General features: G+C 43.8%; 103 protein-coding genes and 1 riboswitch (2 of these 104 only partly in view). Of the genes, 60 read left to right on the top strand and 43 right to left on the bottom strand.

Features of this window, described 5'->3' with window-relative positions; all coding sequences use genetic code 11:
• The 7 genes from L1077_RS04105 to L1077_RS04075 form a co-directional block, all read right to left on the bottom strand.
• On the bottom strand, nucleotides 1-307 hold the 5' portion of the coding sequence (locus tag L1077_RS04105; RefSeq protein ID WP_237135690.1) for a DUF4124 domain-containing protein. Its footprint begins 206 nt before the window's first position; 307 of the gene's 513 nt are visible here — the first part of the coding sequence; its start codon is at nucleotides 305-307; the stop codon falls past the left edge of the window.
• A gap of 247 nt (nucleotides 308-554) precedes the next feature.
• On the bottom strand, nucleotides 555-1,961 hold the full coding sequence (gene glnA / locus L1077_RS04100) for a glutamate--ammonia ligase (protein WP_237135689.1): 1,407 nt from the start codon (nucleotides 1,959-1,961) through the stop codon (nucleotides 555-557).
• Nucleotides 1,962-2,393: 432 nt separating this feature from the next.
• Nucleotides 2,394-4,832 (bottom strand): ABC transporter permease, encoded by a 2,439-nt coding sequence (locus L1077_RS04095; protein ID WP_237135688.1) that lies wholly within the window; start codon nucleotides 4,830-4,832, stop codon nucleotides 2,394-2,396.
• Nucleotides 4,833-4,844: 12 nt separating this feature from the next.
• Nucleotides 4,845-5,576 carry an ABC transporter ATP-binding protein gene (locus L1077_RS04090; RefSeq protein ID WP_237135687.1) on the bottom strand — a complete coding sequence of 244 codons (732 nt, stop codon included), beginning with the start codon at nucleotides 5,574-5,576 and terminating at the stop codon, nucleotides 4,845-4,847.
• A 35-nt stretch (nucleotides 5,577-5,611) separates the two neighbouring features.
• Complete coding sequence (locus L1077_RS04085; RefSeq protein ID WP_237135686.1) at nucleotides 5,612-6,859, bottom strand: HlyD family secretion protein; 1,248 nt, start codon at nucleotides 6,857-6,859, stop codon at nucleotides 5,612-5,614.
• A gap of 152 nt (nucleotides 6,860-7,011) precedes the next feature.
• Nucleotides 7,012-8,310, bottom strand: coding sequence for a sensor histidine kinase (locus L1077_RS04080; RefSeq protein ID WP_237135685.1), 1,299 nt, complete (start codon nucleotides 8,308-8,310; stop codon nucleotides 7,012-7,014).
• Nucleotides 8,294-9,652, bottom strand: coding sequence for a sigma-54-dependent transcriptional regulator (locus tag L1077_RS04075; RefSeq protein ID WP_237135684.1), 1,359 nt, complete (start codon nucleotides 9,650-9,652; stop codon nucleotides 8,294-8,296). The genes L1077_RS04080 and L1077_RS04075 overlap by 17 nt, the downstream gene beginning before the upstream one ends.
• Before the next feature lie 270 nt (nucleotides 9,653-9,922).
• On the opposite strand from L1077_RS04075, the gene typA reads away from it, so the two are divergent.
• Nucleotides 9,923-11,743: a translational GTPase TypA gene (gene typA / locus L1077_RS04070; RefSeq protein WP_039607527.1), complete on the top strand. Its 1,821-nt coding sequence runs from the start codon at nucleotides 9,923-9,925 to the stop codon at nucleotides 11,741-11,743.
• A gap of 62 nt (nucleotides 11,744-11,805) precedes the next feature.
• Here typA and L1077_RS04065 read toward each other — a convergent pair whose 3' ends face one another.
• The 5 genes from L1077_RS04065 to L1077_RS04045 all read right to left on the bottom strand — a co-directional run bounded on the left by L1077_RS04065 (nucleotide 11,806) and on the right by L1077_RS04045 (nucleotide 19,077).
• Nucleotides 11,806-12,654 (bottom strand): chemotaxis protein CheW, encoded by an 849-nt coding sequence (locus tag L1077_RS04065; RefSeq protein WP_063362872.1) that lies wholly within the window; start codon nucleotides 12,652-12,654, stop codon nucleotides 11,806-11,808.
• Between the two features lie 38 nt (nucleotides 12,655-12,692).
• Complete coding sequence (locus L1077_RS04060) at nucleotides 12,693-13,799, bottom strand: ABC transporter substrate-binding protein (protein WP_237135683.1); 1,107 nt, start codon at nucleotides 13,797-13,799, stop codon at nucleotides 12,693-12,695.
• The gene (locus L1077_RS04055; protein WP_237135682.1) at nucleotides 13,765-15,843 is read right to left on the bottom strand and encodes a GNAT family N-acetyltransferase; all 2,079 of its coding nucleotides are present in this window, start codon (nucleotides 15,841-15,843) and stop codon (nucleotides 13,765-13,767) included. Before L1077_RS04055 ends, L1077_RS04060 begins: the two co-directional genes overlap by 35 nt.
• Nucleotides 15,821-17,986 (bottom strand): DNA helicase II, encoded by a 2,166-nt coding sequence (gene uvrD, locus L1077_RS04050; protein WP_237135681.1) that lies wholly within the window; start codon nucleotides 17,984-17,986, stop codon nucleotides 15,821-15,823. Before uvrD ends, L1077_RS04055 begins: the two co-directional genes overlap by 23 nt.
• A gap of 149 nt (nucleotides 17,987-18,135) precedes the next feature.
• Nucleotides 18,136-19,077: a chemotaxis protein CheV gene (locus L1077_RS04045; RefSeq protein WP_039607532.1), complete on the bottom strand. Its 942-nt coding sequence runs from the start codon at nucleotides 19,075-19,077 to the stop codon at nucleotides 18,136-18,138.
• A gap of 204 nt (nucleotides 19,078-19,281) precedes the next feature.
• Between L1077_RS04045 and L1077_RS04040 the strand changes: the two genes are divergently transcribed.
• Entirely contained in the window at nucleotides 19,282-20,343 is a 1,062-nt protein-coding gene (locus L1077_RS04040; protein ID WP_237135680.1) for a potassium channel family protein, read from the top strand.
• Nucleotides 20,340-20,546 carry a hypothetical protein gene (locus L1077_RS04035; RefSeq protein WP_231098128.1) on the top strand — a complete coding sequence of 69 codons (207 nt, stop codon included), beginning with the start codon at nucleotides 20,340-20,342 and terminating at the stop codon, nucleotides 20,544-20,546. The genes L1077_RS04040 and L1077_RS04035 overlap by 4 nt, the downstream gene beginning before the upstream one ends.
• 1 nt (nucleotide 20,547) lies before the next feature.
• On the opposite strand, the gene L1077_RS04030 is transcribed toward L1077_RS04035, so the two are convergent.
• Nucleotides 20,548-21,009 carry an EVE domain-containing protein gene (locus L1077_RS04030; RefSeq protein WP_237135679.1) on the bottom strand — a complete coding sequence of 154 codons (462 nt, stop codon included), beginning with the start codon at nucleotides 21,007-21,009 and terminating at the stop codon, nucleotides 20,548-20,550.
• Nucleotides 21,010-21,083: 74 nt separating this feature from the next.
• Between L1077_RS04030 and tesB the strand changes: the two genes are divergently transcribed.
• Nucleotides 21,084-21,941, top strand: coding sequence for an acyl-CoA thioesterase II (gene tesB, locus L1077_RS04025; RefSeq protein ID WP_237135678.1), 858 nt, complete (start codon nucleotides 21,084-21,086; stop codon nucleotides 21,939-21,941).
• Between the two features lie 21 nt (nucleotides 21,942-21,962).
• Here the strand turns inward: tesB and plsB are convergent, their stop codons facing one another.
• Nucleotides 21,963-24,389, bottom strand: a complete 2,427-nt coding sequence (plsB, locus tag L1077_RS04020; protein ID WP_237135677.1) for a glycerol-3-phosphate 1-O-acyltransferase PlsB — start codon at nucleotides 24,387-24,389, stop codon at nucleotides 21,963-21,965.
• Between the two features lie 523 nt (nucleotides 24,390-24,912).
• On the opposite strand from plsB, the gene rpsJ reads away from it, so the two are divergent.
• The 13 genes from rpsJ (at nucleotide 24,913) to L1077_RS03955 (ending at nucleotide 33,065) form a co-directional block, all read left to right on the top strand.
• Entirely contained in the window at nucleotides 24,913-25,224 is a 312-nt protein-coding gene (gene rpsJ, locus L1077_RS04015) for a 30S ribosomal protein S10 (RefSeq protein ID WP_005495349.1), read from the top strand.
• A gap of 27 nt (nucleotides 25,225-25,251) precedes the next feature.
• On the top strand, nucleotides 25,252-25,887 hold the full coding sequence (rplC, locus tag L1077_RS04010) for a 50S ribosomal protein L3 (protein WP_010376387.1): 636 nt from the start codon (nucleotides 25,252-25,254) through the stop codon (nucleotides 25,885-25,887).
• Between the two features lie 17 nt (nucleotides 25,888-25,904).
• A complete protein-coding gene (gene rplD, locus L1077_RS04005) occupies nucleotides 25,905-26,507 on the top strand; it encodes a 50S ribosomal protein L4 (RefSeq protein WP_039607537.1) in 603 nt (200 codons plus the stop codon).
• The gene (gene rplW, locus L1077_RS04000) at nucleotides 26,504-26,806 is read left to right on the top strand and encodes a 50S ribosomal protein L23 (RefSeq protein WP_023398457.1); all 303 of its coding nucleotides are present in this window, start codon (nucleotides 26,504-26,506) and stop codon (nucleotides 26,804-26,806) included. Before rplD ends, rplW begins: the two co-directional genes overlap by 4 nt.
• Before the next feature lie 17 nt (nucleotides 26,807-26,823).
• Nucleotides 26,824-27,648, top strand: a complete 825-nt coding sequence (gene rplB / locus L1077_RS03995; RefSeq protein WP_023398456.1) for a 50S ribosomal protein L2 — start codon at nucleotides 26,824-26,826, stop codon at nucleotides 27,646-27,648.
• A 16-nt stretch (nucleotides 27,649-27,664) separates the two neighbouring features.
• Nucleotides 27,665-27,943 (top strand): 30S ribosomal protein S19, encoded by a 279-nt coding sequence (gene rpsS / locus L1077_RS03990; protein WP_010367084.1) that lies wholly within the window; start codon nucleotides 27,665-27,667, stop codon nucleotides 27,941-27,943.
• A 12-nt stretch (nucleotides 27,944-27,955) separates the two neighbouring features.
• Complete coding sequence (rplV, locus tag L1077_RS03985; RefSeq protein ID WP_010386167.1) at nucleotides 27,956-28,288, top strand: 50S ribosomal protein L22; 333 nt, start codon at nucleotides 27,956-27,958, stop codon at nucleotides 28,286-28,288.
• Nucleotides 28,289-28,300: 12 nt separating this feature from the next.
• Complete coding sequence (gene rpsC, locus L1077_RS03980) at nucleotides 28,301-29,002, top strand: 30S ribosomal protein S3 (RefSeq protein ID WP_023398455.1); 702 nt, start codon at nucleotides 28,301-28,303, stop codon at nucleotides 29,000-29,002.
• 13 nt (nucleotides 29,003-29,015) lie between these two features.
• Entirely contained in the window at nucleotides 29,016-29,429 is a 414-nt protein-coding gene (rplP, locus tag L1077_RS03975; protein ID WP_046358407.1) for a 50S ribosomal protein L16, read from the top strand.
• Nucleotides 29,429-29,620, top strand: a complete 192-nt coding sequence (gene rpmC, locus L1077_RS03970; RefSeq protein WP_046358406.1) for a 50S ribosomal protein L29 — start codon at nucleotides 29,429-29,431, stop codon at nucleotides 29,618-29,620. Before rplP ends, rpmC begins: the two co-directional genes overlap by 1 nt.
• Nucleotides 29,620-29,877: a 30S ribosomal protein S17 gene (gene rpsQ / locus L1077_RS03965; protein ID WP_046358405.1), complete on the top strand. Its 258-nt coding sequence runs from the start codon at nucleotides 29,620-29,622 to the stop codon at nucleotides 29,875-29,877. The genes rpmC and rpsQ overlap by 1 nt, the downstream gene beginning before the upstream one ends.
• Nucleotides 29,878-30,265: 388 nt before the next feature.
• Nucleotides 30,266-32,224, top strand: a complete 1,959-nt coding sequence (locus L1077_RS03960) for a fibrinogen-like YCDxxxxGGGW domain-containing protein (RefSeq protein ID WP_237135676.1) — start codon at nucleotides 30,266-30,268, stop codon at nucleotides 32,222-32,224.
• A 151-nt stretch (nucleotides 32,225-32,375) separates the two neighbouring features.
• Nucleotides 32,376-33,065: a hypothetical protein gene (locus tag L1077_RS03955; protein ID WP_237135675.1), complete on the top strand. Its 690-nt coding sequence runs from the start codon at nucleotides 32,376-32,378 to the stop codon at nucleotides 33,063-33,065.
• 7 nt (nucleotides 33,066-33,072) lie between these two features.
• Here L1077_RS03955 and L1077_RS03950 read toward each other — a convergent pair whose 3' ends face one another.
• The 4 genes from L1077_RS03950 to L1077_RS03935 form a co-directional block, all read right to left on the bottom strand.
• Nucleotides 33,073-33,354, bottom strand: a complete 282-nt coding sequence (locus tag L1077_RS03950; protein WP_237135674.1) for a hypothetical protein — start codon at nucleotides 33,352-33,354, stop codon at nucleotides 33,073-33,075.
• Nucleotides 33,355-33,480: 126 nt separating this feature from the next.
• On the bottom strand, nucleotides 33,481-34,851 hold the full coding sequence (gene hemN / locus L1077_RS03945) for an oxygen-independent coproporphyrinogen III oxidase (protein WP_237135673.1): 1,371 nt from the start codon (nucleotides 34,849-34,851) through the stop codon (nucleotides 33,481-33,483).
• Nucleotides 34,852-34,972: 121 nt separating this feature from the next.
• Nucleotides 34,973-36,904 carry a HAMP domain-containing methyl-accepting chemotaxis protein gene (locus tag L1077_RS03940; RefSeq protein ID WP_237135672.1) on the bottom strand — a complete coding sequence of 644 codons (1,932 nt, stop codon included), beginning with the start codon at nucleotides 36,902-36,904 and terminating at the stop codon, nucleotides 34,973-34,975.
• 324 nt (nucleotides 36,905-37,228) lie between these two features.
• A complete protein-coding gene (locus L1077_RS03935) occupies nucleotides 37,229-39,259 on the bottom strand; it encodes a methyl-accepting chemotaxis protein (RefSeq protein ID WP_237135671.1) in 2,031 nt (676 codons plus the stop codon).
• A gap of 254 nt (nucleotides 39,260-39,513) precedes the next feature.
• Between L1077_RS03935 and L1077_RS03930 the strand changes: the two genes are divergently transcribed.
• Nucleotides 39,514-40,278, top strand: a complete 765-nt coding sequence (locus L1077_RS03930) for an NAD-dependent epimerase/dehydratase family protein (protein ID WP_237135670.1) — start codon at nucleotides 39,514-39,516, stop codon at nucleotides 40,276-40,278.
• Between the two features lie 11 nt (nucleotides 40,279-40,289).
• Here the strand turns inward: L1077_RS03930 and hutC are convergent, their stop codons facing one another.
• Entirely contained in the window at nucleotides 40,290-41,000 is a 711-nt protein-coding gene (gene hutC, locus L1077_RS03925) for a histidine utilization repressor (RefSeq protein WP_237135669.1), read from the bottom strand.
• 154 nt (nucleotides 41,001-41,154) lie between these two features.
• Between hutC and hutI the strand changes: the two genes are divergently transcribed.
• Both hutI and L1077_RS03915 read left to right on the top strand, forming a co-directional pair.
• The gene (hutI, locus tag L1077_RS03920) at nucleotides 41,155-42,336 is read left to right on the top strand and encodes an imidazolonepropionase (protein ID WP_237135713.1); all 1,182 of its coding nucleotides are present in this window, start codon (nucleotides 41,155-41,157) and stop codon (nucleotides 42,334-42,336) included.
• Between the two features lie 86 nt (nucleotides 42,337-42,422).
• Nucleotides 42,423-44,201, top strand: a complete 1,779-nt coding sequence (locus L1077_RS03915; RefSeq protein WP_237135668.1) for a GGDEF domain-containing phosphodiesterase — start codon at nucleotides 42,423-42,425, stop codon at nucleotides 44,199-44,201.
• Here L1077_RS03915 and L1077_RS03910 read toward each other — a convergent pair.
• Together L1077_RS03910 and rraA are read right to left on the bottom strand one after the other, a co-directional pair.
• Nucleotides 44,198-45,253: a formimidoylglutamase gene (locus L1077_RS03910; protein ID WP_237135667.1), complete on the bottom strand. Its 1,056-nt coding sequence runs from the start codon at nucleotides 45,251-45,253 to the stop codon at nucleotides 44,198-44,200. The two genes, L1077_RS03915 and L1077_RS03910, sit on opposite strands and share 4 nt — an antisense overlap.
• A gap of 87 nt (nucleotides 45,254-45,340) precedes the next feature.
• Nucleotides 45,341-45,844, bottom strand: a complete 504-nt coding sequence (gene rraA / locus L1077_RS03905; protein ID WP_063362804.1) for a ribonuclease E activity regulator RraA — start codon at nucleotides 45,842-45,844, stop codon at nucleotides 45,341-45,343.
• Between the two features lie 160 nt (nucleotides 45,845-46,004).
• Here rraA and L1077_RS03900 point away from each other — a divergent pair, with 160 nt between their 5' ends.
• The 3 genes from L1077_RS03900 to L1077_RS03890 all read left to right on the top strand — a co-directional run bounded on the left by L1077_RS03900 (nucleotide 46,005) and on the right by L1077_RS03890 (nucleotide 49,557).
• Nucleotides 46,005-46,526 carry a phosphatase PAP2 family protein gene (locus L1077_RS03900; protein ID WP_237135666.1) on the top strand — a complete coding sequence of 174 codons (522 nt, stop codon included), beginning with the start codon at nucleotides 46,005-46,007 and terminating at the stop codon, nucleotides 46,524-46,526.
• Nucleotides 46,523-47,569 (top strand): MJ1255/VC2487 family glycosyltransferase, encoded by a 1,047-nt coding sequence (locus L1077_RS03895; protein WP_237135665.1) that lies wholly within the window; start codon nucleotides 46,523-46,525, stop codon nucleotides 47,567-47,569. Before L1077_RS03900 ends, L1077_RS03895 begins: the two co-directional genes overlap by 4 nt.
• 107 nt (nucleotides 47,570-47,676) lie before the next feature.
• On the top strand, nucleotides 47,677-49,557 hold the full coding sequence (locus L1077_RS03890; protein WP_237135664.1) for a methyl-accepting chemotaxis protein: 1,881 nt from the start codon (nucleotides 47,677-47,679) through the stop codon (nucleotides 49,555-49,557).
• A 91-nt stretch (nucleotides 49,558-49,648) separates the two neighbouring features.
• Here the strand turns inward: L1077_RS03890 and L1077_RS03885 are convergent, their stop codons facing one another.
• The 5 genes from L1077_RS03885 to priA form a co-directional block, all read right to left on the bottom strand.
• Complete coding sequence (locus L1077_RS03885) at nucleotides 49,649-50,023, bottom strand: gamma-butyrobetaine hydroxylase-like domain-containing protein (protein WP_237135663.1); 375 nt, start codon at nucleotides 50,021-50,023, stop codon at nucleotides 49,649-49,651.
• Nucleotides 50,024-50,059: 36 nt separating this feature from the next.
• Nucleotides 50,060-51,388, bottom strand: coding sequence for an HslU--HslV peptidase ATPase subunit (hslU, locus tag L1077_RS03880; RefSeq protein WP_237135662.1), 1,329 nt, complete (start codon nucleotides 51,386-51,388; stop codon nucleotides 50,060-50,062).
• An 11-nt stretch (nucleotides 51,389-51,399) separates the two neighbouring features.
• A complete protein-coding gene (hslV, locus tag L1077_RS03875) occupies nucleotides 51,400-51,918 on the bottom strand; it encodes an ATP-dependent protease subunit HslV (protein WP_023398436.1) in 519 nt (172 codons plus the stop codon).
• 74 nt (nucleotides 51,919-51,992) lie between these two features.
• On the bottom strand, nucleotides 51,993-52,532 hold the full coding sequence (locus L1077_RS03870; protein ID WP_237135661.1) for an SPOR domain-containing protein: 540 nt from the start codon (nucleotides 52,530-52,532) through the stop codon (nucleotides 51,993-51,995).
• A gap of 5 nt (nucleotides 52,533-52,537) precedes the next feature.
• The gene (gene priA / locus L1077_RS03865) at nucleotides 52,538-54,709 is read right to left on the bottom strand and encodes a primosomal protein N' (RefSeq protein WP_237135660.1); all 2,172 of its coding nucleotides are present in this window, start codon (nucleotides 54,707-54,709) and stop codon (nucleotides 52,538-52,540) included.
• A 254-nt stretch (nucleotides 54,710-54,963) separates the two neighbouring features.
• Here priA and rpmE point away from each other — a divergent pair, with 254 nt between their 5' ends.
• Together rpmE and L1077_RS03855 are read left to right on the top strand one after the other, a co-directional pair.
• Entirely contained in the window at nucleotides 54,964-55,179 is a 216-nt protein-coding gene (rpmE, locus tag L1077_RS03860; RefSeq protein WP_081216524.1) for a 50S ribosomal protein L31, read from the top strand.
• Nucleotides 55,180-55,793: 614 nt separating this feature from the next.
• The gene (locus tag L1077_RS03855; RefSeq protein ID WP_063362812.1) at nucleotides 55,794-57,035 is read left to right on the top strand and encodes a malic enzyme-like NAD(P)-binding protein; all 1,242 of its coding nucleotides are present in this window, start codon (nucleotides 55,794-55,796) and stop codon (nucleotides 57,033-57,035) included.
• Between the two features lie 62 nt (nucleotides 57,036-57,097).
• Here L1077_RS03855 and metJ read toward each other — a convergent pair whose 3' ends face one another.
• Nucleotides 57,098-57,418, bottom strand: a complete 321-nt coding sequence (gene metJ / locus L1077_RS03850; protein WP_063362813.1) for a met regulon transcriptional regulator MetJ — start codon at nucleotides 57,416-57,418, stop codon at nucleotides 57,098-57,100.
• A gap of 328 nt (nucleotides 57,419-57,746) precedes the next feature.
• Here metJ and metB point away from each other — a divergent pair, with 328 nt between their 5' ends.
• Nucleotides 57,747-58,970 carry a cystathionine gamma-synthase gene (metB, locus tag L1077_RS03845; RefSeq protein WP_237135659.1) on the top strand — a complete coding sequence of 408 codons (1,224 nt, stop codon included), beginning with the start codon at nucleotides 57,747-57,749 and terminating at the stop codon, nucleotides 58,968-58,970.
• 4 nt (nucleotides 58,971-58,974) lie between these two features.
• Nucleotides 58,975-61,323: a bifunctional aspartate kinase/homoserine dehydrogenase II gene (metL, locus tag L1077_RS03840; RefSeq protein WP_237135658.1), complete on the top strand. Its 2,349-nt coding sequence runs from the start codon at nucleotides 58,975-58,977 to the stop codon at nucleotides 61,321-61,323.
• A gap of 67 nt (nucleotides 61,324-61,390) precedes the next feature.
• On the opposite strand, the gene L1077_RS03835 is transcribed toward metL, so the two are convergent.
• Nucleotides 61,391-63,838, bottom strand: a complete 2,448-nt coding sequence (locus L1077_RS03835; protein ID WP_237135657.1) for a penicillin-binding protein 1A — start codon at nucleotides 63,836-63,838, stop codon at nucleotides 61,391-61,393.
• 226 nt (nucleotides 63,839-64,064) lie between these two features.
• Between L1077_RS03835 and L1077_RS03830 the strand changes: the two genes are divergently transcribed.
• From L1077_RS03830 to L1077_RS03790, 9 genes are all read left to right on the top strand, one after another.
• Nucleotides 64,065-65,144 carry a pilus assembly protein PilM gene (locus L1077_RS03830; protein WP_237135656.1) on the top strand — a complete coding sequence of 360 codons (1,080 nt, stop codon included), beginning with the start codon at nucleotides 64,065-64,067 and terminating at the stop codon, nucleotides 65,142-65,144.
• Nucleotides 65,132-65,734: a PilN domain-containing protein gene (locus tag L1077_RS03825; RefSeq protein WP_237135655.1), complete on the top strand. Its 603-nt coding sequence runs from the start codon at nucleotides 65,132-65,134 to the stop codon at nucleotides 65,732-65,734. The genes L1077_RS03830 and L1077_RS03825 overlap by 13 nt, the downstream gene beginning before the upstream one ends.
• Nucleotides 65,731-66,336, top strand: coding sequence for a type 4a pilus biogenesis protein PilO (locus L1077_RS03820; protein WP_237135654.1), 606 nt, complete (start codon nucleotides 65,731-65,733; stop codon nucleotides 66,334-66,336). The genes L1077_RS03825 and L1077_RS03820 overlap by 4 nt, the downstream gene beginning before the upstream one ends.
• Nucleotides 66,333-66,872, top strand: a complete 540-nt coding sequence (locus L1077_RS03815) for a pilus assembly protein PilP (RefSeq protein ID WP_237135653.1) — start codon at nucleotides 66,333-66,335, stop codon at nucleotides 66,870-66,872. The genes L1077_RS03820 and L1077_RS03815 overlap by 4 nt, the downstream gene beginning before the upstream one ends.
• An 18-nt stretch (nucleotides 66,873-66,890) precedes the next feature.
• Nucleotides 66,891-68,924, top strand: coding sequence for a type IV pilus secretin PilQ family protein (pilQ, locus tag L1077_RS03810; protein ID WP_237135652.1), 2,034 nt, complete (start codon nucleotides 66,891-66,893; stop codon nucleotides 68,922-68,924).
• A 151-nt stretch (nucleotides 68,925-69,075) separates the two neighbouring features.
• Nucleotides 69,076-69,594, top strand: coding sequence for a shikimate kinase AroK (aroK, locus tag L1077_RS03805; RefSeq protein ID WP_036975093.1), 519 nt, complete (start codon nucleotides 69,076-69,078; stop codon nucleotides 69,592-69,594).
• A gap of 28 nt (nucleotides 69,595-69,622) precedes the next feature.
• Complete coding sequence (aroB, locus tag L1077_RS03800; protein WP_237135712.1) at nucleotides 69,623-70,693, top strand: 3-dehydroquinate synthase; 1,071 nt, start codon at nucleotides 69,623-69,625, stop codon at nucleotides 70,691-70,693.
• On the top strand, nucleotides 70,693-72,141 hold the full coding sequence (locus L1077_RS03795) for an SPOR domain-containing protein (protein ID WP_237135651.1): 1,449 nt from the start codon (nucleotides 70,693-70,695) through the stop codon (nucleotides 72,139-72,141). The genes aroB and L1077_RS03795 overlap by 1 nt, the downstream gene beginning before the upstream one ends.
• A 46-nt stretch (nucleotides 72,142-72,187) precedes the next feature.
• Nucleotides 72,188-73,033, top strand: a complete 846-nt coding sequence (locus L1077_RS03790) for a Dam family site-specific DNA-(adenine-N6)-methyltransferase (RefSeq protein ID WP_237135650.1) — start codon at nucleotides 72,188-72,190, stop codon at nucleotides 73,031-73,033.
• On the opposite strand, the gene L1077_RS03785 is transcribed toward L1077_RS03790, so the two are convergent.
• Both L1077_RS03785 and L1077_RS03780 read right to left on the bottom strand, forming a co-directional pair.
• Complete coding sequence (locus tag L1077_RS03785; RefSeq protein WP_343222081.1) at nucleotides 73,030-73,230, bottom strand: DUF2970 domain-containing protein; 201 nt, start codon at nucleotides 73,228-73,230, stop codon at nucleotides 73,030-73,032. The genes L1077_RS03790 and L1077_RS03785 overlap by 4 nt on opposite strands.
• 19 nt (nucleotides 73,231-73,249) lie before the next feature.
• Complete coding sequence (locus tag L1077_RS03780) at nucleotides 73,250-73,543, bottom strand: hypothetical protein (RefSeq protein ID WP_063362826.1); 294 nt, start codon at nucleotides 73,541-73,543, stop codon at nucleotides 73,250-73,252.
• A 172-nt stretch (nucleotides 73,544-73,715) separates the two neighbouring features.
• On the opposite strand from L1077_RS03780, the gene rpe reads away from it, so the two are divergent.
• The 3 genes from rpe to trpS are packed head-to-tail and all read left to right on the top strand — an operon-like array spanning nucleotide 73,716 to nucleotide 76,095.
• Entirely contained in the window at nucleotides 73,716-74,408 is a 693-nt protein-coding gene (gene rpe / locus L1077_RS03775; protein WP_237135649.1) for a ribulose-phosphate 3-epimerase, read from the top strand.
• Nucleotides 74,408-75,076, top strand: coding sequence for an HAD family hydrolase (locus L1077_RS03770; protein WP_237135648.1), 669 nt, complete (start codon nucleotides 74,408-74,410; stop codon nucleotides 75,074-75,076). The genes rpe and L1077_RS03770 overlap by 1 nt, the downstream gene beginning before the upstream one ends.
• Before the next feature lie 14 nt (nucleotides 75,077-75,090).
• Nucleotides 75,091-76,095: a tryptophan--tRNA ligase gene (trpS, locus tag L1077_RS03765; RefSeq protein ID WP_237135647.1), complete on the top strand. Its 1,005-nt coding sequence runs from the start codon at nucleotides 75,091-75,093 to the stop codon at nucleotides 76,093-76,095.
• A gap of 72 nt (nucleotides 76,096-76,167) precedes the next feature.
• On the opposite strand, the gene L1077_RS03760 is transcribed toward trpS, so the two are convergent.
• From L1077_RS03760 to dapA, 5 genes are all read right to left on the bottom strand, one after another.
• A complete protein-coding gene (locus L1077_RS03760) occupies nucleotides 76,168-76,362 on the bottom strand; it encodes a hypothetical protein (RefSeq protein ID WP_237135646.1) in 195 nt (64 codons plus the stop codon).
• A 194-nt stretch (nucleotides 76,363-76,556) separates the two neighbouring features.
• Nucleotides 76,557-77,669 carry a succinylglutamate desuccinylase/aspartoacylase family protein gene (locus tag L1077_RS03755; protein ID WP_237135645.1) on the bottom strand — a complete coding sequence of 371 codons (1,113 nt, stop codon included), beginning with the start codon at nucleotides 77,667-77,669 and terminating at the stop codon, nucleotides 76,557-76,559.
• A 2-nt stretch (nucleotides 77,670-77,671) separates the two neighbouring features.
• Nucleotides 77,672-78,877: a PLP-dependent decarboxylase gene (locus L1077_RS03750; RefSeq protein WP_237135644.1), complete on the bottom strand. Its 1,206-nt coding sequence runs from the start codon at nucleotides 78,875-78,877 to the stop codon at nucleotides 77,672-77,674.
• Entirely contained in the window at nucleotides 78,877-79,617 is a 741-nt protein-coding gene (locus tag L1077_RS03745; protein ID WP_237135643.1) for a 2,3,4,5-tetrahydropyridine-2,6-dicarboxylate N-succinyltransferase, read from the bottom strand. Before L1077_RS03745 ends, L1077_RS03750 begins: the two co-directional genes overlap by 1 nt.
• 9 nt (nucleotides 79,618-79,626) lie before the next feature.
• Nucleotides 79,627-80,511, bottom strand: a complete 885-nt coding sequence (dapA, locus tag L1077_RS03740; protein WP_237135710.1) for a 4-hydroxy-tetrahydrodipicolinate synthase — start codon at nucleotides 80,509-80,511, stop codon at nucleotides 79,627-79,629.
• Nucleotides 80,512-80,634: 123 nt separating this feature from the next.
• A riboswitch (Lysine riboswitch) is annotated at nucleotides 80,635-80,811 on the bottom strand.
• Between the two features lie 170 nt (nucleotides 80,812-80,981).
• Between dapA and L1077_RS03735 the strand changes: the two genes are divergently transcribed.
• A complete protein-coding gene (locus L1077_RS03735; protein WP_237135642.1) occupies nucleotides 80,982-82,736 on the top strand; it encodes a response regulator in 1,755 nt (584 codons plus the stop codon).
• 56 nt (nucleotides 82,737-82,792) lie between these two features.
• Here L1077_RS03735 and L1077_RS03730 read toward each other — a convergent pair whose 3' ends face one another.
• Nucleotides 82,793-83,671: a TraB/GumN family protein gene (locus L1077_RS03730; RefSeq protein ID WP_237135641.1), complete on the bottom strand. Its 879-nt coding sequence runs from the start codon at nucleotides 83,669-83,671 to the stop codon at nucleotides 82,793-82,795.
• 515 nt (nucleotides 83,672-84,186) lie between these two features.
• Between L1077_RS03730 and ilvG the strand changes: the two genes are divergently transcribed.
• The 8 genes from ilvG to can all read left to right on the top strand — a co-directional run bounded on the left by ilvG (nucleotide 84,187) and on the right by can (nucleotide 93,582).
• On the top strand, nucleotides 84,187-85,836 hold the full coding sequence (gene ilvG, locus L1077_RS03725) for an acetolactate synthase 2 catalytic subunit (protein ID WP_237135709.1): 1,650 nt from the start codon (nucleotides 84,187-84,189) through the stop codon (nucleotides 85,834-85,836).
• Complete coding sequence (gene ilvM / locus L1077_RS03720; protein ID WP_063356859.1) at nucleotides 85,833-86,075, top strand: acetolactate synthase 2 small subunit; 243 nt, start codon at nucleotides 85,833-85,835, stop codon at nucleotides 86,073-86,075. The genes ilvG and ilvM overlap by 4 nt, the downstream gene beginning before the upstream one ends.
• 20 nt (nucleotides 86,076-86,095) lie before the next feature.
• On the top strand, nucleotides 86,096-87,019 hold the full coding sequence (locus L1077_RS03715) for a branched-chain amino acid transaminase (RefSeq protein WP_039607581.1): 924 nt from the start codon (nucleotides 86,096-86,098) through the stop codon (nucleotides 87,017-87,019).
• 70 nt (nucleotides 87,020-87,089) lie between these two features.
• Entirely contained in the window at nucleotides 87,090-88,946 is a 1,857-nt protein-coding gene (gene ilvD / locus L1077_RS03710) for a dihydroxy-acid dehydratase (protein WP_237135640.1), read from the top strand.
• A 2-nt stretch (nucleotides 88,947-88,948) separates the two neighbouring features.
• Complete coding sequence (gene ilvA, locus L1077_RS03705) at nucleotides 88,949-90,490, top strand: threonine ammonia-lyase, biosynthetic (RefSeq protein WP_237135639.1); 1,542 nt, start codon at nucleotides 88,949-88,951, stop codon at nucleotides 90,488-90,490.
• 71 nt (nucleotides 90,491-90,561) lie between these two features.
• Entirely contained in the window at nucleotides 90,562-91,611 is a 1,050-nt protein-coding gene (locus L1077_RS03700) for an ABC transporter substrate-binding protein (RefSeq protein WP_237135638.1), read from the top strand.
• A gap of 79 nt (nucleotides 91,612-91,690) precedes the next feature.
• A complete protein-coding gene (locus tag L1077_RS03695) occupies nucleotides 91,691-92,875 on the top strand; it encodes a methyltransferase (RefSeq protein WP_237135637.1) in 1,185 nt (394 codons plus the stop codon).
• A gap of 14 nt (nucleotides 92,876-92,889) precedes the next feature.
• Nucleotides 92,890-93,582: a carbonate dehydratase gene (gene can / locus L1077_RS03690; RefSeq protein ID WP_237135636.1), complete on the top strand. Its 693-nt coding sequence runs from the start codon at nucleotides 92,890-92,892 to the stop codon at nucleotides 93,580-93,582.
• A gap of 141 nt (nucleotides 93,583-93,723) precedes the next feature.
• On the opposite strand, the gene L1077_RS03685 is transcribed toward can, so the two are convergent.
• Entirely contained in the window at nucleotides 93,724-94,644 is a 921-nt protein-coding gene (locus L1077_RS03685; RefSeq protein WP_237135635.1) for a LysR family transcriptional regulator, read from the bottom strand.
• 117 nt (nucleotides 94,645-94,761) lie between these two features.
• Between L1077_RS03685 and L1077_RS03680 the strand changes: the two genes are divergently transcribed.
• The gene (locus L1077_RS03680; RefSeq protein WP_237135634.1) at nucleotides 94,762-96,147 is read left to right on the top strand and encodes a S41 family peptidase; all 1,386 of its coding nucleotides are present in this window, start codon (nucleotides 94,762-94,764) and stop codon (nucleotides 96,145-96,147) included.
• A 617-nt stretch (nucleotides 96,148-96,764) separates the two neighbouring features.
• Here the strand turns inward: L1077_RS03680 and ubiK are convergent.
• Nucleotides 96,765-97,028, bottom strand: coding sequence for a ubiquinone biosynthesis accessory factor UbiK (gene ubiK / locus L1077_RS03675; protein WP_039607588.1), 264 nt, complete (start codon nucleotides 97,026-97,028; stop codon nucleotides 96,765-96,767).
• A gap of 188 nt (nucleotides 97,029-97,216) precedes the next feature.
• Here ubiK and rep point away from each other — a divergent pair, with 188 nt between their 5' ends.
• The gene (gene rep, locus L1077_RS03670; RefSeq protein ID WP_063362842.1) at nucleotides 97,217-99,229 is read left to right on the top strand and encodes a DNA helicase Rep; all 2,013 of its coding nucleotides are present in this window, start codon (nucleotides 97,217-97,219) and stop codon (nucleotides 99,227-99,229) included.
• Here rep and L1077_RS03665 read toward each other — a convergent pair.
• The 3 genes from L1077_RS03665 to elbB all read right to left on the bottom strand — a co-directional run bounded on the left by L1077_RS03665 (nucleotide 99,218) and on the right by elbB (nucleotide 103,197).
• Nucleotides 99,218-101,788, bottom strand: coding sequence for a bifunctional diguanylate cyclase/phosphodiesterase (locus L1077_RS03665; protein WP_237135633.1), 2,571 nt, complete (start codon nucleotides 101,786-101,788; stop codon nucleotides 99,218-99,220). The genes rep and L1077_RS03665 overlap by 12 nt on opposite strands.
• 158 nt (nucleotides 101,789-101,946) lie before the next feature.
• Nucleotides 101,947-102,336: a c-type cytochrome gene (locus tag L1077_RS03660; RefSeq protein WP_237135632.1), complete on the bottom strand. Its 390-nt coding sequence runs from the start codon at nucleotides 102,334-102,336 to the stop codon at nucleotides 101,947-101,949.
• Nucleotides 102,337-102,543: 207 nt separating this feature from the next.
• Nucleotides 102,544-103,197, bottom strand: coding sequence for an isoprenoid biosynthesis glyoxalase ElbB (elbB, locus tag L1077_RS03655; protein WP_237135631.1), 654 nt, complete (start codon nucleotides 103,195-103,197; stop codon nucleotides 102,544-102,546).
• Between the two features lie 421 nt (nucleotides 103,198-103,618).
• Between elbB and polA the strand changes: the two genes are divergently transcribed.
• From polA to L1077_RS03640, 3 genes are all read left to right on the top strand, one after another.
• Complete coding sequence (gene polA / locus L1077_RS03650) at nucleotides 103,619-106,369, top strand: DNA polymerase I (protein ID WP_237135630.1); 2,751 nt, start codon at nucleotides 103,619-103,621, stop codon at nucleotides 106,367-106,369.
• 459 nt (nucleotides 106,370-106,828) lie between these two features.
• Nucleotides 106,829-107,395, top strand: coding sequence for a YceI family protein (locus L1077_RS03645; RefSeq protein ID WP_237135629.1), 567 nt, complete (start codon nucleotides 106,829-106,831; stop codon nucleotides 107,393-107,395).
• Nucleotides 107,385-107,924, top strand: coding sequence for a DUF1285 domain-containing protein (locus tag L1077_RS03640; protein WP_237135628.1), 540 nt, complete (start codon nucleotides 107,385-107,387; stop codon nucleotides 107,922-107,924). The genes L1077_RS03645 and L1077_RS03640 overlap by 11 nt, the downstream gene beginning before the upstream one ends.
• On the opposite strand, the gene yihA is transcribed toward L1077_RS03640, so the two are convergent.
• Nucleotides 107,921-108,565: a ribosome biogenesis GTP-binding protein YihA/YsxC gene (gene yihA, locus L1077_RS03635; RefSeq protein WP_237135627.1), complete on the bottom strand. Its 645-nt coding sequence runs from the start codon at nucleotides 108,563-108,565 to the stop codon at nucleotides 107,921-107,923. The genes L1077_RS03640 and yihA overlap by 4 nt on opposite strands.
• Before the next feature lie 352 nt (nucleotides 108,566-108,917).
• On the opposite strand from yihA, the gene L1077_RS03630 reads away from it, so the two are divergent.
• From L1077_RS03630 to L1077_RS03615, 4 genes are all read left to right on the top strand, one after another.
• Complete coding sequence (locus L1077_RS03630; RefSeq protein WP_237135626.1) at nucleotides 108,918-109,550, top strand: c-type cytochrome; 633 nt, start codon at nucleotides 108,918-108,920, stop codon at nucleotides 109,548-109,550.
• Between the two features lie 636 nt (nucleotides 109,551-110,186).
• Nucleotides 110,187-110,837: a class I SAM-dependent methyltransferase gene (locus tag L1077_RS03625; RefSeq protein WP_237135625.1), complete on the top strand. Its 651-nt coding sequence runs from the start codon at nucleotides 110,187-110,189 to the stop codon at nucleotides 110,835-110,837.
• A 26-nt stretch (nucleotides 110,838-110,863) separates the two neighbouring features.
• Entirely contained in the window at nucleotides 110,864-111,442 is a 579-nt protein-coding gene (gene yihI / locus L1077_RS03620; RefSeq protein ID WP_237135624.1) for a Der GTPase-activating protein YihI, read from the top strand.
• On the top strand, nucleotides 111,439-111,954 hold the full coding sequence (locus tag L1077_RS03615) for a DUF2489 domain-containing protein (protein WP_237135623.1): 516 nt from the start codon (nucleotides 111,439-111,441) through the stop codon (nucleotides 111,952-111,954). The genes yihI and L1077_RS03615 overlap by 4 nt, the downstream gene beginning before the upstream one ends.
• Before the next feature lie 45 nt (nucleotides 111,955-111,999).
• Here L1077_RS03615 and L1077_RS03610 read toward each other — a convergent pair whose 3' ends face one another.
• Nucleotides 112,000-112,155, bottom strand: coding sequence for a hypothetical protein (locus L1077_RS03610; RefSeq protein ID WP_237135622.1), 156 nt, complete (start codon nucleotides 112,153-112,155; stop codon nucleotides 112,000-112,002).
• A gap of 275 nt (nucleotides 112,156-112,430) precedes the next feature.
• On the opposite strand from L1077_RS03610, the gene L1077_RS03605 reads away from it, so the two are divergent.
• From L1077_RS03605 to L1077_RS03595, 3 genes are all read left to right on the top strand, one after another.
• Complete coding sequence (locus L1077_RS03605) at nucleotides 112,431-113,012, top strand: anthranilate synthase component II (protein ID WP_237135621.1); 582 nt, start codon at nucleotides 112,431-112,433, stop codon at nucleotides 113,010-113,012.
• A gap of 45 nt (nucleotides 113,013-113,057) precedes the next feature.
• Nucleotides 113,058-114,233 carry an HDOD domain-containing protein gene (locus L1077_RS03600; RefSeq protein WP_237135620.1) on the top strand — a complete coding sequence of 392 codons (1,176 nt, stop codon included), beginning with the start codon at nucleotides 113,058-113,060 and terminating at the stop codon, nucleotides 114,231-114,233.
• 323 nt (nucleotides 114,234-114,556) lie between these two features.
• Nucleotides 114,557-115,343, top strand: the 5' portion of a protein-coding gene (locus tag L1077_RS03595; RefSeq protein ID WP_237135619.1) for an aspartate aminotransferase family protein. The gene runs 425 nt beyond the window's last position; only the first 787 of its 1,212 coding nucleotides appear in the window; the start codon lies at nucleotides 114,557-114,559; its stop codon lies beyond the right edge, outside the window.

Raw genomic sequence — 115,343 nt, 5'->3', positions numbered from 1 at the left:
GGGTGATCTGCCCGCTCACATAAACACTACCGGTATTATCTCGCAACGTTTGCTTGTGATTCGGGGCGATAATTGATGCTTTGTACTGTTGCTTGGATTGATCTTGAGTACCACTGCCCAGTACTGAAGTGTCAGTTGCCGGCATGGTTAAAAAGTGGGTATTGATTTTAACTTCAGCTGCGCCTTTTTTTGGCGTATCCGAATACACCCAATTCCCCTTGTCGTCTTTCCAGCGATAGACTTTTTTATCAGCGAACGCAGTATGGCTTGCTAGACATAATATTATCACTAACCACAGTCGACTCACAGCAACCTCACTTTACTCAATTCAATCGTGCCAAAGCGCATCATCATTGTCAGATTCTCAATTATGGTGTCAGTGCGAACACTCACCGTTTAACTGTAGAGGTTTTAGCGCGGTTTTGCCATTAAAAAAGCCCGCAAAAGCGGGCTTGAGAACACATATGATTTAAGCGCGCAGTTACACTATAAAATGCAGTGAATATTGCGCATAGATAGATAACTATCTCTATTCACTGCAAGTAATTTGCGAATTAAACGCTGTAGTACATTTCAAACTCAACTGGGTGAGTTGTCATGTTTAGCTTTTCAACTTCTTGAGACTTAAGTGCAATATATGCATCGATTAGGTCATCAGTGAAAACACCGCCTTGTGTCAAGAACTCACGGTCAGCGTCAAGTGAAGCCAATGCTTCTTCTAAAGATGCTGCAACAGTTGGGATTTCAGCTGCTTCTTCAGCTGGTAGATCGTAAAGATCTTTATCCATTGCATCACCAGGGTGGATTTTGTTTTTAATACCGTCAAGGCCAGCCATTAACATTGCAGAGAAAGCAAGGTAAGGGTTCGCCGTTGGGTCAGGGAAACGCACTTCGATACGACGTGCTTTCTCTGAAGGTACAACTGGAATACGGATTGAAGCTGAACGGTTACGTGCCGAGTAAGCAAGCATAACAGGTGCTTCGAAGCCAGGTACTAGGCGCTTGTATGAGTTAGTAGACGCGTTTGCAAATGCATTAATTGCTTTAGCGTGCTTGATGATACCGCCGATGTAGTAAAGTGCATCTTCAGATAGACCACCATATTTGTCACCAGCGAAGATGTTTTGACCATCTTTACCTAGAGACTGGTGACAGTGCATACCAGAACCGTTGTCGCCAACAACTGGCTTAGGCATGAAGGTTGCCGTTTTACCATAGTGGTGTGCCATGTTGTGGATAACGTACTTCATCTCTTGGATTTCGTCTGCTTTGATAACCATGGTATTGAAGCGTGTTGCGATCTCATTTTGACCTGCGGTTGCTACTTCATGGTGGTGCGCTTCTACAACTTGACCGAACTCTTCAAGTACTAGACACGTCGCACTTCTCCAGTCTTGTGAAGAATCAACAGGTGCTACTGGGAAATAGCCGCCTTTTACGCCAGGACGGTGACCCGTGTTGCCTTCCTCGTAGCTCTTGTCAGAGTTCCAAGAAGCTTCTTCAGCGTCAATAGAGTACATAGAACCTGACATGTCTGTTTTGTATTTAACGTCGTCGAATAAGAAGAACTCTGGCTCTGGGCCGAATAACACTGTGTCAGCAATACCAGTAGAGCGCATGTAGTCTTCAGCACGCTTAGCAACTGAACGTGGGTCACGCTCATAACCTTGCATGGTTGCCGGTTCTAATACGTCACAACGCACGATCATTGTTGTCTCTTCAGCAAACGGGTCAAGCTTCACTGTGCTTGCATCTGGCATTAATACCATGTCTGATTCGTTAATGCCTTTCCAACCAGCAATCGATGAACCGTCGAACATTTTACCGTCTTCAAAGAAGTCTTCATCGGCTTGATGATGAGGGATTGAAACGTGTTGCTCTTTACCTTTAGTGTCCGTGAAACGTAAATCTACAAACTTTACTTCATTCTCTTTAATAAAATCTAAAACCGATTGTGACATGTGTCCTCCGACTCGTGGGTTATTTTTTTGCTGCAATAATTTGCTTAACTGCGCTGTTATAAGCGTGATCTATGCCAATAATATAACTTATTGTAAAATATAACTTATTTTGTTTTTGATGGTCATAAATGGTGTGATTGACCTAAATGGGTGCACCATATCAGGACGGGTTGCACTATTTTGGTGCAAGCCGTAAAGAGGCCTATTGACTGGTTTATTCCAACCACTCTAGCATGTTAAGTGAGTATAAAAATGCGGGACTTGCAGCACTGGATTGGGACAGTAATACGAACTCACAGGTTAAGCATAGTCCATTTATATTACCTAGGGGTAAGATAAATAAACCAGCCGCCATGACACACCAGATACAACATCTCAGGAAGGAAATTATCATGATATTGCATGCTGATTGACGGCTGGTTTGAGACATGGCTAAGCGCCTTTTAATGCGTATTGTGCAGGCTGGCGAATAATGCTCCACGCTGACAGTAAGGTGATACCCACAACTAGACTTGCTATCAGGGTCACAGGGATCAACCAACTCCAGATATTCATCATTTGCATGATGGGCGCAGACGCGGCACTAAAGTAACCGATAAGTAATGCGCAGGTGGCCGCAGCGACTGCGATTAAAAAGGGCTGCATATTTTCTGTCAGTACCAGTTTGAAAATTGCCACAGGGGTTGCACCAATTGACATTCTAATGCCTAGCTCATAGCGTCTTAAAGCAATGGCATAGCTAAATACGCCGTAAATACCAATACCTGCTAATATCACCGCAACCACAGAAAGCACGATAGTAAAAATACTGGCAACGCGCTGTGATTTAAGGTGGGAGGACAAAATTTGCTCTGTGGTTTGCAAGTCATAAACGCGTATTTGTGAATGTACTTGTGCCAGTAAATCATTAATATTTTGTCTAGATAGTTGTGCGTTGGGTTTGGTTTCGACGACAACAATAGGGTATCCAGTATTCACACGAGGGCGATAGGTTCTAGAAATTGGCAGTTGGTTTGGTAAATTCAAATTACCGACGATACCTACTACCGTGATAGGGTCACTGGAGTTACGTCCATACAGCTTTGCACCAATCGGGTCTTGTCCAGACGCTTTTATCATGTCAGCCATAAATTCATTGATGATCACCACTGGGGCTCTATCTCTGGCCTCAGCATCGGTAAAGTGACGTCCTTGCATTAAACTTAAACCGAATGTTTCAAAATAAGCGCGTGTTCCCCAGACGCGTTTGTGTGACACGATAGGCTTATCCATACCTGGTTGTAACTGTGATTGGTATGTAGAAAACTGCTCCAACCAATAGGAGATCGGTGGATAACTACCGACACCGGCTCGCACGATGTCACTGTGTTGGTTAAGTCGCTCTGTTGCTTCAAGCACCATTGTGGCGCGCTGTTCTGGAGACATTTCAGTCAGTAAGGTGCCAACATTTAAAGCGATCTGCGAGGTATTTTCAGTATTGATATGTGTCGGGGCTGTCAGCTGTGCCCAGCTTTGCTTGAAAATACTCACACATAAGACCAGCAGAGTGATACAAAAAAATACTTGCATAGAAACCAGTACTTGGCGCGTGTGTTTAGATACTTGTACGCCAGACCCTTTACCACTGCTTTGCAATGCACCAATAATGGCATTGTAATTAAGCTGCTTGCTGACCACCCAGGCGAGTGCAAAATTAAGAGCGAGTGTTAAGACAATTGCAAATAGCACTGTGTTCAGATTGAGGCTGAGTTCATCTAACCGGGCAAGTGGGCCTGCATATCCAGCTTTTAATAAGCCCAAAATAAGGCTCACAATACCGGTGGCAACAAGGAGTGCGACAGCGAATAGCAAAGATAATTCAACCAGTACTTGCTTGAAGAGGTGGTGAGGCTGCGCGCCTAATGCAGCTTGAATAGCAAAGGCTCGTTGTTGTTCAACAGCGCGAGATAAAACGAGATTGCCGATATTGCTGAGGGCAATAAGTAGCAGGACCACACTGCCTGCAAGCATCATGACACTGGTATTGCCTGCATCGCCAATAATACGTGATTTGTAAGTGGTAAAACGCCATTTGACTTCAGTATTTGCTACCGTAGGATCATCTGCAACGGCTGCTGGATAGCGTGCCATCACCCAGTTATTGAGTGCGAGCTGAGTACGGTTGATATCCGCATCTTTGGTCAATTTACCGACCAAGTGAACCTGGTTTGAGGAAAATGTCCAAAGCGGATCTGGGGTATCGCGATAGTCGTATGGGAACCATACATCGGTGCGCCAAGTGGGGGTTGCTAATACCGGCTCAGCGAAGTGTTCAGCAGTGACACCAACGATGATAAAGCTGACACCTTTGAAAGTCACAGAGCGGTAGAGTACTTCACTGCTCCCACCAAAGTGTGTTTGCCAGACATCGTATGAGATTATGGCAACAGGTTGATTGCTGTCGAGTCCTTCCTCGTTTGTAAAGTGACGCCCTAATGCCAGAGGCGCATCGATGATCTGCATATATTCAGGTGTGATGGCGCCGGTGTTAAAGGTTGGGCTGTTTGGTAAGCTTTGCTCAACATCAATACTGATATTGTGTAGTGCAAAAGTCTCGATACCTGGGTGTTTATCTTTGTAAGCTTCAACTGCGCCTAAAAAGGGCAGGTAGTTTTCACGCTTTACTTCACCGTCAGCCAGTAGTTGGCCTTGGACTAAGAATAGCCGATCCTGATCTGGATAAGGCAGTGGCGCTGCGATGATCTGGTAATTGAGGTTATACATCGCCACCATCACACCTAGCGTGACACCCAAGGTCATGATGATGGTCAGTGCATAGCTTTTTACTCTTGCTAGGCTTTTGATTGCGATTAATAAATTGTGTTTCAACATAATGGCACCTACTTACTGTGCAAGTGGAATTTCAAATGCATGCTTGGGGTCGCTATGCTCTTCACTGTCGATGATTTTGCCATCGAGTAAGTGGAGCTGCCGAGTCGCCATATCGGCGTAGCGCGGATCGTGCGTCACCATACATAAGGTGGTGCCTTCGGCATTGAGCTGCTGCAACATGGCCATCACTGCATCGCCGTTGATTGAATCGAGGTTACCTGTGGGCTCATCGACTAGCAGCATGCTCGGCTGTCCTACCAGCGCTCGGGCAATGGCAATACGCTGTTGTTGACCACCGGAAAGTTGGTTAGGTTTGTGGCTCGCACGATGGCTCATATCGACTTTGGCAAGGCAAGCTTCCACGGCTTGCTTGATCTGCTCTTCTGGCATGGGTTCTTTGCGGTATCTAAGCGGTAGTGCGACATTGTCATAGACCGTCAGTTCATCAATTAGGTTAAACGACTGAAATATGAAACCGACTTTTTCGTTGCGAATATATGCTGACTGCGCCAACGTCAGCTGGCTGACTTCTTCTCCTTCAATTTGGTACTGACCAGAAGTGGGCATGTCTAACAGCCCTAAAATAGAGAGTAACGTCGATTTACCGCAGCCAGATGGGCCACAGATGGAGACAAAGTCGCCGCGATAAATGGTGAGATCTATGCCTCTTAATGCATGGGTTTCCATTTCTTCGGTGCTGAATACCTTGGTCACGCCCGACATTGTTAATACGCTTTCTTTCATGTCTAATTCCTTTCTTTTAATTCTTGTTATTGGGTTCAAAGTAACGTGATGGCCTTATGCTCACTGTGCTGTGTCATATCAGAGAGAATGACACGCTGGTTTTCTTGCGCACCTTGTAGAATTTGCAAGTGTCGACCCGCGTCTTCGCCGAATCGCACTGTGGTTGCAACAGCTTGATCCCCGTCGATGATGTATAGCTCGGTTGCGCTATGGGCTTGCTTATTCGCTGGTCGCTCGACATATAAAGCGTTGCTTAATTGACTTGTGAGGATCTCTGCTTCTACGCTTAATTCTGGTCTAGCCGACTCAGGCACTCCCTTAGTAAACGACAGTTCCACTTCGATAGTGCCATCTTGCACTTGTGGCGTGATCCGAGTAACGGCAGCGGGAACACGTTCACGGCGAGTATCAATCGTTGCGGATTGTCCGACTTTTATTTGCTCCGCTTTTGATTGTGGTACGCGGATCAGTGCTTGTAAGTCTGAGTTGCTGCCTACTTGCGCTAATTCTTGGCCTGCCGATACGCTTTGACCAAGCTCAACGGCGAGGCGTTGGATAGTTCCGCTGATCCCCGCTGTGACTTCGAGTTGCTGAGCGCGCTGCTCTAGTCTCGCTAAATTTGAACGCGCTTGGTTTACCTGCTGTTGAGAGATTTCGATGTCTTCTTGGTGTAATTGTGCCAGTTGCGCAATACGTTGGCGCTGTAGTTCAGTGCGTGCACTGAGCTGTTGCTCCTCTAACTCTGCAGTTTGCACGTCGATGGCAGGGATAACACCTTGATCACGCAGTACTTGCTGCGCTTTGCGGCGCAGAACCAGTGATTGATACTGGCTTTCCAATTGTGCTTGGGTGGCTTTTTCTGACAAGCGCTCTCGTTGGTTGGCAAGCTTTTGACGACGCAAATTAGCCTCTTGTTCTTCAAGTGCCATGCGTGCTGTTTCAATTGACTGTTTTAGGTCGGGATCTTGCATTCTTAAAATCACAGAGTCCGGCGTCACAACGGCACCTGGGCGCAGCAGTATTTCACTGACCGTCGCACTGCTCTGTGCAGTTAACAGTTTTTGTTGATTGGAGCGTAGGACGCCATATCCATCCACTTGGATAGCTAGATCACCTCGCTGTACTGTTGCGACAATCAAGCTGTTCTGTTGCAAGCTGGTGGAACTCGATGATGAAGTGAAGTGAAATACACCGCCCAGCACAGAGGCACAGATGACCATAGCCGTGATTTTTCTCTTGAGCGAGTGTTTTGGCGTGACTGTTTTTGATTTTGCGATGTCCATATTTATCTTTATATTTATTGATGATGTACAGGATTGAGCAAGCCATGTGCCAAAAAATAAGTTTTTGTTTTTTAAGGTTTTTGTTGTTTTTGTGTGGCTGGATTAATTAAGCAAAGTCCGAAACCGGACTTTGCTTTATTAAATTCGGACACTTAGTAAGTAGGTTGCGCTAATGTGATAACGGCACTGGCACCTCGTTGACCATCAACGCGATTAATTAATTGCAATTGGCCATTCATTTGCTCCGTCAGGTGCTGGCACAACATTAGGCCGATACCTTCACCTTGCTCCTTGGTCGAATAAAAAGGCACAAACAAGTTATCGGGGTTAATGAGGCCATGACCGTTGTCTGTTAGGCAAATTGTCGCGGTGTGATTTTTCAGTTTCAGTGATAGCGTGAGTTGCGGTGTGCCCGAGCAGGCTTCCAATGCATTTTTAGTTAAGTTGATAAGCACTTGCTTGAGTAACGTCACATCGCAGTTGAGCGTGAGATGTTGACCTTCTAACTGCCAGTTTGCCTGAGGATATAAAGCGCTCAGTTCCATACAAAGCTGTGAAAAAGGCTGAGCTGTGGCCTTTACCGTGACGCTTTGCTGTAACTGCGCATAGCGTTTTACGAATTCAGCTAGGTGCTCACAGCGTTCCACAATGATATCAAAAGCCGCGCTATCTCGCTCATTGCTTGCCCTATGCCTGAGCCTCTCTAACATGGTACTGACTGGGGTGAGAGAATTGCGGATCTCATGGCTAATAACCCGTATCAAACGTTGCCATGCCTTGAGCTCTTGCTCCCTCAACGCTATTTGGATATCCGTTATCACCAACAAATGATAGGTATGGCCGTTATGATTAAAGTTACTGTGGCGCATTTGCCAGCGTTGTTGGCGCTTTTCATCTTTGAAATGCCAATCAGGCTGATTACCTAAGCCGAGTCGTGCTGCACTGGTAAAGCGTAAGGTTTGCCAAGGTTGATCGAATAACGTCGTGCATGCTTGATTGCCGAAGCTCAGTTGCAAGCGCTCATCGAACACCAATATTGGCGTATTTAATTGCTTAACAAGTCGAAAAAGCAAGATGGATTCTTTGTCTTCATTGCTCTTTGTTGTAAGTAATTCATTACTTAATTCATTTAACTGGTGATGGAAGTCACCAATAATACCTGTGGTAAAACGGGCTTTTGCTCGCTGGCTAAAGTCTTGTTGCCGACAAGACTCAAGCTGGGTTGTACTGCGCAAATATGAAGATTTCACCTGTGTGATAACACCACTGAATATCCAAATAGTTGCCCCTAGCCAAATGATTAAACAACTGATTGTCACAGCATTGAAAATGGGGTGTGGCTGTGAAAAACCAAACTGCCAGCAAATCGTGAGCAAACCTATTTGCAAGAGGATCAGCAGCAGGCACTGTCTTTTCCAAAAGCCTTCTAAGCTATTATTCTTCCAGCGCATATTTTTCTAACCGTCGATACAGTGCCTGTTTAGTGATCCCAAGCTGCTGGGCTGCTTTGTTTTTATTGCCAGAAAATTTACTCAGCGCTTTTTCAATTAAATGTCTTTCGGCTTGTTCTAATGTCATCTCTGGGAGTGCGTTGATGGCATTGTTATTTTGTGTATTAGGTAGATGTAGGTCGGTGGCGAGAATGACGCCAGCTTGGCAAAGTAGCACGGCTCTTTCCATTAAATGACTCAGCTCGCGCGTATTACCGGGCCAGCGGTATTGCATCAATGCCTGTTTCGCGCAAGGGCTAATCGTGACACCTTGCTTGTTATACTTATTGCCATGTTTTGCTAAAAAGTGCTCGGCGAGAGGTACAATATCATCGACACGTTCCTGCAGTGCTGGAATGGTAAATGCGAATGTATTTAGGCGATAATATAAGTCTTGTCGAAATTCACCTTTGGTAATGAGTTGCTCAAATTCCGCGTTGGTTGCGCTGATAAGCCGCACATCACTGGTCAGGGTTTTGCTCGAGCCCACCATTTCAAATTCGCCTGTTTCAAGCACGCGCAACAGCTTGGCCTGCTGCGCAAGTGGCAATGTGCCTATCTCGTCTAAGAATAAGGTGCCTTTGTCAGCCAATGCAAATCGGCCTACGCGCTCAGTTTTGGCATCTGTGAATGCGCCTTTAACATGGCCGAACAGCTCGCTTTCGAATAACTGTTCAGGAATGGCAGCCATATTGAGTGAAATAAACGGCTGTGTATTTCGCAAAGACTGGTTATGAACCCAAGTGGCAATGTGGCTTTTCCCCACGCCATTTTCGCCAGTTATGAGGATATTGGCATCCGTTTGGGCCACGGCGCTGAGCTGGGCCATTAATTGCTGCATTGCCGCGCTTTGCCAAATGGGTTCATCCCCGTTTGGCGTAAGCGCTTGGCTGAGGGCTGAGTTACTTTTTTGCAGTCCTGATATTTTCAGTTGCTGCTGGATCACTTGTTCAAGGCGTTGGTTTTGCCAAGGTTTTTCAATAAAGTCGACAGCGCCCAGCTGCATGGCCTGCACTACTAAATCTGTGTTCGACCACGCTGTCATGGCGATCACTGGAATATCGATGGCGTCACGTTTGAGTCCGCGTAAAAAGCGCAGTCCTTCTTCGCCTGAGGTAGAGTCGAGATCAAAGTTCATGTCGAGCATGATTAAAGCAGGATGGGTATGGGAGAGAAATTCATGTGCTTGTACGGGGTTTTCGACTTCTTCGACTTGATAGCCGAAATCTTCCAGTACAAATCGTGCCGCGAGTCTCACCTCACGGTTATCTTCCACAATCAAAATCAGAGACTGTGACTTCATATATCGTTCCTTTGTTTTTCTTTTTGCCCATTTTGCTAAGGGCTTGTGACGCAGTTTAGTACTTTGTACAGGAACAAACAACCGGCAATAAATCAGCGGATTTGAGCAGTAAATTGCAGTAAAGAAGAAAAAAATCCTCTGGATAAACTTTCATCTGTCACATTATTAGGGGATAATACGCGACCTTTAATTGTGGAACGGTATCTTAGGTGCGCAATTTTGCGTGGATCGACTAGGATCACTGAAGGCCAACTTCTCTGAGTAACAGTAATGAGCATTGAAAAGTTAAGAAATATTGCGATTATCGCACACGTTGACCATGGTAAAACTACCCTAGTCGATAAGCTGCTAGAACAGTCTGGCACATTAGAGACACGCGGTGGCAACGAAGAGCGTGTAATGGATTCAAATGATATTGAAAAAGAGCGTGGTATCACAATCTTGGCGAAAAACACCGCCATTGAGTGGAACGACTACCATATCAATATCGTAGACACCCCGGGACACGCCGACTTTGGTGGTGAAGTAGAACGTGTACTATCAATGGTTGATTCTGTACTTCTACTAGTAGATGCACAAGAAGGTCCAATGCCTCAGACGCGTTTCGTAACGCAAAAAGCATTTGCCCTTGGCCTTAAGCCTATCGTTGTTATCAACAAAATTGACAAGCCAGGCGCGCGTCCTGACTGGGTTATGGATCAAGTATTTGACCTATTCGACAACCTAGGCGCGACAGATGAACAGCTTGATTTCCAAGTTATCTACGCATCTGCTATCAACGGTTGGGCGACACTTGATCTAGACGAGCCGTCTGACAACATGCAACCTATGTTTGAAGCGATTGTTGAGCAGGTAGAGCAGCCAGACGCAGATCCAGCTGGCGACTTCCAAATGCAGATCTCTCAGCTAGACTACAACTCTTACATCGGTGTAATCGGTGTTGGTCGTATCAAGCGCGGTACTGTTAAAGTAAACCAGCAGGTAACAATTGTTGGCGCTGATGGTAAAACACGTAACGGTAAAGTTGGCCAAGTACTGACTTATTTAGGTCTTGACCGTCACGAAGCGCAAGAAGCGCAAGCGGGCGATATCATTGCGATCACAGGTCTTGGTGAACTTAAGATCTCTGACACAGTATGTGATGTAAACGCAGTTGAAGCGCTACCTGCACTGTCTGTTGATGAGCCTACAGTAACAATGACGTTCTCTGTAAACACATCACCGTTCTCAGGCCAAGAAGGTAAATTCGTGACTTCACGTAACATCCTTGAGCGTCTTCAAGCTGAGCTTGTACACAACGTAGCACTTCGCGTTGAAGAAACAGATAACCCAGATAGCTTCCGCGTATCAGGTCGTGGTGAACTTCACCTAGGTATCCTAATCGAAAACATGCGTCGTGAAGGTTACGAGCTAGCTGTATCTCGTCCAGAAGTAATTCTTCGTGAAGTAGATGGCCAGTTAGAAGAACCGTACGAAACAGTAACGGTTGACGTTGAAGAAGAGCACCAAGGTTCTATCATGGAGCAACTTGGTCTTCGTAAAGCAGAAATGACTGACATGGCACCAGATGGTAAAGGTCGTATCCGTATGGACTTCATGATGCCTTCACGTGGTCTTATCGGTTTCCAAACTGACTTTATGACGCTGACATCTGGTTCTGGTCTAATGTACCACACGTTTGATCACTACGGCCCACACAAAGGCGGTAACATTGGTCAACGTAAGAACGGTGTACTTATCGCAAACGCGGCAGGTAAAGCACTGACTAACGCACTATTCAACCTTCAAGACCGTGGTAAGCTATTCATCGGTCACGGTGTTGAAGTGTACGAAGGTATGATCATCGGTATTCACGCACGTGATAACGACTTAACCGTTAACGCGCTTAAAGGTAAGCAGCTAACGAACGTTCGTGCATCAGGTACTGATGAAGCGCAAAACCTTGTGCCGCCAATCGTAATGACACTTGAGCAAGCTCTTGAGTTCATCGATGATGACGAGCTGGTAGAAGTAACGCCTGAAAGCATCCGTATTCGTAAGAAGCTATTGACTGAAAGTGAGCGTAAGCGCGCAAGCCGTCAAGCTAAATAAAGCTTAATTTCGAATATAAAAAACGCCGCGTACTACGCGGCGTTTTTGTTTATGTTACTTTACTAAAATAAACCGTATTCTTCCGTTTCTATTGGCGCATAGTCCTTTAAGTGCTCCGGCCTAAAAATCGCACTTGGGTCCAATACCAAGCTGTGATTATCACCTTGCTTGATCAGCCCTTTCATCATTTTTTTAGTTTGCGGGTCAATATCAAAACCGACATTGGTCATCTCGTGTAGTGGTTTAATATCTGATTCATCACAATGAATATTGTCTTCCACTTTATCCACTAATAGTCCTATGTGAGGCTGCTGACCATTTTCTGTGGTAAAGACGATAATCGGTTTGTGATCAAGAATAATTTGATCTCTGGCAGACTCAAACAGTCGTATCAATTTAGTAAAGGTTGTGAGCTTTTCTTTCTCTAGTAAGGCGATTGCTTGCTCTTTTTGGGCCTTACTGGACAAGGCGAGTATTTCATCGGCGATAGCATGTAAGCGAGTATGTGGCTCTTCAAAGCGCGCTAAAATTGCTTTTAAGTCTTCATTATCTGTTTTGAAGTTATAAAACCATTTGCCAAATTCTGATTGCTTGGGATCTCTGGCTTGAGTGAACGGGACGTCATTATGCACGCTGATCTCAAGCTCTGAGAGCCACGCTTTCTGGTCTTGCTCTCTTTGCTGTAACAGTTCAACCAAAGATTGGTTGGTGTCATATGAAGATTGGTTATTCAGGATAAGCCCCAAATCAAAGATTGGGGTTGGTGTGCCCATGTAATCTTTAACCCCCAAAAAGCTCGGGTTGTCATTGGGCAATGAAGTGAGGTTTCCTTCATAGCGTTCGGTCAATAAGATATCTAAAATTTTGAGCGATATTGTTTTTTTTCCTACTCGAAAATTGATCAGGTCCATGTTTGCCTCAAACATTAATTGCTTGAGCTAAGCATAGATCAATATTTTAAATAAGACCTAAATACCGGACGCTGTGAGGTGCTTTTTTGTTGCTGGTTTAATAGCGATTGTAGCGCTTTATCTGTGCTTAACGTATGTGGCATCGCGGTGGCGATACACGCTGATAGTTTGGTGTAGTCGCAGTGCTGAAGCGATTTCGAAAATAAGTAGGCATTTACAAACCCTTCAAAGGACTGATAAGTCATGGTTTGCTGGTGTGCTTTTGATAAGTTGCGAAATAAGTTGCAGATGTCTCCATGACACGTATTGGGGTCGGGCAAGACTTCGGTAACCATCACATGAGCGGGCACAGTGATGTCAGCAAATAGAGAGGCGGATGATACAAACGAAACGCTGGTATAGGTGCCTCTAAAACCACCTCTATGCGCTTGATTGATAAACGCAGCAAGCGGCTCGTAGGTGCCAATCATGGCAATGGCTGTTGCTTGTGTGGTTAATATCTGTGTCAGCGCTTTTGCGACATCATTGGTATTGCGACGAAAACGCGCGATGACAACGGGTTCAATGCCTTTGTCTTTAAGCGCTTGGCGGTGACTTTTTTCTAATGTGAGGCCAAATTCATCTGCCTGAATAAACAACGCAATTTTTGTGTGCCCAAGTTCATCGACAAGATAGCGAACTTGCTCTTGGGCTTCATCTAAATAGCTTGCTCGGAGTTTAAAAATAGGGAACCCCGGGTTTTGATATAAAAACTCGGCGCCAGTGTAGGGCATTAATAATGGCAGCTGGTGGCGTTTTAAAATCTCTTTGATTGCATGTGTGGTGGGCGTCCCCATGTTGCCGATCAGGGCATCGATGTGCTGATGCCTGATAAGGTACTGCGTATTATCAACCGCGCGGCTCGGCTCATAGCCATCGTCGAGTGCAATGAGTTGAATATGGGGTTGTTCAATATCGGATTGCTGATTGGCGTAATTAAAGTAGAGCTCATGGCCTTGCTTAAGTTGTTGGCCAATATGACTGGCAGGTCCGCTCAATGCGACGCTCATGCCTAATTTAATGTGTGTTTTGGGCTGTGCCGCAATCTGCGCGGATATAATGAATAACGTGCTAATAAGGGCCGTTTTTACGAGTAATTTCAGCATAAACTTCCGATAACAGTGACTGATAGGCCAGCTGTAATTGTTTTTTAGACTCTAATTTAAGTGCTTTGGCTAATTCTTTTGGCTGATGTCGCTGTAATAATAGTTGAATTACCTGCTGTTGAGCAATCCTTGAAAGCGAATTTATAATGCTGGGCTGCGCTTTTATAACTTGCTGTATTACGGGTGCAATTTGTTGCTCTGTGGCCGTTTTACTGGCCAAGTAAGCCACTTGCTTATATAGCTGTTCAGGCAGCCCTCTGTCGCGAAGTGTGCTTAGTAAGCTGCGAACAAGCGTCCATGGTAACCTATCGTATAGACTGCTCAGTGCAAAGAAAAGCTGTTCCGTAAAAGCATCTTGCTCTGCGCTGAGCGCAATTTTGCTACTATCATGTACAACCAGCACTGCAAACTCGCCGCTGGCTTTATCTTGTTTAAAACCTAACTTCATAGGTTTAAAGCCCAGCTGTTGCCAGAAATGGAGAAGCTGAGACTGCGCGCCAAAGCTGCTGCCAAAATAACTCACTTGGCTGTTTAACTGTGCCATGACAAAGCGAATTAATTCGCTACCAATGCTCAGCTTTTGGTGTGATGGTGCCACCGCAATACGTACAATGCGTGCGCCTTGTTCGGTGCAATACTGGGTGTTACCTAATAGCTGAGTAAGCTGTTGCGCCATTAAATGCCCGGCTGGTCGGCGCTCACCCAGTGCAATTTTACTGGCAAGCTCCGATGTTAAGTTACCCTCTAAGCCGACTAAACACACTGCGACGGGCTGCTGATGTTGGCTGACGACAAACAGTCGGTTGCTGGGGCTATCCAATAGCTGTCTCAAGTCATTGACTGACGTTTGATAATGCGCCAAAACCAGCAATGCAAAGATTTGCTGCAGCAAGGCTTCATTGTGGATAAGGGTATCGCGACTGACTTCGCTGTATTCAAGTATGCTCTGCGCAGGCTCTATCGCTGAATATTGACTGTCGAGTGCCAGTAGTTGGCGCATATGCTGCTCTAATGGATCACCTGCGCCATAGCGAATAGGTTCTCGGAGATGCAAGTCTAAAAAGTGTGGATGCTCGGCTTTGAGATGCGCTTTAAAACGCAGTGTATAGCCGCGGCCATTGCCTTCGTAACCCACTAAGGTACTGGCAAATATAATATTGGGATATAAAGCGAGTAATTGTTTTAAAATTGGTACCGGTATCGCAGCAGCCTCATCGATGAGCAAGATGTCACACTGTGGTTTGGTTGCAATCACAATATCCGGTGGCATGTAGGATAATTTTTGGCAGTGGTTTTGATTCACCGCAGGCACAGTTAGGTTAAGTGCCTGCGCATAGTGTTTAAAGCCATTTTGTACTGCTCGGCGCTGCTGTGCGCATAAGATAACCTGTTTGTCAGCGAATGCTGCTGCAATTAATCCGAGCGTTGCTGACTTGCCGCGTCCTCTGTCCGCACTGAGTAATATTGGCGTATTGGATGCGCGTTGAAAATGTGCTGTGATCAGTGCGACTAGGTGTGTTTGAGATTGTAGGTCTAATGTAGATTTATCTGCGCAGTACTGAGTGGGAAGATTCGTCTCGCCTGATTCATTAATTATCCAGCAGTTTTGTTGTTGGATTTGGTGTGCAAAGCGTTTTAAAAAAGGGCTTTGTGTAGCCTGTTCGCCTTCAGAGAGCCAGCGTGTCAACGCAGGGTCACACCAAGATACCAGATTTGATAATTCTGGCAGCAACAGTACTAACAGCCCACCGGTTCTGACTGTGCCAGTGCATGCTGCGAGCTTATTGGGGACTATGCCGCTGTAGCCATCGTACAGGACAAAATCGAACTCCTGACCTAAGATTTGGTGCAGGTGCTGTGGCCAAACCGCATTGTCTAAAGTGCTATCATCACTGAGAATAAGCTGCTCAGTAGATTGGGCAAGACGTTGAAAGTACGCCTGCCCCCAGCTTCTGCTGCCACAAAGTAGCAGCAGTTGGCGGTGTCTTGCGTTTTGCAACGCAAGGAGTAATGAGTCGAGATTAAATGGCTTGCAGTCTTGCATACGCTGTGACTAGCCACTTAGTACCGACGTCGTCAAAATTGACCTGGATACGAGATTGCGCACCAACACCTTCATAATTGAGTACGGTACCGGCACCAAATTTTGCGTGCAGCACACGTTGCCCAAGATTGAAGTCGCTGTCTTCAAATGCAGCATGGCTGACCGATGCGCTGAAGCGATTAGTAGTAGCTGGTCTAGATACTTGAGTTTTAATGCGGATCTCTTCAGTACAGTCTTCAGGTAGTTCACGCAAAAATCGAGATGGGCTATGGTATTTCTCTTGGCCATACAAACGACGACTTTCGGCATGACTGATATACAGCTTTTGCATTGCGCGAGTCATACCGACATAACACAGTCGGCGTTCTTCTTCTAAGCGCCCAGACTCTTCATGGCTTTGCTGTGACGGGAACATGCCTTCTTCTACACCCACCATAAAGACCAGTGGAAACTCTAGACCTTTGGCCGAGTGCAGCGTCATCATTTGCACGGCATCTTCGTGTTCATCAGCTTGACCTTCACCAGACTCGAGTGAGGTATAGGCTAAGAAGCCTTGCAGTGGCGAGCTAAACTCTTCTTCTACTGGCAGCTCAAATTGGCCACACGCATTGATCAATTCTTCTAAGTTCTCTACTCGGGCACGGCCTTTTTCACCTTTTTCAGCTTGATACATGGCTAATAAGCCCGAGTGTTCGATGGTGGTTTTGGCTTGTTCAGCAAGTGCGAGTTCAACCAGCTTTTCATCTAGCTGTTCGATTAATTCAATAAATCGTGTTACCGCTGTGGCTGCGCGTCCTGCCAAATGCTGCTGCTCGATGACTGCTTTGGCCGCATACCATAGTGGTAGAGACTCATTGCGTGCACAGTCACGAATATGGCTCAGCGTTTTGTCGCCAATACCGCGAGTCGGTGTATTGATCACACGTTCAAACGCGGCATCATCGTTACGATTGCTGATCAGGCGCAGGTAAGAGAGCGCATCTTTAATCTCTTGACGCTCGAAGAAGCGCATACCGCCGTAAATGCGATACTTTAGGCCTTCTTGTAAAAGGGCTTCTTCCAGTACACGAGATTGCGCATTGTTTCTGTACAAGATGGCGCAGTCTGTCAGTGCATTGCCATCTTGTAGCCAAGATTTAATTTTGCCAACAGTAAAGCGCGCTTCATCCAACTCATTAAAAGCGGCATAAATGGAGATGGGTTCCCCTTGTGTGCCATCTGTCCACAGGCTTTTCCCCATTCGCTCTGAGTTATTTTGAATGAGCGCATTGGAGGCTTTCAATATGGTGCCTGTCGAGCGATAGTTTTGCTCAAGGCGAATGGTATCGGCATCAAAGTCTTTTAAGAAGCGTTTGATGTTTTCAATTTTCGCACCACGCCAGCCGTAGATACTTTGGTCATCATCACCGACGATCATGATGTTGTTGTCGCCGCCGGCGAGTAGGCGCAGCCATTGGTATTGAATGCTGTTGGTATCTTGGAATTCGTCTACCAACATATGCTTGAAGCGTTGTTGATAGTGGCGCAGCAGTGTCGGTTGCTGCTGCAGCAATTCGTAGCAACGCAGCAGGATTTCCGCAAAATCGACCAAACCAGCTCTATCACAGGCATCTTGATAGGCCGTGTAAACGTTCAGCATAAGTTGCTCACTGGCGTCATAGGCTTGAATGTCTTTAGGACGCAATCCTTCATCTTTTCGGGCACTGATATACCAGCTAAGTTGCTTGGCAGGCCATTTTTTTTCGTCAATATTCATTGCTTTGAGAAGACGTCTGATCATGCGCTGCTGATCGTCTGAATCTAGGATTTGGAATGACTCAGGTAAGTTTGCTTCTCTGTGATGGGCGCGCAGAATACGATGTGATAGGCCGTGGAAGGTGCCAATCCACATTCCGCCAACTGGACTTTGCAGTGTTTCTTCAACACGGGTACGCATTTCTTTGGCGGCTTTATTGGTAAAAGTTACCGCAAAAATGCTGTATGGAGAAGCGTGCTCTACCTGCATTAACCAAGCGATACGGTGCACCAGCACTCGTGTTTTACCAGAGCCCGCGCCAGCCAGAATCAGCATATTGCTGAGCGGTGCAGCAACCGCTTCACGCTGCTTGTCATTCAAGCCGTCAAGTAATTCAGATACGTCCATCTTTGCGCCTATTTCGAAAAGTGAGGGCAAAGTATACCTAGCGTCGCATTTAAAGCCCAGTTTTCAGCGAATATTTCAATGGCTTTAAATATAACCATTTGAAAATTAGCTATATTTAATTTTTACTCCACTGTCTTTTTATACAGTTTTTAGCCTAGAATTTGCTTTAAACGTTTTTGCATTTCTTGGACTAATAAATCGGGCTGAAACTTAGATAAAAATGCATTACACCCGACCTTCTCCACCATAGCTTGGTTGAAACTGCCGCTCAACGACGTATTGAGTATGACATAAAGATCTTTGAGTCTTTCGTCATTGCGTATTTCATAGGTCAGTCGATAGCCGTCCATGACCGGCATTTCAGCATCGGTGATCACTGCCATCAGTTCTTTGTTCACGTCAATGCCTTCATCTGCCCAGTGCTTAAGTAGGTTAAGCGCTTCTTGGCCATCTGTTGCTGGGATGATCTCTATGCCTATTTGCGCCAAAGTATCAGAGACCTGACGGCGAGCAGTGGCCGAATCATCTGCGTGAAGAATTTTGCGCCCTTTAAATTGGTTCAAGATGCTCTGGTCGAGTACGCCCTCTGGGATCTCGATGTCGTAGTCAATGATTTCAGCAAGCACCTTTTCCACATCGATAATTTCCACAATGTGTTCGACCCCTTCACGTTGGACCTTGGTTAATGCCGTCAAATAATGATTTCGGCCGACCGTTTTCGGAGTTGGCATAATGTCTGACCAAGTGGTATTGACGATGTGATCCACTTTGCCGACCAAAAACGCTTGCACGGTACGATTATACTCGGTGATAACGAGGTTGCTGTCATCGTCATATTCAGTAGGGGGCATGCAAATCGCTTGTCGCAAGTCGATAACGGGAATGGACTCTCCGCGTATATTGGTGACACCTGCAACCTTAGGATGGGCGTTAGGCATTTTGTTTAAATGAGGTAGTTTAACGACTTCTTTGACTTTAAATACATTCAGTGCAAACAGATGTCGGCTGTGTAAATGAAATAGCAATAATTCAAGCCGGTTTTCACCTACCAACTGTGTGCGTTGATCAACTGAAGCTAACACACCCGCCATACTTTCACCTCATCATCTTGCTGCTTTTCAAAGTATACACATATAACAGTAAAAATTACGAGTTCTTTACCTCAGTCGACGTACAAATACAGTATTTGCTGAAAAATATAGGATAAATCAACTTTTTCCCTGTAAAGCATTGACTTGTTTATTTACTAATAGATGATGTCACACAGGGATAAAAAAATAGGATCAGGATAACCAATGCCGATTGTTATGAAGCGCATGCTGCTACAAATCCAAAGCCACATCAACCGAGCAAGCTGGCAAGTCTTAGTGCTGGCAACAGTCAGCCATATGTTATTGACATGGGGACTGTTATGGCTGGCACAAGAGCAAGCATTATTACCTTTTAGTACATTCGTTTATTACTATGTCGTGACTACCTCTACGGTGGGCTATGGGGACTTGAGCGCTGTGTCTGAGCTTGGGAGATGGGTGGTTACCTTGGTGCAGATCCCATTTGGTTTAGCACTGTTTGGTGTGTTGTTAGGGAAAGTTGGACAAGAAATTACAATATGGGTGAAAAAAGCAATGAAAGGCGATAAAGATTTCTCACATTTACATGATCACATCATTATCTTTGGATGGCATTCAACCAGAACTGAAAAAATGATTGAGTTTATCTTGGCAGATAATAAGCGTATTGAGCGACGGATCATTCTTGCCGTGCAAGAGGAAATGGAGCACCCATTACTGCGTTACCCTCAAGTAGATTTTGTGCGCTTAGCAAGCTTCACAGATGATACAGAATTATCTCGTACCGCCATTCAGGAAGCCGATAAAATCATTGTGGATGGAAAAGATGATGACCATACATTCACCACTGCGTTAAAGCTCAGCCCAATGGTAAAAGATACAGCACATATCAGTGCCCATTTTATTGATGAAACTAAAGCGCAACTGCTGCGTGTGCACTGTGCCAATGTCGAGTGTTCGACCTCTATGTCTGCTGAAATCTTGGTGCGTTCTATGCAAGATCCCGGTTCTAGTCGTATACAGGAAGAGCTGTTATCGACCTTGCGAGGTGACACGCAATTTAGTTTACAAATTCCGAGCTCGCTGGCGGCGTGTGAATTTGGTCAACTGTTTATGTTTTTTAAAGAGCATCACAATGCAACTTTGTTGGGGGTTGCCCATGACCGAAGTGGTCAGGATATGGATTTAAATCCACCGCTAAATTATGCCCTCAAAGGAGGTGACTTTATTCACTATATTGCGCCGCAGCGAGTGTTAGAAAAAGAGGTCGCTTGGGAGCAGTTATGACTGAGTTGATGTTAATGGTTGGGATGGTTTGTCTTTACTTAGCGCCTATTGCTATGGTGGCTGGTAGCAAACGCTCTAAAGGCCATGAGAAAAACGGCTGGTTGATAGGCACCTTGTTTTTCTCATGGGTTGCATTACTACTGTATGTGACAATGCTCCCAAAAACTGGGCGAGTGAAAACTCGCCGCAAAAAACACAGTTAACTTATCTTTTAGACATCGCGATGATGTGCTGCCACTCAGTGTCTGTGACTGGCATGATGGAAAGCCTACCAGCTTTTTTGAGGGCCAGTTCGGTGATGTCATCCTCTGCTTTAATGGCTTTTAGGGTCACTTGTGAGGGTAACTGTTTGATATATTGCACGGTAACACCTATCCATCTTGGGTTCTCAGGGGTAGATTTAGGGTCATAATAATCACTACTGGCATCAAATTGATACGGATCTGTTTGTGCCCCCTCGGTTACTTTAGCGATACCGACAACCGCAGGCACTTTACAACTTGAATGATAAATAAAGACTTCATCGCCCACCTGCATTTGGTCACGCATAAAGTTACGCGCTTGGTAGTTGCGGATCCCTTCCCAAAATGTGCTTTGCTCAGGTGCGTTTTTTAAATCATCGAGAGAGTATGCGTCAGGTTCTGTTTTAAATAACCAATAAGCCATTATAAGTACTCAATTAAAAGTGGATTAGTGTATTATTATCACTAATCGTAGTAACTACAATGGTGAGGTGACTTATGAGTCAGGTTTTACAGGATTTACTTGATTTATTGAGTTTGGAAGAAATTGAACAAGGGATCTATCGCGGTCAAAGCCAAGATTTAGGGTTTCCACAGGTTTTTGGTGGGCAAGTGATGGGACAAGCGCTGTCTGCAGCGAAATACACGCTACCTGAGGGCCGTTATGTTAACTCTCTGCATTCTTATTTCTTGCGCCCAGGCGATGCCAGCAAACCCATTGTATATGATGTAGAAAATATTAGGGATGGGCGCAGCTTCAGCACAAGACGTGTGAGTGCCATCCAATACGGGAAACCGATTTTTTATATGACAGCGTCGTTTCAAGGGGACGAACCGGGTTTATCTCATCAGTCTGAAATGCCATCGGTACCAGAGCCAGAAACACTGAAGTCTGCGCTGCAATTTTACCAAGATAATGCTGAGTTGATCCCAGAGGCGCTGAGGCCTAAGTTTACCCAAGAGATGCCGTTGGATATGCGCCCAGTTAATTTTCAAAATCCGTTTCAGCCGCAAAAGGCGGCAGCTAAACGCCACGTGTGGTTTAAGGCTAATGGCACCATGCCAGATGAAAGACGTATTCATAATTATTTACTGGCATACGCATCTGACTTTGAGTTTTTACCAACTGCTTTGCAACCTCATGGCTTATCATTTATGCAGCCAAACATGCAAGTTGCGACAATTGATCATGCGATGTGGTTTCACCGTCCATTTAGATTAGACGATTGGATGCTTTACAGTGTCGATAGTCCAAGCGCGAGCAATGGTCGTGGTCTGGTACGTGGTCAGTTTTTTAATCGCCAGGGCGAACTCGTGGCATCCACGATACAAGAAGGGGTGATGCGCCAACGTTAAATCGGCGCATCGGTTACGAATTTAAACGGTATCGTTAATAGACTGCCAGATCCGCGCCGGCAATAACTCAGTGAGAAATGCTTGCAGTTCTTCAAGCTGAGACTCCGCATTGATGGTCTGCTGCTCAGAAATACTGATAAAGCCTTGCTCTCGCAATGCATTGATGAAGTTGCTCAGTACTTTTTTGTCAAAAAACTCAGGGCTCTTGATCCCATGCAGAGTGCCTAAGCGGTTAGCTAAGATGTCACTTTCCATCTCTAAATCAGGACGTTTGATGCCTTGATTATTAATCACTAGACTGCTGGTGATGGCATAGCGCTCAAGGGTTAAGTGACACACCTTACCTAACATTTCTAGCTTAGCGAGCGCGCGATTGTCTTTACTTGCAACCGCCTGAACACCGTCAAAAGTAATTAAATCATGTTGTGCAAAGCTTGTTAGGATATCCTTGACATAGCTACTTGGCATAGGGGTCAAAAACCACTCTTTTGCAAACAGCGGATAAAGCCTTGCAAGTTTTTGCTCACACTCTTGCGTGGTCATACTAAAGCGATTGAATAGCATTTGTGCCAGTACACTAGGTACCGCAAATAGGTGCAAAATATTATTACGATAATAATTGAACAGTGTACGCTCTTTCTCTTTGATGGTGATGATGTCACCCAACCCATCTTGCAGTACTTCAAATTTATCGAGCTTAAGTGCATGGGCCAGTAGCGCCTCAGCATCTTCATCTGGTTGAGTAACATGTGCGTTGTATTTGGCATGCTTTTGCAGTGCTAAATAAAAGCGCAGTTGCTCCAACAGCTTTTGCTTGCTCAAGGCAAATTGCTCATTACTGAGTAAGATGGTCGCAAGTACATTAATCACGTTCAAAGCAGCACTGGCATTGATGTTCGTCATGATTTGGTCGGCGACATTAGCGACTTGGTTGTTAAGCCATTGTGGTTTTGGCGCGTCCTCAGCATTGATTGCTTGGCGCCAATCAGGTTGGTGTTCATTTAAATACTGGTTTAGGTTGATAGGTTGACCAAAATTTAAATAACCGCGCCCGTAGTTACGCAGATTCTTAATGGCTTTGAATACGCCTAACACAGATTCATTTTTCTTATTATTACCAGCGAGCTCTTTGAGGTAGGTATTGATCTCCATAACGTGCTCATAACCGATATAAACAGGCACAATCGAAATAGGCCTATCTATGCCTTTAAGCATAGATTGCATGGTCATGGCTAACATACCGGTTTTGGGAGGTAGCAATCGACCTGTGCGGCTGCGGCCGCCTTCAGTGTAGAACTTTACTGAGTAGCCTTTAATAAATAACTGACTTAAATACTCTTTGAAAACCGCAGAATAGAGCTTATTACCGGCAAACGAGCGGCGAATAAAAAACGCGCCTGAACGACGGAAAATACCGCCTGCTGGGAAAAAGTTCAGATTGACACCTGCGGCAATATGCGGCGGTACCAAGCCTTGATGATAAATGACATAAGTCAGCAATAAGTAATCCATATGAGAGCGATGACATGGCACGTATATGATTTCGTGTCCTTTATCTGCCAGCGCTCTGACCTCATCGGCATTTTTGACTTCAATCCCATTGTATAACTTGTTCCAAAGCCAAGTCAGTACACGGTCGGCCACGCGCACCATGGCATCAGAGTAGTTTGCTGCGATCTCGTCAAGTAACTCTTGCGCGTTGAGTCTTGCTTCATGATGACTCAAGCCTTTTGTTTTGGCTTCTTCAGCAATGGCCTTTTTGATATTGGGCGCGGCGAGAATCGAGTTGAATAGAGCTTCTCGGGACGGGAGCTTAGGTCCTGTTGCGGCAAGTTGCTGGCGGCGGAAGTGGACACGGGCTACACGAAGTAGCTTTTGTGGTAGCTCTTCTACATCCGCTTTGTCATTCATTAATTGTTCAACGGCAATGGGTGCTGAAAAGCGGACAAGGCTATCACGCCCTGAAAACAAAACGACCAAGCCTTTACGAAGCCAGCTTGGCGTCAGTGAATGGCTCAATAGCGTTCCGAGTCCTGGCTTTTCTTTGCCCGGATCTCGACCCCAAAATACAGAGACAGGCAAGATTTGCGCTTTGATTCCGGGGTTGGTTTTAAGTGCGTGAAATATGTCTTTGCTTAGTTGTAATGCATTACTAGGCTTGGCTGATTTAGAAAACAACGGCGTTGGGTTTTGCATCGCAATAAAGCGCGGCACCTCGGTGTTGCCTATCTTTTGCGATTGCATCGGGCTTGGCAGACCAAGCTGTTGGCACATGCGATCAATGGCTGCGAGATCGGAATGGGAGTTCAATCTCGTCACATAAAAAGTTGGCAGGTTTGGATCAAGGCCAAATTGCTCGATTGGGTTGTCTGGCAACAGTTTACTTTTAACTAAAAGCCAATTAGTCCAGCGTGCAAGCACGTTGAGACTTTGGGATATAAAGCGCATATACAGTACCAAATAATAATTTTTGCAATAGAATATCAAGGATTCACTGGACTGACCATGGTCCAGTATTGCCTTGCGTTGTGTCGCCTGTAGCCGAGCTACGATGTTTGAGACTCCATCAATATGAAACCAAGGTCCGCTAAACGTTGTTAAGTATAGCCAAGGCTAGTTTAAACATAGTTATTTATTAGGACGTTAGCCTTTCAATGAACTTTAATTAGGCACTTGATTAAGGGGTTGTCGTCGCACTGAGTTTGGCGAAAAAACAGGATAGCGCGATGCGACAAATTTATTGCATTTAATTGTTGCATTTATCACCAGTGTCATTATAATGTGCAAACTTTCTCGGCTTCTGGTCGCTGAAAGTACAAATGAAAGTCTGGATTTCAGACTATTAAACAGGAACTCCGATTTGGAGTTCGATGGTAGAAATAAAAGAACAACCGACTTCTTAGGTATTTTAAGATAGTTTCGGCGGTTTTTTTATGCTCTTTTTAAATGCTCTTTTAATTGAGGTTTAAGAATGTCAAATCAACGCATTCGTATTCGCCTAAAAGCTTTTGACCACCGTTTGATTGACCAATCAACGGCGGAAATCGTGGAAACTGCGAAGCGCACTGGTGCTCAGGTACGTGGTCCAATCCCACTACCTACACGTTTTGAGCGTTTCACTGTATTGATCTCTCCGCACGTAAACAAAGACGCGCGTGATCAGTATGAAATCCGCACCCATAAACGTCTGATCGACATCGTAGAACCAACTGACAAGACTGTAGACGCTCTAATGCGCCTAGACCTTGCTGCTGGTGTTGATGTTCAAATCAGCCTGGGTTAATCGAAAGATTAGAGAGGTTTTAGGAAAATGGCATTAGGTCTAGTCGGTCGTAAAGTGGGTATGACACGTATCTTCACTGAAGATGGTGTATCTATCCCTGTGACAGTTATCGAAGCGACGCCTAACCGTGTAACTCAGATCAAATCTGACGCTACAGACGGTTATAACGCGCTTCAAGTTACTGCAGGCGAGAAAAAAGCAAGCCGTGTAAACAAACCAGCAGCGGGTCACTTCGCAAAAGCTGGCGTTGAAGCGGGTCGTGGCCTGTGGGAATTCCGTCTTAACGGCGGAGAAGGTGAGTTTGAAGTAGGTTCAGAACTAACTGTTGAACTTTTCACTGAAGTGAAAAAAGTAGACGTTACTGGTACTTCAAAAGGTAAAGGTTTCCAAGGTGGTGTTAAGCGCTGGAACTTCAGCATGCAAGACGCTACACACGGTAACTCTCTATCTCACCGTGCTCCTGGTTCAATCGGTCAAAACCAGTCTCCTGGTAAAGTTTTCAAAGGTAAGAAAATGGCCGGTCAAATGGGTAATGTTCGTTCTACGACACAAAACCTTGAACTAGTTCGTGTTGACGCTGAGCGTAACCTGCTTTTAGTTAAAGGTGCAGTACCTGGCGCTATCGGCGGCGACGTTATCGTTAAACCTGCTGTTAAAGCATAAGTCCTGGAGATTTAGTGATGGAATTAGCAATTAAAGGCGCTGGTGCGCTTGAAGTTTCCGAAGCTACTTTTGGACGTGAGTTTAACGAAGCATTAGTACACCAAGTAGTTGTTGCTTACGCAGCAGGTGCTCGTCAAGGTACTAAAGCTCAGAAGACGCGTTCTGAAGTACGTGGTGGTGGTAAGAAACCATTCCGCCAAAAAGGTACTGGCCGTGCACGTGCTGGTACAATCCGCAGCCCAATCTGGCGCAGCGGTGGTGTGAGCTTTGCAGCTAAGCCGCAAGATCACAGCCAAAAAGTTAACCGTAAGATGTATCGCGGTGCGATCAAGAGCATCTTATCTGAACTAGTTCGTCAAGAACGTCTTATTGTTGTTGAAAACTTCGGTTTAGAAGCACCTAAGACTAAAGAGCTAGTAGCTAAGCTTAAAGAGCTTGAGCTGAAAGACGTATTAATCGTGACTGAAGAAGTAGATGAGAATCTATTCCTTTCATCTCGTAACCTGTACAAGGTTGATACTCGTGACGTAGCTGGCATCGACCCAGTAAGCCTAATCGCTTTTGATAAGGTTCTAATTACTGCAGGTGCTGTGAAGCAACTTGAGGAGTCATTAGCATGATCAGTGAAGAACGTCTTTTAAAAGTAATTCTTGCTCCACACATCTCTGAGAAAAGCACTATCTCTGCTGAAGCGAACAACACTATTGTGTTCAAAGTAGCAAAAGATGCAAACAAAGCTGAAGTTAAAGCAGCTGTTGAAAAGCTTTTTGAAGTAGAAGTAACTGGTGTTCGCACTCTAAATGTTAAGGGTAAAACAAAGCGTACAGGCATGCGTTTCGGCCGTCGTTCAGACTGGAAGAAAGCCTACGTTACTCTTAAAGAAGGCAGCGAGCTAGACTTTGTCGGCGGCGCCGAGTAATAAGGGGAGTTAGAATTATGGCACTTCAAAAGTGTAAACCAACTTCTGCGGGTCGTCGTCACGTCGTTAAAGTGGTTAACCCTGATCTACATAAGGGTAAGCCATACGCTCCGCTACTAGAGAAGAACTCTAAATCAGGTGGTCGTAACAACAACGGTCGTATCACGGTTCGTCACATCGGTGGTGGTCACAAGCATCACTATCGTGTAATCGACTTTAAACGCACTAAAGACGGCATTCCAGCTGTTGTTGAGCGTCTAGAGTATGATCCAAACCGTAGCGCAAACATCGCTCTTGTATTATATGCAGACGGTGAGCGTCGTTACATCATCGCACCTAAAGGTGTTAAAGCAGGTGATGCTATCCAGTCTGGTGTTGATGCACCAATCAAAGCTGGTAACACATTACCAATGCGTAACATCCCAGTAGGTACTACAGTACACAATGTTGAGCTTAAGCCTGGTAAAGGCGCTCAGATTGCACGTTCTGCTGGTGCATATGTACAGATCCTAGCGCGTGAAGGCCAGTACGTGACTCTACGTCTACGTTCAGGTGAAATGCGTAAAGTTGAAGCGGATTGTCGCGCAACTATCGGTGAAGTAGGTAACGCTGAACACATGCTACGTTCACTAGGTAAAGCTGGTGCTAATCGTTGGCGTGGTATCCGTCCTACAGTTCGTGGTGTTGCCATGAACCCGATTGACCACCCACACGGTGGTGGTGAAGGTCGTACATCTGGTGGTCGTCACCCTGTGTCTCCATGGGGTAAGCCTACTAAGGGTGCTAAGACACGTAAGAACAAGCGTACTGATAAATTTATCGTACGTCGTCGTACTAAGTAATAGTTGAGGAATTGCCATGCCACGTTCTCTCAAGAAGGGTCCATTCATTGACCTACACTTGCTGAAGAAGGTAGAGAAGGCGTTGGAAAGCGGTGACAAGAAGCCTATAAAGACTTGGAGCCGTCGTTCAATGATCATCCCTAACATGATCGGATTGACCATCGCTGTCCATAATGGTCGTCAGCACGTACCTGTATTCGTTACAGACGAAATGATCGGTCACAAACTAGGTGAATTTGCACCTACACGTACTTACCGCGGTCACGCTGCGGATAAGAAAGCTAAGAAGCGTTAATCGGAGGGTATGATGGAAGCATTAGCTAAACACAAATTCGCCTCTGGTTCGGCGCAAAAAGCACGTCTAGTTGCTGATCAGATCCGCGGACTTCCGGTTGATCGCGCGCTAGAAATCCTAGCGTATAGCCCAAAGAAAGCGGCTGTATTGGTTAAAAAAGTACTTGAGTCTGCTATCGCTAACGCGGAGCACAACGAAGGTGCTGACATTGATGAGCTTAAAGTGGCTAAAGTTTTTGTAGACGAAGGTCCTACAATGAAACGTATTATGCCACGTGCTAAAGGACGCGCAGACCGCATCCTTAAGCGTTCAAGCCACATCACTGTTGTGGTTTCAGATAGCTAGGAGATATAAGTAATGGGACAAAAAGTTCATCCTACTGGTATTCGCCTAGGTATCTCAAAGCCTTGGGTATCTACTTGGTACGCGAATACAAAAGATTTCTCTGAGCAGCTTTTTGGCGATCACAAAGTGCGTCAATACCTTACTAAGGAATTGAAAAACGCTTCTGTGTCTAAAATCGTTATTGAGCGTCCAGCTAAATCTATCCGTGTAACAATTCACACAGCTCGTCCTGGTGTTGTTATCGGTAAAAAAGGTGAAGACGTTGAAAAGCTTCGCCAAGCTGTAACTAAGCTTGCTGGTGTACCTGCACAAATCAACATTGCAGAAGTACGTAAGCCTGAGCTAGATGCACAATTGGTTGCTGACGGTATCTCTTCACAGCTAGAGCGTCGTGTTATGTTCCGTCGTGCTATGAAGCGCGCAGTTCAAAATGCAATGCGTCTAGGTGCTAAAGGTATCAAGGTTGAAGTTAGTGGTCGTTTAGGCGGCGCTGAAATCGCACGTTCAGAGTGGTACCGTGAAGGTCGTGTACCTCTACACACTCTACGTGCTGATATCGATTACGCTACTTCAGAAGCTTTGACTACTTACGGCATCATCGGTGTTAAAGTTTGGATCTTCAAAGGCGAAGTTATCGGTGGTCTTCCACTGAAACAAGAGCAAGAGAAGCCAGCTAAACGTGCACCGAAGAAAGCTAAGAAAAGTGCTAAGTAAGAGGTAGCGACTAATGTTACAGCCAAAACGTACAAAATTCCGCAAGGTACACAAAGGCCGCAACCGTGGTCTTGCTACTAGCGGTAACAAAGTTAGCTTCGGTTCTTTCGGCTTGAAAGCGACTGGCCGTGGCCGTATGACTGCTCGTCAAATCGAAGCAGCTCGTCGTGCTATGACACGTCACGTAAAGCGTCAAGGTAAAATCTGGATCCGTGTGTTCCCAGATAAGCCGATTACAGAAAAACCGCTTGAAGTTCGTATGGGTAAAGGTAAAGGCTCTGTTGAGTACTGGGTTGCTGAAATCCAGCCAGGCAAAGTACTTTATGAGATGGAAGGTGTTCCTGAAGAGCTTGCTCGTGAAGCATTCGACCTAGCTGCTCGTAAATTACCTTTCAAAACAACATTTGTAACTCGGACGGTAATGTAATGAAAGCTAGCGAATTGAAAGACAAAAGCGTAGAAGAGCTTAAAGCTGAACTTCTAGAGCTTCTTCGTGAGCAGTTCAACCTGCGCATGCAAGCGAGCACTGGTCAGCTAGCTCAAACTCACGAGCTGAGAAAAGTGCGTCGCAGTATTGCGCGTGTTAAAACGGTTATCAACCAGAAGGCAGGTGCATAATGAGCGATCAGATCCGTACTCTTCAAGGTCGTGTAGTTAGCGACAAAATGGATAAGTCAATCGTTGTTGCTATCGAGCGTCAGGTTAAGCACCCGATCTACGGTAAATTCATCAAGCGTACAACTAAGTTGCACGCACATGATGAGAACAACACAGCACTAGCAGGTGACGTCGTGACTATTCGCGAATGTGCGCCAATCTCTAAGAAAAAATCTTGGACGCTAGTTGACGTGATTGAACGTCCTAAGAAAGCTTAATTTTTAATTAAGTTTACTTATAAAAACCCCGGCCTTGGTCGGGGTTTTTTCGTTTTTTAATTGGTAAAATAACAGCCACTTTCCACCTCGATACGCCGGTTATTTACTTGTTGTTCGTCCAACTTCATCAGTGATTCTTAATAAAACTTCAGCGCAAACTTCCATTCATTTTAATTTATTTAAATTTTTTACATGGCCATGCAGCCCAGGTACTCTCTCACTTTTGTCTTTTTTTTTATTAAAAATGTAATCAATATGAAATTATTTTTGAATGAAAAGTGTGCTCGTTCAGGTCTTGATTTTTAGTTAACACAGCGGAAGCAAATAGCAATAGTTGATTAGTATTGCTGTGTCTTCCATTCAAATCATATAGTTAAAGGAACTAGTTATGCTAAAAACAATTGGATTTGCATCCATCATCACTGCCGTTGCACCTGCCGTGCAAGCCGTTACTCTGATTGAGAATGTCGCTATTACTGATCAAAAGGTAACAGTCCCCATAAATGGTTATCACGACCCTGTTGTCATTGCGTCGGTACCGACTTTTAAAGATAACGCGCCTGGGGTGGTTTCTATATCAAATGTAACGCCATCGAGTTTTGATGTGCAGTTTAAGGAATGGCCTTATTTAGACGGCATTCATGGTGAAGAGCATGTGTCATTTTTGGTGGTTGAAAAGGGGCGTCACGTCCTAGAAGATGGCAGCATTTGGGAAGCGGGCGAGTTTACACTGGCCAGTGATACATCGCACCAGTTTTTCACCGAAAGCTTTGCCCATGCGCCATATGTTTTTTTGAGTGCGCAAACACAAAGTGGTCCAGATGCGTTCTCTTTACGTGCATCAAGTAGCTCTCAGCAAACATTTGGTGTCAGTCGTAATGGGCAAGAATTAGGAAGTAGCTTGGCCGATGAGTCTATTGCTTATTTGGCTGTTTATAATCATGTTAATAGTGGAATGACAAATGATGGCGTGGCTTACCACTTAACGCAAGAAGCCATTAATGAAACTGGTTTTCAAACACTTCAAGGCAAGCTCTTTGTTGAAGAAGAGCAGTCAAAAGATGAGGAAACCAGCCACTTATTAGAGATCGCAAGTATTCTCTCAATCAAAAGTAAACTGTTTGCCCAGGATAATACCCACTATGGTAAAGATCCGATTGCATTACGTTTAGAGACATCGAGTACCTTTACGGTGGCACCCGGGGAGACTTCAGGCCAATTTGGGAATATCGCTTTAATCGGCACAAATGGGTTGACCGAAACCTCTTATACCGCAAGTGATAGTTATTCTCTTGATAGTGCGCCTGGTGCTTTTGATGGCTTTAACTCTAGCACTAAAATTAATGACAGCGCTGTTAACCAAATAAAGCGTGGAATTTGGTTAACCACGTTAGATCAAGGTCATTGGCTGCAGGTCGCGTTCAATACACCGGCTTACATCACTTCATTTAGAGTGACCTTGTATCCTGGGGCATCCAATCCTGGGATGGGTGTGAAAGATGTCACTTTACAAGTATCTAATGATAATGTGAATTTCATCGATCATGAATCATTTACATTAGCTAAAAGCCTAGATCAAACCCTTGAGTTGACAGAGCCTGCTGTTGGTCAATATGTGCGACTGAAAATAGATACTACGCAAGGACATGCTTATCGTGCTATCGGCGAATTGGAATATTATGGTGGCTTTGTCACATCGGGAGTCACTGAACCAACGCCTCCGCCGGTCAACCCAGATCCGGCAGTGGGTGTCACATGTGAATCCATTAAGCAACAGAACCCGAATGCCAGTTCTGGCATGTATGAAATTGACCCCGATGGCGCCGGTGGTGTTTCTCCGTTTTATGCACATTGTGAGATGACGCTCAATGGTGGTGGTTGGACACTGGTTGCGCATCATAAGGATGGGCTCGACCGTTTGACTGTGAACTTACCACAAACGCCAGAGCGTCTTGGTGTGCTGGCAAATTCTCAGTGGCATGCAGCTCGTTCAAACATGACAACAGGTATGATGTTTGTAGATGAATATGGCAAGGTTGCTTTACTCAATAAAGACAAGCTAGTACACGCCAATTGTGTTCCGCTTGATGAGTCTGTGAATCTAACCCAACCGCCAGTACCTTATGATATTGGTGTGATCTGGCAACATGAAGGTGCAGGCTGTAGTGCTTCTGGGCTAGATTATTCGTTTGTTAGTTTGAGCATAGAGTCGACCAGCAGAGGCGATGGATATACGCGAATTGGCGCAGCACTGTATCAACATAGCGTTAAATTTGATCAATGGCCCTATAGTAACGGGGCATACAGTGGCGCTGAACAAGACATGCTGTATTACTACATCAAATAAACTTTTTACCTTGATAACCCGGCACAAGCCGGGTATTTATATTTTTAGATGTTATTATAAATTTGGATTGAAGCCAGTAACATATAGATTTGAACTTTCATCGAGTTTCAATCTCAAATAGGTAGAACGATAAAAATTAAAGGATTATGTAATGCACTCTACGCGAGTAGCTGTGTTGGGATCATTGACCATTCATGGTGTTATTGGTGGGTTGTTATTCTTAGTCGCCCCGACAGTGCCTGTCGTAAAAAATGAGAAATCGCTTAAAGTTTATGTTGTTACAATGGATGAGCCTGACCAACCATCTATAGAGGAAGAGGTTATTGACGTTGAGGTGGTAGAAGTCGTAGATAACCCTCCTATTGAAGAGAAAATAAATGAGCCTGAGCAAGCTGAAGAGGTCACTCCCGAGCAAACATCCGTGCAGTCGAAGAGTGAACAAGACCAACCCGCACTCGAGCCAGATCGTGAGCAAAATACTGCTACAGCTAATAAAGTAAAAGTCATTAAGGTTAATCCCTATAAAGGTATTGAACAGCTACAGCAAAAAGAGCAAGAAGCTTTTTTTGGCTCTCGTCAGTTTGATAAACAGGCTGGTGCGCCAGCACTAAGAATGCGCACGCCAAAAGCGCACACACAGTATTTATCCGGTGAAACCGAGGAGATTTATCGCGGTCAAGGTAAACGCGTGGTGAAATGGAAAGGTAAGTGCTACTTTTTTGATGATTCGTCAGAGATGGCTCAAGCAGATATGCCTTCTTCTTCGGGTCTACCTTGTCCGGGCGAACTTTCTAACAATGAAGCGCTGTTAAAGCGAGCACTGGATAAATACCTTAAATGAGAACGTGTTAGCGAACTAAACTTAACTTGAGGTAACGCAGATAAAACCACCCTGATATACCGCCTGCAATAGGAAGCGTGAGCAGTGCTGCCCAGCCACTGACATAAAAGCTCACCAATATCATGGTGATATCATAGTTAAACAGTATGCAAGGTGTATCGCCCCGCTCATTGATGACGCACGTCAGCGAGTTGGATAAAATATGTGCGAGTAGCACGCTGAAAATAGGCGCAATCGCAATGAGTGCAAAGATCACAGATAATGCTAAACAGCGTTTAGGTTTGAGCATACTTTTTCCTTGTATTGCTTTTTTGCCAGTGTGAAACAGTGCAACTGTGAGTGCAAGTGTTTTCGGTTGAACGTGAGGCTATGATGCGCAGTAGGGCGGCCCACAGTTGTTGTAGGCCGAGTCTTTTTAAATCACTCGTGAAAAGCGGGTATTTTTGATTTGTTGCTGCAAATAGGCGTCAAAGCACATGCAAATGATCCGAATAAATAATGTGCCTTTGGCTGTGACCGTGATGGCGTTTTGATCGTTGAACACTAAGCCATCAGCTTCCAAAGGTGCGAGCGCTTGCAGTGCCTGCGCAAAGTAGTCATCAAAATCGATATTAAACTGGGCATTGATAGCTGTTTTATCTAAGTCGAAATGGCAAATAAGCTGTTTTATCACGGCGGCACGTATGAGGTCATCTTGGTGTAGAGATATGCCTTTACTGATGGCATTTTTTTGCTCAGATACCGCATGGTAGTAAGGCTTGAGATCTTTCTCATTCTGTAATATCGCATTGCCTATCTGAGAAATGGATGACACGCCTAACCCTAATAAATCGCAGTTACCATGGGTGGTATAGCCTTGAAAGTTTCTGTGTAGCTGACCTTCGCGCTGTGCAACTGCTAGTTCATCATCCTGTTTTGCAAAGTGATCCATACCTATATATTGGTATCCAGCCTGTGTCATGCGCTCAAGCGTCGCTTTGAAGATGGCCAACTTTTGTTCTGGCGTAGGCATATCATGCTCTTTGAGTTTGCGCTGAGCCGCAAACCTGTCTGGCAAATGGGCGTAATTGAAGAGCGAAATACGATCTGGCGCTAACTCGATAAGTTGCTCTATAGTAGCTTGGTAGGTCTCGGGAGTTTGGTGTGGCAAGCCGTATATCATGTCCATATTGATAGACTTGAACCCGAGGGCTCTTGCTTTGTGCAAGACCGTGAGTACTTCATCTAGTTGCTGTGGACGATTCACCGCAGCCTGTACTTGGTCATTAAAGTCTTGCACGCCAAAAGATACGCGATTGAAGCCAAGTGCTTTGAGTGACTCCAGCATGCCATCGGCTAAAGAACGTGGGTCTATTTCAATGCCGCGCTGTGCAGTGTGCGTAAAGTCAAAATGTTGCTCGAGGGCGTCGATGAGCCGCGTCATTTGCTCAGCAGTCAAAAATGTCGGAGTGCCGCCACCTAAATGCAATTGCTCAATTTGATAGTCCTTAAATAGCGGCGCTTGAGCGGCAATTTCTTGAAGCAGATGGTCAAGGTAAACATCGGCTTTAGACTGATGGCGCGTAATGATTTTATTACAACCACAGTAATAGCATAGCTGATGGCAAAAGGGGATATGAATATACAGCGACAGTGCACGATTGGCAGAGCTGGCAATGGCGTTGGTTAAATCACTTTGTGTATACCCAGAGGTCAATGACAAAGCGGTGGGATAAGAAGTATATCTTGGACCTGAAATATTGTATTTCTGGATCAGGGAGTCTTCCCAATGAGGTAGTTTAATCACGATCGCACTCAAATAAAATTACACAGCCTAATTATAAGAGTTAGCACAGCTGCAGAGTTTGATCTGACGCAACCGGGTGTTTATTAGGCAATACAGGGGGGCTGTATTGCCTAATGAGTAGTTAAAGTTGGTAACGCTTGGCAGTAGCAGCAAGTTCATCTGCTAATGTTGCCAACAATGTCGCATCATTTGAGGCTTTTTCTGCCCCTTGTGCGGTTTCTTTTGCTGTGCCGGTGACGTCACGTACGCCTTGTGAGACCTGCTGTGTCACAGCATTTTGCTGCTCAGTGGCACTGGCAATTTGAATGCTCATATCGCGGATCGCAATCACGGAGTCGGAAACCTGCTGAAGAGTTTCTCCCGCTTGGTGAATTTGCTCGGCCGTGGTTTCTGCATTCTCTACATTACTGCCCATGAGCTCAACTGAGCGCTGTGCCTCCTGCTGTAGACGAGAAATCATGGCCTGGATCTCTTCGGTACTTTGCTGAGTTCGGCTGGCAAGACTGCGCACCTCATCAGCAACAACGGCAAAGCCTCGACCTTGCTCACCAGCTCTCGCAGCTTCAATTGCAGCATTGAGTGCGAGCAAGTTGGTTTGATCGGCAATGCCTCTGATCACATCTAGGATGGAACCGACAGACTGGGTTTCTTCGGCAAGTTTTGAAATTGTTTGGCTAACATTATCAATGTCGGCTTTGAGCGTTGTGATTGACGTGGTGGTTTGTGCCACTGCATTTAGTCCATGCTGAGAGGATTCTTCTGCGGTAGTGGCGGTATCTGCTGCAGACTGCGTGCTTTGCGTAATATCTGCGACGGTTTGTGCCATTTCATCCATCGCTCTATCTGTATTTTCTAACTGCGACATTTGTTGCTCTGCACCTTGCATAGCCTGTGTGGTGATGGCGCTCATATTGTGTGCCGTCGCGGTCAATGTATCGGTAGATTGATGGATCTGCTCAATAAAAGCCCTCAGGTTGGTTACCATTTCGGACATCGCTTGGTAAATGCCACTGTTATTTTGACTGTGATCGAAATGCACAGTGAGATCGCCTGAGGCTATTTTTCTAGCCATGGCTTCGATTTCTCGTGGTTCACCACCAATGGGTTGTTTGATGATTTTACTGATAAACCAGCTGAAGAAGAGCCCACAAATAATGATAAGTATGGCAAGGGTGATCACAGTAAATTTGGCATTGGCACTGGCTACTTGCACAATAGGCCCAAGTTCATCTTGGGAGGCTTTGATATCGAGCTTGATATTTTCAACTTGCGCCGCAACGTCAGGGCCTATTTTATCAAGTACTTGGGTGATTTCAGTATTACGCTTTATGATGACTTGATACACCTCTTCCAAACCTGCTTGATAGGCTTCAAGGGGGGTGATGAACCCTTGAGATTGACCTGCTTGGGATAGCTGAAAAAATTGTTTGGCTTGGCGGTTTAGCGTGCCCAAGGTATCTTTTGCTAATCGGTAGTCTCGCTCAGCATTGGCCACTAAGAATTGGTTTGTTGATAGCCTACCTTGTTGTAATAGACTTCTCAGCGCACTGATTTTATTCACCTCTTCGATAGATTGGGCATTATCCATCATGGTCCGCAGTTTGCCATCTAGTTCGGGTCCATATTTGTTCAATGTGTTATGAACAATTTGATGGCGTCGTTCATACAAGCTAATAACCTGCCTGAAACTGCCCTCATATTTTTCCATTTGCTTTTGACTGTCTGTGATGATGTTCAATTGAGAGGAGTTAGTATACTGTGCTTGCGCGGTGTCGAGGAGGGATTCAAGTAGCTCTAGTCGCTGGTCAAACTGGGCTATATTGGCATCGCTTTGGTGTTTTAAATATTTTATGGCCTGTAATCTTACCTCTAATAAATTTGCTTGAATTCGTCCTGCTAAATTACTGTCCCTTGCTTTGGTACGATATTCGACAAAATTGTTGTACCCGCTGTTTAATCCCCAGAAGGCGGTAATGGATAATACGATTATCATCAATATCATTACGCCAAAGGCGCCGTTTAATTGTTGGCTGAGCCGCCAGTTTTTTATCATATAACACCCTAGAAGCTACGTTGAGCTATGAGTTGATCTGCACAGAAATATACAGTGCCACATATTAATATACTTGTTTTCTACGATTTTATTATTAATTTGACGAAAAAAAATACCCAAGTAAAGCGTTTCAGGTGAAATTGTTTGATTATGATCAACAGTTGTCTTTAATTTATTAATGATTGATATTTAGTGAATTTCGTTGCAGGTGAGGGGATAATCACCCAATTTTGTATGTAATTTAATCACTCCACTCAAGCGTTAACTTGAAAAAATTTTAAGGTGGGCAAGTACGGCGCATTTTATGCACCGTACTTAAAACGGTTAAAGCTTAAACTGATTGACCGTCGCGTTGAGGGCTTTGGCCAAATCATTTAAGTCTCTAGCTTCATCAGCCAGTAGGTGAGCATGATTTGCCGTGCTATTAACTAAGTCATTAATCGCGTTCAGGCTATTATTAATGTCTTCTGCCACCACAGTTTGCTCTTCTGTAGAAGTCGCGATTTGGTGACTCTGATCTTGTACCGTGTTAACCGACTCGGTGATATTACGCAATGCATCTAAGACTTCTTGAGTTTGCTCTACTGAGCTTTGCGCACGCTCCTGGCCTTGCTGCATCATGGTTGACGCTTGCTGTGCAATTTGCTGCAATCGCGAAATCATATTACGAATATCATCTGTTGACTCTTGAGTACGACTTGCAAGGCTTCTTACCTCGTCCGCAACAACCGCAAATCCACGCCCTTGCTCGCCAGCACGAGCCGCTTCAATTGCTGCATTTAAAGCCAGCAAGTTTGTCTGCTCGGCAATGCCATTGATAACGTCAATGACCGCGCCGATATTGCTAGTCTCTTGCTCTAAGCCTGCAACCACCTTAGCTGCTTCACCAATGTGGCTGGCAAGCTCCGTCATCACTTCTTGAGCCTGACTGGAGCGCTGAGCACCATCGTTGGTCATACTCTGCACTAAATCAGATGCGCGATTTGTTTCATGGGCATTGCGAGATATCTCGGTTACCGTTGCAGCCATTTCCGTGACGGCTGCGGATACGCTGTCTACTTGCTCTTTTTCTTGCTGGATTTCATCATTGGTGTTATTTGAGACATCACGTAGCTGAGCTGAGGCACCGCTAAGTTGTTCTGCTTGCGCGGCTGTATCGATCATCATGGCACGTAACTTATCGATGAAGGTGTTCATGTGCATAGCTAGCTGCCCCACTTCATCTTGACTCTCAATATTGATGCGACGAGTTAAGTCACCTTCACCTGAAGCAATATCACGCATAGTGTCTGTTAAAGTAATGATAGGACGTGTGATCATCTGTGCAGCAAGTAAAATCATGGCGACAATAATTGATAAAATGACGATCACAGCTGTCACAGTGCTCATTACCGCTTCATTTACAGGTTCTTCAATTAGACTCACTGGAATAAGAATACCTACATGCCAATCAAGTACTGGCGTATCCAGTTTTACGCTGTTGAACACAACATAATATTCTTGACCTTGTAATGTCACGGTGGCGTTACCAGCGTCTTGGCGATCAATTAAACGGGTGAGTTCGGTAAAGCCACTGGTATCTTGAAATTGCTGTTCAAGACCTGCTAAGCCTTCTTTACCGCGAGGTCCTGCATCCGTTGTCGACAGGTTGTGCCCAGTGCGCTTTGATAAATGAACTACTTTGAGTTCATTATCGAGTAAGAAGCCGTAGCCCTCACCATCAAATTGGATCTCTTCAACCATGGCATTGATTTTGTTTATTTGCAGATCGACACCACCGACAGCGACCAGCTCGCCTTGTTTATTATAAACTGGCTGCTGAACAACGGCAGACACATCACCTGTATTGATATCTACAGATAGAGCACCAACGTATAGCTTGCCGTGATTCAGCGCGTCTTGCCACCATGGACGTTTGTATGCGTAATAAGGTCGTCCATCAGAGAAGTTTGAAGTACGTTCGTTTTCTTTAAAATACTCACCAGTGCGTGCTGACGCCATAAATGCAGACAAAATGTTTTCATCGCTTTTACTGATACGCTGAAAGTCCTCGTTGACTTCATCATAGCCTTTGTCACCAGCTAGGCTTTGCTCTCTAACTGAGTAGCTATCAAACCAATTGATGTTATGGGGGTTGGTGACAAAGGTTTCGACCACTTTGCCGTATTGAGCGAAAAATGACTCCATAGATAGTTTTTCAGAGTAGATATAACTCTGTGCTTCACGTTCAATACCTTGACGTGAGATTGTTGCGATATGATTAACAAAATAAGTGGAAGCCAGCATCAATAACACCGAAATTGTGCCACCGATCAGTATGAGAATTTTTTTACGAAGAGATAAGTTTTCAAACATGACGTATTCTTTTTATTGGGACAGCGCTAACGTAATAAACCATATCTCATTTGATATATCTAGCAAATTTGGGCGAGGTACGTGCAAGATGAGATAAGTGGTTTCATCATATCGTTCCTAAAAAAATAAAAAAATAGTAAAGAATCATCATATTGCAGTAGCTAATTTATAACCAAAAGCTGAGGAAATGTTGATGGTATTTTTTATTATGCTGTACTAACATTATGACCTGATTTAGGTAAAATTAAGAAAATATGATGAATAATAAGTTAGTCGTTTTAGGTGCGGGTTGGCTCGGTAGCGCGTTAGTTCGAGATGCAAAAGCGAGCGGTTGGCAGGTTCAAGCGACACGCCGAGAAGCGCATGTAGACGAAGACATCAAAGCATTTTGCGTGACTGACTCAGTACTTCATCATTCTATTACACTTGATGAGGCGTATTGGGTGTGTGCTATACCACCACGCATGCGTCAAAGTGAAACCTTGTACCTAGAAACATTGCGTTTGGCGCTGGAAACCGCAGCCTCGTTAAAGTGTCGAGGCTTTTTACTATGCTCTTCAACCGCGGTGTATGGTACTGACTCGGGTCATTTTGATGAGCAATCGCCACTGGCGCCAAAAGACACCACACGTCAGCAGATATTGCAAACTGCAGAGCACATGGTTCTTGAACAACATGGTAAAGTCGTGCGTTTAGCTGGTTTGGTCGGTCCAAGCAGAGAGCCGGGCAGGTTTATTGCAGGTAAACACTTATCAAGTTCCTCACACGCGCTGGTTAATATGGTAGATCAGCAAGATGTGGTCAATGGACTGCTGCGCATCATATCCAGTTGGCACTCAGCAAAGCCTGTCTACAATATATGTCACCCTGCTCATCCGACTAAACAGGATTATTATCAACAGCACTGCATGCAGTATGGTAGTGAGCCTCCCAGCTTTGCCAGTGACGAGACTGTGGCAAGGGTAATTGATGGTACGCTAATCACGGAATTGGGCTTTGAGTATCGTCACGATATTTAAGCTGCAGCGTTTTATTTTTTGAATGTGAGGTGACCTCCGAGGCGGTACTTACTGCCCGGAGAGATCAGTCGAGCAAAACTGACGATACCTTGAGACGACCAAGTTCGTCGAATGACTTGCAAGCAAGGTTCTTCATTAAACATATTCAGCCATTGGCACACTTCCTCGTTGGGCATTACTGCTTCAACAGTATGTCTAGCTTCGGTCAGTGGCGCAACTTGCGTTAGGTATTCGTGCGGCGTCAATGCGGTAAAGTCTTGCTGTAAGTACTCAGGTGCCAATGCCGGATTAACAAAGCGCTCTTCTACTTGCAGTGGTTCGTCATTTTCGTGATGGACTATCACACTACGATATACCTGACTGTCAATTTCAACCCCAAGTGCTATGGCTATTGGCGCAATTGCAAAGATGGATTCTAGCGATAATACCACACAGGTGTAGTCACCACCGCGCTGTGCAACTTCATCAGCGATATTGCGTATTTCCAACAGTGATGACTGAGATTTAAAACTGGCGACAAACGTGCCCAATCCTTGACTGCGAGTAAGTATGCCCACCTCTGTGAGTTCACTCAGTGCGCGTCGCGCCGTCATGCGGCTTACCTTAAATTGATCGGATAGCTCATTTTCAGAGGGAACTCGTTGGTGCTCTAGCCACACCCCAGCGCGGATCTGCTCAATAATATACTGTTTGATCTGTGCAAATTTAGGTTGTTCAGTCACTGTCTGCTACCGTGTAATAAAAGGTTAGTCATAAAGGTGGCATAGTCATCTTGTATATACAAGTATTCTTGCTAAACTTGTATTAATTTTCTCCAACTGAGTGTAGACAGTGATTGAAGTAGATTTAGTAATAACTGATGCAAATATTGCCACAATGGATGAGCAGATCGCAGGCGCATATGGCGTAATTGAAAATGCGGCGATCATGTTAAAAGGCGATACGATAATTTGGCTTGGTAAAACATCTGAAATGCCAGAGTTTGACGCATTAGCGACCCCAGTGACATCTGCAAAAGGGGCGTGGCTGACGCCGGGTCTGATTGATTGCCACACTCATATATTATTTGCAGGCTCTCGAGCACAAGAATTTGAGCAGCGTTTGAATGGTGTATCTTATCAGCAAATCGCAGAGCAGGGCGGTGGTATTGCAACAACTGTGAAAGCAACGCGTCAGGCCTCAAAAGAAGATTTATTCGTAGTTGCTAAGTCGCGCTTAAATGCCTTGTTAAAGGAGGGGGTAACTACGGTTGAAAGCAAATCGGGTTATGGTCTTGATACTGAAAGTGAGCTGAAATTACTCGAAGTAAACCAAATCTTGGATGAACATCACCCTATCCAAATTCAAAGTACGTTTTTGGGGGCGCACGCCTTACCTCCTGAGTTTAAAGGCAATAGCGATGGCTATATTGACCTAGTCTGTGACGAAATGTTGCCTTTAGTGGCACAGCGTGGCCTCGCGGATGCGGTTGATGTATTTTGCGAAAACGTGGGCTTTAGTCATGCGCAAACAAAGCGTGTGTTTGAACGTGCAACTGAATTAGGTTTGAAAGTGAAATGCCATGCAGAGCAGCTATCTAATCAGCATGGCAGTGAGCTGGTCGCTGAGTTTGGTGGGTTATCGGCAGATCATATCGAGTACTTAGATGAGCACGGTGTGATGGCTATGGCCAAATCGGGCACGGTTGCGGTGATTTTACCGGGCGCGTTTTACTTCCTAAGAGAAACTCAGCATCCGCCAATTGATTTATTGCGTGAGCATAAAGTACCGATTGCCATTGCCAGTGATTTTAATCCAGGTACCGCACCGTTATGCTCGCTTCGTTTAATGCTGAATATGGCATGCACATTATTTAAAATGACACCAGAAGAGTCGTTATTAGGTGTGACGAGACATGCGGCGAAAGCATTGGGTTTATCTGATAAAGGTGTGCTTAAAGTGGGTGCAAAAGCGGATATTGCGATGTGGCAAATTCAGCATCCATCAGAATTAAGTTATCAGTTTGGCGTAAACGATCTGTTAAATCTGTGGATATCGGGTAGACTTATTCAATATTAATGGTCTGTAGTGGTCGTGTGATGGCTAGATTTTTGTTGTTAAATTCGCTTATTTTTATATCGAACATATGCTGGGTATTCCCCGTATTGAGTGCAACAACGCTAGCCGACTTTTCCACAAGTCACCTTTTAAACTCACCTCTGTCAGTGGCATTTTTCGCCGGTATTGTGGTGAGTTTGAGCTTGGTGGCGATTGCTCGCTCTTATTTCGCTATCAATCGAATACTGCTCGCCTTGCTTGGATCGGGCGGATTAGGTGTGCTGGCTGCGGTGGGGGATGGCACGCTTTATTTCCTTGTGTTTGTATTGTTAGTAAACATATGGCAAAGCGACCGAATCGGGCAGGGAAGACATATTGTGATCTGTGCCTTATGCGCGATTGCAGCAACTTTGTTAACAGTAAGCCATTTTTGGTGGCACTCCTCTAGTATCTATGTTGTGTTTGCTCTTTTCCCCATTTTCATCAGTGAACTCTTTATTGATGCGCGTCAAAGCCATGATAGTGCACCTATTGAGCCCAATAATGTGGCCAATACAGATATCTTAGGATTGCCCGATCGCGCTGGCATTCGAGAGGCATTCAATGAATATCGTGCCAGAGAGGCAGGTACAGCCATGTTGGTGATGGTGAGACTGGAAGGTTTCCAGCAGGTTAATTTTCATCTTGGTCGAGAGTTTGGGGATTTGTTACTTGCGCAATCAGCAAATCGCATGAAGCAGCATCTGCAAAGTCACGACGTTATGCCTATTACCATGGGCAATGACGTAGAGCGTTTAGCGCATTTAGGCGGCTTGCATTTTGTATTTGTATGCAGCTTGGCACATCAGCAGCATCTCCATGAGCATTTATGTGCGGAAATTATTGAAAGCACGCTCAAGCCATTTAATGTTGGTAACTGCATAATAGAAGTCAGTGCCAGAGCGAGTTATGTCAATTGCGACGAAGAGCTTGGTCAATTTGATGATTTATTGACCTGTGTGTTTTTGGCATTGGATAGTAGTCCAGACAACACCATCGCCCCGTACCAGCAAAAAATGCAAATAGACCGCCTTGAGCAGCAAGCAAGGCTAGCAGAGTTGGCCCATATTGATTTCAAAAATGAGTTGGAATTATATTTTCAACCTGTAGTGCGAAACGGTGATGGTGATATTGAGTATGTAGAACTACTCTTGCGGTGGCAGCACCCTAAGCAGGGGATATTAGCGGCGAGTAAGTTTATTGAGGATATTCGTATTGCGGGGCTTGCGCTTCCCTTAGCACAGTATGTGATTGAGCGTGCTGCTGAAATTGCGCTGGCACTGCGAGTTGAAGGGATCCAGATGCCACTAGGCATCAATTTATTTGGCCCTGAAATGCTACATGAAGAGTTTATCGAGTTTGTCGATAGGATCTTAGTGGAACACCAATTAATGCCAAGCGATATTATCATTGAGTGTCCATCGCAAATGTTTACCACACTAGATCAACAAGGCGTTGCCATGGTGGCGAGGCTACGCACGATGGGCGTGAGGTTGTGTGTGGACGGCTTCGGCGAATCGCCTTTACTGTTGGCAAAATTACCCAAATTAGAAGTGGATTACGTGAAACTTGGACGCTCATTAACGACGCCAAATCAAAACCAAGGGAATTTTAAAGCTGTTGTGCGAGGCATTGTCGAAATGCAAAATGTCCAAGAGTGTAAGGTGATCTGCGAAGGCGTTGAGTCACAGGAGCAACTGCAGTTCGTGCAAAACTTAAATGCGTTCGCAGCGCAAGGTTATTTATTCACTCGTCCTTTGAGTAGTATAGGGATGATCAGTTGGCTGAAGCAATGGCGCTGGGAGCACCCTGTAGAGGACAAACCCAGCACCTTCGATACCAATTAGCTTTGTCGTGCTTTGAGATAGCTGCAGACCAGTCCTGATAGCACTTGCCCCGCTTCAATAATGCCTTGTTGCTCACCTTGAGGGTGATTTTTTGGGGCGGCTTCACATAGGTGTAAATATCGTGTGTTTGCTTGCTTGGCGCTTTGATAAACAAAGTGTTCTGCATCATTCACGCTGAATCCACAGTTGGTGTAAGCACTGACCGGCATACCTGAAATCGCGTCGACGTCTACTTCAATCCCTAAAGGTAAGCTTTGTTTGAAGCGACTTGTTGCGACCTTTATTGCATCCGTTAATGAGGTTTCCCGAGTCACTAGAATGTCTTGGTATGTGGTGTAAGTAAATCCAGCTTTTTGCAGTGATGCGATGATGGTGTCATTGTTTTTTTGCTCATGCATGCCTACGACATGGTAGTCTGCAAGGTATCCTGCTTGGTATGCATAGCTAAATCCGTTACCTGAGTGCCTACCTTCAATGGCTCTAAAATCGGCATGCGGGTCGAAGTTAATTGCTTGGCATGAGCCTTGTGAGCTGGTGAATAACGCTTTGAGTAAGCCGTAGCTGTTGTTGTGGCCGCCGCCAATTAAAATAGGCTCTAGGCCTGCATCAAAAATGGCTCGAAGGACTGCGCTCACTCGTTCATCTAGCGTTTCGCAAAGCGCTCTTAATTGAGCTAGGCCATCAGGTGTGGCGTTATCTGCTGATCCGCTTTGGGTTTGCAAGTCATGGGTTATGATTTCGCCGAGTAATAAGACATTGTTAGGCGTAAGGAATTGATTACATGGTAAATTTAGGAAGCGTTTTAAAAATGCCTGCCAGCCATCCGTTGCACCGCCATTACCACAATTGCCGCGAGGACCGATATCTTCGTTGACGGCGACCAGTACATATTTAATGCCAAACTCTGAGGCATCTTTTAAGGCTTCTGGTAGAGGAGATTGTGACTTTAAAAAAGACAGTGATTGCCAAAATCGCGTTTCATTCTCCCTAGTTGCGGTGTAGTGGTTGATATTTGATTCGTTGTAAATCTTAATCCAATTGTGTGCAGTCATGGTATTTCGAGTGTTAAAGCAGGTTAAGTTAAAGCGCCAAAAGGGTGCACTAAATAGGCCCCCTTTTGATGATGGACAAAGTTGAAGTTAAGCGTCGTCTTCGTCTACTTCGAGTAAGAGCTCTTCGGCAGAGATAACAATGCCTGTTGAGTCAGCATAAAGAAAGTCGTCATCAAAGAAAGATACGCCAGCAAAGTTAACAGGGATACCTTGTACTCCAGCACCTTCGCTATCTGCCCCAACAGGAATGGATGCAATGGCTTGTATACCGATTTCACACTCTTCTAGCTCTTCTACATGACGGACTGCACCATATACAACAATGCCTTGCCAGTTGTTCTCTAAGGCCAATTCAGCAAGATCAATATCGATTAATGCGCGGCGTGTTGACCCCCCCCCATCAATCAATAATACTTGCCCAGTTCCATCTTGTTGCAGTACCTCAGCTATCATTTCATTGTTTTCGAAACACTTAACCGTTTTAATTCGACCACAAAAAGCGTGCTGGCCACCAAAGTTAATAAACATTGGCTCAAGTACGTCAACGGCGTCGGCGAAGTGATCACATAGATCAGACGTGCTGTAATCCATCATAGTATCCTCAGAGAATGGCTAAACTGTTGTCAGTATACTCCCATTAAGAAGCTGCGCAATGCTTTGAATCAACTTACATAATTGTGTCACAAAAATGTCGCGTTATTGTTATTAAGCTCTTCTAAGCTGAAATTGTGAACAAATGTAAGCAACTAAGATGAAAGCACAAATAATTAAACTAGATACAGCCTTATATTTTGCGCTGTATAAGCCAAAACGGCGCAAGTGGTTTAACTGGTTGATGTTAATGCTATCTAAAAGTGGCAATGGCGGGCTGTATGTCATTTTAGCGTTATTAAATGCCTATTTTATGGGCAAGGTTGGCAATACTTTTGTGCAGACAGTATTGCTCGCATTTACCATAGAGCGGCCTTTGTATTTTTTATTGAAAAAATACTTTGCCAGAGTGAGGCCTTGTGATTGCTTGGCAGTCAAAGCCATGCTTACACCGAGTGATAAATTTAGTATGCCGTCAGGACACAGTGCCGGTGCTTGGCTATACGCAACGTGTTTGATGGAAGTCTACCCTGTGCTCACTATTCCATTGTGTGTCTGGGCAGCGGGTGTCTCTCTGTCTCGGGTTTTGGTCGGGGTGCACTATCCAATAGATGTCATACTTGGGGCGTTGATGGGCACTGGATGCGCCATGTTGGCCATTGGTATGTTAGGAGATTTATGAGAATACTATATGGGATCCAGGGGACTGGTAATGGTCATATTACACGCGCCCGTGTGATGGCTGAGTGTTTTACTAAACTCGGTATTGATGTTGACTATTTATTTTCTGGGCGAGATGAAAGTAATTACTTTGACATGGACGTATTTGGCCAATTTCAGGTGCGTCGAGGCTTAAGTTTTGTCACAAAAAACGGCAAATTAAATTATCGTGAAACGGCAAAACAGCTCAGACCCATGACATTCGTTCGTGATGTAAGGCAACTGGATATTAAACAGTACGATTTGGTTTTTAATGATTTTGAGCCCGTGTCTGCGTGGGCAGCCAAATTAGCCAAAGTGCCTGTGGTGGCGATGAGTCATCAGGCTGCTTTTTTGTCTCCTGAGGTGCCCTTATTTGGCGCAGGGTATATGGAGCGAGCGTTGATCCGCTGGTTTGCGCCTGCTAACGTACATTTAGGTGTGCACTGGCAGCCTTTTGCGAAGAATATTCTGCCACCTTTTATTTCATACCATGGCTGTCATAGGGCATCTATCGCTAATAAAGTATTGGTATATTTACCGTTTGAAGACTTAAATAGCATCGTTGAATTACTTTGTGACTTTCCCGATAGAGAGTTTTACTGTTATCACCCTGATGCAACAGACAAATCATTAAATCATATCCATTTACGCGCCCCTTCACGTACAAGGTTTTTAGATGATTTAGCCAGTGCATCGGGTGTGGTTGCCAATGCAGGTTTTGAGTTATCTAGTGAAGCGCTCAAGTTCGGTAAAAAATTGCTATTAAAACCATTGCAGGGACAATTTGAGCAGTTGAGTAATGCGATGACGTTGCAATCTCTTGGATTAGCGGAAGTGATGAATTATCTAAATTCGGAAGCCTTAGGCGAGTGGCTTGAACATCCAGAAGGCCAAATAATTGATTTTCCGTCTGATGCCACTCCCTTAGCTAAGTGGTTAGCTAAGGGTCAATGGCAAGATTACGGGAGTTTACACGATAGTTTATGGCAGCCGATCCTATATAACAGGAACAAAGTTGCATAATATGTAAATTCTTTGAAATATTTTTGCTTAAACATGTAGATTCGATTTCGGCGCATGATGAGTTTGGCTATACTGTATTGCAGGTTCTGTAATAATTAGGTAACTGTATGGCTCTACTTGAAAATCTAACCATTAAAAGGCGTTTGCAACTCAATGCTGTTGTTGTTGGTGTGGCATTACTGGTGATGTTAGCGGTGATCATCACTGAAGCTAATACAATGCGCCAATTGAATGAGACTATTCAATATGCAGAAGAACTGGATGTTCATGAGTTATCCATGCGCAAGCATGAAAAAAACTTTTTGTTTTACAAAGATGTAGCAGCATTGGATAAATACGAAAAAGAATATCGTTTACTTAAAGAGAAAAAAGCCAAGCTTGAATCTGTGTTCATCGACTTTAATATTGATTTAGGGCAGCTTGATCAGTTTGAGGGATTGGTGACGCAATATCATAAAGAATTTAATCGCGTTGTTGAGTTACAAAAGACCATTGGCCTGCATCCAAAAGATGCCCTGTACGGCGAGCTGAGAAAAGCAGTACATGGAGTCGAGACATTATTAAAGCAAAAAGAAGACTATAAGCTTTTGACGACCATGTTACAGCTAAGGCGCGCTGAAAAAGATTTTATGCTGCGATTAGATACTAAGTATCTAGGAAAATTCAATAAACATATAGACACTTTCGAATCTCAAATCAGAGAATCTAGTCACGATAGGGCCTATCAGCAGGAGCTAATTAGATTACTGGGTGTATATCAAACGAAGTTTAAAGGGCTGATTGACGCACAAGTTGAGCTTGGGGTGGATTTGAACAGTGGTGCACTGGGTGATATGCGCAAAGTGGTCAAAGAAAGTGATGCAGTTGTTGTTGCCATTGTTGAGCAAACTAAACAAGAAATCGCTGATAATGCTGAGTTTGCTACAACGGCTGCTATCCTTATTTTCGTTGTCGCTGCTGCAATCGTCATGATTTTAGTGTGGTCGACGAGCCGTTCTATTATTCGTCCGGTGGAGCGTGTATATCAAACTATTGAGCGTATTCGACGTGAGAATAATCTAGGTATATTGATAGACCAAAGTGGCAATGATGAAATTACCATTATGACGCGTGACTTCAATAGCTTAATCGAAGACTTTAAAAACCTAATTTCTGATGTAAACCGTGCTTTAGTGACTATCAATGATGCGACAGAGCATTTATCTGCAACAACGGCGCAAACCAGTGCAGGTATGAATGAGCAGCTTCACGAAGCGGATATGGTAGCAACTGCTGCGACGCAAATGCAGGCCACCATTCAAGATATCTCACATAACACGGAAGCTGCGGCGCAAAAAGCAGAGTCGACCAATAATAATGCCCAGCAAGGGCGCAGTGAAGTAACCTCAACCATTGACCATATAATGGCGTTATCTCATTCGCTTAGTGGAGCATCGGAAGTGGTTGGTCAGCTAGAGAGAGATGGTGAAACCATTGGCTCCGTATTGGATGTTATTCGCGGTATTGCAGAGCAAACAAATTTATTGGCACTCAATGCGGCAATTGAAGCGGCACGTGCTGGAGAACAAGGTCGAGGCTTTGCCGTGGTGGCAGATGAAGTAAGATCACTTGCGCAGCGTACCCAAGACTCAACGCAAGAAATTGAAAGCATTATTTCAACACTACAACAGCGTACTCAAGATGTCGTAAGCATTATGGAAGAGTGTCGTGGGCAGAGTAATGAAAGTGTTGAGCAAGCCGAGCGTGCCGGTGAGTTGTTAGGGCTTATTACTGAAGATGTACAAAACATCATGGATATGAGCACGCATATTGCGACGGCAATTGATGAGCAAAATCTGGTCGCATCAGAAGTGAATAAGAACGTGGTGAAGATAAGAGACATCGCACAGGGTGCTTCTGAGCATGCTGCTTCGAATGCCCAAAGCAGTGAAGAGCTATCTGAACAGGCGCGCGCACTGCATGACGCCATCGACAAATATAAAGTATAACCTCGCGAGCGCCTAAAGTGGATTTAGGCGCATCACCTATCTCTGACAGTCTTTAAAGTTTTAAAGCGATATTGCTGTTTATGCTGTTACCCTAAGGTACAAACTTGATGGGTACACTGTCTTTACTTTGTAGGTGTGCTGCTACTTTATCTTGATATTGCTGCCAGAGTTGCTCGTGGTTATTACATAATTTACGTAAATACTGCCAGCTAAACAACCCTGAGTTATGTCCATCATCAAAGCACAGTCTCACTGCGTAGTGACCTACTGGTTCAATGGTCACGATTGTGACGTTTTGTTTATTTAACACCAATTGCGCTTGCTCTGGACTATGACCTTGTACTTCGGCTGAGGGGGAGTGGGTACGCAAAAATTCAGCACTCACAGAGGCGTGATGATCATCGTCGAAAGTAATGTCGAGCAGTTTGCTCAGACGGTGGTAGTGGAGTTTAGTGACTTGATACATAAAAATGAGGCCAGCTTGGCTGGCCTTGTCTCCAATTTATAGGATGAAGCGGCTTAAGTCTTCATCTTGGACGAGTATGTCTAGGTGTTGCTCAACATATTTAGCATCAATGGTCAGTGCTTGACCTGATTGCTCTGACGCGTCAAAAGAGATTTCTTCCATCAGTTTTTCCATCACGGTATGAAGACGTCGTGCACCGATGTTTTCTGTTTTCTCATTGACTTGCCATGCAGCTTCAGCAATGCGTTCAATCGCATCATCAGTAAAGTCGACAGACACTTGCTCTGTTTTTAACAGCGCTTGTTGTTGCTCAGTCAGTGAAGCATGAGGCTCAGTTAGAATGCGTTTAAAGTCTTTAGCTGTCAGCGCTTCAAGTTCAACACGTATAGGTAAACGGCCTTGTAGTTCTGGGATAAGATCTGAAGGTTTCGCCATTTGGAAAGCACCTGAAGCAATAAACAAGATATGGTCAGTTTTTACCATACCGTGCTTGGTACTAACTGTTGAGCCTTCAATTAACGGCAGTAAATCACGCTGTACACCTTCACGGCTGACATCAGGTCCAGATGCTTCACCACGCTTACAGATTTTGTCGATTTCATCAACAAATACGATGCCGTTTTGCTCAACAGCAAAGATTGCTTGTTCTTTTAGCTCTTCAGGGTTCACCAGCTTGGCAGCTTCTTCTTCAATAAGCAGTTTGAAGGCTTCTTTGATTTTCAGCTTGCGGTTCTTTTTCTTATCGCCTGATAAGTTTTGGAACATGCCTTGTAGCTGGTTGGTCATTTCTTCCATACCAGGAGGTGCCATGATCTCAACTTGCGGCGATGTTTCAGCAATATCGATGTCGATTTCTTTATCGTCTAACTGGCCTTCGCGTAGTTTCTTGCGGAAAACCTGACGTGTTGAGCTATTTTCAGCTGGCTGTGCTTCGCCCCATGCGTCTTTTGCTGGTGGCAATAGCGCATCAAGAATACGTTCTTCTGCCGCTTCTTCTGCACGGTGCTTGTGTTTTTTAGTTTGCTGCTCGCGGGTCATCTTGAATGACACTTCGACCAAGTCGCGGATAATGGTTTCAACTTCTTTACCCACGTAACCCACTTCGGTGAACTTAGTCGCTTCAACCTTGATAAAAGGTGCGTTGGCAAGCTTGGCTAGGCGACGTGCGATCTCGGTTTTACCAACACCAGTTGGACCAATCATCAGAATGTTTTTTGGGGTGACTTCAGCGCGAAGATCGTCATTAAGTTGCATGCGACGCCAGCGGTTACGAAGTGCGATAGCAACCGCTTTTTTAGCCTTGTCTTGACCAATGATGTGCTGGTCTAGCTCATGAACGATTTCTCTAGGTGTCATTGCTGTCATGGATTTTCCTATTACAATTCTTCGATGGTCTGGAAGTTGTTAGTGAATACACAAATGTCACCGGCAATCTTCAAGCTTTTCTCAACGATTTCGCGTGCACTTAAATCGGTATTTTCAATTAGAGCAGTGGCTGCTGCTTGGGCAAAGTTACCCCCGCTGCCGATAGCGATCAGGTCATGCTCTGGCTGCACCACATCACCATTACCTGTGATGATCAATGACGCGGTTTCATCCGCAACAGCAAGGAGCGCTTCTAGTTTTCTCAGTGCGCGATCTGTACGCCAATCTTTGGCCATTTCCACAGCCGCACGTGTTAGGTGTCCTTGGTGCATTTCTAATTTAGTTTCGAAACGCTCAAACAATGTAAACGCATCGGCTGTACCGCCTGCAAAACCAGCCAGTACTTTACCGTTATAAAGGCGACGCACTTTCTTTGCATTGCCTTTCATCACCGTATTGCCAAGAGAAACTTGGCCGTCACCGCCGATAACAACTTTGTCATCGCGACGAACGCTTACGATAGTAGTCATAGTATTCCTTAAAGAGGCCTTTGCCTCGGATAATTATATCAATAAATGCATAGATGAGGGCTGTTGGGCTAAATTCAAGTCCAGCCCCAAATTCCGCAGTCAACGATTTTAATACGTTGCAGTCTATTCTTGTCGCTTTCAGCATCACGCTTTTTATCATAAGGGCCTAAGCGAACACGGTACCAAACGCCATTGCTGCCTTCGGTGCGGCGTATTTCAGATAATAATCCAGCAAAGGCGATACGGGCCTTACGTTTTTCTGCTTGCTCGTAGGTTCGAAATGAACCACATTGCATTTGAAAAGGACCCCTTGATTTGATGACTTTCACCTCAGCTTCAACTTCGGCCGTTTTCATGTCATCGATAAAAGAGGGGGGGCGTGGTAGCTCTTTTTTCTCTTCGATTACAGCGACAGGTGCAGCCGGTTTTTGTGCCTGTTGTACTTTGGCAGGATCTGCATGCTCTTTGATAAACCACAGACCATAACCAAAGCCACCTATCAGTAGCAATGCAAAAGCGGCAAGGACTTTAGGGAATGGTTTTTGTGCTTTTGGTTGTGGTTTTTTTGGGCCCTTTTTTTTGGGCGTTTTATTTATGTAATCGTGTTGTGCCATAACAGTTAATAGGTATCCATAGGATCAACATCAATATTCCAACGCACGCGTGTTGCAAGCTTGTGGCTGCTGATATATTCCTTCAATTGCATGAGATATTGATGCAAAACATTACGTTGTGTTGCTTGTATATGTAATTGATAGCGATACTTTCCTGCGAGACGTTCCATAGGCGCAGGGATCGGCCCCAGCAATTGTATACCAGAGAATGGCTGAGCAGGAACCAGATCCGATAAAAATGTCATGACTAAGTGTGCTGATGTTGCTTCTGCTCTGATTAACGCCAAATGTGTATAAGGAGGCAACATGGCTTCTTGGCGCTCTGTTAACGCATAACGCGCAAAGTCCTGATAGCCATTGTTGACTAAATCTTGTAGCAGTGGGTGCTCAGGAAAATGTGTTTGCAATATCACAGTGCCAGGTTCGCCACTTCTTCCTGCGCGGCCTGACACTTGTGTGATCAATTGTGCCATGTGTTCTGTGGCTCTAAAATCACTTGAGTACAAGCCACTGTCTACATCTAAAATAATGACCAAGGCGACATCGGGGAAATGATGACCTTTGGCCAACATTTGTGTGCCAATCAAAATTTGTGCGCCTCCTTGATGTATTTTTTCAAGTGCGCTTTCTAAGCTGCCTTTACGTCGAGTTGAATCTCTATCGATACGGCTGACGGGCACGTCGGGAAACTGTGCAGTCACAAACTCTTCAAGCTGCTCAGTACCAAGACCGGTAGGCATGATCTGTGTGCTACCGCAATCAGGACATTGATGAGGGACATACTGTTGTTCACCACAGTGATGACAGACCAAGCGTTGCATGGTCTTATGGTACGTTGCACTGGTGCTGCAATGATGGCAATCGCTTAACCAGCCACACTCATGGCAGATAAGCGTAGGGGCAAAACCTCGGCGGTTAAGAAACACCATGGCTTGTTTGCCCATTGATAAGGTGCGTTCAATGGCTTTCAAGCTGGTATTGGCAAACCCGCCTTGGGTTTGCTGTGCTTTCATATCCACTAATAAAAACTGATTATCCTGGCTTGTTTGTGCGCGCTTACTGAGAGTGAGTAGTTGAAACTTGTTATCTAACGCTTTTTTTAATGTCTCAAGTGCAGGGGTTGCGGTGCCTAAGAGCAATGGACATTGCGCTTGGTGTGCTCGATATGCTGCCAAGTCACGGGCATGATATCGCAAACTATCCTGTTGTTTAAATGAATGATCGTGTTCTTCATCGACGACTATCATAGCAAGCGATTTAAAGGGTAAAAAGATACTTGAACGGGTACCAATGACGAGAGCTGCTGTCGCTTGCTGTGCGCGACGCCAAGTATGTAAGCGTTCATTATCGGTTAGGTTGGAGTGCCACAAATCAATAGGCAGTCCTGGGAAGCGGCGTTTAAATCGGTTGACTGTTTGCGGAGTTAAACCAATTTCAGGCACTAGTACCAAGGCTTGCTTACCAGCACTGAGGACCTTTTCCAAACACTGCAAATAGACTTCAGTCTTACCGCTGCCGGTGACCCCTTCGATTAAGAAAGTACGAAAACCATCTGTATGATTGATGGCACTGCAAGCAGTTGCTTGCTCTTCATTGAGTATGGGTTTGTTACCAACTGACAGTGCTGTGTTTTGCCATGATGTATCTGTGCGCAACTCTTCGCGGATCAGCTGCTTTTCTAGCAAGCCTTTGATTTGTGCTTGTGTAAAGCCCAGCGTTTTGAGTTCCGAGTGTGTCGCATCTCCAGCTGTACGCAGCTGTTCAAGCAGTGCTTGTTGCTTTTTGGCTCTCAGGTTTACTACTTCGCGTCCCTCATTTGTCAATGTCAGCATGGGCACTTGCGTTTTATCGACATCTTGACCGTCACGCAGTGCACCCGGCAAAGCGGTAAATAAGGTTTCTCCGAAAGGGTAGCAGTAATAGTGACTAATAAATTCTAAAAAGTTTAAATGTGCGCCATCTAAAATAGGTGCGCTATCTATAACAGATTCAATCGGTTTTATTTTATCTTCAGGGACATCACTGTGCGTTTTGAGCTCGGTCACGACCGCTACGCAGCGTCGATTTGCAAACTTGACCCATACGCGACCACCAACACAAGGGGTCATCGTGCTTTGATAGGTGTAATCAAATGTTTTGTGTAAAGGGACTTTTATTGCGACTGCTGCAAATGGCATGTGCTCTCCAAGTGATCCGCCGATTGCGTAAAGTATGAAAGTGAATTGGGCTGATTATACCTTATCGCCCTATGCTTGTGAGGCTAAATTATGGATAGCGAACAGGAATAATAAAAATCCCCATAATAACTAATTTATTGCTTGTAGTTTGTACATGAAAGTCCTAAAATACGCGTCCAATTTATTTGTATAACGACGTATGGTGCCAAACTTCGGGTTTGGAGAGCGATACGGCCTTAAACTAGAGGTTTCCTATGAAAGACGGTATTCATCCTAAGTACGAGACGATCTCAGCAACTTGTTCTTGTGGTAACAAATTCGAGACGCGTTCAACTCTTTGTAAAGACATTCACCTAGACGTATGTTCTGCATGTCACCCATTCTACACTGGTAAGCAGAAGATCCTTGACACAGGTGGTCGTGTTGATCGCTTCAACAAGCGCTTCGGTGCGCTATCTGCTAAGCGTTAATTACGACTTAGTCAGCAAGAGAAAGCACCTACGGGTGCTTTTTTCGTTTAAGAGTAAATCAATTACCTCCTATATAAATTACTTTCTTTTCTTTCTCTCGCAATAAAAATCACTCGCAACTTGGTATTGTATTAAAAAGTTGCCATATTTGTTCTATAACATAGTTAAAACAATAGATTGTTAGCATAATAAACCATCGCTTCTGTGACCTCGTTTTTATGATTAACAGGTTGGTGTCGAGTGTTTAAATTTACCTAAGTCATGAATAGTTATGCGGGTTAAATTTGCTATTAAAGTCATCTAAATGTCACTAAATGTAGTTATCTTTCTTTAAAGTTGGATTAATGCTGTGATTGTTGTTTAAAGTTGATTTTATTGTTTTTTTTGCATATTAATTAATCTATTGTCGCCCTGTTTAGTATGTGTAAGCGTTAAATTATTGCAGTAAATATTGATGAAAAGTGGCTTAAAAGTCGCTAAATTACAAAAAATATCGGCTAACAGGATAGACCTGATAGTGCTTGAATTAATTTTCAAAAAAGGTATTGTTGAAAGCAGTTAGCGAATTTTTATCTCACTCTCACTTTTAACTTCTCGTAGGAAAAAATCGCGTCATGTCAGATTTACGTGAAAAAGCATTACATTACCACGCACACCCCGTCCCAGGTAAAATCAGTGTTGAGCTGACAAAGCCAGCTGAATCAGTAAAAGATCTTGCCCTAGCTTATAGTCCAGGTGTTGCAGAACCTGTACGTGAAATTGCAGCAGATCCAGCCAATGCATATCGTTATACCGGCAAAGGCAATATGGTAGCTGTTATCAGTAATGGTACTGCTATTTTAGGCCTAGGTAATTTAGGTCCATTGGCGTCTAAGCCTGTGATGGAAGGTAAAGCACTTCTATTTAAGCGTTTTGCTGGATTGGATTCAATTGATATTGAAGTGAAGCACAACACAACTGAAGACTTTATCAATACCGTTGCAAACATTGCAGATACATTCGGTGGTATTAACTTAGAAGATATCAAAGCACCTGAGTGTTTCGAGATCGAAAAAGCGTTGATTGAGCGTTGTGATGTACCGGTTTTCCATGATGATCAACACGGAACAGCGATTGTAACAGCTGCGGGTATGTTAAACGCACTTGAAATTCAAGGTAAAGACATCAAAGAAGCCATCATTGTGTGCTTAGGTGCAGGTGCTGCAGCTATCGCATGTATGGAGCTATTGATTAAATGTGGTGCACAACGCGAGCACATTTATATGCTAGACCGTAAAGGTGTTATCCATACTCGTCGCGATGACTTAAATGAATACAAAACGTTGTTTGCCAACAATACGGACAAGCGTACTTTGCAAGATGTCATTGCTGAAGCTGATGTGTTTGTTGGTGTATCAGGTCCTGACTTATTATCACCGGAAGACTTGAAGTTGATGGCTGATAAGCCAGTGGTATTTGCATGTTCTAATCCAGATCCAGAGATCAGCCCAGAAGTGGCGCATGGTGCGCGTGATGATTTAATTATGGCGACAGGCCGCTCTGATTATCCTAATCAGGTTAATAACGTACTGTGTTTCCCATTCATTTTCCGTGGTGCGCTGGATGTACGTGCAACCGCTATTAACGATGAAATGAAGATTGCAGCAGTGGAAGCGATCCGCAGTATTGCTAAAGAACCTGTACCTCAAGAAGTATTGGTTGCAGCAGAAGTGGATACACTCGAGTTTGGTTCAGAGTATATTATTCCAAAACCAATGGATCCGCGCTTACTTCCTCGCATAGCGAAAGCGGTTGCACAAGCTGCAATTGACTCAGGTGTTGCGCAAATTGATATGCCAGAAAATTACATGGCCTAATCACCAGATACAAAAAAGCCTCACTTCAATTTGTGAGGCTTTTTTTTGGCCTGAACAAAGACTTAATCTTCGTTGATCTCTGGGATTTCTAAGCCCATTTTTTCCATGATTTCACGAACTTCCGCAGGGATCTTTTCAGGGTTATCTTTTCTTAAATCTTCATCGTTTGGCAAAGGTTGCCCTGTAAAGGCATGAAGAAAAGCTTCACACAATAATTCACTGTTTGTTGCATGGCGCAGGTTATTCACCTGTCGACGAGTCCTTTCATCCGTCAGTACTTTAAGTACATTCAGAGGAATTGAAACTGTGATCTTTTTCACTTGTTCTGATTTTTTACCGTGTTCTGCATAAGGGTGAACATATTCACCGTTCCATTTAGCCATAATTGTGTACTTGCCTCAGTGTTTACCTTGAATGCAAATAAGACTGTATTTTGCGTGCTGAGTGAACTGCAGACGGTATGTACTTCGCACAAAATTTATGTGTGTGCATTGTACAGGAAATTGGCAGAATACTCGGTCTTTTGCCATATTTGGTCAAAGATCCAGTCTTATTGACATCCTTTATCGCTTTCGTGGCGAAATTTTATCGGTTTGAATAAGATAGTCAAATACTAGTTATTTAGCCATATAGAAGGATAAATGTTTTGACATCTTTCGGTTGTTCATCTAACCTTTTAGACGTCTAAACATCCAAGTATCTAGGTGACCTATGAGCCAAAGTAAAAAGTCAACGATTGCCGTAAGAAATGGCATCGATGCTGACAAGCATCACGGTGCAGTTGTGCCTCCTCTTTATTTATCTACGACCTATTCTTTTGCTGATTTTGATAAGAAGCGAGACTATGATTACGGTCGCAGTGGTAATCCAAATCGCGATATATTAGCCGATACACTGACGCAACTTGAAGGCGGTGAAAAAGGCATTATCACTGCAACTGGCATGGCTGCAGTTCACCTAGTCACACAGCTGTTAAATCACGATGATACGCTGGTTATTCCACATGACTGTTATGGTGGAAGCTACCGCTTATTTACATCGTTAGAGAAACGTGGCTTATTGAAAGTAAAAGTACTTGATTTGACTCAGCCTGACAGCCTTGCGCAAATTGCAGAGATTGCACCTAAGATTGTTTGGATAGAAACACCGAGTAACCCTATTTTACGTTTAACGGATATTGAGGCCGTGGTGAGTGCTGCACATGGGTGTGGTGCTTTGGTTGCGGCGGACAATACATTTTTATCACCGGCATTGCAAAATCCAATTGCGTTCGGTGTAGACATCGTGGTGCATTCAACCACTAAATTTATTAATGGCCACTCAGATGTTGTTGGTGGTGCCGTTATTGCACGGACTCAGGAGCTTGGCGATGAGCTTGCTTGGTGGGCGAATAATATTGGGATCACAGGTTCTCCGTTTGATAGCTACTTAACGCTGCGCGGTTTAAGAACGTTAAAAGTACGCCTAAAGCAGCATGAGCAAAATGCATTGGCGATTGCGCAGTATTTAGAATCATCACCTTTTGTTGAGCAAGTATATTACCCAGGCCTTGCGTCTCACCCTCAACACGCACTTGCGAAAAAGCAGCAGCATGGGTTTGGTGGCATGGTGAGTTTTGATATTAAAGGGACTCTGAAAGACTCTGCGACATTTTTAACCTCACTTTCTCAGTTCTCCTTGGCAGAATCTTTAGGCGGTGTGGAAAGCTTAATTTGTCACCCAGCGACCATGACTCACGCGGGCATGGAACCACAGGCTCGTCTTGAAGCAGGCGTTGGAGATACTTTGATCCGTATTTCAGTTGGTATCGAAGATGTAGAAGATTTACTTGCTGATTTAGAGCTGGCTTTTCAAAAAGTAAATAGCCCTGAATCAGGTAGCTCAGACAGTGCCAAAGATTTTAAATTATCACCAGCACATACGGTTTTATGGTAAGCACATGACAAAAGTAGTACATAAATTTGGTGGCTCAAGCCTGAGCTCAGCAGCGCGCTATCAAGCGGTTGCAAATATCATTTTGGGCCAATGCCAAGCGGGTGATTGTGTAGTCGTTTCTGCGGCCGGTAAAACGACCAATACTTTGGTCAAGCTATGGCAAAGCTATGTGCAAAAAGATGACAATGGATTTAACGACATCTTATTGCAGGTAGAAAATCATCAAAATCAGCTTCTAAGCGAGCTATTTGATAGTCAACAGGTGAGAGCATTATCAAGCCAACTAAAAGATGAATTGCAGAGCATTGCTAAAGCGGCCAAGGGTGGCGTGTTGCACGAGGCGACCTTGCTGGCTTATGGCGAGATTTGGTCAGCAAGATTATTAGCGCGTTTGCTTTGCACGTTAAATGTAGACTCACAGGATGTGGATGCAAGAACGCTGTTCACACAGCATCAGGGACAATTATTACACGCTCAAAATAAGCAAGCTTGTCTTGCGCAAATTAAAGCGGATAAGATTTACGTTGTGACTGGCTTTATTGCCTCAGATTGCGACGCAAAAACAATTACACTTGGACGTAATGGCAGTGACTATAGCGCAACTTTACTCGCTAACTATATTGGTGCCAAAGCGGTTTCAATTTGGACTGATACGCAGGGCGTATTTAGCACGGACCCTCGTAAAGTGAGTTCTGCGATAAAATATCCAAAAGTGTGCCGTGTTCAAGCCAACCTATTAGCTCGCCTTGGCAACCCTGTACTTCATGCGAAAACACTTTCTCCATTAAAAGATACCAATATAAAATTACAAGTTCGTAGTAGCTATGACCCAGAGGTCGTTGGTACAGAAATCGTTAAGCAAGGCTATAGCAAAGACAAACGTTTTATCACCACCTTTGATGAGCTAGATTTGATCCGTGTTGAAGGACTAGCTGTTGGCGAAGTTCGTACTTTGAGTCAGCTAATACAGCATAGTATTCATCACTTTAATAAAGGGGGTGATGATTATTTACTTGTGCCAAGTAAGGACACGCATGCTGTTGCGAGTCATTTAGCAGGGCGGGGTAACATTGTTGAGTCACATCTCAGAGGGCTGGCAATTGTTGCGCCGAGTCATGAAACGGCTCACTTAAATCAGCAGGCTGCTACTGTGTTAGAGCAGCAAGATGTGGTTGTTCGCTTTACCCACAGCGATGGTAGCTATGCCTTGTTCTTAACAGATCAATCAATAGACAGTGATGTACTGGCTATTTTGCATGATAAATTGGTGAACAAAGGTCGAGAACTTGCTGTGATCATCGCCGGACTTGGCAATGTCGGTGAGGTATTTGTTGAGCAATGCCAAAAACAAGTTAAAAAGCTCCAAGCGACCTTCGATCTTAAAGTTGTCGCCTTGGTTCGCTCGAAAGAAATGTTGTTTTGCCCAAGTGGTATTAATATTGAAAACTGGCAGCAGCAGTGGCGTAGTGAAGCACAAGACTATCAGCCAACAGATTTACTAGAGCGCATTGGTGAGCTTGATTATGAAAATAAGGTCGTGATAGACATCACTGCCAGCGATGCCTTTAGCAATATGTACCCTAGTTTTGTCGCACATGATTGTCACCTGATCAGTGCCAATAAATATGCAGGCACAGCAGAGCAAGCTTGGTATGGTAAGCTGCTTGAGCAGCTACAAGAGCGTAACTTGCATTGGCGATATAACACCAGTGTTGGTGCAGGATTACCGATTAATTTTGCCCTAGCGGATTTACAAAATAGTGGCGATACAGTGACGCGCATTGAGGGGGTATTCTCCGGGACGCTTTCGTGGTTATGTAGCAGCTTTGATGGCAGTAAAGCGTTTTCTGAACTGGTGTTAGAAGCACAGTCCATGGGCTATACAGAGCCTGATCCTCGAGAGGATTTATCAGGACGAGATATGCAGCGTAAACTGCTTATTTTAGCCAGAGACCTAGGTTTACAGCTTGATGTTGACGACATCGCTCTAGAACCTTTGATGCCTGCGCATCTGGCTGACGGTGACTGGGATTCGTTTTTGGCCAAGCGTGAAGCGCTAGATGAGTTTTACCAATCTCGTTATGAGCAAGCACAATCTGAAGGTAAAGCATTGCGCTATACCGGTGCATTAGAGGTCGACTCCCAAGGTAAAGTCAGTGCGAAAGTCGGTATTGCTTATGCAGAAGCCGGTAGTGCAATCGCAAATCTAACGCCTGGTGACAATATATTTGTGATCACCAGCCAATGGTATGAAAGTAATCCATTGGTTATCCAAGGCCCTGGTGCGGGTAAAGAAGTGACAGCAGCAGGCATACATTCAGATTTGTACTGGTTAACTCAAAAGCTCAAGTAATCATTCTTTTTTGCTAAGAGAATGAATAAGTAAAAGGCCATGCTTAGCATGGCCTTTTTTATTATCTTCAAAATAGTTCTTCTGTGGCTGGTAGGGCATCTTCAAAGGGGGTACTACTACCAGAGTCTAAAACATATTTGGTCGGGGCAGTGCCGCGTTCAAAGTACTCAAAACGACTGGTATAGTCATTTTTTTCACTTAATAGCCCTGTTTTTAAATCAATTCTGATTGAAACTAATCCAGGTGGCGGTTCTATTGGTGCCAGTGGTGCCTCTTTGAGTGCATGTCGCATAAAGCTAACCCATGCAGGCTGTGCCGTAGTGGCACCTGCTTCGGCGCCGACGATTTGCTTTTTACCTAGGTTGCTATTGTAGGCTGCTCTGCCCAAGGGTTTACTGGCATCATCAAAGCCTACCCACACTGTGGTCAATAGGTTACGGTTAAAGCCGGTAAACCAAGTATCGACCGCATTGTTGGTGGTGCCCGTTTTACCCGCTAAATCTTTTCGTTTTAGCGTTTGTGCACGCCAACCTGTGCCTGTCCAACCTGTTTTGTGTCGCCAACTGCCTCCGCCCCAAATAGCACTTTTTAGTGCATCAGCCACTAAGAACGCATTTTTCTCAGAGATAATTCTCGGTGCACATGTATAGGGATCTACCTCTAATTCATCTTCGTTGCAAACACGTAGTGGGCTCGCAGTACCCAGCTCATTACCAAACGCATCGGTAAGTCGGTCGATAAAGTAGGGTTCAATCAGGTGACCGCCATTGGCAAATGCACTCATACCTCTTGCCATTTCCAGCGGGGTCATGGCTGCACTCCCCAGCGCAAGAGATTCACTGCGCACGACATCTGCATCATCAAAGCCAAATTTAAGAATGTGATCGGCGGTATTATTTAATCCAACACCACGCATCAGCCGCACGGAGACGACATTTTTTGATTGGGCAAGGGCTCTGCGAATACGAATTGGACCACTGTATACGTCAGGGCTATTTTTTGGTCGCCAAGCAACGCCTAGGCTTTTGTCCCAATGATTAATTGGAGCATCGTTAATGATGGTTGCAAGTGTATAATCGCCTTCTAAAGCTGCTGAATAGATAAACGGTTTAATGTTTGAGCCAACCTGACGTTTGGCTTGAACCGCTCGATTGTACTGGCTTTGCTTAAAGCTATAGCCACCGACAAGCGCTTTAATTTGACCGTTTTGTGGATCGAGTGAAACCAGTGCACTGGCAGGTTGTGGTAATTGGCTTAACATCCATGTTTGATCAACACGACGGACCCAGACTTGCATGCCTGGGGCTAAAATATCTGCCGCAGATTTTGGCGCATGGCCCTGACGGCGTTCATTAATATAAGCTCGTGCCCAGTTTATAGCTGGCCAGTCTAATGTAATGGTTTCGCCTGATTTAAGGATAACTTCAGCGGATTGCTCTTCAATCGCGGTGACGACTGCGGCGTGAAGCGGGTCAATTGCTTTGACTTTTTTCAGCCGTTCGGTGATTTGTGTCACACTCCACGGAGTATCTTCAGCCTGCCAATAACGAGCACTGGGTCCTCTGAAACCATGACGCATATCATAATTATGTAAGTTATCAATCAGCGCTTGTTGTGCAGCTGCCTGTGTACTGGCATCGACAGTCGTGTATACGCGAAAACCTGAGTTGTAAGCTGTATCTGCGCCGTAGGTTTCAACCATGTAAGCGCGCACCATTTCAGAAATATAAGGGGCGTATAACTCAATTTCAGCGCCATGACGCTTTGCAGTGATTGGTGCATTGATAGCGTCTTGGTACTCAGCTTGCGTAATATACTTTTCAGCAAGCATACGGCCTAACACGACATTACGCCTGGCTTTTGCGCGGGTTGGGTTGCGTATCGGGTTGAGTGCAGAAGGCGCTTTAGGTAAGCCAGCAATCATCGCCATTTGAGGTAATGTTAGCTCGTTAAGCTCTTTTCCATAATACACTTGTGCAGCAGCGCCGATACCAAATGAGCGATGCCCTAATTCAATTTTGTTAAGGTATAGCTCAAAGATTTCGTCTTTACTCAGCAAGCGCTCAATATGTATAGCAATAAAGATTTCTTTAACTTTACGAATATAGGCTTTTTCTCGAGTTAAAAAGAAGTTTCTTGCCAATTGCATTGTGATGGTACTTGCACCTTGCTTTTTTTGGCCCGTGCTGACGAGCACAATAAAAGAGCGCACTATACCTATGGGATCAATGCCAAAATGTTCATAGAAGCGGTTATCTTCTGTCGCTAAGAAGGCATTGAGCATGGGTTCAGGTACATCGGCGATTTTTACCGGTATACGACGTTTTTCACCAAACTGGTTGATCAGCTTCCCCTCTCTGGTAAATACCTGCATAGGGGTTTGTAACTGGACGTCTTTAAGGACTTTGACGCTGGGAATATCGGATTTTACATAGAAATATAAACCGACCAGGATCAGTACGCCAAGAAGGCCAAAAGCGAAAATAGTCTGTAGTAATCTTTTTAATAAATTCACGAATTTATCTCTAGTGAGACTCCCAATTACAAGTGGACGCTGTTAGTATATCCTGATTAAAAAACGATTAATAACTTTTGCGTAAATTCTTCAGCCCGAACAGGTGTCAAATAATGCACTGTTGTTGTTTGGTAAGTATAATGCATAATACTTAAGGCGTATCAAATGTTAATTCCTAATTGAGCACGCCAAGATAACGACTAGAACTAATACTTGGGTAAATTGCATGTTCGATCAAATATTTAAAAAACACGCCCCTTTGATGGTTGGAATAGATATTGGCTCGCACTGTGTAAAAGCTGTGTTGCTTGCTGAATCAAGTGCAGGCTATCGAGTGGAAGCGGTTGCTATTGAACCGCTGCCAAAAGGTGCGATGAAAGAACGTGCAATCCAAGATATCGAAGCGATTGGTCGTGTTATCTCTAAACTGAAAAAAAGGCTGCCAAAAGGTACTCAGTTTGCATCGGTTGCCGTTTCTGGGCAAACCGTTATTACCAAAATGATTTTTATGGATGTGTCTTTAACAGACGCTGAATTAGAATCACAAATCGCCATAGAGGCGGACAGTTTAATCCCATACCCACTTGATGAAGTCAGTTTGGACTTTGAAAAATTATCAGTGAATGAAGCGGACCCCTCCAAAGTGAATGTATTATTGTCTGCTGCACGAACGGAAAGCGTTCAGGCACGAGTCGGTGCGCTGGAAGAGTCGGGATTAAAGGCAAAGGTGGTTGATGTGGAAAGTTATGCATTGGCAAGGTCTGTTGATGTGTTGTACGAGCAATTACCGTCAGACTCCTATGACAAAGTCGTTGCCATCATTGATATCGGGGCAGTCGTCACCTTGATCAGTGTGGTACAGTCGGGAAAAACACTTTACACAAGAGATCAAGTGTTTGGTGGTGAGCAATACACCAATAGTATTGTCGCATATTACAACAAGACTTTTGATGAGGCGGAATTGGCAAAGACAACAGGGGATTTGCCACCCAATTATACCTTTGAGGTACTTGCTCCTTTTCAAACTTCGCTCTTGCAGCAAATACGCAGAGCATTGCAAATGTTCATGACAACCAGTGGTCATGATCAAGTGGACTACATTATTTTGACTGGTGGTACAGCACTTGTCGAAGGGTTAGATCGACTCCTAGTAGACGAATTAGGTGTGCATAGCATCATTGGTGATCCATTTGCGAATATGGAAATAGCTCCTAAAGTTGATAGAAGCGTGCTTAACCGTCACAGTGCGCAATTCTCGATAGCAACGGGACTGGCTTTGAGGAGCTTTTCTGCATGCCACATATAAATTTACTTCCATGGCGAGAACAGCAGAGACAGGCATCACAGCAAAAGTTTTTGTCTATCTTAGCAGTGATAGTCGCAACGAGTTTGGCCGTAATGTATCTAATGGGGACATTTTATGACGGCTTGAGACAAGGTCAAGAAATTAAAAATCGTTATTTGCAAGGTGAAATAGCCAAATTAGATAAGCGCATTGGTGAAATTGAAGGCTTGAATAAGCAAAAAGAAAATCTTCAGCGCCGGATCCGGCTCATCGAAGTGCTGCAAAGCAACCGTAACTTGGGTACTCAAATCATTGATGAAGTGGCCAGAGTTGTTCCTGCTGGTGTGTATTTAACGAGTTTGGAACGCTCTGAGGATATGATCAAAGTTGTGGGGCGCAGTGAGTCAAATAACCGCTTGTCGCAAATGCTCAGGGCGGTAGAGTCATCGTATTTGCTCGAAAAGCCTGTGATCCAGGGCATTGTTGCAGGCAGCAATGATGATAGATTACTGAGTGATTTTATGATGCACTTTTATGTTAAGTCATTTGAACAAATGGAGCAGGAGCGTCAGCAGGCTGGTCATGCAGAGGCAGGAGTACCAGAGTCGTGAAATTTGATATCAAATCATTACAAGAAATTGATTGGAATGAAGTTGAGCTAGATAACATAGGCGAATGGCCTTTACCCGTTAAGATACTATGCTGCACCATGGTGGTGCTTATTATGCTCATTGTTGGCTATACGATGCTTGTGTCTTCATCTATCGACCGTTACGAATCAGCCGTAAATAAAGAAGAAGAGCTCCGTAAGAGTTACCGCATAAAATATGGGCGCGCAAATAATTTAGAGCTATATCGGCAGCAAATGCTCGATATGGAAGAGCAGTTTTCACAATTGTTGAGAAAACTACCAACGTCGAACGAAACACCAGGGTTATTAGATGACTTAACGTATGTTGGCACTTCTAGCGGCTTAACGTTTTTGAAAATTGGCTGGTTACCTGAGGTGAAAAAAGAGTTTTATACGGAGTTACCGATCAACCTAGAAGTTGTGGGTAGCTACCATGAGTTTGGTGAGTTTGTTAGTAAAGTGGCTCAGTTGCCAAGGATAGTGAGCTTGCATGATTTTAGAATTGAAAATGCAGGCAATAACTCGTTAGTTTTTGGTGTGGTAGCGAAAACTTATCGCTATGAGCAAGGGGGAAGCCGATGATGCGGCTGGCACCGTTGATGCTTATAATGCTATTTTTGGCTGCCTGTAATGATGATACTGCGGAGCAAAAGGAGTATATCGATAGGGTACAAGCCAGTGCGACACCTTATATTGACCCTATTCCGGAAATGATGAACTTTGAGCACTTTCCATATCAAGCATCTGAGCTGCGCAGTCCGTTTGTAGCGCCTCAGCCTGAGGTTATAGAAAACCGGCTTGTGCAAATAAAAAATTGTTTACACCCAGATCCAGAGAGAATGCGAGACCCACTTGAAAAATTCCCGTTGGATAACCTTGTTATGAAAGGCATAATTGCAACTAATGTGACAACGTGGGCATTGATAAAAGCCGCTGATCAGGGGTTATATCGGATAAAGGAAGGGCAATATATGGGACTTTATCATGGTGAAGTGGTTGGTGTGCACTCTGATAGAATTGAGTTAATGGAGCTTATCCCTGATGGCTCTGGTTGTTGGAAAGAGCGACTCACAACAGTTGAGATGCCAGAAGCTGGTGAAATGGGCGCGAGTGAATAATAAAAAGGTGATACGACTATGACGCGCAACCTAGCGAAGAGTTTTACGAAAACACTGATAGGTGGAGTATTTTTAGGAGCTTCAGTATGCTCTTATGCGATCCCCATGCTTTATGATGTGCGCTACAATCCGATTGCTTCTGGAGAAACAGAGCTACAATTGGTATTCGACGAGCAGCTTGAAGGCGAACCTCAAGTTCAAGTTTTAAATGATCCGGCGCGTTTGGAATTGTTTTTCAAAGATGCTGAGTTTGAAGAAAGCTTAAAACAAATGGCTATTGGCAAAGCTGGGATCCGTGCAATTCAAAGTAATATGGAAGCCGATGGCTTTCGGATTTCTATTTTGCTTGAAGAGCTCAAACTCTATAAAACCACGGTGAAAAATAACTTGGTATATCTGCAAGTTTCCGACAAACCTATTCCTGATCTAAGTGCAGCAGAAAAAACAAATCAATATATTAATGGTATTCAAAGCATCGACTTTAAGCGCACCACTGAAGGGGCGGCACAAATATTGGCATTTTTAAATTCAGCGCAAAGTGCCATCGACGTGCAACAAGTCGGTGATAAAATCATCGCAGACTTTCATCATATCAGTATTCCTGATGAACATTTATACGAGTTAGATGTGACTGACTTTGGCACGGTTGTCAGTAAAATAGAAACATTTAGAGAAGGTACCAAAACTCGTATTGTCATTGAACCGAATTCGGCATTTAAATTCAATTATCAGCAGCTGAACAACATATTTACTCTGACCGTTGAAAAAGATACGACAGAGTTCAACTTTGGCGAAAACAAGTCATATCAAGGTCAGCCAATTACCTTAAACTTTCAGGACATTCCGATCCGCTCTGTCCTGCAAATAATTGCAGATACAAACAACTTTAACTTAGTTACGAGTGATTCTGTATCTGGCAATATCACGCTGCGATTAGACGGCGTACCTTGGGATCAAGCACTTGATGTTGTATTGCGAGTGAAGGGGCTTGATAAGCGCATGGAAGGGTCTATCTTGATGGTAGCGCCCTCGGAAGAGTTGAGTGCGCGTGAAGCGAAAGAATTGCAAGCCAGAAAACAAGTTGAGGAACTTGAACCATTATATACAGAATACATCCAGCTGAATTACGCAAAAGCACAAGAGTTTTCTGACTTATTGAAAACAGATGTTAATTCCATAATCAGCTTGCGCGGTAGTGTGTCCGTTGATACCAGAACGAATACCTTACTGATCAAAGACACCGCACGTAGTATTGAAAGTATAAGACGTATGGTTGAAAAGTTGGATGTGCCAGTTAAACAGGTACGCATTGAATCTCGGATGGTCACAGTAACCGATAACATCCAAGAAGATTTAGGGATACGTTGGGGATTTAGTGATCAGCAAGGTAGTGATGCATTGTCTGGGAACTTAACTGCTGCTGATTTGCTCTCCGGTGGTACGATACCTGGTTTGGAAGACAGGCTAAATGTCAATTTACCAGCGCCAGCAACGGCTGCGAGTGTCGGCATGCATATCGCGAAACTTTCGGATGGCACTTTAATAGACCTAGAATTGTCCGCACTAGAACAGGAAAACAAAGGGGAGATCATTGCGACTCCGAGTATTACTACAGCGAACCAAAAAACAGCGCGCATTGAGCAAGGTACAGAGATCCCATTTGTTGAAGCATCCTCCAGTGGTGCTACGGCCGTTGAGTTTAAAAAAGCGGTATTGAGTTTAGAAGTGACACCGCAAATTACGCCAGATAACAAAATTATTTTAGATTTAATTATCACTCAAGATACGCGAGGTGATACAGTACAAACCGCAAATGGCCCTGCTGTGGCGATTAATACTCAGCAGATCCAAACACAAGTATTAGTTGATAATGGCCAAACCGTGGTTCTTGGTGGTATTTACCAACAAGAAACGACAAACGCAGTGAGTAAAGTACCGCTTCTAGGGGATGTTCCCTACCTTGGTGTGCTATTTAGAAACACCAAAGAGATTAATGAAAAGAAAGAGTTGTTGATTTTTGTCACGCCCAGAATTATGAATGATAATTTGTAATGGCGATAAATTAACAAATAAAGGTGGAATTTACGCCTTTTGACTTGAAATGTTGAATAGATTACTGAGATAATCCCCTCCTTAATTTTGGGGCCAGGTCGTTAGGCGGGGTTTTATTTCAAATTTTAGAGTTCGTTTGTACTAAAAAGATATGGCTGAGAAACGTAATATATTTCTAGTAGGCCCTATGGGGGCTGGTAAAAGCACAATTGGTCGTCACATTGCTGACCAATTACACCTTGAGTTTTTTGATTCGGATCAGGAAATTGAGCGCCGTACTGGTGCTGATATTGCCTGGGTTTTTGATATCGAAGGAGAAGAAGGTTTTCGTAAGCGTGAAGAGACTGTAATTTCAGATTTGACTGAAAAGCAGGGCATCGTTCTGGCAACAGGCGGTGGCTCAGTGATCAGTAAGGAAGTGCGTAACAAACTGTCAGCTCGTGGGATTGTAGTATATTTAGAAACGCCCATTGAAAAACAAGTGGCTCGAACACAGCGAGATAAGCGCCGTCCTTTATTACAGACTGGTGAAGATTCAAGAAAAATTTTAGAAGATTTAGCTGAGCAACGAAACCACTTATACAGCGAAGTTGCTGATATCGTTGTACGCACTGATGAGCAAAGTGCGAAAGTAGTCGCAAATCAAATTATAGATAAGTTAGATTTTTAATTGCCAATATAAAAAGGAGGGTGTAGTGATGCTTGAATTGAATGTGGATTTAAACGAGCGGAGCTATCCCATCTATATTGGACAGAACTTACTATCCGATAAAGGGCGGTTGATTGAGCATATTGGTCACAGTCGCCCAGTTATTATAAGCAATGAAACCATTGCACCTCTATATCTCGAAGTCATTGAATCACAGCTTAGAGATTTATCTCCTCTGCACTTCATTATCCCTGATGGTGAACAGTACAAATCACTTGAGTGGTTTGAAAAGATCTGTGCATTTTTACTTGAACATAACTGCGGTAGAGACACTTGCCTAATAGCTTTAGGTGGTGGAGTGATTGGCGACCTTACTGGCTTTGTTGCTTCAGCATACCAGCGTGGTGTGCCGTTTATTCAAATACCAACGACATTGCTATCCCAAGTCGATTCATCCGTTGGTGGTAAGACGGCGGTCAATCACCCCCTTGGTAAAAATATGATTGGTGCTTTTTATCAGCCTAAAGCTGTATTTATCGATACCAATTCACTTAAAACCTTACCAGCGAGAGAGTTCGCTGCTGGTATGGCAGAAGTGGTTAAATACGGATTGATCTATGATGCTGATTTTTTAACGCTGTTAGAAGATAATGCGGTTCAGTTGAAAGCACTTGATACACAGAGCTTAAATCAAATCATCTACCGCTGCTGCGAAATTAAAGCAGAGATAGTTGCTAAAGATGAAAAAGAGGCAGGGCTGCGTGCATTGCTGAATCTTGGACATACATTTGGTCATGCGATAGAAGCGCAAATGGGTTATGGCAATTGGCTGCATGGAGAAGCGGTCGCAGCTGGCATTATGTTAGCGATGAGGCTTGGACAGCAGCGTGGTGATATGTCTGAGTACGAGGTTACACGTATATGTAACTTGCTTGAACAATATGAGCTACCAACAGCCCCGCCTGAAGAAATGACGTCTGAGCAGTTTATCCATCATATGCGCAAGGATAAGAAGAATAAAAAAGGCAAAATCAGATTTATTTTACCAACCTCTATGGGCGAATGTGCATTAGTCGATGATGTATCTGATGATAATGTAGGTCATTTAATAGGGCGGTAATGCAGTCTCAAATATTGCCAAGTCGCGCTGCCTTGGTAGATAGAATTGCTATGCAATTCGAATATGGGCAGAGCTTAATTTGTTTGGTCGGTAATTCGGGCTTGGGGAAAAGCTATTTAGCAGAGAGCTTTATTACCGACAAATATAGTGACTTTTCTAAAGCGTTTATCCAGCTTAGTGCACACTCAAAAGATGCAGATATTATTCGCCAACTCATGGAGCATACTTTCCGTGCACCATTAGTGGATCAAAAGCTGTCTTTAACTGAAAATTTTTTTGTACTCAATAGTGAGCAACCAGCGGAGCCATGCTTATGGGTACTCGATGGTGCCAGACATCTCAGTGATGAACTCATTACTGAGCTGCAAAATTTAGCGGCTCGTGCGCCAAATACACTCTACATATTGGTGACGGCACAAGCGCCTAATCTGCTACCTAATGCGTTAGATATCCATTTAGAGCCATTATCTCACGCTGAGTCTAAGCAGCTAATGAGAATGTTTTTCTCTGAGTTGCCTCCCGATGACGATCCTATTTTTGCAACTTTTATCAGTGAAGCGAGGGGAAACCCAAGTGTATTACTCGATTGGCAACAAGCTGATCAGCAATTGGATTTGCGAGCAAATATGCCTTCAAAAGGCAAACAAAAGCACTTTTTTATTGGTGCATTTTCATTGATCATCACCCTTTGCCTAGTCGCCATACTTTATAACAAACAATTGCTTGATATGTTGTATATCAAGCAAGGTGTGGCTGAACAGCCGTCAGAGCTGCTCCCAGAGCCCACAGTATTAGAAGCCCAAGCGATACTTGATGAGCAAATGAGCGCTGTGCAAACAGCCCAAGCAGAAGTCGCAAACAAGGAAAGCCCTAAAAATAACGAAACAGATACTCAAGCCGTCACCGCGATATTGGGTGCGTTACTTACTTCACCGGCTGACTCTGCTGCTATAGTTGAAGATAAAGTCAAAGAAATTGATGACTTAGAAGCTGAATTTATCGATGTAAAAAGCCTTGCTGACAACGAAGGGAAGTCATCACTAATACCAGAAGTTAGACAAGACGTTTATCAGCCTGATGCATCGGAAGATACGTCTTTGGAAGTCGCTCAGCCTATTCCTGAGATTCAGAGTGAACAGATCTCTGCAGCAGCACATGATAATACATGGTTTTTATCTCGCTCCGATTCTGAGTGGACGATACAGCTGCTTGCTGTGACGGATAAAAAGGTGGCCAGTGAATTCATCAATCAGCATGGGTTAGCGAATTTCAGGGTTGCTGAAGTGCTCAGAAATGGTCGAACATGGTGGTTTGTCACTTTGGCACCGTATGCGAGTTTAGAAGATGCAAAATTGGCACGGGCTAAGTTAACGACGGATTTATTAGCCGCTAAGCCTTTTTTTAAACAGATCTCTCAAATAAAGCAGCAAATCCAACAGTCACAGTAAAAAAAATAGTGTAAAATCCCGCTACTTTTGGGTAATTAGATCGATCATGCAAAAAAAGACCAGAGCCTTTCTTAAATGGGCAGGTGGAAAATATAGTTTAGTGGAAGAGATCACTAAGCGATTGCGCAGTGCAAACAGTGAGGCTGATACTTTGGTAGAGCCTTTTGTGGGTGCTGGCTCTGTGTTTTTAAATAGCAACTTCAAGCGTTATATTTTGAATGATATTAACGCGGATCTGATCAACCTATACAAAGAAATACAGCGTGCGCCTGATGAATTTATCAGTGACGCCAGAAAGCTATTTGTTGAACAGAATAATTGTGCTGATGCATATTACGAGTATCGAAAGCAGTTTAACGAATGTGTCGATGTCTATGAGCGTGCAATTCTGTTTTTATACATGAATCGACATGGCTATAATGGCTTATGTCGATATAATCTTAAAGGTATCTTTAACGTGCCTTTTGGGAAATATAAAAAGCCTTACTTTCCTGAAAATGAGTTATACCACTTCGCTGAAAAAGCTCAGAGTGCGACTTTCACTTGCTTAGGCTATGAGCAAGTATTCAAACGCCTACCTGAAAATTCGGTGATTTATTGCGATCCCCCTTATGTGCCATTGAGCAAGACCGCTTCCTTTACCAGCTACGCAAAAGGCGGCTTTAATTTAGACGATCAAGCTCAGTTGGCTAATCTTGCTGAACGCGCCGCTTTTAAAGGCGACAAGCCTGTGTTGATTTCAAATCATGATACGGTATGGACGAGAAAAATCTACAGTGAAGCTAAGCTGGACGTGATACAGGTTAAAAGAACCATCAGTCCAAAGGGCAACGCACGTAATAAAGTGAATGAATTAATGGCCTTGTATAATAAGCCTCTGTCTCGCAATTAACCGCTACCTTTATCGGCGAGCACTATGCCGTTTACGAGTAAGATGAGTCCCACAACAAATAAAATGACAAAGAGAGTGCCAACGAGGACATAGGGCCAAAAAGGTGTGTGTGTGAAGTCGTATTGATATTTTTTACTGCTCTGAACACCGAACATAGCAGCGAGGACGCTTTGAAAGATGCTTAAGAAAGTCATCATAATGCGTCCTGCCAGCTTATTAAATGTCAGAAATACTTGAACTATCTTGATTTTCATCAGAGCCAATTAATAGCTCTAATAAGTCTAGATAGTGAAACTGAGCATTGCTACTTCCACCAGTTAACCAAGCATACCAACTTGTGTGAGCCTCGCGTTTACAATGTTGATTATTATAATTATAAGATACGTCGACGCATTCACATGAGTTAGCTTGTGCCAGTTCAACGTCGTCATTCCCAAACGAGAATACACCAATTGAAACTATGGTCGCGGATGCCAACAATACTGTCCGTGTTTTTAGCCATGTTACCATAACCATCCCCTCAGCGATTAGCTATCTATTAATAGTACACTATGGATATTTATTAAACAATCGATTTATCTCTTTTCTATGTTGGTTACTCGCAATTGGCTAGCTGTGCATTCGTGTATTTCTTGGATAAATTGGGGTAAAGTAGCGACGCAACTATTAATTAGGGGATCTCATGTCTTTATCAAAAAATGTACAATCAGAATTTTTAATCGCACCATCTATTCTATCCGCTGATTTTGCGCGTTTGGGCAGCGATGTAGAGAGAGTCATTGAGGCGGGCGCAGATGTTGTGCATTTCGACGTCATGGATAATCATTATGTCCCGAACTTAACGTTTGGTCCGATGATTTGTGAAGCACTCAGAAATTACGGTATTACAGCCCCGATTGATGTGCACTTGATGATTAAGCCCGTAGATGCCCTTATCCCTAGTTTTGCTAAAGCGGGCGCGGATATCATCACGTTTCATCCCGAAGCAAGCGAGCACGTTGACCGCAGCCTTGCATTAATCAAAGAGCAAGGCTGTGAAGCTGGTTTAGTGCTAAACCCCGCCACGCCACTACACTACTTAGATTATGTGATGGATAAAGTAGACCAAATTTTATTAATGTCTGTGAACCCTGGCTTTGGAGGACAGAGCTTTATTCCCAATACGCTTGATAAGTTAAAGCAAGTACGAGAGCGCATTGATGCATCAGGCAGAAAAATTCGTTTAGAAGTAGATGGTGGCGTTAAAGTTGACAATATTGCGGAAATTGCAGCGGCTGGCGCAGATATGTTCGTCGCCGGTTCAGCTATTTTCAATCAGCCAGATTATAAAACAGTCATTGATGCAATGCGTCAAGAATTGGCGAAGGTGCGCTAATGAAATTACCAGGCATATTATTTGATTTAGATGGCACATTAGTGGATAGCATTAAAGAGATGCATTTAGCATTGAATTTAGCGTTATCAGATGTGGCTTTTCCAGTCGTCTCGCCAGGTCAAGTACAGCAATGGGTTGGTAATGGCATAGAGGTTTTAGTTCAACGCGGTTTGAGCTGTCACTTTGAGATTAACCCTCACTTATCCGATGCGCTTATTGAGCAGGCAACTGAGCGCTTCAAGGTGCATTATCAGGCGCTAGTTGGTGAACATGCTGAACTTTACCCAGGTGTTGAAATTGGTTTATATGAATTGAGCGAGTTGCCAAAAGCCATAGTGACGAATAAAAGTAGAGCATTTACATTACAGTTGTTGCAAAAACTTAACATTGCAAAGCATTTTGATGTTATTGTATGTGGAGATGATGGAAACAAAAAGCCAGCCCCTGATCTGCTGCAACTTGCCTGCGAGCAGCTCGGCATTTCAACTGCAGAGGTTGTCATGATAGGCGACTCCAAAAATGATATTTTAGCTGCGCAAAGCTCGGAGATATCCGTGATTGCAGTAAACTATGGATATAATCAAGGTGAAGCTTTATCACAGTTTAATCCGCAGTACCTCTGTGAGCAGTTCTCAGATATAATTCCTATTTTAACGAACCAAAATTGATATAAAGGAACAAGATGACAAAACCAGTAGTATTAAGTGGCATTCAGCCAACCGGTGGTATGACAATAGGCAATTACGTAGGTGCCATAAACCAGTGGCTTAAGCTACAAGAAGATCACGATTGTTTCTTTATGCTAGTAGATCTTCATGCCATCACGGTACGTCAAGATCCTGCACTGATGCGCGAGCGTGTTCTTGATGGCATCGCAATGTATACAGCGTGTGGTATTGACCCTGAAAAGTCAGCGTTGTTTGTTCAGTCGCAAGTACCTGAACATGCACAGTTAAGCTGGGTACTTAACTGCTATGCGCAGATGGGTGAATTGAACCGCATGACACAGTTTAAAGATAAGTCTTCAAAGCATGCTAACAACGTTAACGTTGGCTTATTTTCATACCCTGTTTTGCAAGCGGCAGACATCTTAATTTATCAAGCTGATCAAGTACCTGTTGGTGAAGATCAAAAGCAACACCTTGAGCTTACGCGTGATATTGCGACTCGCTTTAACAATATTTATGGCGATGTATTTAAAGTGCCTGAGCCGTATATTCCTGAATTAGGTGCTCGTGTAATGAGTCTACAAGACCCGTTAAAGAAAATGTCTAAGTCAGATGAAAACCCAAATGCATTTGTGCTTTTACTCGATGAACCGAAAAAAATTGAGAAGAAACTGAAAAAAGCAGTAACGGATTCTGACGAGCAGGCGCGCATTTATTTTGATCGCCAAGAAAAGCCGGGCGTATCAAACTTATTAACCTTGTTGTCTGTTGCAACAGGCCGTCCGGTCGATGCATTGGTACCAGAATACGAAGATAAAATGTATGGGCACTTGAAAAAGGACACAGCTGCAGCGGTTGTTGAAATGCTAGAACCTATTCAATCACGTTTTCGTGAGATCCGAGCTGATCAGACATTACTCGATAATATCATGCGCAGCGGCGCAGAAAGAGCAGGCGAGCGTGCTGAAAAAACGTTAAAAGCCGTTTATGACGCAGTCGGGTTTATTCCACGCCCATAAAACGATATGCAATCGAGATCGAAAAGCCAAAGTGTACAGACGTACTTTGGCTTTTTTAGTTTTAGGCGTTAATTAGCGCGTTACACAGTAGATACCCTGATTAGTTTTACACGCATCTCCTGTTGGACATGTTCTATTTCTAAAGGTGGTTGTTGCGGGAGTAGGCCAAGAACCTGTGCCGCCTGCGATATGTGGCGTGTTTTCATTAGGGAGCAATCGTTTATCTTGTGAAAGTGCCTTTAGGTGCTTTTTATTTAGCTTCATCATTATTTCCTTTATTTAGCTGTATCAAAAGAATATCAGGTTGATTGAATTTTAATCGAAAGTAAAATGATAAAAATTCAAAAGAAGTTAAATAATGAAGAGGGATAAATGGAGTGTTATCAGGGGAAAAAAGAGTGATGAGATTTCACCACTCTTTAGCAAGTAAGTCTCAGACCTACCTACTCTCACGCAATTTTTTATAGCTCAAAATAGTTAGTAAATAATTTATATAACTCTGTGCCTTGATTGACGCTTGCCGAGGCAAAGTGCAAGATAGCAATGGCATCATGTTCAAACTTAATCGGGTTTAAGGCTTCTCCTTGCACATATTTGTCCATGCGCAAAATATTCACTAATGTCTCGCCTGCTTTAATATGTCCGCCCAGCGGTGCAACATACTCGACCATACCGCCCATTGGCGCATAAAAGGCTTTATAATCTTTTAAGTAACAGGCATAACGTTTGATTGAGCTTGGTTGGTAGCCACCTTCAAGGATCACCTCTTTGTGGCTCAAATAGCTCAGGATACTGTCTGCATCCAGCTGTGCTTCTGATAGGTCGATATGCTCTTGAGAGCCGAGTTCCACTGTAAACGCTTCATTGCTCACATCGAATTGCTTACCGTGTTTTTTGAGGGTTTCACTTAGTGTCCACCAAGGGCAGAAACAGGCTTCGTCCATTGCGCCATCAAATTCGTTGGGGATCAGCAATGTATGTGGAATATTGAAATGGTTCGCACTAGTTTGCGCGTACTCAGGACAATATAAGTGCTTTGAAGAAATGGGGCCAGTGTGTAAATCCAATACAAAATCCGCTTCGTGTGCGAGACGTTGTAAATTAACCGCGATCCGCTTGCCTGTTTTCATTGTGTGAAAAGGCTGATTAAGTAGCTCATCCGTTTTTTCAATCAATAATTTTTTAAATTCACTGCGGATCTCTTGTTCAGATGATGCTGTATGACGTATCGCAAACTCTTCTACCAGATGCGTATGGTCATGATACATGCGATTCCAGTTTTCACCTGTGATTGGGTCAAAGCGACCTAAGGTAAACTCTCCTGACTTTTGATTGCAGCCAATTGGGTTGGCGTAGGGAACCAAGGTAATAGAGCCAGACAGCCGAGCTGTTTTGAGCTTTTCTAAAAGTGCATAGATCACGGCATTGCCTTGCACTTCAGCGCCATGCATATTGGCTTGTATATAAACATGAGGGCCCGTACTTTTATCGCCAACTGTAAATACAGGGATAGACATGGCTTGACCATTTGCAAGCTCAGCAACTTGAAAGGATGTTTGATTGATCTGATTCATGGTTACCTCAAGTAATTCTCAGGCGTTAATGGCGGTCTAACACATCGAGTTTGACCCGATTGATAAACGTATTCACTGGGTAGCGTGTGGCACAGAAAATAAGGCATACTTTCAGTGAAGCCGTAGGCGCCACATTGGCTAAATACAATCCAGTCATGCTCATTGATATCTTCTGGCAATGTATGTTCACCGAGGTGATCTAGTGCAGTACAAAGAGGGCCATGTAAAGTAAAAGGCACTGAGTTGTGCTCACTGTCACGTAGTAGCGTGGCAGGAAACGCCTGTGCAGTAACCGCTGGACGTAAAATATGATTGATCCCCCCAGCCAAAATTAATTGATTGCTACCGTAGTTCTGTTTTTGTTCGATAACTGGGTTGACATAGTAGCCACATTCACCGACTGCGAAGCGGCCAAGTTCCATCCATAGCTCATCAATGTTCGTTTGTGTTTTTATGCGTTCTAAGCTGGTTAAAACGGTTTGCCAATTAATGTCAGACTGACCTTCATCATACGGGATACCTAGGCCGCCACCGAGATCGAGCACACGCAAATGAATGTTGAGTTGCTGCGCAAGTGTCAGTAATGGGTCAACCATTTGCTGCCAAAGCAAGGATAGTTTATCAGCGTCAAGCATATTTCCCCATTGGAAAATGTGTAAACCAACAACATCTAAATTAGGAAAGTCAGTCACGACCAGTGAAGACCACTCTTGCGTGCCTAGACCGAAGGGCGTCAAGCTATCTCCACCTAACGGGTTCTTTTCGTTATCAGGCCAGCGCAGTTGAACGCGCAGTAAAATACGCAATGTTGTATTGTGTCGCTTGGCTGCTTCTTGCAACCAAGCCACTTGGTTGAGGCTTTCCGCGACAAAGGTGTTTACACCTTGTGTTAAGAAGGCCTCAATTTGACGTTTGGACTTGGCAGGTCCAGTGTTGAGTACGCGTTTTGGGTCGATACCTTGTGCGAGCACTTGTTGTAATTCTCCGCTGCTTGCAACGTCAAAGTTAAACCCAGCCTGATCGAGTGTTTGGATAACACTTGATAACGGGTTTGCTTTAACGGCATACCATAGTTTCACTACAGATTGGTCGGTTAATTGCTGCAAGTGCGCGCGCAATGCATCTAGGTCGTAAAGATAAAATGGCTCATGTTGGCTCTGTGTCAAAGCGGTAATGGCATCTTTTACTGGCGTACTCAAAGCTGGCATTAGCGAAGTACCTCTTCTAGCTCAAGTGCTGCGTCACTTTGGTCATCGCGATATTTAACAATCAATGCACACGATAAGCTGAGACCTTGCTGTTGAGCCCATTCGCCTTTTGCTGGACGAGAGCCTGGGATGACGATGGCGTTTTCAGGAATGGCTTCGCCTTTGTCTAGTGTACGTTCGTTCACACAGTCATACACAGGGATGCTGGCAGAGAGACGAACACCAGGTGCGAGTACAGCCCCTTTTTTGACGACTACGCCCTCAACAAGTACACAGCCTGCGCCAATGAACGCATCGTCTTCGACAACAACTGGGCTAGCACCAACAGGCTCCAATACACCACCGACTTGCACTGCTGCGCTAAGGTGAACATTTTTACCAATTTGTGCACATGAACCAACCAGAGCATGACTGTCCACCATAGTACCTTCGTCGATGTACGCGCCAATGTTGACATAGGCTGGTGGCATGATGATGGTACCCGCTGCGACGTAAGCACCGCGACGAACACTGCTTCCACCTGGTACCATACGTACGCCTGCTTCAGCAGCAAAGCCTTGTGGCGCTAGATTATCTTTATCTACAAAACCACCAGGGTATTCGATGTTTGTGCCATTTCTAAACGCTTCTAAGATCCCTTCTTTGACTTCGACATTTGCATGCCAATTGCCTTGCTCATCCTGTGTTGCTGCGCGAACAGTGCCGTTTTCTAGATTGTTTAATAGGGTTAACCAGCTCATGATACTTCCTTAACTCCAAGATAAAATTGTTGAATTTGCGGTTTTAATAAATGTGGTGTCACTGAGTTCTAAGTGTGTCAGTGGTGGGCGCAGGCGCGGTGTTTCTAACTGGCCCTGTAAGTGCATTAACACTTTGACTGGGATTGGGTTAGCAACACTAAATAAGCTGTTTACGGCATCTGTCCAGGTAGTAAATAAATTTGGAAAGGTGCCCGCTAAAGAGCGCTTTACAAACTCCGCAGTTTGCTGTGGCCACGCGTTGGCAGCAACAGACACAAGGCCTGCAGCTCCCGCTTGCGCAAAGTAAGGCATCAAACCGTCATCACCGCTATAAATTGCAAGCTCAGGGGAGGCTTTTCGGAATGATTCAAATGTGGCAATGTCGCCACTCGCTTCTTTAAGCGCCCATAGGTTTGGATGTGAAGATAAATTCTCGATTACATTTGGGCTAATTGAAACCGCGCTTCGACTCGGTACATTGTATAACATGCAAGGGTGGTTACTCGCATCTAGCAATGTTTTAAACCAGTGAGTCAGACCGACGTTGCCGGGCTTGGCGTACAAAGGTGAGCCAACTAAAAATGCATCGACGGGTTGCGTATTACAAAACTCAACCCATTCTAATTGGAGTGCGAGATCATATCCGCCGATGGCCACCATCAAAGGTACATTGGGTGAAAGATCGCAGACAAAGCGAACGATGTCGCGTTGCTCTTGAGCAGAAAGTGCAAGACCTTCTCCGGTACTGCCAAGTAACAGGATGCCGTTACCCGCATCTTGCTGCGCATGTACCAACTGCGTTAATGTTGCAAAATCAACGTGATTATTCTCGTCGAACGGCGTAACAAGCGCAGTCCACAACGGGTAGTCAGATAAGTTGTATTTAGATTTCATCTCTACCGAACTTAAATGCTGCTCGGAGAAGTGGGACATAAGATATGAAGTCCAGCTTCCGAACAATTAAAATTCGAAGAGCAATGGACTTAAAATAGAATAAGGCTCGGCCTTAATCTTTCTAAGACCAGAAGCTCTCCACCAAATATGTTGGTGACAGTCGCAGGGATTCAGCCCATGCGCCCGAAAAAATCACTCAGCAAAAATGATTTTTTCTCGGCGTTAATTCCCCTCACTAGATGTCGACGGAGTTTGCTCTCCTCAACCTAGCTACCTGAATAACGCACCTCTTCCAGCCCTCAAAACAGCTTATAAAGCTATTTTGCGATATTAGGGTCAGCGCAAATTGAAACATTTTGGCCATCTAGGTGTCAAGCATCAATCTGTAAAAGATGAAAATTAAGCTACACTTGGATATAAAAGCTGTGCGCTTCACCATTGTTTTTTGCATCCAACAAGGAGACAATCGGTTGCTTAAAATACTGAAAACCTTTCGTTTTAGATACATACTTGCCATTTCTATCATGATGATAGTGATCACAACTGCTATGGCGACGATGCAAGTGCTGTTATCTCAGCAAGCGGCCAGTGCTCGGGTAATTAATACTGCTGGGATGCAGAGAATGTTATCGCAAAAGGCTGCATTGCTATTAGGTGCTGAATACATCAGACAGCACCCAGGCGCATTTGATGAGCAGCAAATGCTGCGTGATACATTGAGTACGATGGCTGAAAATCAAGCTTTTTTACTGCAGCAATCTGAGCAAAAATATGTCCATTTATCCGCTGATTTACAGGCGTTTTATTTTCAGCAACCCGTTGCGTTAGCAACACGCGTAGATCAGTTTATCGTATTGGTTGAATCAGCACATAAACAAGCTTTATTAGGCCAGTTAAAAGTAGAGCGTCTGATCCAGGTTCAAACTCGTGCCAGTGAGCTCTTGGTATATTTAGATCAAGCGGTGACTCTGCATGAACTGGTTGCAACAGACAAGGTTAAAAAGTTACAAAATGTTGAGCTCTTTATTTGGATTTTTGGCTTATTAATCTTGATATTAGAAGCCCGCTGGATTTTTTATCCCATGGAGCAAAGCATTCAAAATAAGATTGCGCACTTACAGAAGTTACGCTTAGAAGCAAACCGTTTAAAGCGCAGTAAAAGTGAGTTTTTGGCCAGAGCGAGTCATGAAATGCGCACGCCATTGCAAGCGATTATGGGCTATTTAACTTTGTTTAAAGAATCGGCGAAAGCTGCGCATTTAGAAGTTGTAGAGCATGCCGCTAAGCAACTTAATATTTTGTTATCGTCTATAGATGATTATAACGTGCTTTCGGAGCACAAAGACATCAAGTTAGAGAGCAAAGTTGCCTGTCTGTGTGAGACCATTTCTCATGCTGTGGCAATTTATAAGCCATTGCTACAACAGAAGTCCGTCTTGTTTAATATTGATTTAGGGGAAGGGCTTTCTAAAGCTGTGGCGTGCGATCATAATCGCACCGCTTGGCTGGTTGGGCAAATTTTAGATAATGCCGTGAAATATACGGAATATGGCGAAGTGAGTTTAGAAGCAGACTGTATCGTGACAAAAAGTGGTGAAGGTATTTTTAGATGCATTATCTCTGACACTGGCCCGGGTATTGCGCAATCACAAGCAAAAATTGATGAAGAGGAAAACTTTCAAGGCATGCAATTGGGTTTAACGCGTGCGCAATTGATTGTCACTATGCTTGGCGGAAAAATTGTTTTTTCTGATAACGTGCCACATGGCACGCAAGTGCTGTTAGAGCTACCTGTTGAAATTGTCAAACAATCACCGCCTAGCTCAATTATAGAAAGGCGCGAAGTGCCTGTATTGCTGGTGGAGGATAATTTACTCAATGCCCGCGTTGTGGTGGCTTTGCTTGAAAAGCTAGGATTATCAGTTGCGCATGTCGTCAATGGGCAAGAAGCGTTGTCTGAGCTGCAAAAGCAAGACTTTAGCCTAGTGCTGATGGATTTGAATATGCCGATCATGGATGGTTTTACGGCGATAAAAATGATCAGGCATAATCTTGGGCTTGAAGTGCCGATATTAGTGCTTACGGCCAATACCTCAGAGCAAGCGGTTAGCAGAGTCTATGAGCTCGGCGCGAATACACATTTGTTTAAACCTGTGGATTTGCAAGCACTGCAAGAGAAAGTTGAAATTTTGATTATGCCTTCAATGGCCAGTAATACACTGTAAAGCAGCTTTTTAAAACATAGTGATGGGTGCAAGATGGATACACCCATTTTTATGCTCTAAATTCGCTTAACAGTAAAGCCCTGTGTTTTTAGAAGTGCAATGAGCCCGTCTTTTTTTGGTAAATGCAGTGCACCTACAGCAATAAAATGTGAAGTCTTCTTCATATCGGGCACTAGTGTGCGCACCCAAGTATGATTGCGATCGATCACTAAGATTTGCTCGGCAAGGCGTGCATATTTTGAGTCATCAAAGCTTAAATCATAGTAGCTGGCTAATTTGTTATCGTTACCTGTTTTCCATGCGTTGATCATTTCTTTAATAAAGCCATCGGAATCCTGCATTTGCGATAGAGTTTGCGTGACCATTTCATCACTGAATATGGCGACATGGCTGAACATTTCTAGTTGTTGTTCAAATACTTCCAATTCTTTAATCTGTTTATTGTGTTGGTTGGCATAGGCAATAACCTGCTTATCAATACCATATGTGTCACTAAATCCAGATTTTTGATATTCAAGTTGAACCATAGTCAAGATAACAGTCCATGCCGGCATGCTATCAAATAGCGCGATATTGATATCGCGTTTGGAGAAATAAATTTTTAGCTGCTGATAGACCTCTTTAGAAAGCGCTTGTGGCAAGGGGCGGCTGTTTGAGTTGGCAATAAATGCAGCTGTTCTATTTTGGATTTCAAACGGGGAGAGCGCATTGATATTAAGTTCAACTACAGTACGTTCTGATTGCTTTATTGCGTTTTTAACCTTATCAGGTAGACCCTTCATACTTGGATCCCCGACATGTACTGTGCCGAATAGGTAAGATGTTACGCCATTTTTTTCGACACTCCAAAGCGCAGGAGAGGCGTAACTCATAGTACTAAAAAGCACTAATAAGCAAAATGAGATAAGTAATTTGAAAGGCAAAATATGTTTCACTGCAGCGGTCCTTTTTAATCTTGGAGTTAACATCATAATCAATTGCTGATGTAAATCACAAAAATTTAATACAAAAACATGATGCGCATAATTGTCATCGATATTTTTGAGACGATTTGTCATTTCCAAAGTTATTTTAATTGAGTTGAATATTTAATTCTTTATGGCGTGTTTTTGGGGTTTTGTTTTTCTTTATTGTGGTTTTGTGACATTTATTTAGCATAGTTTTTATGGTTGACTTGTCGGCTATCGCGGGTTACTAATAGAATAAAGCACAGGCAGTAAGAATAGTTCTGCCGAAAAATGGCATCAAGCACAGTTTAATTTTGGATTTAGATTTATGTTACTAACAGCAACGCTACTAGTCGTGATTATCAACGTGGTGATTATTATTACCGCGGGGGCTTCGTAGTGCTGTAAGAAAAGAATCAGCTGAGAGCCCCCCGCACTGAAAAGTTCGGGGGGCTTTTTCGTTTTAGGGCAAAAAAACAGAGCAAAGGGCAATGAGCAAAACAATGACAGGCGCACAAATGGTGATTGATATCCTTGTTAAACAAGGTATTTCAGACGTATTCGGTTACCCCGGTGGGGCAATTATGCCGATTTACGATGCGCTTTATGGTGCACCACTGAAGCATTATTTAACGCGCCATGAGCAGGGTGCTGGATTTGCTGCGGTCGGTTATGCACGCAGTACAGGTAAGTTAGGGGTGTGTTTTGCCACGTCAGGACCTGGGGCAACAAATCTGGTGACCGCATTGGCGGATGCCATGATGGACTCAGTTCCTCTGCTGGCTATCACAGGCCAAGTACCCACAGCGGCGATTGGCTCAGACGCGTTTCAAGAAGTGGATGTGTTAGGCATGTCGTTGTCTTGTACCAAGCACAGCTTTATGGTCGAGCGCGCCGAAGAGCTTGCTGAAGTGCTTCAGCAAGCAATGCATTTGGCTGTCTCTGGTCGCCCAGGCCCAGTATTGGTTGATATTCCAAAAGATATACAACAAGCCTTGGTGCCGTTTTCGCCATGGACTGCGCAAGTACAGGCTCAAGACGAACCTATTTTGCATGAACTGGGCTTAGCCAATGAGTTGCTACAACAAGCGCAAAAGCCTGTGGCGTATGTTGGTGGTGGTGTTCACAGCGCCGATGCACAGCCTGCCTTGATGGCATTTTTAGCACAGACCAATATGCCTGCGGTGTCGACTTTAAAAGCCCTTGGTAGTGTATTGCCTGAATATGAATATGACTTAGGCATGCTGGGTATGCACGGCACAAAAGCGGCAAACTTAGCCGTACAAGAGTGTGATTTATTGGTGTGTATTGGCGCGCGCTTTGACGACCGAGTAACTGGTAATTTGGCTAAATTTGCCTCGAAAGCAAAAGTGATACATCTCGACATTGATGCGGCAGAAATCGGAAAACGCAAGCCAGCGGCGGCGTCATTGGTGGCGGATTTGAATACCTCTTTACCTTTGCTCAAAGGTGTATTGGCCCCAGCAGCATGGCGAGCGCATATCAGCCGCATGAAACAAGAACATGCGTGGCGATATGATTACCCAGGGGAGAAAGTATTCGCACCGTATTTACTGAATAAGCTCAGTCAGGATGTTCCTAGCGATACTGTGGTTTGCTGTGATGTCGGTCAGCATCAAATGTGGGTCGCGCAGCATATGAAGTTTGCCCATCCGAGTAATCACCTTAGCAGCGGTGGCGCTGGCACCATGGGGTTTGGCCTGCCAGCAGCCATTGGCGCAAAAATAGCACGTCCAGAGAACATGGTGATCACCGTATCTGGCGATGGTTCTATCATGATGAATATTCAGGAACTGGCCACCATCAGAAGAAACAATCTTGCGGTTAAGATTGTGATTTTAGATAACCAAAGACTAGGTATGGTGAGGCAGTGGCAAGAGCTATTTTTCTCAGCGCGATATAGTGAAACAAATTTATCTGACAACCCTGATTTTGTGCAACTTGCTGCTGTATTTGGCATTCCAGGGCAAACCATTACCCATGCATCTGAAGTCGATGGTGCAATTGAACAACTCGTAAATAGTGAAGGGCCTTACATCTTACACGCGTGTATTGATGATAAAGAAAATGTATGGCCACTGGTTCCGCCGGGTGCGGCAAACGATGAAATGTTAACGGAGAATACACAATGAAACATCAATTAACTGTAGCTGTAAAAAATCAAAGCGTGGCTGTTGAGCGTTTCTTGCGTGTGGCACGTCACCGAGGGTTTCGTTTGATGCAGCTTCAATTAGAGGGCCAGGACGAACTGTTTCACGTCAAAATGACGGTAGATAGTGACAAGCCTATCTATCTATTAACGTCACAATTAAATAAGCTAGTGGATGTGCAATCAGTTGATTTGCATACATTACAGCAGCAGGCAATATAACAAAATTAAGGTTTATAAGAATGACACAAACATCTGAATTAATTTGGCACAACGGCGAAATGATCCCTTATCAAGAAGCAACAACGCACGTATTGAGCCACGCACTGCATTATGGCAGCTCGGTTTTTGAAGGGATCCGCGCATATGAAACGCCTAATGGTCCGGCTATTTTTCGCTTAGATGATCATATCCAACGTTTATTTGATTCAGCAAAAATTTATCGCATGGAGATCCCGTTTACAAAAGAAGAGATCAAAACAGCGTGTAAGCAGGCAGTAAAAGAAAATGGTTTTAGCAACGCGTATTTAAGACCGTTTGCGTTCTTAGGGCATGTTGGTTTAGGGCTTAATCCAAAATCACATCGTGCGGATGTCACGGTCGCAGCAATGGAATGGGGTGCTTATCTAGGTGAGGATAGTTTGGCACAAGGTGTTGATGTCTGTGTGTCTTCATGGAGTCGACTTGCCCCAAATACGATGCCGACAGCAGCAAAAGCCGGCGGTAACTATCTATCATCTCAGCTGATTTCAGGTGAAGCAAAGCGCAACGGTTATGTAGAAGGTATTGCGCTAGATGTGAATGGCTATTTGAGCGAAGGCGCGGGTGAGAACTTATTTGTGGTTAAAAAAGGTGTGCTTTATACACCACCTACAACCGCTTGTATTTTGCCTGGCCTGACGCGCGACACGATTATTCATCTCGCCAAAGAGCGTGGTTATGAAGTACGTGAAGAGCCTATTGCCCGTGAAGCACTGTATCTTGCTGATGAATTTTTCATGGTAGGGACTGCTGCAGAGGTAGTACCTGTGCGCAGTGTTGATCAAATTCAAGTGGGTGAAGGCCAACGCGGTCCAATCACAGCAGAATTACAGCAAGCCTATTTTGATTTAGTGAAAGGGCAATCAAGCGATCCTCAGGGCTGGTTAGATTACGTAAACAGCTAGTACTGAGAGTATTTATTTTTTGGGAATGAGGGTTTACCGAGCATCGGTATTTAAATAAAAAGGGGTCAACATGGCTAAGTTACGCAGTAAAACAACGACTGAAGGACGCAAACGAGCAGGCGCAAGAGCGCTTTGGCGTGCGACAGGAATGACGGATGAAGATTTTCACAAACCGATGATCGCGGTCGTCAATTCGTATACACAATTTGTACCTGGTCATGTTCACCTCAACCAACTGAGCGATTTGATGGCAGATGCCATCCGTGAAGCTGGTGGCGTACCTCGTGAATTTAATACCATCGCGATTGATGATGGTATCGCCATGGGTCATGGCGGGATGCTGTACTCTCTACCATCAAGGGATCTCATAGCGGACTCAGTAGAATACATGGTCAATGCGCATTGTGCGGATGCCATGGTGTGTATTTCAAACTGTGACAAGATCACACCGGGGATGCTATTAGCAGCTTTAAGGTTAAATATTCCCGTTATCTTTGTATCGGGTGGGCCAATGGAAGCGGGTAAAACCCGTCTTGCAGACATTGACTTAAAGTTGGACTTAGTTGACGCCATGGTAAAAGGCGCAGATCCGACAGTCAGTGATGAAGATTCTGAGCAGGTTGAGCGTTCAGCTTGCCCAACATGTGGCTCGTGTTCGGGCATGTTTACTGCCAATTCAATGAACTGTCTGCTTGAATCTCTAGGTTTGGCATTACCAGGCAATGGTACAACCCTTGCGACGCATAAAGACAGAGGGCAATTATATAACGGGGCAGCAAAGCGCATTGTTGCACTGTGTGATGAATATTACCGCCAAGATAATAAGGCAGTTTTACCGCGTAATATCGCCAATCAAGCGGCGTTTAATAACGCGATGACACTCGATATCGCGATGGGCGGCTCATCAAATACGGTGTTACATATTTTGGCTGCTGCGCAAGAGGCGGGAGTTGATTTTGACATGGCGGACATTGACCAGTTATCAAGAAATACGCCTTTCCTATGTAAAGTAGCACCAGCCACGCAGCAGTATCACATTGAAGATGTGCACCGTGCTGGTGGCATCATGGCGATATTAAATGAGCTGGCAAAAGCAGATAAGTTAGACCTGAGTGTGGGCCATGTGGCGGGTGGCACATTGGGTGATGTCTTAGCGCGTTGGGATGCCAATGACAGCAATAATGAAAAAGCGCAAAAGTTTTATCGTGCAGGCCCTGCGGGGATCCGTACAACGCAAGCAATGAGCCAAGAATACCGTTGGGATACATTAGATTTGGACCGAGAAGGCGGGTGTATTCGCAGTGCTGAGCATGCATTTCGTCAAGATGGTGGCCTTGCGGTTTTAACCGGCAACCTTGCACCTGATGGCTGTATCGTGAAAAGTGCTGGGGTAGTGGATGAAATGTTGGAATTCACAGGCCCTGCGGTGGTGTATGAATCACAAGATGATGCAGTTGAGGGGATCTTGGGTGGTCAGGTGAAAAAGGGCGATGTCGTGGTGATCCGCTATGAGGGTCCAAAGGGCGGTCCGGGCATGCAAGAAATGCTTTATCCAACCAGTTACTTAAAATCCATGGGCCTTGATAAAGACTGTGCGTTACTTACCGACGGCCGATTTTCAGGAGGCACCTCAGGTTTATCAATTGGTCATGTTTCTCCGGAAGCTGCGAGCGAAGGCACATTGGCATTGATTGAAAATGGCGATTTGATAGCGATTAATATACATACACGTGGCATTGATGTGTTACTCGATGACACTGAGCTTGCTCTGCGTCGAGAGAAGCAACTTGCGCGCGGTAAAGAGGCTTATAAGCCAGTTGATCGCGAACGAGTCGTGACGCCTGCATTAAAAGCATACGCATTGCTGGCAACCAGTGCAGACAAAGGGGCTGTGCGTGATTTAGAGAAATTAGAGGAGCTCAGTTAGCGATGGTGGCACAAGAGCTAGATTACTTTCGGGCTATTATTCAAGCGAATATGGCCCCTCTGGTGAAGCAAACGGATGTGAGTCACTTAAAAGGGTTATCAGAACGGCTCAAGCACCAAGTTTGGCTTAAGCGGGAAGATCAACAACCTGTTTATTCTTTCAAACTCAGAGGCGCATTCAATAAGTTGCGCCAACTGCCTGCGCATTCTCATGTGATCACGGCGTCAGCAGGTAATCATGCGCAAGGGGTGGCACTGAGTGCTGCCCATCTAGGTCATCAGGCAACCATTGTTATGCCTGTGACGACCCCTGAAATAAAAGTGAATGCAGTACGTAATTTGGGCGGACATGTTGTATTACATGGTCACCACTTTGATGCAGCGAATACGTATGCACAATCTTTATGTCAGCAAAAAGGGGGCGTATTTGTGCCACCGTTTGATGATAAAGACGTGATTGTTGGTCAGGGAACAGTTGCACGTGAAATGATGCAGCAATTAGACAAGTTAGATGCAGTGTTTATCCCAGTTGGCGGCGGCGGGCTGCTAGCCGGCATGGCGGTATATATTAAATCCCTGCGCCCGGATATACGTGTGGTTGGCGTCGAAGCGGCGGAAAGCGCGTGTTTGCATGCAGCAATGCAGCAAGGTAAGCCTGTGGAGTTGGAGCAAGTTGGATGTTTTGCTGACGGGATCGCGGTGAAGCGGATCGGTGAAGAAACATTTCGACTTGCGCAGACGTATTGCGATGAAGTGATACTGGTCTCAACCGACGAAATTTGCGCAGCAGTGCAAGATATCTTCGTTGAAACACGGGCAATTGCAGAACCATCAGGCGCGGTTGCGTTAGCTGGACTAAAAAAGTGGAGCATAGCACAGAGCGATTCTGAACTTTCTTTAGCGGCTGTGCTTTCTGGGGCAAATCTCAATTTTGATCGTTTACGATATATTGCTGAGCGGACAGCGCTGGGTGCAAAAAGTGAAGCGTTATTTGGTGTGACCATTGATGAGCAGAAAGGCAGTTTCAAGCAGTTCTGCCAAACTTTGGGTGGGCGTGCGATCACTGAGTTTAACTACCGCTTTGCAGGTGGTACAAAAGCACAAATATTTGTCGGGGTTGGGCTACGAAACGCTGAGCAAGAGTTACAAGAGTTAACCTCAAGTTTCTTTGAAAATGGGTATGAGTTTACCGATTTGTCAAATAACGAGCTGGCCAAATTGCATATTCGTTATATGGTAGGAGGCAAGCCGCCGGTTGAGATCCAAGAGCGGTTATTACGATTTGAGTTTCCAGAATACCCCGGTGCACTACTCAGGTTTTTAGAGACTTTAGGTTGTGAATGGAATATCACCTTGTTCCATTATCGCAATCATGGCGCTGCAAAGGGTCATGTATTGGCGGGGTTTGAAATGGCACCGCAAGAGTATGCAAAATTTGAAGAGCACTTAGGGCGCTTGGGATACGACTATCGAGATGAAACAAGTAATCCATGTTTTTCCCAATACCTTAAATCTGAACAAGATTTTGCACGTAAAGTGGGATGAATTAATCACAATTTCTGTTCTTTCTGTCCTTTGACTTCTATATTCATTGATAGACTCTCTAAGGACAGCCTATGCTTCGTTGCTTTTATTTATTTGCTTTCATTTGCACCAGTGTCCATGCATCCGTTTTAGAGCCTGTCACACTTCAACTTAAGTGGATCCACCAATTTCAATTTGCAGGTTATTATGTTGCTAAGCAAAAAGGCTTTTATCGACAAGCTGGTTTAGACGTGAATATTGTCCCTGCACAAAAGCATCAGCCTGATGAGCAATTTAAAGTACTATCAGGTCAAGCACAGTTTGGTGTTACACATTCGGGGCTGTTAGAGCAGCGTATGCAAGGTAAACCTTTAATTGCACTGGCCTCGGTATTTCAGTCTTCGCCTTATTGTTGGATGGTACGAGCGGACAGTGATATTTATTCCCCAAAAGATTTTCAAGGTAAAAAAATTAGTCACTTGGGGCGTACCGAAGGTGCCGAGTTAGTTTTGATATTAGAGCGTGCGGGAATCGATGTCAGCCAGTTGCCAATTTATTCTGGCTTGTCTCCTTTGCAAGACTTTAAAGCAGGCCAGTTTGATGCGCTGCAAGTATATGTGTCTAATGAACCATTCAAAATGGCACAGCAAGGCATAGCAACACGGCAGATCTGTCCAAAGCACTATGGCATCAATGTTTATGCGGATATTTTATTTACCTCGGAAGATGTTTATAAGTATCGACCTGAAATGGTAGCCAAATTTCGTAGTGCAAGTTTGCGAGGGTGGCGCTATGCGCTGGCGAATTTAGAGGAAGCCTTGCAAATTACTAAGCTCTACGCGACGCAAAAAAGCTTTGAAGAGCTGGCGAATGAAGCTGATAAATTGGTCCCTTTTATAAAAGCCCCAGGGATCCCAATTGGCAATATGTCTCTGGCCAGATGGCAGTGGATAGCACAGCTATATCATTTAGATATTGTGGCTTTTCATGAGCATAAAAATGCGTTTTTATACTCTGAAGAGAGCGCAAATGACATCAATTGGTCGTGGATGCTCATTTTGGCTATCGTGATGAGTATACTATGCGTTCCTATGTATATCGGTTTGGTACTGCAAAGAAAAAGCTATAGTTTGATGGATTGACTGGAAGCTTTAGTGAGAGGTTTTCTATCATCATGATGATAGATTACAATAAGGCTACGTGCAGTAACTATAAAATTTTATGATCTCGTCTTACATCACACACTTTCAGTCACTTGATAGACTGCTCCATGAAACACGTCAGTATTGGCAATTATTAGCCTTTGATCATTTGGTAACGCCTTGGCCTGAGTTAGACGAATATTTATCGACATTAGATGAGCAAACTGTCACTGCACTGGATATGGATCAAGGTGCTTTGCAGCAAGCTTTGGCAAAGTATATTCCGCAGCTAACCGAGATAAGTGAGTTAACACAGATCACATTGACTGAGCGTCCGCGCACTGAGCTGCCTTTTTGGTTAAGTAATGGCATCAAGGGGCGTAAAGTTGGTCAATTACAAGATTTTGTCTCTGCACTGAATGAGCGGCAACTTCCGGTATTGGAGTGGTGTGCGGGGAAAGGGCATTTGGGGCGGATCTTAGCTTATACGGGCGTACCGCATGTAGACAGTATTGAATTGCAAGCCCACTTATGTGAGCAAGGAGCGCAGAGTGCTGCGCATCAAAAGCTCGATATGACGTTTCACTGCGCTGATGTGCTGAGCGATCCTGTGAGCCATCACTTTAAAGTAGCGCAACATGCGGTGGCACTGCATGCTTGCGGTAAGTTACATCAGAATTTTATGCGTGAAGCAGCTAAGGTGGGCTGTGAGAAAATTAGCTTATCGCCTTGTTGTTATCACTTGTTTACCAGTGATGAATATCAACCAATGAGTGAAGAAGGCCAGCAAAGTGCGCTGCGTTTAACACATAATGACATGAAGTTAGCGCTACAGGAGACGGTGACCGCACCAAGTAGAGTGGCCAAGGTACGCAAAAAAGAAGTACTGTGGCGATTGGCTTTTGATGCGCTTCGACGGGACATCACTCAGACAGATCATTATGTCAGTGTCCCCTCAGTAAATAAGGCTATTTTTTCTGGTGAATTTGCTGATTTTTGTGTGTGGGCAGCAAACAAAAAAGGCATCGATTTGCCTGAGCAGGTCGACTATCAGCGTTATTTATTACAGGCACAAACAAGGCAAAAAGTGACTGAGCGCATTGAGCTAGTTCGCCATGGTTTTCGGCGTGCGATTGAATTGTGGCTTGTACTAGATAGAATGTTATATTTGCATGCAAAGGGGTATGACGTGACGCTAGAGCAGTTTTGTGAAAAGTCACTAACACCAAGGAATTTATTGATACAGGCAACCAAACGCCAGTAGCGCGAGGAAAAGCAATGTGCCAAAAACACAACAGTCACTTAGCACACTTATTGGAAAACAACCGCCAGTGGGCAGAGCGCACGCGGATCCGCGATCCTGAGTTTTTTAAGACTTTATCGATGCAGCAAAATCCAGATTATTTGTGGATTGGCTGCTCTGACTCGCGCGTACCCGCCAATGAAATTGTTGACCTAATGCCTGGTGAGCTGTTTGTTCACCGAAATGTGGCTAATGTGGTGGTACATACGGATCATAATTGTTTGTCAGTGATGCAATATGCGGTCGAGGTACTAAAAGTAAGCCACATTATGGTGGTGGGTCATTACGGCTGTGGTGGTGTTAAAGCGGCGTTAGAGGAAGCTAAATTTGGTTTGATAGACAATTGGTTGAGACATGTTGTTGATATCAAAGAAAAGCATCAGGCATTGTTACGCGAAGTCACTGAGGTTGAGCGCAGCGATGTATTATGCGAGCTGAATGTCATCGAGCAAGTACGCAATGTTTGTCGCACGAGTATAGTGCAAGACGCATGGCAGCGCGGGCAACAGCTAAAAGTGCATGGTTGGGTTTATGGGTTGGCAGATGGCCTACTTAACGAGTTGGTACCAGGCGTGAGCTCTCAATCTTGTTTGGCAATGAGTTATGAACAATCCTTGCTCTCGTTAGTCACGCGTCATTTAGATAAAGCGGTCGAGCAAACTGGGTAATTCACATACAATAGCATTAAGTGTATTACAGATGTTTGCTCTAGCCGCGTCGATGAGCAGATTTGAGCTGAATATGACAGGCAGAAAAACGCTCACTAAGTTGCGTGGTGTGAAGGATGTTTAATAGGCATACTTGGTCAACTAAACCGGAGTGATGGTGTGAAGATTACTAAGAGGGTGTGATTTCCCCTTGTTGCACCCCTCGATTAGCCACTCAACAAAGGTTTTTATTTGATCGCGGTAATGACTTCCTGCGCTAAAGTGAATGAAAAAATCGCCCCAAGGCAAATGGAAACTTAAATTATCCAAGGCAATGAGCTGACCTTGTTTGATACTATTATTAATAATAAAGTCGGAGCTCATTGCTATACCGCCTTTCCCTTGGGCTATTTTGGCTGCTAACAATCCATGGCTTACGTGCTGAATTGTTAAGTTTGAAGGGATATCTAGCTTTTGTTGCTGTATCCAAATTAACCAATCTTGTCCGTTCTCGGAGCTTATGAGTGGGAAGTCTAACAAGGATTGAGGTTTTTCTAAATCTAATTGCTTATAGATTTCTGGAGCGCAAACTGGAAACCAATATTCCTCTCTGATCTGTTTGGTAATAAAGTTTGGTGGAGCAGGCCAGGCGCCTACTAAAACATCGTACTCTAATGGATCTGTTACTTCAGCTTCGCCTGTCATTGAAAAGTCTATGCTAATGTCAGGGTGTAATTCATTAAACTCAGGTATTCTAGGTGCCATCCATTCTACCGCAATGGCGGTTTGTGCTATCACTTTGAGCTTAACATTCTTCTCTAGGATAAGATGGTCTGTGACCGTTTGCATTCGCTTAAAACACTCTCTTATCACTGAGAAAAAAATATCACCATCTCCAGTTAATGAAATTTTATTGTTGCTTCTTGTAAATAGCTTTTTGTCTAAAAATACTTCTAGTGACTTAATTTGATGACTAATTGCACTTTGGCTTACACACAGTTCTTGTGCAGCAAGGCTAAAGCTCAAATGCCTTGCTGTGGCTTCAAATGCTTGCATAGATTTCAATGGTGGTAGCTTACTCACAATATTCCTTATCAATTCTATTCATGCGCATGTTAGTTCTTATCATTTTATTTCATGGCTCAAAGATTGTAAATTGACAGTGTGCTTCTATAAAATTCTTAATAATTAAGGTGTTATATGAGAAAGATATTGATTGTATTAGGTGTGGCTTTATTAATGGCCTGTTCATCACCTCAACAAGTTAATCAATCGAAAACGACATTAATTTCTATTAATGCACTAAAAAGTGATCTTGTACAGTTAAAGGAACTATTAGATAGTACCCACCCTGATCCCCGCTTTACGATGGATGTAGAAGCTGCGAAGTTACATATAGATGAATTGTCAGAGGAGCTAGATACACCGCTCAGCCAATTGGAAGCATGGAAATATATGTCTCAACTTAATCCATTTTTCTCTGATGGTCATATGGCAATTTTTTATCCCGAATTAGATAAAAGCTATAAACAGCATATTGAAAACAGGGGACAACTTTTTCCTATTGATATACGGATCAGTAAATCGAACAAGCTTTACGTCAATACCAATAAATACGAGTCACTTGATATAACTTTTGGTGATGAAATAACAAAGATAAACGGCAATGCTGCAAGTGATGTGGTTGATACAATTTTAAGCCGGATGCATGGGGATTCTTTAATTCACCGTCAGGCTTTGGCTTCAGATAGATTTGCTAAGATGTTCTGGCTAATGTATGGCGACTCAGGTGCTTATCACTTTGAAATATATAGTGGCTCTAAGCAACGAGAGGTTGTGATTGATGGCGTTTTTGGCGAGCGTGATAAATCTATCTTCACCATAGATGACTTTGCCAGTCGAAAGATTTTAAATAACAATATTGGCTATTTGCGTATCGATAGATTCTATTATCCTCCTTATCTTGAAGAATCATTTTTTAAATTTATGGAAGAAACCTGGTTGGCATTTAAGCAAGCAAAAGTGCAAGACGTTATTATAGATGTACGCACCAACCCTGGTGGAACGGACCATTACTGGCAAAGAGGCATTGCGCCTTATGTCGCCTCAAAGCCATTTCCATTTATATCTAAATTTCAAATTCGCCTCACCGAACGCAATTTAAAGTTAGGACCCGTAAAAGGTGAATTAGGCACTATAGTGAGTGGTCCATATGAACCGCTGATACCTGTCTCGGGGAAAGAAAATCACAAAATTCCCGGTAAAGCTTATTTATTAATGGGGCCATTGAGTTACTCATCAACAATCTTGTTTTTAAGTGCATTTCAAGATGCTGCGCAAGCAGTAATTGTTGGTCAGCGAACAGGGGTTAGGTCATGTACTACAGGTAGAATTCAACCATTTCAATTGGCTGGGTCGCAACTGGAAGTGACCATACCAACCGCTATATTTACCCGTTCGGCCGGTGCAGTGAAATGTCATGACCCGATAGAGCCAGATATAATCTTACCTGTAAACGTCACTGAGCCTGACAATACAATTGCTGAGTTAGAGGAAATAATTATGAAGCAACGAATTAAAAGTTGACCCAAAATAATTGCCACTTAAATAACCGTTTAACTATTCCCTATTTACTTTATATTTAGGTTTCGTTGAGGGGATTTAGTACAGGGGCAAACTAGAGATTAACTCATGCAAAATGAAGCATTGGCAAGAACGTTAGTTTCGCAAGTTTGTCCTAGAGTGAACATTTCTTAAATCTAGTCAGTGAATATTTAGAGACACTTTAATTTTCCAAAAAGGGCAATCAAAGACTGATACCAAAAGCCCTTAGTTCCTCATTTGAGCCAACTTGATTTTTGAGGCGTTATCACAATATGCGTTCCCACCGAGGTGGAGATTGTCATCGATATGACAAGTCATGGATAGCACTCTATTTTTGTATTTCAGCCTTATTTCAAGGCTTATCCTAGATAGCGTTTATATTTTTTGATAAAGCAAAATACAAGCATACCAAGGCAGGGAAAATGTTGTTATGGTTTGGTGGAATGTAGATGGGAAGAAGGTTATTACTTGAGTCCCAAGTAGTGGGGAGAGTAAAGATATCTAGTTAAATTGTGCATCTAATGAGCTTTCTAGGTGACGTCTTATTCACATCAAGCACGTTAAAAACGTGCTTGATGTCGTTTTCAAAACTTAAAGTCTTATTCAGCGTCGCTTTGCTTTTCTAGTTTTGCTTCTAATTCTGCTACTTTGGCTTCTAGCTCAGTGAGCTTTTCGCGTGTTCTGATCAACACTTTACTTTGAATATCAAACTCTTCACGACTGACAAAATCCATTTCGGTCAATTTTGTTTGAATTGCTTGCTTGGTTTTCGCTTCGAAAGTTTCTGCTAAATTACGCACACCTTGTGGCATGTTGCTTGAGATCTGCTTTGCGATCTCTTCGATTTTTGCTGGGTTTATCATGTCAGTGCCTTATAGCTAGTTGATACGCAATATCTTACCGTAAACTAGAATATCGATAAATGCATTTTAATCTCTGTTACGTATCTAAATGTGTCTACGTTCAATCATAATCAAAACATTGCAAATTGGTATTGTGGCATGAATAAGATAAACTAAGCGGCTCCAGTTGCTCAGGGTACACGCCTTTTATGAAACTCAATCCCAAACAAGATGAAGCCGTTAAATATATTAGTGGTCCATGCCTCGTATTAGCAGGGGCTGGCTCGGGGAAAACCCGCGTAATCACAAATAAAATAGCGTATTTGGTACAGCAGTGTGAATATAAAGCACGCAACATTGCGGCGGTAACATTCACCAATAAAGCGGCCAAAGAGATGCGTGAGCGTGTATCTCAAACACTGGGAAAGCAAGACGCAAAAGGGCTTTGGATTTCAACATTTCATACCTTGGGTTTAAACATCATCAAAAAAGAAGTTAAAACACTGGGATTTAAACCCGGCTTTTCACTGTTTGATGATCAAGATACCAACCAGTTGCTATCAGAGTTAACGGAAAAAGAACTCGAAAAAGACAAAGATTTACTCAACTTATTGAAGATGCAAATTGGCAACTGGAAAAATGATTTGATCTTGCCTGAGCGTGCCATTAGGGAAGCGCGTGAACCGCAAAAAGCGTTGTTTGCACAATTATATGCGCGTTATCAAACTCAGCTTCGTGCATATAATGCCCTGGACTTTGATGATCTGATCATGATCCCAACCTTACTCCTTGGCAGCTCCGCAGAGGTGAGAGAGCGCTGGCAGAATCAGTTTAGATACTTGCTGGTGGATGAATATCAAGACACCAATACCAGTCAATATCAGCTGGTGAAATTGCTGGTGGGTGAGCGCGCTCGCTTTACTGTGGTTGGTGATGATGATCAGTCTATCTATTCATGGCGTGGTGCCAAACCGCAGAACTTGGTGTTATTGAGTAAAGACTACCCGGGCCTGAGGTTAATTAAGCTAGAGCAAAATTACCGAAGTGCTGGGCGCATATTAAAATCCGCTAACATCTTGATTGCCAATAACCCACATGAATTTGATAAAAAACTATTCAGTGAATTGGGTTATGGTGACCCACTGCGTGTGATTGCTACCCGTGATGAAGAGCATGAGGCTGAGCGGGTGGTGGCTGAGATCATTTCGCATAAATTCATGAAGCGCACTAGTTATAAAGATTATGCCATCTTATATCGCGGCAACCACCAAGCGCGTGTGTTTGAAAAAGCCCTCATGGCCAACCGCATTCCTTACAAGATCAGCGGTGGGATGTCATTTTTTGCTCGCAGTGAAATTAAAGACATCATGGCATATCTACGACTATTGGTAAATCAGGATGATGACAATGCATTTTTGCGTATCGTTAACACACCAAGACGTGAAATTGGCCCTGTGACGCTCGAAAAGCTAGGCAGCTTAGCCAACGACAAACATATTAGTTTGTTTGAGGCGTGTTTTGACCCTGAATTGACACAACGCTTAACTGGCAAAGGGTTTAACGCCTTGGCAGGCTTTGCACGCTGGGTCGTGGAGCTAAGTGATCGTGCTGTAAGAGGTGATACGCTCGAAGCGGTGAAAGATATGATCCGTGAGATCAATTATGAGACCTATTTATATGAGTCTTCAACCAGTGCAAAAGCGGCAGAGATGCGCATGAAGAATGTCTCTGAATTGTATCGTTGGATCAGTGACATGCTGACAGGGGATGCAGATAATCCGCCGATGACATTATCTGAAGTAGTAACAAAGTTAACGCTCAGAGATATGCTAGAGCGCAATGAAGAAGAAGATGAAAGTGATGCTGTACAATTGCTGACTTTACACGCTTCAAAAGGTCTGGAATATCCGCATGTCTTTATGGTGGGTATGGAAGAGGGGTTATTACCGCATCAAACCAGCATTGATGAAGATAATGTCGAAGAAGAAAGGCGTTTAGCGTACGTGGGGATCACCCGAGCGCAGCAAACGTTGACTATGACCTATGCCAAAAGCCGCCGTCAATTTGGTGAGCAGATCACCCCAGAGCTGAGCCGTTTTGTACAAGAGCTGCCACAAGATGATTTGCAATTTGAAGGCAAAAAAGCGGTGGTATCTCAGTCTGAGCGAATGGAAAAAGGTCAAGCGCGTGTCGCTAACTTACGCGCGATGTTAAAACGTTAGTGTCTCTTGCTCGTCAATGCCTGTGCTGTTTTGGCGAGCACTCTTTAAATTTTGTTGCTTGCCAAAAAACAGTTTTAGGCCATGTTTTTCTAATAAGCTTCTGAAGTTTAAGATGGCGGGTCCCTTTGCAATCACTTGTACAGATTTTAATCTGGTGATCGCCAATATTCCTTGTAACTGAATATCATAGCTGTTTTGCTGTAAAACACGTTTACTAAATACTGAACTCAATAAGACATATTTAAAATCAATACTGCTTAAAAAGGCAAGATCGCAGCGCTCTTTGGCGAAATCATTGAGGCCAATGTTTACCCCTAATTGTGGCAGTTCTTTGAGGTTTTCTAGTTGGACACTAGAGGCATAACGGACTTCACTTTCATCAAACATGAGGCAAAGCTGGGTTGTGTTGTGTGCAAGCATTTGCTTGAGCGTCGCAAAGGAGGATGACTCTAGAATGATGGTTGAACATGCGAATAACACGTCTTGATCATAGTTTTGCGCTATCTTGAGCGCCTTTTCTAGTAAGCCCAATTCGATGTCTAAATGCTCATCTTTCGCAGCAGCAAATTTTTTCAGCATATCAAAGCTGGTACTGCCGAGTACTGGATGCTCACCAAATGCTTCTAACGTAATGATCTGTGTCGAGTGATTGGTAAAGTCAACCACCTCTGTACTTCTAAAATGTGTCGGTAGCGCTGTTAAATGATGTTGCTCTTCAGGTTTGTTGTTGTTACTTGTAGACGCTGTTAATAACGGATGATAAAACTCATATCGGCCGCGCCCCGCATTTTTCGCGTAGTACATGGCTGCATCCGCATCACGAATGATCTCGTCGGTATTTTTGTACTTTTTATTGCTGTAGGTGATGCCGATACTGGCGCCGCTTTGCATACACACGCCTTTCATACAAAAGGGTTGCTGCATCACGCGAATAAGGCGTTTTGCCACATCTTCGGCTTGCTGTTTATCGGTTAAGTGGTCTAATAAAATGACAAATTCATCACCCGCAAGACGTGCAAGTAAATCGTGTTCACGAATACATTCTGCAAATGCGGTACTGACCCAGATTAAAAACTGATCGCCTGCTTGGTGCCCCAGCTCATCATTGATCACTTTAAACTTGTCTAGATCGATAAACAACACGGCAAAGTTATGCTCAGGATAACGTTGATATTTTTGCAGTGTTTTTTCAAGCTGAGTTAAAAATAAACTGCGATTTGGCAATGATGTGAGCGGATCATGATGCGCGTCATGATAGAGTTGCTGTTCAATTTTTTTACGCTCTTCAATTTGCATTTGCAGGTGCAAATTGGTTTGCCTGAGCGCTTTTGTCTTCTCTGCAACGCGATGTTCAAGCTCTTGGTTGCTGGCTTTGAGTGCCTGATTAGCCAAGTGGGTTTGCAGTACCGAGGCGATTTGGTTTGATACAAAAGAGATCAGCTCAACATCTTCATGATTGTATTCGTATTCATAGTTATAAGCTTGGCAAGCAATTAAACCGATCACCCCTTTGGCCGTTTTGAGCGGTGCCCCTAGCCAACTTGTGGCAGTTTCCAAGTCGTCGTAATCCGGTGGGCGTTTGACAACTCCGCCTTCAATTAAAATTGCTGCGCGCTGGGTGTCGATAAGCTGGCTTCGCTCAGTGGTGATGACAAGCTCACTATATCCTTTAGCAAAGGGCCTTGGGCGATATTCAGTGACTTCATCAACACAGTAGGGGAAACTCAGCCAATTTGAACCCGTATCATGCAAAGCGATATAGAGGTTGTTAGCAAAGGTAATGGAGCGAATGATTTTATGTACTTGCTTGTACACATCATCAATGTCGCTAAACTGGGTTGCCAGCTCAGAAATCTTAAATAAGATTTGCTGTCGCTCTAAGGCACGCTTACGTTGCTCAATTTCTTTATTGAGTGCGTCATTACTCTGCATCAGCGCACGTGTGCGGATCTTGACTTCTGATTCGAGTAACTCACGCTTTTTGACGCGCTCAATCGCCGTAGCTAGGTATAAAGACATCACCTCAAGAAGCTCAATCTGATGTTCGCTGTAAGCTTGTTGAGGTTGATAGCTCTGGGATACCATCACACCAATGATGTTTTTATCTCGAAATATCGGTACGCCTACCCAATGTTCAGCTGGGCTGCCTAGGGCTTTAAATTTGCAGTCATCGATCATGTGCTGCATTTCATCTTTGGTTAGATACAGCACCTTTTTAGTATTAAAGACATAGCCAGTTACCCCTTGATCAAAATGATGTGACTCATGTAACGGCACAGAAATGCCATCTTTTTCATCAACAAAATAAGAGAGTTCAAGTGTCTGGGTAAACTGGTTTTGCAGCACAACATAGAAGCTTTTACTGGGCAGGTGTTGCTCTAAGATACTATGAATTGCGGGGTATAAAAGGGTTAGCTCGGCAACTGTACTAGCCTGCTCAGAAAGCTGTATCAAGGCATGTTGCAAGTGATAGTTTTGTTTGTATTTTTTCAACAAGGACTCTAAGCGTCGATTCTTACGAGTCAGCTTGCGAATTGCAACGTCGTTTGGATCTTCCAATGATAAAACCAAAGGCTGTTATTGTTTATTTATTAAACTTTATATTTTCACTTTTGACTTGAGGGGTCAAGTGCAAAATGTTAATTCAGTTACTAGACAAACATTTTGCACTAATAGAGACAAATATGCGAGGGTTTGTCTCTATTTTTTAAACGGTTTTATTTTAGCATGAAGTCGATAGCAGCTTGGATTTCTTCGTCGCTACAATCCATACAAGTGCCTTTTGGTGGCATTGCATTGAATCCATTGATGGCGTGGTCAAGCAGTACGTCAGGACCTTTACTTAAACGCGCAGCCCAATCATCCGCTGTTTTTGGCGCACCCAGTGCACCTGTACCATGGCAGGCAAAACAAGAGGCTTGGTAGATTTGCTCACCAGAGCGTGGGCCCGATGGTGCTGCGGCTGCAGTGTCTTGTGCACCCGCTAAATAGACTGAACCTATCGGCGCTAATCGCTTTTTGATGGCTTCTTCGGTTAGAGAATTATCATACGGCTGGGCGACGGCGGCCGTGGATAGCATTAAGAGTGCTGCTGACAGTTTCTTCATTTACCTTGCTCACTTCAAATTTAATGTCTTCGATCACGAAGCACGACGGATGACGGTTCCTAATTGAGTATAACGTCACCACCAAATTAGTTAAAATTTAAACTTGATCTTAAGCGTATAAAAAACATCTTTTATTGCGTTAGGGCAAAGATTTGGTCGTTTATGCTTAAAACCAAGCAAATTTATTGTGAGCAAGTAATTGCGCGTTTAATCGATCAGTTGTGCGAGGCGTTTTATTGCTTTTTCGATGCCCGCTGATGCTTCAACGATGTTACTTGCCAGCATGTACGCAGGCGTACTAATTACTTTTTGCTGCTCGTCGACAACAATGTCTGTAACCGCACATTCTACGTGCTCAGCGCCGAGCGCATTCACAGCCGCAGCAGTGTCAGCATCTGTGCCAATGGTTGCTTTCGTACCTGGTTGATGAATATGGCCGATCAGAGCTGGTGCAATACATAGATACGTGACCGGCTTCTCTTTGCTGTTGAATTGCTGACATATTGATTTAAGTGACTCAAGCACTTGTGACTGTGCGCCTTTGAACGCAAAATCAGATAAGTTTTTAGCAACGCCAAATCCACCTGGGATCACTAAGGCAGCAAAATCATCCACGTTAAGCTCTGCTAAATCTTGAATTTCTCCACGTGCAATACGTGCAGCTTCAGTTAATACATTGCGAGATTCCGCTTGCTCTTCACCGGTTATATGATTAATAACATGATACTGTTCAATATTTGGGGCAAAGCAGCGGTATGCAATGCCTTGCTGTGCTAGATGAAGCATGGTCAATACAGATTCATGGATCTCTGCACCATCAAATACTCCACAACCACTAAAAATGATTGCTACTTGTTTCATTTTTTATCTCCTAAGGCTTATTGTGCCTACTATATTCAATGTAAGGTGACCAACTGTGAAAAAAAATATAAAGGATCTGCTTTGATCTTTGATCATTTATGTTAGTATACGCGTCCGCTCGAAATAACGGGTCGTTTTATCACCAGTTCTCTATGGTGAAAAATACATGAGTTAATACATTTCCACAAATTCATATTTTATTGTATGAAATTTAGTTTGTGTATTTTACTATATTTATCAGTGCGTTGTATGTATTAGAACACTAGCTTTAATTTATCGCTGGTGCCTTTCTTATGTTTATCTACAAAGTTATCCACAGTTTTTCCTTGTTAAGTTTCATTGCACTCCTCTCGTTTTATGCTATGCCTTGTGGCATCCTTAGCGAGTTATTCAATTTCATTTATTAGGATCCAAAAATATTATGCCTCAGATCCCAGAAAACCCTTTAATTTTGGTGGATGGTTCTTCCTATTTATTCCGCGCTTATCATGCGCCACCGCATTTGACAAATTCTCAGGGGGAAGCCACTGGCGCAATCTATGGGGTAATCAATATGCTTAAGAGCTTACTTAAGCAATTTGATCCTAGCCACATGGTCGTGATATTTGATGCTAAAGGGCCAACGTTCAGAAATGATATGTATTCTGAGTACAAGGCAAATCGCCCGCCGATGCCCGATGATTTGCGTACGCAGATTGAGCCAATCCATGAGATCATAAAAGCAATGGGTCTGCCACTGGTCAGTATTGCTGGTGTCGAAGCAGATGACGTTATTGGTACTTTCTCTCGTATTGCTTCTGAGCAAAAGCGTCATGTTTTGATAAGTACGGGTGATAAAGACATGGCTCAGTTAGTTAATGAGCATGTGACGTTAATCAATACAATGACGGATACGGTTTTAGATCCGGCAGGCGTGGTGGATAAGTTTGGTATTGGTCCTGAGCTGATCATTGATTTCCTTGCCTTGATGGGTGACAAGGTCGATAACATTCCTGGCGTGCCAGGCGTTGGTGAAAAAACGGCGTTGGCAATGTTACAAGGCCTAGGCTCAATTACCACGCTTTACGATAACCTAGATGAAATTGCACCACTTGGTTTTCGTGGCTCAAAAAGCATGGCGAAAAAGCTAGAAGAGCATAAAGCTCAGCTTGAGCTTTCATATGAGCTAGCGACCATCAAACTGGATTGTGATGTTGAGGAAGAGCTCGATACATTTAAAATCCAACCGATGGACAAAGATCGATTGGTTGAGTTATACGGTCAATGTGAGTTCAAGCGTTGGTTGAGTGAACTGCTCGATGGTAAGTCAGCAGCGGACAGCAAAGCGCCAGCGGCTGTCGCAGCGCAACAGCCAGAGATTGAAGGCAATTATGAAACAATTTTAACGGTTGAGCAGTTAAAAGTTTGGGTGGAAAAGCTCAAGGGCGCAGATGTTTTTGCCTTTGACACTGAAACAACCAGTCTAGATTACATGCAGGCAGACTTGGTGGGTATGAGCTTCGCGGTTGAAGCTGGTGAAGCGGCGTATTTACCTTTAACGCACGACTATATGGGTGCGCCTGAACAGTTAGATAAAGACTTGGTGTTTGAACATTTACAGCCGATCTTAGAAGATGAAAGCATTAAAAAAGTAGGGCAAAATTTAAAGTATGATAAAAGCGTACTGGCCCGTGCGGGTATCACATTAAATGGCATCGCATTTGATACTATGCTTGAGTCTTATGTCTTTAACAGTGTGGGTACCAGACATGATATGGACTCATTGGCACTGAAGTATTTAGGCCACAAAAATATCAGCTTTGAAGATATCGCTGGCAAGGGTAAAAAGCAGCTTACATTCAATCAAATAGAGCTTGATAAAGCGGCGCCTTATGCAGCTGAAGATGCCGATATTACGCTTCGGTTGCACCAGCATTTATGGCCGCTATTAGAGAAAGAGTCGAGTCTAGTGGGTGTGTTTAAGGATATTGAATTGCCATTGATCAATGTTCTTTCTGATATGGAGCGAACGGGCGTTCAAATTGACAGCACCATGCTAGGTGAACAAAGCTTAGAAATTGAAAAGCGCTTAGCAGAGCTAGAACAAGAAGCATATACCTTGGCTGAAGAAGAGTTTAACTTAAGCTCCACAAAGCAATTACAAGCAATCTTGTTTGAAAAGCTTGGGTTGCCAATTTTGAAGAAAACACCAAAAGGTGCACCTTCTACCGCTGAGGAAGTGCTACAGGAATTAGCGCATGATTATCCTTTGCCAAAGCTCATCATCGAACACCGTGGCTTGGCAAAGTTGAAGTCGACCTATACAGACAAATTACCAAAGCTGGTTAACGCGGATACGCAACGTGTACACACTTCATATCATCAAGCTGTGACTGCAACAGGTCGTTTAAGCTCCAGCGATCCGAACTTGCAAAACATTCCAATTCGTAATGAAGCAGGGCGTCGGATCCGCCAAGCGTTTGTCGCAGATCAAGGGCATGTGATTTTAGCGGCCGACTACAGCCAAATTGAGCTGAGAATTATGGCGCACTTATCTCAGGATAAAGGTTTGCTAAGCGCATTTGCGCAAGGCAAAGATGTGCATAGTGCAACGGCTTCAGAAGTATTTTCAGTGCCACTGGAAGAAGTGACCTCGGATATGCGCCGAAAAGCGAAAGCGGTAAACTTTGGCTTGATCTACGGTATGAGTGCATTTGGTCTTGCGCGCCAGTTAGATATCCCACGTAATGAAGCACAGCATTATATGGATAAATACTTTGAGCGCTTCCCGGGTGTTTTAGAGTATATGGAGAGCACGCGTGAAAAGGCGGCTGAGCAAGGGTATGTTGAGACGTTGTTTGGTCGTCGTCTTTATTTACCTGATATTAAGGCACGTAACGGTGCGCGTCGTAAAGCTGCTGAACGTGCTGCAATCAATGCACCAATGCAGGGAACCGCTGCTGATATCATTAAAAAAGCCATGATCAAAGTACATCAGTGGCTGCAAACACATAGCCAAGATGAAATTAAGCTATTAATGCAAGTACACGATGAATTGGTTTTTGAGATCAGCGCCGATAAGGTTGATGAATTTAGCGAGAAAATTTGCAGCTTAATGAGCGAAGCTGCGCAATTAGATGTGCCGCTTGTGGTGGAAGCCGACCACGGTGAAAACTGGGAACAAGCCCATTAATTAACTGCTTATTAGCGTTTACACATAAAAGCATGGCCTAGCCATGCTTTTTTATTTTCCTTGCATAAAACCCCCTCTGTGTCCCGAATTAGCTGGGTTGGTGTAAAGTTAACGTAAAAAACATCACTCTTTTGTTTAATATTTATCAAATTGGCTCGTTATTTGCTTTGTGCTGTTTATTTCTAGATGGCTATTTGCTAAAGTTCGCCGCGTCCTCATCCTGTAGGACATCCTGTTGATGATGTATCTCTCGAAAGAGGATACTGTGTATTGATAGCTTCTCCCCAGATTGCTATAACGGCTCGTAAAAGGTTTATACGAGCCGGCTTTTCTCTTTGTAATAATATCTGACAGTCTTTTAAAAGTTCGCCATATCAAATATTGATCAGTAGGTGTAAATCTAACTCTCTCCATATTTATTTGTTAAGATGTGAAAAATTTTACAAATAGGAATATGTCATGCTTAAGCCTTTTCTTTTGGGTAGCTTATGCTTAATGTCTCAAGCGGTGCCCGCTTGGCAGCTAAATAATGAGCTGAGTGATTTGAGCTTCACCTCTATAAAATTAAATAGTGTTGCTGAGAATCATCATTTCACATCACTGTCTGGCGAGATCACTGAGTTAGGCCAGTTGAGTATAGAGATTGATTTGAGCAGTATTGAATCTCTGATCCCAATCAGAAATGAGCGCATGAAAAAAGTGCTTTTTGATGTTTCTCAATATCAAACAGCAACCATTAAGGCTGACATTAAGCCATGGTTATCCCAGCTCAATACGGGTCCTCAAGTGCTTAAAGCAGTACCAGTTACACTTAATTTGCATGGTAAAAGCTTGGTGTTAAAGCTGGATCTTATGGTGAACAAACAGACAAGAACATTGCAAGTATCACCACTGCGTGCAGTACTGATTAATAGCCGTGATTTTGACCTGACTGATGGGATTGAAGTCTTACGCAAGTTGGCAGGTTTAACTAGCATCGCACAAACTGTTCCTGTGACATTTAATTTGGTTTTTCATGACAGATAAACTGGAACAGTTAATAGCGCACTATGTGTCTGCACATTCACCGACGGAGCATTGGCAAGCTGGAGAGTGTGGTGTAGGCACATTTTTAATTGATGGCGCAGGACGTTGGTTTCATCAAGGGGATGAGATTAAACGTCTCGCATTGGTGCGCTTATTTGCCAGTGTGCTCAGTTGTGAGCAGGGTGAATATACTCTGAAAACGCCGTCTGAAACATGTCCAGTCACTGTAGAAGAAAGTCCATTTATTATTGTTGCTTGGCATGTGTCTGAAGTTGCACAGCAATATAAGGTTGAGCCAACGATTATCTGCGAAGATAATTTGGGTAGGCTATGGCCTATCTGTAAGGCATTTCCTTTGTACATGGCAGAGTATAAAGACCAGCAAGTTCCGCATTTACAGCTAAATTATGGGTTGTGCGCGCGTGTTGAGCGCAATGTCTATTATCAATGGGTAGAGATTGCGAAGTACAATGAGCAACGACAGTCGATGACATTGCACTCCGCAGGACAGGCGTACGAGCTAACCTAGTTGTTTGGCTCGTTATCGTCCGCTTCTTCTTTTACATAAGGTCCTAGGAACCAATCATCGAGCTGCCAAGCAAGCTCTTTTAGTCCAAGTCCTTTTAACGATGAAAAGGCATGCACAGTGATATCGCCGTCTAGTTCAGAAAGGGCTTTTCGTACTTGTAAAACTTCGGCTTTGCGTTTGCCTTGCTTTAATTTGTCCGCTTTTGTCAGCAGTGCAAGTACCGGAATATTACTTCCTACAGCCCAATTGATGAGATCCATATCTAAATCTTTCATAGGGTGGCGGATATCCATTAAAACCACAATGCCTTTTAGGCTCTGTCTTTTTTGCAAATATTCGCCTAAAGACTTCTGCCATTTCTTCTTCATCTCAATGGGGACTTTAGCAAAACCGTAACCAGGTAAGTCAATCAGGCGCTTGTCTTCATCGAGAGCAAAGGTATTGATCAACTGGGTACGGCCAGGGGTTTTACTGGTGCGTGCCAATTTTTGATCTGTCAATGTATTCAAAGCACTAGACTTGCCAGCGTTAGAACGCCCAGCAAATGCGACCTCTATGCCACTGTCTGCAGGTAGGCGGGTAATATCAGGTGCGCTGGTGATGAAAGTAGCGCGGTTATATGGCATACGAGATTTTAACACTCTAACTCCTAGGCGGATTGCTTGATTCTTTAATTCATACCTATTTTATTACATCTGGCACACAATGCAAAAGCTGAGAAAGTCGGCAATTTTTAGCAGCGTCAAGAGAATTTCTGGACTAAGTTTAATCTATGTCAATTACCTATAAATTAGCAGTTTTATAATAGCCACTAAGCATGGCGGGGCTTTTTTTATCGTGTAGTATCTAAATATTACAAGGTAAAGCAATAAACATTGAGCGTCACTTAATAAATTTAAGTCAATGTGCACAGATTAGTATCTGTTTATTTCGGTGAAATTTAGCGTATTTCATTTAAACAGATAGTTACAGGGTCGGAACAGAGAATTTACCATGAAAAAAATAGCATTATCTTTAACTATGCTGCTTGGCACGCTGTCATTCAACAGCGCAGTAGCATTCGATGGGGACGCCGAAGCTGGTAAGGCTAAGGCGGCAACGTGTGCAGCATGTCATGGACCAAATGGCAACGCCCCTGTAACCATGTATCCAAAAATTGCAGGTCAGCATGCTGATTATATGTATAAACAGCTCAAAGAGTTTAAGTTGGGTATGACATCAGGTGGTGCTAAAGGCCGTATGGATCCAGTGATGAGTGGCATGGCCATGCCGTTGTCGGATCAAGACATGAAAGATTTGTCAGCCTATTTTGCAAGTATGCCAATGAGTGCAGGCACAACCCCAGAAGACGTTGTTCAAACTGGTCAAAAGCTATACCGAGCGGGTGATGCTGAGCGAGGGATCCCTTCGTGTATGGCATGTCATGGCCCAAGAGGTAATGGGACATCTTTGGCGCAATTCCCGAAAATTTCGTTTCAACATCCTGAATATATCAAGGCTCAGCTTATCAAGTTCCGTGATGGTACTCGGGGCAACGATGCTAATGGTATGATGAGGGATATCGCTGCAAAATTGACAGACAAAGATATTGAGATTTTGTCAAAGTATTTGGGCGGTTTGCACTAAAGTCGTATTTGGTTTTACGTAATATGACGTAAACTTTTAGTATTGAAAAAGGCAACGTGATCGTTGCCTTTTTTTGATCTGTACTTTGTGAGATATATCTCACTTTTGATGTGGGATAATGGCGTTCCTAATTTGTAGGACTTAACGCAAATTAAATATGTATTTATTTGTAAGTGTATGTATTTATTTTGTTTTTAATTTACCTTCTGTTGCCTAGGTAATAATTTTGTTATTGATTAGTTGTAAGTATTTAAAATAAGCGTAGATTAATCCCTGTCGTCAAGACAATACAAAAACAGGGACAATGCGAAACGGAAGCGTAGACGGCAATTTTAAGTATTCATTTGAATACAACTAAACAAGGATGAGTACAAAAGCGTTAGGAAGACCGAAAATAAAAAAAGCAATGGAAGTTTGATAACAAAAACAATATGGATAGCACCACGGAAGTAACAATAAAAACAAAATGGATGATAAATAATAAGAAAAATAAAGACTAAAAGTCGAAGGGAGAAGTGTCCGGATTGAGACGCTCAGATTAGCAGGCGGTAGAGAGTAATCTCTGCCGTCTTTTTATTTGTACACTTTTTAATTGCTGTTACAATACCCCTTTTAAGCAGGTTTGGTTCATCACCTTTGCAAAATCCACAAACGCTTCAATGTGGCCTCTGTGAATCAGAGTCGCTAGAACACTATCATCGGGACAAATTTCGTGATTATTGGCAGTGTCAGCACTGTAAGTTAGTCAGTGTCGCGCCATGCGACAGATTATCTCCGCAAGAAGAAAAAGCCATTTATGATAGTCATGAAAATGATTTACATGATATGGGCTATCGTCGTTTTCTGTCGCGGGTATTCGAACCGATTAACGCGCGTTTGCAAAATCATCAACAAGGGCTTGATTTTGGTTGTGGTCCAGGGCCTTTATTGGCCAAGATGTTTCAAGAAGCGGGGCACTCAGTCGCCTTGTATGATTTATATTATGCAAATACCCCAGCGGTTTTAAATGCGCAATATGATTTTATAACATGCACGGAAGTGATTGAGCATATAGCGCAGCCCAAAGCGGTATTTGAACAGCTAGTGGCGATGCTGAAGCCTCAGGCTCCCCTTGCAATGATGACCAAGCTTGTCATAGATCCAACACGTTTTGCATCTTGGCATTATAAAAATGACCAAACACATATTTCATTTTTTAGTCGCGAAACGTTTGAGTATGTAGCAAAGCAATTTGGCACCAAGCTAGAGTTTATTGGGAATGACGTTATCATTCTAAGTAAGCAATAGTCGGTTAAAGTAGATGGTAGAGAAGCATGACTAGAAAGAAGAAATCACGCAAATTAGGTGAAAATGGCACACCGAGATTAAGTAAGGAAAAGCTTCATGAATTGCGTGCTATGAAAGAGCAACGCACAAAAAAGAATAAAGGGAATAAAGCGGGATCTCGTAATGCCCAAGAAGCCAAGATTGAGGTGAAATCTCAAACTGGAACCCAAACAGATCCGCGAGCAGGCAGTAAGAAAAAAATTGCATTGACGCCTGAAGTACAAACACCTAAGGCTGAGCCGCAGATGAAACGTCATCTGACGCCACAAGCGACACTCAGCAAGGCGAATGAGCCTGAACTGACGCTTGAACAAGAGTTGCAACAGCTGGAAAATGATGAGCGCTTAATGAAGCTATTAGAGCGTCATGAACGTGGAGAGCTATTAACAGGTAAAGATGCCAAGTTCTTCAATCGCGCTATCGCTCGTCACCAAGAATTATGCGAAATCCTTGGCATAGATGATGAGTTTGAAGAAGAAGATATGATTGAGGCTGATCCATTAGCTGATTTTGTCAGTAATGATCTGGCGGATGAGTGGTTAGATGATGACGAGGATGAGCGATGAGCACGATTTGGGTGGTCGCATTAGTCGTTGGTGCTTTAATTGTTGCAGGCCTAGCCTTTTATGCAGGCAAATTACTGTGGCAGTTAAAAGTACAAAAGGACACGATTGCTAAATTGAAAGAAGAGCAGGCTAAGAAGCTGGAAAAATCCAGACAAGAACGCAATGGCAAATTAGCAGATAGCATAAATTTGATTGCAAAAGCGATGAAGCAAAAGCAGTGTGAGTACTCCGAAGGGTGTTTACGTGTTTGGGTGTTGATTTCTCAATATAGCTTTGATTCAGAAGTTGTTTTAGAAAAGACCTATCCAGGTGTTTTTGAAATGTACGATGAAGTCAAAGAAATGCCGACGCACGATGCTCGCAAAAAGTATTCAAAAAAGGAAATCTTCAAAATGGATACTCAGCGTTGGCGCGCTGAAGAGCGACTTGAGGAACAAATATTGAAAGATTGCGACAAACTGCTAGAAGAGTTTAAAGCTTTACCTGGTAGCGAAAACGTGGTGTTTCAATAATTACAAATAACAGCTGAGCGAACTGCGCCCAGCTGAGTTTGACGCTTATGCCGTTTTGCAAGTATATTGCTGACCGACTGAAAAATCGGTATCAGGTGATTGGAAAACGGCTCCGCCAGCAATCTGTTTGGTTTTTAGTGTGTTGATAGCGTGCTCAGTTGATAAATTTTTGATGCGTTTCTTTTTGATTGTGAATTTCATTTTTCTTCCTTATTGTTTTAATGCTCCTCTATACTATTTTCCTTTTCCTTCTGTTGTCTAGTGTTATATGTAACAGCGTATGTGCGCGCACTTTAAGCTGATTTTTTGGTCATGGGAGAGGTTATGCCAGTGAATTTACAAATTGTGTTATCATGCACGGCCAATTGCAGAGCGTGAGCCATTGTTACCACGGTGAGAGTGGTAGTGAAGTAGTACTTTGAATTTTATGTAGTAAGTAACATGGTGAGTCTTAAAAGTTTAGAGGTAAAGACGGAATGATATTAATGATAGACAACTATGATTCGTTCACGTTTAACCTAGTCCAGTATTTTCAAAAGTTAGATCAAGATGTGCTTGTTAAGCGCAATGACGAAGTGTCTATTGCCCAGATAAAGCAGCTGAACCCAGCGCATATTGTGATTTCACCTGGTCCTTGTAGCCCGAATGAAGCTGGGATATCTTTGCAAGTTGTACAACAGTTAAAAGGACAGTTTCCGATTCTAGGTGTGTGTTTGGGTCATCAAACGATTGCACAAGCAATGGGAGCTCGAGTACACAAAGCAAAATCTGTGATGCATGGTAAAGTGTCACAGATCCACCACTCAGAAAAAGGGATGTTTAAGGGGCTACCGCGCCAGTTTAATGTCTGTCGATATCATTCTTTGGCCGTGGATCTTGAGACATTACCAAACAATTTAGCGATTACTGCGTGGACGCAAAGCGACTCTAATGAACTAGATGAAATAATGGGCTTGTGTCATACTGATCTCGCATTGGAAGGCGTGCAATTTCACCCCGAAGCAATCTTAACCGAGTATGGCTTAAGACTACTTGATAACTTTATTGCTCGCTTCTAACCTTTAAAGAGCTTTCTTTTAATATACCGAAAAAGATTATAATTGATGACACAAGATATTAGGCAGTCGCACATTGCTCAAGCCATCGCTCAGCGTGCACATGACGTTCTAATTAGCCATAACTTTGCACAGCAGCAGATAGGTTATATCCATACATTCGACATGAACTTTGGGGAGTCTATCCCCCAACGTACTATGCTCGAAGTCGAGTTGGCAGCGGCAGCTAAACGTCAAGAAAAAAGCACCAGTCATCATAAATATATCGCGAAGGCGAGTAACCACCTGCATCAAGTGATTGAAACTGGGATAGAAACTCAATTAAGTGACCTAGATTCGATTTATGCTGATGTGGTTGGCATACAAGATGCGGTGCCAACCGTATTAGATATTTTAGCCGTTAAATCTGCCTCAGTAGGGCGTTTAGAGCCATTAGTTAATGACTTATCATGGCTTGGTCGAGATCTGGTTTCTCTGGTGAACTTACCTCAGTATCGCAAAGTAAACAGTAAAGGGACGTCTGTAAAAGTGGATACGCCAGCATTGGCGCTGCGTTATCTCGGTCTGGAAAATTTACAGATGGTGATCCCAACATTTGCGGTGCGGCATTGGATGCCACATTCAACGGAGCCGTTTCCACTACTAAAAAGAAAGCTCAGAGATGTGAGTATGGCCAGTGCCATAGCAGCAAAAGCATTGGCACCTCTTTATGACGTAAAAGAGCAACATGCCTTTACGCTGGGCATGTTACTAGATTTGGGTAAAATCGCTCTGACACGCTTATATTTGCGAACTTACGAGCGTGTTTGGCAAGGGAAAGTTAAAATTGCCAGAGATAAAAGCCAAAAAGACTTACATACTGCGCTGTTAGAGTTAGGGCCAGATCCGCTATTTTTACGTAATTTGTTACTTGAGCATGCTCCTGTGGTTTCCCAGCGCCTCATCGAGCAGATGTCGTTTAAATACTTGCCATTTAATGCTGCCATGTCGGAGTTTGCGCAAAGTTATCTGCCAAATGTGAATAATAACCCAGCTGAATTATTGCCATTGACGCAGGTGCTGAAAAAAGCGTACGGCTATGCACAATTTCAGCTTTTGAAAGACAGCCATTTAATTGAACAGGATGAAGCCAAAGATTGGTTTACTTATCTAGGTCTAACCGCTCAAGAAGAAAAATTGTTGGCCAAAACATCATTACAAAGCCTCCAGCTGACAATTTTGTAAAAAAACTGGAAATTTTTTCACGCTTATTCATTCATTCGCCCCATTGCTAAGGATCGACTAAAATCCTTGTATGATGGGGGCGTATCCAATCACGACGTTAATAGTTATTCACTGTTCTTGAAAGAATATATTAAAGCCTTGAATATCAAGGGTTACAGGAGTGTTTTATATGAGACATTCCGGTATTTTTTTGGAATAATGTGCGTATGAAATTTGCGCCGATTTGGGTAATTTCGGATCTTTTACAGTGTTGCTGAAGGTAATTATTTGTAATTCCGAGCGCCCATGTGTCAGTGCTGAACTCGCTAAAATGAGGATTTAAAATGACTATTAATCGTGAATTATTCGATCAAGTAATGGTACCTAACTATTCACCTTCTGCTGTTATCCCTGTAAAAGGTGAAGGTTCTCGCGTTTGGGACCAAGAAGGTCGTGAATACATCGATTTCGCAGGTGGTATCGCTGTAAACTGTTTGGGTCATTGTCACCCAGCGCTTGTTGCTGCATTAAAAGAGCAAGGCGAAAAAATCTGGCACTTATCAAATGTCATGACCAATGAACCAGCACTTAGGTTGGCTAAAAAACTCACTGATGCAACATTTGCAGATAAAGTTTACTTTGCAAACTCTGGTGCAGAAGCGAATGAAGCGGCACTTAAACTTGCTCGTCGTTGGGCACTAGATAAGTTTGGCGCTGAAAAATCACAAATTATCGCATTTAATAAAGGTTTCCACGGCCGTACTTTCTTTACGGTTACTGTAGGTGGTCAAGCTGCATACTCTGATGGCTTCGGTCCAAAGCCAGGCGATGTTGTTCACTGTGACTATAATGACCTAGCTGCATTCGAAGCGCTTATCTCTGACAAGACCTGTGCTGTAATGATGGAACCTTTACAAGGTGAAGGTGGTATCGTTTCACCTGAGACTGAATTTGCTAAAGGCGTTCGTGAGTTATGTGACAAGCACAATGCACTGCTTATTTTTGATGAAGTACAAACGGGAGTTGGTCGTACTGGTGAGCTATATGCATACCAAGGTTTAGGTGTGACACCTGACATCTTAACGACAGCAAAAGCGCTTGGTGGCGGTTTCCCTATTGGTGGCATGATCA

The organism is Pseudoalteromonas luteoviolacea (assembly GCF_021654285.1).
GTDB classification, from domain to species: Bacteria; Pseudomonadota; Gammaproteobacteria; order Enterobacterales; family Alteromonadaceae; genus Pseudoalteromonas; species Pseudoalteromonas luteoviolacea_J.
This window is presented reverse-complemented; position numbering and strand designations above follow the sequence as displayed.

Bases quoted from the DNA above. Each gene is read 5' to 3' on its own strand.
- glnA (WP_237135689.1), bottom strand. From the start codon at position 1,961: ATGTCACAATCGGTTTTAGATTTTATTAAAGAGAATGAAGTAAAGTTT.
- L1077_RS04095 (WP_237135688.1), bottom strand. From the start codon at position 4,832: ATGTTGAAACACAATTTATTAATCGCAATCAAAAGCCTAGCAAGAGTA.
- L1077_RS04090 (WP_237135687.1), bottom strand. From the start codon at position 5,576: ATGAAAGAAAGCGTATTAACAATGTCGGGCGTGACCAAGGTATTCAGC.
- L1077_RS04085 (WP_237135686.1), bottom strand. From the start codon at position 6,859: ATGGACATCGCAAAATCAAAAACAGTCACGCCAAAACACTCGCTCAAG.
- L1077_RS04080 (WP_237135685.1), bottom strand. From the start codon at position 8,310: ATGCGCTGGAAGAATAATAGCTTAGAAGGCTTTTGGAAAAGACAGTGC.
- L1077_RS04075 (WP_237135684.1), bottom strand. From the start codon at position 9,652: ATGAAGTCACAGTCTCTGATTTTGATTGTGGAAGATAACCGTGAGGTG.
- typA (WP_039607527.1), top strand. From the start codon at position 9,923: ATGAGCATTGAAAAGTTAAGAAATATTGCGATTATCGCACACGTTGAC.
- L1077_RS04065 (WP_063362872.1), bottom strand. From the start codon at position 12,654: ATGGACCTGATCAATTTTCGAGTAGGAAAAAAAACAATATCGCTCAAA.
- L1077_RS04060 (WP_237135683.1), bottom strand. From the start codon at position 13,799: ATGCTGAAATTACTCGTAAAAACGGCCCTTATTAGCACGTTATTCATT.
- L1077_RS04055 (WP_237135682.1), bottom strand. From the start codon at position 15,843: ATGCAAGACTGCAAGCCATTTAATCTCGACTCATTACTCCTTGCGTTG.
- uvrD (WP_237135681.1), bottom strand. From the start codon at position 17,986: ATGGACGTATCTGAATTACTTGACGGCTTGAATGACAAGCAGCGTGAA.
- L1077_RS04045 (WP_039607532.1), bottom strand. From the start codon at position 19,077: ATGGCGGGTGTGTTAGCTTCAGTTGATCAACGCACACAGTTGGTAGGT.
- L1077_RS04040 (WP_237135680.1), top strand. From the start codon at position 19,282: ATGCCGATTGTTATGAAGCGCATGCTGCTACAAATCCAAAGCCACATC.
- L1077_RS04035 (WP_231098128.1), top strand. From the start codon at position 20,340: ATGACTGAGTTGATGTTAATGGTTGGGATGGTTTGTCTTTACTTAGCG.
- L1077_RS04030 (WP_237135679.1), bottom strand. From the start codon at position 21,009: ATGGCTTATTGGTTATTTAAAACAGAACCTGACGCATACTCTCTCGAT.
- tesB (WP_237135678.1), top strand. From the start codon at position 21,084: ATGAGTCAGGTTTTACAGGATTTACTTGATTTATTGAGTTTGGAAGAA.
- plsB (WP_237135677.1), bottom strand. From the start codon at position 24,389: ATGCGCTTTATATCCCAAAGTCTCAACGTGCTTGCACGCTGGACTAAT.
- rpsJ (WP_005495349.1), top strand. From the start codon at position 24,913: ATGTCAAATCAACGCATTCGTATTCGCCTAAAAGCTTTTGACCACCGT.
- rplC (WP_010376387.1), top strand. From the start codon at position 25,252: ATGGCATTAGGTCTAGTCGGTCGTAAAGTGGGTATGACACGTATCTTC.
- rplD (WP_039607537.1), top strand. From the start codon at position 25,905: ATGGAATTAGCAATTAAAGGCGCTGGTGCGCTTGAAGTTTCCGAAGCT.
- rplW (WP_023398457.1), top strand. From the start codon at position 26,504: ATGATCAGTGAAGAACGTCTTTTAAAAGTAATTCTTGCTCCACACATC.
- rplB (WP_023398456.1), top strand. From the start codon at position 26,824: ATGGCACTTCAAAAGTGTAAACCAACTTCTGCGGGTCGTCGTCACGTC.
- rpsS (WP_010367084.1), top strand. From the start codon at position 27,665: ATGCCACGTTCTCTCAAGAAGGGTCCATTCATTGACCTACACTTGCTG.
- rplV (WP_010386167.1), top strand. From the start codon at position 27,956: ATGGAAGCATTAGCTAAACACAAATTCGCCTCTGGTTCGGCGCAAAAA.
- rpsC (WP_023398455.1), top strand. From the start codon at position 28,301: ATGGGACAAAAAGTTCATCCTACTGGTATTCGCCTAGGTATCTCAAAG.
- rplP (WP_046358407.1), top strand. From the start codon at position 29,016: ATGTTACAGCCAAAACGTACAAAATTCCGCAAGGTACACAAAGGCCGC.
- rpmC (WP_046358406.1), top strand. From the start codon at position 29,429: ATGAAAGCTAGCGAATTGAAAGACAAAAGCGTAGAAGAGCTTAAAGCT.
- rpsQ (WP_046358405.1), top strand. From the start codon at position 29,620: ATGAGCGATCAGATCCGTACTCTTCAAGGTCGTGTAGTTAGCGACAAA.
- L1077_RS03960 (WP_237135676.1), top strand. From the start codon at position 30,266: ATGCTAAAAACAATTGGATTTGCATCCATCATCACTGCCGTTGCACCT.
- L1077_RS03955 (WP_237135675.1), top strand. From the start codon at position 32,376: ATGCACTCTACGCGAGTAGCTGTGTTGGGATCATTGACCATTCATGGT.
- L1077_RS03950 (WP_237135674.1), bottom strand. From the start codon at position 33,354: ATGCTCAAACCTAAACGCTGTTTAGCATTATCTGTGATCTTTGCACTC.
- L1077_RS03940 (WP_237135672.1), bottom strand. From the start codon at position 36,904: ATGATAAAAAACTGGCGGCTCAGCCAACAATTAAACGGCGCCTTTGGC.
- L1077_RS03935 (WP_237135671.1), bottom strand. From the start codon at position 39,259: ATGTTTGAAAACTTATCTCTTCGTAAAAAAATTCTCATACTGATCGGT.
- L1077_RS03930 (WP_237135670.1), top strand. From the start codon at position 39,514: ATGATGAATAATAAGTTAGTCGTTTTAGGTGCGGGTTGGCTCGGTAGC.
- hutI (WP_237135713.1), top strand. From the start codon at position 41,155: ATGGATGAGCAGATCGCAGGCGCATATGGCGTAATTGAAAATGCGGCG.
- L1077_RS03910 (WP_237135667.1), bottom strand. From the start codon at position 45,253: ATGACTGCACACAATTGGATTAAGATTTACAACGAATCAAATATCAAC.
- rraA (WP_063362804.1), bottom strand. From the start codon at position 45,844: ATGGATTACAGCACGTCTGATCTATGTGATCACTTCGCCGACGCCGTT.
- L1077_RS03900 (WP_237135666.1), top strand. From the start codon at position 46,005: ATGAAAGCACAAATAATTAAACTAGATACAGCCTTATATTTTGCGCTG.
- L1077_RS03895 (WP_237135665.1), top strand. From the start codon at position 46,523: ATGAGAATACTATATGGGATCCAGGGGACTGGTAATGGTCATATTACA.
- L1077_RS03890 (WP_237135664.1), top strand. From the start codon at position 47,677: ATGGCTCTACTTGAAAATCTAACCATTAAAAGGCGTTTGCAACTCAAT.
- L1077_RS03885 (WP_237135663.1), bottom strand. From the start codon at position 50,023: ATGTATCAAGTCACTAAACTCCACTACCACCGTCTGAGCAAACTGCTC.
- hslU (WP_237135662.1), bottom strand. From the start codon at position 51,388: ATGACAGCAATGACACCTAGAGAAATCGTTCATGAGCTAGACCAGCAC.
- hslV (WP_023398436.1), bottom strand. From the start codon at position 51,918: ATGACTACTATCGTAAGCGTTCGTCGCGATGACAAAGTTGTTATCGGC.
- L1077_RS03870 (WP_237135661.1), bottom strand. From the start codon at position 52,532: ATGGCACAACACGATTACATAAATAAAACGCCCAAAAAAAAGGGCCCA.
- priA (WP_237135660.1), bottom strand. From the start codon at position 54,709: ATGCCATTTGCAGCAGTCGCAATAAAAGTCCCTTTACACAAAACATTT.
- rpmE (WP_081216524.1), top strand. From the start codon at position 54,964: ATGAAAGACGGTATTCATCCTAAGTACGAGACGATCTCAGCAACTTGT.
- L1077_RS03855 (WP_063362812.1), top strand. From the start codon at position 55,794: ATGTCAGATTTACGTGAAAAAGCATTACATTACCACGCACACCCCGTC.
- metJ (WP_063362813.1), bottom strand. From the start codon at position 57,418: ATGGCTAAATGGAACGGTGAATATGTTCACCCTTATGCAGAACACGGT.
- metB (WP_237135659.1), top strand. From the start codon at position 57,747: ATGAGCCAAAGTAAAAAGTCAACGATTGCCGTAAGAAATGGCATCGAT.
- metL (WP_237135658.1), top strand. From the start codon at position 58,975: ATGACAAAAGTAGTACATAAATTTGGTGGCTCAAGCCTGAGCTCAGCA.
- L1077_RS03830 (WP_237135656.1), top strand. From the start codon at position 64,065: ATGTTCGATCAAATATTTAAAAAACACGCCCCTTTGATGGTTGGAATA.
- L1077_RS03825 (WP_237135655.1), top strand. From the start codon at position 65,132: ATGCCACATATAAATTTACTTCCATGGCGAGAACAGCAGAGACAGGCA.
- L1077_RS03815 (WP_237135653.1), top strand. From the start codon at position 66,333: ATGATGCGGCTGGCACCGTTGATGCTTATAATGCTATTTTTGGCTGCC.
- pilQ (WP_237135652.1), top strand. From the start codon at position 66,891: ATGACGCGCAACCTAGCGAAGAGTTTTACGAAAACACTGATAGGTGGA.
- aroK (WP_036975093.1), top strand. From the start codon at position 69,076: ATGGCTGAGAAACGTAATATATTTCTAGTAGGCCCTATGGGGGCTGGT.
- aroB (WP_237135712.1), top strand. From the start codon at position 69,623: ATGCTTGAATTGAATGTGGATTTAAACGAGCGGAGCTATCCCATCTAT.
- L1077_RS03795 (WP_237135651.1), top strand. From the start codon at position 70,693: ATGCAGTCTCAAATATTGCCAAGTCGCGCTGCCTTGGTAGATAGAATT.
- L1077_RS03790 (WP_237135650.1), top strand. From the start codon at position 72,188: ATGCAAAAAAAGACCAGAGCCTTTCTTAAATGGGCAGGTGGAAAATAT.
- L1077_RS03785 (WP_343222081.1), bottom strand. From the start codon at position 73,230: ATGATGACTTTCTTAAGCATCTTTCAAAGCGTCCTCGCTGCTATGTTC.
- L1077_RS03780 (WP_063362826.1), bottom strand. From the start codon at position 73,543: ATGGTAACATGGCTAAAAACACGGACAGTATTGTTGGCATCCGCGACC.
- rpe (WP_237135649.1), top strand. From the start codon at position 73,716: ATGTCTTTATCAAAAAATGTACAATCAGAATTTTTAATCGCACCATCT.
- L1077_RS03770 (WP_237135648.1), top strand. From the start codon at position 74,408: ATGAAATTACCAGGCATATTATTTGATTTAGATGGCACATTAGTGGAT.
- trpS (WP_237135647.1), top strand. From the start codon at position 75,091: ATGACAAAACCAGTAGTATTAAGTGGCATTCAGCCAACCGGTGGTATG.
- L1077_RS03760 (WP_237135646.1), bottom strand. From the start codon at position 76,362: ATGATGAAGCTAAATAAAAAGCACCTAAAGGCACTTTCACAAGATAAA.
- L1077_RS03755 (WP_237135645.1), bottom strand. From the start codon at position 77,669: ATGAATCAGATCAATCAAACATCCTTTCAAGTTGCTGAGCTTGCAAAT.
- L1077_RS03750 (WP_237135644.1), bottom strand. From the start codon at position 78,877: ATGCCAGCTTTGAGTACGCCAGTAAAAGATGCCATTACCGCTTTGACA.
- L1077_RS03745 (WP_237135643.1), bottom strand. From the start codon at position 79,617: ATGAGCTGGTTAACCCTATTAAACAATCTAGAAAACGGCACTGTTCGC.
- dapA (WP_237135710.1), bottom strand. From the start codon at position 80,511: ATGAAATCTAAATACAACTTATCTGACTACCCGTTGTGGACTGCGCTT.
- ilvG (WP_237135709.1), top strand. From the start codon at position 84,187: ATGACAGGCGCACAAATGGTGATTGATATCCTTGTTAAACAAGGTATT.
- ilvM (WP_063356859.1), top strand. From the start codon at position 85,833: ATGAAACATCAATTAACTGTAGCTGTAAAAAATCAAAGCGTGGCTGTT.
- L1077_RS03715 (WP_039607581.1), top strand. From the start codon at position 86,096: ATGACACAAACATCTGAATTAATTTGGCACAACGGCGAAATGATCCCT.
- ilvD (WP_237135640.1), top strand. From the start codon at position 87,090: ATGGCTAAGTTACGCAGTAAAACAACGACTGAAGGACGCAAACGAGCA.
- ilvA (WP_237135639.1), top strand. From the start codon at position 88,949: ATGGTGGCACAAGAGCTAGATTACTTTCGGGCTATTATTCAAGCGAAT.
- L1077_RS03700 (WP_237135638.1), top strand. From the start codon at position 90,562: ATGCTTCGTTGCTTTTATTTATTTGCTTTCATTTGCACCAGTGTCCAT.
- L1077_RS03695 (WP_237135637.1), top strand. From the start codon at position 91,691: ATGATCTCGTCTTACATCACACACTTTCAGTCACTTGATAGACTGCTC.
- can (WP_237135636.1), top strand. From the start codon at position 92,890: ATGTGCCAAAAACACAACAGTCACTTAGCACACTTATTGGAAAACAAC.
- L1077_RS03680 (WP_237135634.1), top strand. From the start codon at position 94,762: ATGAGAAAGATATTGATTGTATTAGGTGTGGCTTTATTAATGGCCTGT.
- ubiK (WP_039607588.1), bottom strand. From the start codon at position 97,028: ATGATAAACCCAGCAAAAATCGAAGAGATCGCAAAGCAGATCTCAAGC.
- rep (WP_063362842.1), top strand. From the start codon at position 97,217: ATGAAACTCAATCCCAAACAAGATGAAGCCGTTAAATATATTAGTGGT.
- L1077_RS03660 (WP_237135632.1), bottom strand. From the start codon at position 102,336: ATGAAGAAACTGTCAGCAGCACTCTTAATGCTATCCACGGCCGCCGTC.
- elbB (WP_237135631.1), bottom strand. From the start codon at position 103,197: ATGAAACAAGTAGCAATCATTTTTAGTGGTTGTGGAGTATTTGATGGT.
- polA (WP_237135630.1), top strand. From the start codon at position 103,619: ATGCCTCAGATCCCAGAAAACCCTTTAATTTTGGTGGATGGTTCTTCC.
- L1077_RS03645 (WP_237135629.1), top strand. From the start codon at position 106,829: ATGCTTAAGCCTTTTCTTTTGGGTAGCTTATGCTTAATGTCTCAAGCG.
- L1077_RS03640 (WP_237135628.1), top strand. From the start codon at position 107,385: ATGACAGATAAACTGGAACAGTTAATAGCGCACTATGTGTCTGCACAT.
- L1077_RS03630 (WP_237135626.1), top strand. From the start codon at position 108,918: ATGAAAAAAATAGCATTATCTTTAACTATGCTGCTTGGCACGCTGTCA.
- yihI (WP_237135624.1), top strand. From the start codon at position 110,864: ATGACTAGAAAGAAGAAATCACGCAAATTAGGTGAAAATGGCACACCG.
- L1077_RS03615 (WP_237135623.1), top strand. From the start codon at position 111,439: ATGAGCACGATTTGGGTGGTCGCATTAGTCGTTGGTGCTTTAATTGTT.
- L1077_RS03610 (WP_237135622.1), bottom strand. From the start codon at position 112,155: ATGAAATTCACAATCAAAAAGAAACGCATCAAAAATTTATCAACTGAG.
- L1077_RS03605 (WP_237135621.1), top strand. From the start codon at position 112,431: ATGATATTAATGATAGACAACTATGATTCGTTCACGTTTAACCTAGTC.
- L1077_RS03600 (WP_237135620.1), top strand. From the start codon at position 113,058: ATGACACAAGATATTAGGCAGTCGCACATTGCTCAAGCCATCGCTCAG.